This window comes from Burkholderia sp. Bp8984, assembly GCF_003853755.1.
Taxonomy (GTDB): Bacteria; Pseudomonadota; Gammaproteobacteria; order Burkholderiales; family Burkholderiaceae; genus Burkholderia.
The window spans coordinates 1-113,390 of the sequence record NZ_QTQN01000014.1; the positions used below are offsets into that span (position 1 = coordinate 1).

The window sequence follows — 113,390 nt, forward strand, 5'->3', positions numbered from 1 at the left end:
TTCACGTTCGCGATGTCGACGCCCGTGTTGTCCGACTTCACGCGGACCTTCACGTTGTAATCGACCACTCTTTTCACTGGCACCAGGATTTTCATGCACACGCTCCAAAGTTACGAATACGACCAGAGGCCATTCTATAGCGAGGCCTCATGACTGCGCGGCCAAGCGGACCAATCCATCGCGGCTATCGAGGATAGCGCGCCTCTCCGGCGCGCCGGCAATAGCGAACGGTCGTTCTATTTTAAAAGAGAAAAAACCCGGACGCAAAGCCCGGGTTTTCGATCATCGACTCTAATCGTCACCGGGCGCGCCCCGCATCACGTGTTACCAGGCGGCGATCACCGCGCCGCCGAACTTCTGTTCGATGAACTGCTTCACTTCCGCGGAATGATAAGCCGCGACCAGCTTCGCGACCCACGGCTTACCCCGGTCGGCCTCGCGAATCGCGAGAATGTTCGCGTACGGGCCGGTCGGGCCCTCGATCGCGATCGCATCCTGTTTCGGCTTCAACCCCGCTTCCATCGCGTAGTTGGTATTGATCGCGGCCGCGTCGACGTCGCCGAGCGAGCGCGGAATCTGCGCCGCATCGAGCTCGACGATCTTCAGCTTGCGCGGGTTGTCGACGATGTCGAGCGGCGTCGCCTTCAGCCCGGCGTCCGCGCGCAGCTTCAGCAGCCCCTGTTTCTGCAGCAACAGCAGCGCACGGCCGCCGTTGGTCGGATCGTTCGGCACCGCGATGCGCGCGCCCGGCTTCAACTCGGCCAGCGACTTCACCCGCTTCGAATAGATGCCCATCGGGAACGTGACGGTCTCCGCGACCTTGATCAGCTTGTAGCCGCGATCCTTCACCTGCGCCTGCAGATACGGATCGTGCTGGTAGCTGTTCGCGTCGAGATCGCCCGACGCGAGCGCCGCGTTCGGTTGCACGTAATCCGAGAATTCGACGACGCGGATGTCGAGGCCGCCCTTGGCCGCGACCTTCTTCACCACCTCCATGATCTGCGCGTGCGGGCCGCCCGTCACGCCCACCTTGATGGTTTCGGTCTGCGCGTGCGCGCTCGCGAACAGTGCGGCCGCGCCGAATGCGGCCGCGAACTTCAGCATGAAGCGTCGTTGCATCCTATCCCCCAACGAATGAATGTCGTTTTACTTGTGGCTCAGCCGGCGCACGAGCCAGTCGCCGAACGACTGCACGATCTGCACGAACACGATCAGGATCGCGACGACCGTCCACATCACTTCCGGCAGATAGCGCTGGTAGCCGTAGCGGATCCCGAGATCGCCGAGCCCGCCGCCGCCGATCGCACCGGCCATCGCCGAATAGCCGACGAGCGACACGAACGTGATCGTCAGGCCCGCGACGATGCCCGGCAGCGATTCGGGCAGCAGCACCTTGAACACGATCTGCGAGGTCGTCGCACCCATCGACTGGGCGGCCTCGATCAGCCCGCGGTCGACTTCGCGCAGCGCGGTCTCGACCAGCCGCGCGACGAACGGTGCGGCCGCGAGCGTCAGCGGCACGACCGCTGCGGCCGTGCCGATCGACGACCCCGTGACGAGCCGCGTGAACGGTATGACCGCGACCAGCAGGATGATGAACGGCGTCGAGCGCACCGCGTTCACGATGCCGCCGAGCACGCGATTCACGCCGAGGTTCTGCAGCACGCCCTGGCGGTCGGTCAGGTAGAGCAGCACGCCGAGCGGCAGCCCGACGAGCGCGCCGACCGCCCCCGAGATGCCGACCATGATCAGCGTCTCCCAGAACGACTGCACGAACATATCGAACATCTCACTCAACATACGAAAGCTCCTCTACCACCACACCTTGCTCGCGCAGGAACGCGAGCGCCTGCCCGACCTTGCCCGGTTCGCCGCCCGCGAGCACCGCGAGCGACCCGAACGCCTGCCCCTGGATCTCGTCGATCTGGCCATGCAGGATGTTGAAATCGAGTTCGTACCGGCGGATCGTCTCCGACAGGATCGGCTGATCGACACCCGAGCCGGTGAACGCGAGCCGCAGCAGATGCCCGCTGCCCGTCTTCAGCCGCTCGGCCACGCGCGCCTTCAGCGCCGGCGGCAGTTCCTGCGCGATCACGTCGCCTATCAGCGCGCGCGTCACTTCGTGATGCGGCTGCAGGAACACGTCGATCACGCGGCCCTCTTCGACCACGCGGCCCGCGTCGAGCACCGCCACGCGATCGCACACCTGCTTGATGACTTCCATCTGGTGCGTGATCAGCACGATCGTCAGGCCGAGCTCGCGGTTGATGCGCTTCAGCAGGTCGAGGATCGCGCGCGTGGTCTCGGGGTCGAGCGCCGACGTCGCTTCGTCCGACAGCAGCACCTTCGGCTTGCTCGCGAGCGCGCGGGCGATGCCGACGCGCTGCTTCTGGCCGCCGCTGATCTGCGCCGGATAGCGATCCTTCTGCGCGGACAGCCCGACGAGGTCGAGCAGCGGCAGCACCGCCGCCTCGATCTCGGCACGGCTCGCGCCGGCCAGCTCGAGCGGCAGCGCGACGTTGTCGAACACCGTGCGCGACGACAGCAGATTGAAGTGCTGGAAGATCATGCCGATTTCGCGGCGCGCTTCGCGCAGCGCGCCGGACGACAGCAGCGTGAGATCGCGTCCCCCGACGACGACATTGCCTTCGGTCGGCCGCGTGAGCAGGTTGATGGTGCGCACGAGCGTGCTCTTGCCGGCGCCGCTTCGGCCGATGATGCCGAACACCTCTCCCTGCGGGATCGTCAGATTGACGTTGTGCAATGCGTCGACCCAGCCGGTCGGCCCGGGAAAACGCTGCGACAGATTGCGTAATTCGATCATGTAAACAAAACGGCGGCCGGCTGGCGAGGCCCGCCAGTCGGCCGCCGAAGCATCTGGAATAGCCGGCGATTTTACCGCAAACGCCTCATTCCACTTAATAATCGATTTCGATCTTTTCATAACCAGACGAAATTAGAGGGGCGCTGCTGGGCCGCCGCGCGGCTACCGCGACTATGATCCGGAACACCGATGCCAACGAGACAGGGGACCCGCCAGATGACCGCCACCACCACGCAGGCCGCCGCACCCGCCGCCACCTCGGCATCGGGCCCGGTATCGCCGCCCGCCCCGCGGATGGGCCGGCTGCGTACCGCGGACGGGCTCGAACTGGCGTCGTATCGCTGGCCGGCCGGCGACGGCACGGTGCCGCCGCTTGCGACGATCGCGCTCGTCCACGGCCTCGCCGAGCATGCGGGCCGTTACGCGGCGCTCGCGGCCAGATTGAACGCGGCGGGCATCGACGTGCTGGCGATCGATCTGCGCGGGCACGGCCAGTCGCCCGGCAAACGCGCATGGGTCGAGTGTTTCGACGATTACCTGAACGATGCGGATGCGCTGGTTGCCGAAGCCGCCCGCGGCGCCACGCCGCTCTTCCTGATGGGGCACAGCATGGGCGGCGCCGTCGCGGCGCTGTATGCGATCGAACGCGTGCCGGCTCGCGGCCACGCGCTGGCAGGCCTCGTGCTGTCGAGCCCGGCGCTCGCGCCGGGACGCGACGTGCCGCGCTGGATGCTCGCGATGAGCCGCTTCATCAGCCGCGTGTGGCCGAGCTTCCCTGCAATCAGGATCGATGCGGCGCTGCTGTCGCGCGATCCGGCCGTCGTCGCCGCCAATCGCGCCGATCCGCTCGTGCACCACGGCGCGGTGCCGGCGCGCACCGGCGCCGAAATCCTCGATGCGATGGCGCGCATCGAGCACGGTCGCGGTGCGCTGCGCGTGCCGGTGCTCGTCTATCACGGCACCGAGGACAAGCTGACCGAACCCGATGGAAGCCGCGCGTTCGGCGCCCGCGTCGGCTCGCCCGATCGCACGCTGACGCTATACGAAGGCGGGTTCCACGAAACGATGAACGATCTCGAGCGCGACCGCGTGATCGATGCGCTGATCGCGTGGATTCACGCGCACGTGCCGGCGCGCTGAGCGCGCGCCGATCCGCTGCCGGTCAGATGCCGGCCAGCACGCGCAGGTGCGCGACCACGCTGCGCCCGAGTGCCGACAGGTTGTAGCCGCCCTCGAGACAGCTCACGATGCGACCCTGCGCATGCCGGCGCGCGACGTCGACGACCTGGGCGGTCAGCCATTCGAAATCGGATTCGACGAGACCGAGGTTGCCGATGTCGTCCTCGCGATGCGCGTCGAAACCGGCCGACACGAACAGCATTTGCGGCTTGAACGCGTCGAGACGCGGCAGCCAGAACATGTCGACCGCTTCGCGGATCGCCATCCCGTTGCTGCGCGCAGGCATCGGCAGGTTGACCATGTTCGGCGCCTGGTGATCGGCGCCCGAGAACGGGTACAGCGGATGCTGGAAGAAGCTGCACATCAGCACGCGCTCGTCGTTCGCGAACGCGGCTTCGGTGCCGTTGCCGTGGTGCACGTCGAAATCGATGATCGCGACCCGCTCGAGGCCGTGCACGTCGAGCGCGTGCCGCGCGGCGATCGCGACGTTGTTGAAGAAGCAGAAGCCCATCGCGCGCGCGGGTTCCGCGTGATGGCCGGGCGGCCGAACGCTGCAGAACGCATTCGCGTAGCGGCCTTCGATCACCGCGTCGGTCGCCGCGATCGCGGCGCCGGCCGCACGCAGCGCGGCGCGCCACGTGTCGCGGTTCATCAGCGTGTCGGGATCGATCTCGACGTAGCCGTCGACGGGCATCATGCTGCGGATGTAGTCGATATGGGCCTGCGTATGCACGCGGCCCAGCGCCACCTCGCTCGCGAACGGCGCGGTTTCGTGCACGATCAGGTCGTCGATGCGGCTCGCGATCAGCTGATCCTGGATCGCCGACAGTCGGGCCGGGCATTCCGGATGCCATTCCCCCATCTCGTGCAGCATGCAGTCGGGGTGCGTATAGAAGGCGGTTGCCATAAGCTGTCATCCGCGACGCGGGTTGCGCCGCTGGTCTCCATCAATGATGTCCATCGTCTGCCGCGAATTCGCCGCTAACTTACCACAACGGTGCGCTGCTACGCCCCGGCACGCAAGGTGCGTCGGGTATACTGCGCCGAACCCCATCGCCCTGTCCGCCCGCTTCGACATGAATTCCAGCAAGCCTGCCGCCCTTCTCTCCGCACTGTTCCGCGTTCGCGTTCCGCTCGTTGCCGCTGCCGTCGCCGCTACCCTGGCCGCCGCACCCGCCGCCGCGCAAACACAGCCTGCGAAGTCTCCCGGCACGCTCGTCGCGCAGGCGCAACCGCAGCAGCCGACGCCGCCGGGCCAGACCTTCGAAGAGGAGATCGTTCCGCAGCGTTACGCGAGCAACGCGAAGGTCGATGCGTTCATCGACGAGATGGTGAGCCGCAACGGCTTCGATTCCGCGAGCCTGCACGCGCTGTTCTCGCGCGTCAGCTACTCGGCCACGGCCGTGAAACTCGTGAAGCCGGCGCCGACGCCTTCGGTGAAGAACTGGAGCGTCTATCGTTCGCGCTTCATCGAACCGATCCGCATCAACGCGGGCGTGAAATTCTGGAAGGCGAACCGGGCAACGCTGCAGCGCGCGTCCGAGGAATTCGGCGTGCCGCCCGAGGTGATCGTCGGCATCATCGGCGTCGAAACGATCTACGGCCGCTACATGGGCAACTTCCGCGTGCTCGATGCGCTGACGACGCTCACGTTCGACTACCCGGACACGCCGAATCGCGACAGCCGCCAGGCCACGTTCCGCAAGAACCTCGAGGACTTCCTCGTCTGGACCCGCGACAACCAGCTCGACCCGACCACCGTGCTCGGCTCGTACACGGGTGCGATCGGCATCCCGCAGTTCCTGCCGAGCAGCATCCGCGAGTATGCGGTCGACTACGACGGCGGCGGCCACGTCGATCTGCGCAGCAGTCCTGCCGATGCGATCGGCAGCGTCGCAAACTACCTGAAGCAGCACGGCTGGGAAACCGATCGCCCGGTGGTCTGGCGGATCACGCCCGACACGGGCAGCCTCGGCATCGCCCAGGCCGCCGCGGACGGCCAGCCCGAACCGCACTGGGCACTGTCGCAGCTGCTGCGCGCCGGCATGACGCTCAACGAGCCGACGGTCAATATCACCACCGAAGCCGGCACGCCGGTGACCGTGGTCGATCTGCCGTCGCCGGGGCGCGCAACCGAGTACATGCTCGGCCTCAAGAACTTCTACGTGCTGACGCGCTACAACCGCAGCTTCTTCTACGCGCTCACCGTGTACCAGCTCGGCGAAGCCGTGAAGGCGCAGATGGAAGCGAGCGGTGCGCTGCCGCTGCCCGCGGCGGACACGGAAGCACCGGCGCAGTAAGCTCGGCCCGCGCAAAGAAAAAGCGCCGCTCGTGCGGCGCTTTTTTATCGCGTGATCCTGCCGATGCCGTTCCGGCTCAGGCAGGAAACACGCCGGTCGACAGGTAGCGGTCGCCGCGATCGCAGACGATGAACACGATCGTCGCGTTCTCGACCTGGCGCGCGATGCGCATCGCGACTTCGCATGCGCCACCCGACGAGATGCCGGCAAAGATGCCTTCGACGGCCGCGAGCCGGCGCGCCATCGTTTCGGACGCGGCCTGGCTCACGCTCTCGACGCGATCGACGCGACTGCGATCGAAGATCGTCGGCATATAGGCCTCCGGCCACTTGCGAATGCCCGGGATGCGCGACCCTTCTTCCGGCTGCGCGCCAACGATCTCGATCGCCGGATTCTGTTCCTTCAGAAAACGCGACGTGCCCATGATCGTGCCCGTCGTGCCCATCGCCGACACGAAGTGCGTGACGCGCCCCTCGGTGTCGCGCCAGATCTCCGGGCCCGTTCCTTCGTAGTGCGCGAGCGGGTTGTCGGGGTTCCCGAACTGATCGAGGATCACGCCCTTGCCTTCGCGCTGCATCTGCTCCGCGAGGTCGCGCGCCAGTTCCATCCCGCCCTTTACCGGCGTCAGGATGATTTCGGCACCGTAAGCGGCCATGCTCTGGCGACGCTCGACCGACAGGTCCTCCGGCATGATCAGCACCATCTTGTAACCGCGGATCGCCGCGGCCATCGCGAGCGCGATGCCCGTATTGCCGCTCGTCGCCTCGATCAGCGTATCGCCCGGCTTGATGCGGCCGCGCGCCTCGGCCTTGTTGATCATCGACAGCGCAGGGCGATCCTTCACGGAACCGGCCGGATTGTTGCCTTCCAGCTTGGCGAGCAACACGTTGTTGCGTGCGCGAATCTCGTCGTCCGGCAGGCGGACCAGTTGCACGAGCGGCGTGTTGCCGATCGTGTCTTCGATAGTTTTGTAAGCCATGGAGATACCGTGAGTGCGAGGCTGATCAATCGATTGATTGTAAACCAGCGCCGGGGCTCGCGCCGGCAACCCCCATTGCGACGGTGGAATAGGCGTGCCCGCGATTCACGATCGTGCGCGTGCAGCATGCACGCAAAAAACCCGCGGCATGCCGCGGGAAGCCGTCGCAACGACGGCGACTGAAGGAGCCCTTCGCCTCGCGAGCGTTACTTCTGCGCAGTGCGGGCGGGCGCCGCGGCAGGTTTCACTGCCGTGGGCTTGCCCGCGGCGGGTGCCTGCGCACCCGAGCCTGCTGCGCCGATCGTCAACCCCTCCTGCTGAAGGCGCTCGACCGTATGGCCGCCCATGCCTTTCACGCGCGATGCAAGATCGTCTGCATTCCTGAACGGGCCGCGTGCGCCGCGCTCGTCGAGAATCGCCTTTGCCCGCGCGGGACCGATGCCCTTGATACCGACGAGTGCATCCTCGTTCGCGGTGTTGACGTCGACGGCCGCCCAGGCCGACGCGATCGCGCCGAACATCGCTGCGGCGGCAAACCATTTCCTGATCATGTGCTGGATCTCCAATGAAAAACGGTCGGCGGCTGCCGACCGTGAGACCCAGTCTAGCGATGCGACGCGCGGACTTAAACCTGGCCGGACAGCCAACGCACGTAACGGTCGACACCTTCCTGCACCGTCAGGAACGGCGCATCGTAGCCGGCAGCACGCAGCTTCGTCTGGTCGGCCTGCGTGAAGCACTGGTACTTGCCGCGCAGCGCATCCGGGAACGGCACGTATTCGATCAGCCCCTGCTCGACCTGCTGCGCGAGCGTCAGCGGCGGCAGGCCGTCGAGCGCGCGCAGCGTGTTCACGACCGTCGACGCGATGTCGTTGAACGGTTGTGCGCGGCCGGTGCCGAGGTTGAAGATGCCCGACTTCTCCGGATGATCGAAGAAGAACAGGTTCACCTTCGCGACATCCTCGATCGACACGAAGTCGCGCGTCTGCTCGCCCGGCGCATAACCGTTGTACTCGCCGAACAGCTTGACCTTGCCTTCCGCGCGGAACTGGTTGAAGTTGTGGAACGCGACCGACGCCATGCGGCCCTTGTGCGTCTCGCGCGGGCCGTACACGTTGAAGTAGCGGAACCCGGCGATCTGGCTCTTCGCGCTCGGCAGCACGCGCCGGATCACCTGGTCGAACAGGAACTTCGAATAGCCGTAGACGTTCAGCGGCGCCTCGACCTCGCGCTCCTCGACGAAGCGCGTCGAGCCGCCGTAGGTCGCCGCCGACGACGCGTACAGGAACTGCGCGCCCTGCGCGAGGCACGCATCGAGCACCGCGCGGCTGTAGCGGAAGTTGTTGTCCATCATGTAGCGGCCGTCGGTTTCCATCGTGTCCGAACAGGCGCCTTCGTGGAACACCGCGCGTACCTTGCCGAAATCGCCGCGTGCGAAGCGTTCGACGAATTCCGTCTTGTCGAGATAGTCGTCGATCTCGCAATCGACGAGATTGCGGAACTTTTCCGCGCGCGTCAGATTGTCGACCGCGATGATGCGCGACTCGCCACGCTCGTTGAGCGCCTTGACGATGTTCGCGCCGATAAAACCGGCTGCGCCGGTGACGATGATGGTCATGGTCGTCCTGCCTGAAAAATGGGAGCCGTCCGGCCGGCGCGTGCGCCGCCCGATGCGCTCAGTGAAACAGTTCGTCGTAGCCGACGGTCGCCGTGCCGAGCTTGCCGACCACGATACCCGCGGCACGGTTCGCCAGCACGACGGCGTCGACGAGCGGCACGCCTGCGCCGAGCATCGTCGCGACGGTCGCGATCACGGTATCGCCCGCCCCCGACACGTCGTACACCTCGCGCGCGAGCGCCGGCGCGTGCAGTTCGCCCGCGGCGGAAAAGAGCGTCATCCCCTCTTCCGAACGCGTGAGCAGCAACGCATCGAGATCGAGTTCCGCGCGCAGCTTCGCGACGCGCGCGCGAAGGTCGTCTTCCGAATGCCACTGACCGACGACTTCGCGCAACTCCGCGCGGTTCGGCGTGATCAGCGAGGCGCCGCGATAGCGCGCCCAGTCGCCGCCCTTCGGATCGACGAGCACCGGCTTGCCGGCCGCGCGCGCCCTCTCGATCATCGTCGTCACGTGCGTCAGCCCGCCTTTCGCGTAATCCGACATCAGCACGATGTCGTGCTGCGGCAGCAGCGCGTCGAACCGCGCGAGCCCGGCGAGCAGCACCTCGTGCGTCGGCATCGCCTCGAAATCGACGCGCAGCAGCTGCTGCTGGCGCGCAAGCACGCGCAGCTTGATGGTCGTCGGCAGCGCCGCGTCGCGCTCGAGATGGGGCGTGACGCCACTGCTGCCGAGCAGCTCGACGATCCGCTCACCAGGTTCGTCGCAGCCGACCACGCACAGCAGCCCGGCCTGGGCGCCGAGCGTCACGGCGTTGCGCGCGACGTTGGCCGCGCCGCCGAGCCGCTCTTCCTGGCGCTGCACGTGCACGACGGGCACCGGCGCTTCCGGCGAAATACGGTCGACGTTGCCGAACCAGTAGCGGTCGAGCATCACGTCGCCGACCACGAGCACACGCGAACGCGCGAGCTGCGCGCGCGGGACCGGCACCACTTCGCGAAGGGTCGTCATCGTGCGCTCATCCACGGGAGGGGGACTGCGGATCGACGTGCGGACGCCCGATCGCATGGTAGTCGAAGCCGAGTTCGGCCATCGCGTCCGGTTCGTACAGGTTGCGCCCGTCGAAGATCACCGGCGCCTTCAGTTCGGCCTTCAGGCGCGTGAAATCCGGGCTCCGGAATTCCTTCCACTCGGTGACGATCACGAGCGCATCCGCGGCGCTCACGGCCGCGTCCTGGGTATCGACGAAATGCAGACGCGCAAGTGCGTCGGAAGCCTCGCCGAGATCGAGCGCGAACACGCGGCGCGCCTCGTCGATCGCGACGGGATCGTACGCGCGCACGATCGCGCCACGCCCGAGCAGCGCGGCGATCAGCCGACGGCTCGGCGCCTCGCGCATGTCGTCCGTATTCGGCTTGAACGCGAGGCCCCAGACCGCGAATTCGCGACCGGTCAGGTCCGCGCCGAAGCGCTGCTCGATCTTGCCGATCAGCACGTCCTTCTGTGCGGAGTTGGCCGCTTCGACGGCCTCCAGGATGCGCAGCGGCTGGCCGTTCTCGCCGGCGGTGCGGATCAGCGCCTGCACGTCCTTCGGGAAGCACGAGCCGCCGTAGCCGACGCCCGCGTACAGGAAGTGATAGCCGATGCGCGGATCGGAACCGATCCCGCGGCGCACGGCTTCGATGTCGGCACCGACCTTGTCGGCGAGATTCGACATCTCGTTCATGAACGAGATGCGGGTCGCGAGCATCGCATTCGCCGCATATTTCGCGAATTCCGCCGAACGCACGTCCATGTAGATCGTGCGCTCGTGATTGCGGTTGAACGGCGCGTACAGCTTCTTCATCCTCTCGCGCGCCACCGTGCCCGTCTCGTCGTCGTCGACGCCGATGACGATCCGGTCCGGGCGCATGAAGTCCTCGACTGCCGCGCCTTCCTTCAGGAATTCCGGATTCGATACGACCGAGAAACGGTGCGCGACGCTGCCCGCGAGCCCGCGGGCGCCGAGCGCCTCGTCGACCACCGCGCGCACGCGCTGCGCGGTGCCGACCGGCACCGTCGACTTGTCGACGATCACCTTGAAACCGGTCATGTAACGACCGATGTTGCGCGCGGCCTCGAGCACGTATTGCAGGTCGGCCGAACCGTCCTCGTCGGGCGGCGTGCCGACGGCGATGAACTGGATCTCGCCGTGCGCGACGCTCGCCTCGATGTCCGTCGAGAAGCGCAGACGCCCTGCCGCGCGATTGCGCGCGATGATGTCCAGCAGGCCCGGTTCGTGAATCGGCATCCCGCCGTTGTTCAGGATCTCGATCTTGCGCGGATCGACATCCAGACAGAAGACGTCGTGGCCGATCTCGGCGAGGCAGGAGCCTGTGACAAGACCGACATAGCCGGTGCCGATGATGGTGATTTTCATAGATGTTCCGGTACGTCCCGGTAATTGACTAACTTGCCCGCCGGGCCGGACCCGGCGGGAACCGCAGTGCGTCGGCGCCGCGCCCCGGGATCAACCCGGCATCGCAGGTTCGACGCGGCGCGGCGCATAGGTTTCCCAGCCGCTGCATCCGGGGCACTGCCAGTAGAAGAGCCGTGCCCGGAAACCGCAATTCTGGCACGTATAGCGTGGCAGATTTTTGGTGCGCTGCTTGATCAGCGCGCGCATCATTTCAAGTTCCTTACGGCGCGGCTCGTCGGCGGCCGCGATCTGCGCATCGAGCAGGTGCAGCATGCCCGACAGGTTCGGCGACTTCTCCATCTGCGTGCGCGCGAGCGTATGCGCCGCGTCCTGGCCGCGCAACCCGGCGATGTGCTGATACGCAGTATCGAGCAGGTCGTTCGACGGATAGCGATCGACGTAGCCCATCAGCAGCTCGGCGCCCTCGACCGGCTTGTCGAGCGCGACATAGGCCTTCATCAGCTTGTCGGCGACGAGCGGCAGATAAGCGGGATTTTGCGCCTCGACGCGCTTCCAGTGCTCGATCGCGGCCGCGTGATCGCCCGCCGCCTGCGCGGCATCACCGGACAGGATCGTCGCGCGGACGTTCTGCGGGTTTGCGGCAAGCGCGAGCTTCAACTGCTCGGCCGCGGCAGTGGCGTTCTTGCGTTGCAGCGCGTCCTGCGCGAGTTCGCAGTGGAACTGCGCGATTTCGGTGCCGAGCGGCTTGTCGCTCATCGATTCGATGCGCTTCGCGGTGTCGATCGACTTGTTCCAGTCCTTCTCGATCTCGTAGATCGTCAGCAGCGCCCGCTGCGCGCCCAGCGCGTAGTCGCCGTCGGCGAGCCGGTGGAAGGCCTCCTCGGCACGATCGAGCAGGCCGGCCTTCAGGAAATCCTGGCCGAGTTCGTACAGCGCATGGTCGCGCTCGTTGACCGGCAGGTCCGTGCGGCTCAGCAGATTCTGGTGCACGCGGATCGCACGGTCCGTTTCGCCGCGACGGCGGAACAGGTTGCCGAGCGCGAAGTGCAGCTCGACCGTCTCGGGGTCGAGTTTCGCGACCTCGATGAACGCGTCGATCGCCTTGTCCGGTTGTTCGTTCAACAGAAAGTTCAGGCCGCGGAAATACGATCGCGGCAGGTTGGCGCTCTCCGACAGGAGGTTCTTCAGGTCATAGCGTGACGCCGCCCAGCCGAGCGCGAACGCCACCGGAATCGCGAGCAACCACCAGAAATCCAGATCCATGCGAAATATCGAAGCAGAGACGAAAACCGCGCGGGAGTCGCGCGGCGTCCGTGTTAAATGACGGGCGGCATCGGCGGCTGGTCGACGATGGCCGGGGTTTCGCGCGCCGCACGCAGATCGCGCTTCAGGCGCCCGTTCTCGAGGCGCAGGCGGAACATCGCCGGCAGTGCCGACAGCAGGCCGGCCAGCAGCCCGACGACGAAGAACGCGAGGCCGATCAGGATCAGCGGCGCTTGCCATGCGTAGCCGGCAACGAAATTCAGCGTCGCGGTTTGCGTATTGGCCAGTGCGAGCACCAGCAGCAGCACGAACACCAATACCCGGATCAGCCAGACGATAAACTTCATGTAGCCCTCTCTTTGTTGAGGTTTGCCGCGGCGCGCGACTCCCCTTCGCGGCGCCGAATCGACCCGTATTGTAAAGGAAGCGTTTCCGCGTCACCGCACATCCTGCGGATGCGCATTGCCGCACGGCGGCCGGAAATGAAAAAAGCGCCCGCAAGGGGCGCTTTTTTCTTCAGCCTTCGCCGGACGGATTCCGGGCAAGCCGAACGACGTTCAACGTTCGTCGTCCGGATCATCAGCTTTCAGCGGCTCGCCGGCGCGGCCGTCGACGCGTTCACGCAATTCCTTGCCGGGCTTGAAGTGAGGCACGAACTTCTCGGGCACCTGCACTTTCTCCCCCGACTTCGGATTGCGTCCGACGCGCGCCGGGCGACGGTTGAGGCCGAAGCTGCCGAAACCCCGAATTTCGATGCGATGCCCTTTCGCCAGGGCGTCGGACATCGCATCGAGCATCGTTTTCACCGCGAAATCCGCATCCTTGAGGACAAGTTGCGGAAATCGCAGTGCCAGCTGCGCGACCAACTCGGATTTGGTCATACTTCAGCAGACCTCGTGAGGCTTACTGGTTCTGGCCGTCGAGCTTCGCCTTCAGCAGCGCGCCGAGGTTGGTCGTACCGGTCGCAGCAGCGCTGGTGTCCGACTGCAGGCCGCGGATCGCTTCCTGTTGTTCAGCCGAATCCTTCGCCTTGATCGACAGGTTGATGCCACGCGACTTGCGATCGATGTTGATCACCATCGCGTTGACCTTGTCGCCTTCCTTCAGCACGTTGCGTGCGTCTTCGACGCGATCCTGCGAGATTTCCGATGCACGCAGGTAGCCTTCGATGTCGCCCGTCAGCGTGATGACAGCGCCCTTCGCATCGACCGACTTCACCACGCCGTCGACGATCGAACCCTTGTCGTTCATTGCAACGTAGTTGCTGAACGGGTCGCCTTCGAGCTGCTTGATGCCGAGCGAAATACGCTCCTTCTCGACGTCGATACCGAGCACGATCGCTTCGACTTCGTCGCCCTTCTTGTACTTGCGAACGGCTTCTTCGCCGGCTTCGCTCCACGACAGGTCCGACAGGTGGACCAGGCCGTCGATGCCGCCCGGCAGACCGATGAACACGCCGAAGTCGGTGATCGACTTGATTGCGCCCGTGATCTTGTCGCCCTTCTTGAAGTTGCGGCTGAAGTCATCCCACGGATTCGGCTTGCACTGCTTCATGCCGAGGCTGATACGACGACGGTCTTCGTCGATCTCGAGGACCATGACTTCGACTTCGTCGCCCAGCTGGACAACCTTCGACGGCGCAACGTTCTTGTTGGTCCAGTCCATTTCCGACACGTGGACGAGGCCTTCGATGCCCGATTCCACTTCGACGAATGCGCCGTAGTCGGTGATGTTCGTGACCTTGCCGAACAGGCGCGTGCCCGACGGGTAACGGCGCGAGATGCCTTCCCACGGATCGTCGCCCAGTTGCTTGATGCCCAGCGAGACGCGGTTCTTCTCTTGGTCGAACTTGAGGATCTTCGCGGTGACTTCCTGGCCAACCGACAGGACTTCGCTCGGGTGACGCACGCGACGCCATGCGATGTCGGTGATGTGCAGCAGGCCGTCGATGCCGCCGAGGTCGACGAACGCGCCGTAGTCGGTGATGTTCTTGACCACGCCGTTGACGATCGCGCCTTCCTTCAGCGTCTCGAGCAGCTTCGCGCGCTCTTCGCCTTGCGTTGCTTCGATCACTGCACGACGCGACAGCACGACGTTGTTACGCTTACGATCGAGCTTGATCACGCGGAACTCGAGCGTCTTGCCTTCGTACGGGGTCGTGTCCTTGACCGGACGCGTGTCGACCAGCGAACCCGGCAGGAACGCGCGGATGCCGTTGACCATCACGGTCATGCCGCCCTTCACCTTGCCGGTGATCGTGCCGGTGACGAGTTCGTTGTTGTCGAGGGCCTTTTCCAGCGACAGCCACGATGCCAGGCGCTTCGCCTTGTCGCGCGACAGGATCGTGTCGCCGTAGCCGTTTTCGAGTGCGTCGATCGCGACGGACACGAAATCGCCCGACTGCACCTCAACCTCGCCCTGATCGTTCAGGAATTCCTCGATCGGAATGTAAGCCTCGGACTTCAGGCCTGCATTGACGACCACGAAGTTGTGGTCGACGCGCACGACTTCGGCGGAAATCACTTCGCCGGCGCGCATGTCTTGACGGGTCAGCGACTCTTCGAACAGAGCCGCAAAGGATTCGGTATTCGGGGTGGAGGTTTGCAGGTCGGACATAAAAATCTGATTGTGCATGGCTCGCTGTGCCACGCCGGCCGGAATGGCAGGCTGAAAGGGCCAGATCGAGGTCCATACGGGGTTAAGGGTTCGAAACACGCTCCGCGCTGCCCGCGCGAAGCACCTACTGCCGCCCGCCTTCTCAGGCGGGCTGGCCGAGCGCCCGGTACCACTGCAGCACCTGGTCGACCGCTTCATCGACCGAAAGCGCCGACGTATCGAGCAGCTTGGCATCTGCCGCGGGCTTCAGCGGCGCGGCGGCGCGATTGCTGTCGCGCGCATCACGTTCACGAAGATCCCGGAGCAAGTCATCTATATTAGCAGAAAAACCTTTTTGCATCAATTGCTTATGCCGTCTGGCCGCGCGCGCCTCGGCGCTGGCCGTCAGAAACACCTTCAGCACGGCGTCCGGGAAGATCACGGTGCCCATGTCGCGCCCGTCGGCGACAAGGCCCGGCGTCTTGCGGAATGCGCGCTGGCGCGCGACCAGCGCGGTACGCACCGGCCCATGCACGGCAATCGCCGACGCGCGGTTGCCGACCGCTTCGGCGCGGATGTCGTTCGACACGTCGACGCCGTCGAGCTGCGCGCAGCCCTCGCGGAACGTGATGTGAAGATCGTCGATCAGCTTCACGAGCGCGTCGATGTCCTCCGCCGCGATGCCGTAGCGTACGCTCGCGAGCGCGGCGAGACGATACAGCGCGCCGCTGTCGAGCAGGTGGAAGCCGAGATGCGCGGCGACGAGCGCGGCGACGGTCCCCTTGCCGGAAGCGGTCGGACCGTCGATCGTGATGACGGGGGTCGGGTGAAAGGGTCGGGTCGATTTCATCGGTACGGTGGGTCAGGCCTTGGCGAGCGCGGCGAAGCGGTCGAAATAGTCGGGGAACGTCTTGCCGACGCACTTCGGATCGTTGATTCGCACGGGCACGCCGCCCAGACTGACGAGCGAGAAGCACATCGCCATCCGGTGATCGTCGTACGTGTCGATCGCGGCGTTTGGCGTGAGTTGTTGCGGCGGCGTGACGACCAGATAGTCGGGGCCTTCCTCGACGATTGCGCCGACCTTGCGCAACTCGGTCGCCATCGCGGCGATGCGGTCGGTTTCCTTCACGCGCCAGCTCGCGATGTTGCGCAGCGTGCTCGTGCCGCTCGCGAACAGCGCCGCGACCGCGATGGTCATCGCCGCGTCGGGAATCAGGTTGAAGTCCATGTCGATCGGCTCGAGCTTGCCATGGTCGTGGCCGATGCCGCGCACCTCGATCCAGTCGTCGCCCATCGATACGTTCGCGCCCATCTGCATCAGCGCATTCGCAAAGCCGACGTCGCCCTGGATGCTCGCGCGCCCCACGCCCTCGACGCGCAGCGGGCCGCCGCCGAGCGCGCCGGCCGCGAGGAAGTACGAGGCCGACGACGCATCGCCCTCGACCATGATGCGCCCCGGCGAACGGTAGCGGACGCCGGCCGGCACGACGAAGCGCTGCCAGCCGTCGCGCTCGATGGTCACGCCGAAGCGCTCCATCAGCCGGATCGTGATGTCGATGTACGGCTTCGAGATCAGTTCGCCGTCGACTTCGACGACGGTCCTGCCGTCCTTCGCCTTCACGAGCGGCAGCGTCATCAGCAGCGCGGTGAGGAACTGGCTCGACACGTCGCCGCGCACGCGGATCGGCGCGTCGACCGCGATCGCCGCAGGCTTGATCCGCAGCGGCGGAAAACCGTCGTTCTGCTCGTAGTCGATCTGCGCGCCGATCTGCCGCAGGCCGTCGACGAGATCGCCGATCGGCCGCTCGTGCATGCGCGGCACGCCATGCACGCGATAGTCGCCGCCATTGACCGCGAGCGCCGCCGTCAACGGTCGCACCGCGGTGCCCGCGTTGCCGAGGAACAGGTCGGCGGTCTTCGCGGTGAACGCGCCGCGCGTGCCGGTGACGACACAGGTGTCGCCCTCGCGCGCGAGTTTCACGCCGAGCTTGCCGAGCGCATCGAGCATCACGCGCGTGTCGTCGGAATCCAGCAGGTTGGTGATCGTCGTATCGCCTTCGGCAAGCGCCGCAAGCAGCAGCACACGGTTCGAGATGCTCTTCGAGCCGGGCAGGCGCACGGTGCCCGACGCACTGGAATACGGGCCGAGATCGAGATAGTCCATGGGAATCGTCCTGTTTCCTGTTATTTCTTGACCGGTTCGGCAGCGGGCTGAGCGCCGCGTTCCTGCCATGCCTTGCGGGCCGCGCGCGAGCGCGTGAACACGGCTTCGAGCGCCGCGCCGTCGCCGGCGTCGATCGCCGCACGCAGCCGGGCGAGCACGCGCGTGTAGCCGTCGAGCTCGTCGAGCAGCGCCGCGCGATTCGCGACACACACGTCGCGCCACATTTCCGGGCTCGACGCCGCGATCCGCGTGAAGTCGCGGAAGCCGCCCGCCGCATACGAGAATTTCAGTTCGGCATCCGTCTCGCCGAGGATCTGCTCGACGAGCGCGAACGACAGCACGTGCGGCAGATGGCTGATCGACGCGAACACGCGATCGTGCTGCGCCGTGCTCATCGTGCGCACGTCGGCGCCGGTCGCCCGCCACATCGCGTCGATCCGCGCGACCGCGTCGGGTGCGTTCTCCGGCAGCGGGCACAGCACGACGTTGCGGCCGACGTACAGATCCGGCAGCGCGGCCTCGACACCGCTCGACTCGCGCCCGGCGATCGGGTGGCCCGGCACGAATTGCGCGATCCGCGCACCGAGCACCTCGCGCGCCGCCGCGACGACATCGGACTTGGTGCTGCCCGCGTCGGTGACGAGCGTCGCGGCCTCGAGCCACGGGGCGATGCGCGCGAGCAACGGGCCCGTTTGCGCGACGGGCGCGGCCAGCAGCACGAGATCGGCGCCGGCAAGCGCGTCGCGCAGTTGCGCATCGTCGTCGAGCGCCGCCGCGCGATCGATCACGCCGAGCGCGAGCGCGCGCTCGACCGACGCACGGGAACGGCCGACGCCGACGACTTCGCCCGCGCCGCCCGGTGCGCGCTCGCGCAGCGCGCGCGCCAGCGATCCGCCGATCAGGCCGACGCCGAAGATGACCAGTTTGTTGAATGCAAAGCCTGACACGACAAGAGCCAAGTGACGCGCGCGGAACGATGCCCCGCGCGCGGAAGTCCAGATTCCGGGCAACGGGCCCGCACCCGGCACGACCTGCACCGGATACCGCCCGAGCCCGCCTTGGGCAGCGCCGCCCGGCCTGCCCTGCCCGCTTCGCCGCGCCGCCTGCGCGGTGCAGGCGACGGGCCGCTGCGCGTCAGCGCGCGCGCGGATACGAACCGAGTACCTTCAGGAACGCGGCCTTCTGGCCGAGCTCCGCGAGCGCGGCGGCCACGGCTGGCTCGTCCCGGTGCCCTTCGATGTCGATGTAGAAGTAATACTCCCACGTGCCGACGCGCGCCGGGCGCGATTCGAAGCGGGTCATCGACACCCCGTGCCGCGCGAGCGGTTCGAGCAGCTTGAACACCGCGCCCGGCTCGTTCTTCACCGACACGATCAGCGAGGTCTGGTCGTGACCGCTCGGTCCGGCCGGCTGCTTACCGATGATCACGAAGCGCGTGCGGTTGTGCGGATCGTCCTGGATCAGCGAGAACGCGATCTGCAGCCCGTAGTGCGCGGCCGCGCGGTCGCCCGCGATCGCCGCGACGCTCGGGTCGGCCGCCGCGAGACGCGCGGCCTCCGCGTTGCTCGACACTGCTTGCCGCTCGAGCTGCGGTGCGTTCGCGGCGAGCCACTGCTGGCATTGCGCGAGTGCCTGCGCATGCGCGCAGACGCGCTTCACGCCGTCGAGCGTGCCGCTCTGCGTGAGCAGGTTGTGATGGATCGGCAGCGCGAGTTCGCCGCTGATCAGCAACTGCGTCTGCAGCAGCAGGTCGAGCGTGCGCGACACCGCGCCTTCGGTCGAATTCTCGACCGGCGCGATGCCGAATGCGGACGCGCCCGCCTCGACCGAGCGGAACACCTCGTCGATCGACGGACACGGCAGCCCTTCGATCGACTGGCCGAAATACTCGAACATCGCCTGTTCGCTGTACGTGCCGACCGGCCCGAGGAACGCGACGTGGATCGTCTGCTCGAGCGCGCGGCTCGCGGCCATGATCTCGCGCCAGATGGCGCTGATGTGCTCGCTCGCGAGCGGCCCCGCGCTCATGTCCTGCAGGCGCGCGATCACCTGCAGTTCGCGTTCCGGCCGGAACACCGGCGCATTGAAGTGCTTCTTGACCTCGCCCACCTCGAGCGCCACCGCGGCGCGCTGGTTGAGGAGCGCGATCAGCTGCGCGTCGATCGCGTCGATGCGGTCGCGCAGCGGTTTCAGGCGGGAATTCAGTTCGTCGTCCATGCGTAGTTGCCGTGCTGTTTGAACAGCGCCGCGCTCAGGCGCCGCGCCGTTCGAAGTCCTTCATGTACTCGACGAGCGCTTGCACGCCCTCGAGCGGCACCGCGTTGTAGATCGACGCCCGCATGCCGCCGACGGACTTGTGGCCCTTCAGCTGCAGCAACCCGCGCGCCTTTGCGCCGGCAAGGAAGTCTTCATTGCGCGTTTCGTCGGCCAGGAAAAAGGGCACGTTCATCCGCGAACGCGCCGCCGGCTCGACCTTGTTCAGATAGAAGCTGCTCGCATCGATCGTGTCGTAGAGCAGCTTCGCCTTCTCGATATTGCGGGCCTCGATCGCCTCGAGGCCGCCCTGCCGCTTCAGCCACTGGAACACGAGGCCCGCGACGTAGATCGCATAGGTGGGCGGCGTGTTGTACAGCGAGTTGTTCTCGGCGACGGTTTTCCATTCGAATGCGGACGGGCAGATCGACAGCGCGCGATCGAGCAGATCCTCGCGCACGATCACGACCGTCACGCCGGCTATCCCGATGTTCTTCTGCGCGCCGCCGAACAGCACGCCGTACTTCGCGACGTCCATCGGGCGCGACAGGATGTGCGACGAGACATCGGCGACGAGCGGCACGTCGCCGAGGTCGGGAATCTCGAACGTCTCGACGCCGTCGATCGTCTCGTTCGTGCACAGATGCACGTAGGCCGGATCGTCCGACAGCTGCCACTCGGCACGGGCAGGCGCGCGCGTGAAACCGTCGGCCGTCTTGCCGGAGGCGGCCAGATGCGGCGTGCCGTATTTCTTCGCTTCGTTGAACGACTTCTGCGACCACGAGCCCGTCACGACGAAGTCGGCGGTCTTGCGCGAGCCGAGCAGGTTCATCGGCACGGTCGCGTTCGCGCCGATGCCGCCGCCCTGCAGGAACAGGATCCGGTGGCTGGCCGGCACATCGAGCAGTTCGCGCAGGTCGGTCAGCGCCGCCTCGTGGATCGACATGAATTCCTTGCCGCGATGGCTCATCTCCATCACGCTCATGCCGCTGCCGTGCCAGTCGAGCATTTCGTCGGCGGCCTGCCGCAGCACTTCCTCGGGGAGCGCCGCAGGACCGGCGGAGAAATTAAAGACGCGCATCGTGAAAACCTCGGGAGGGACGCGACCGGCTTGCGACCGGCTTGCCGCCGGCAGAAAGAACCGCGCCTGAAAAGAAATGGCCGCTTGCGCTCGCGCGCAAACGGCCATTATCGCACTGTCATCAGGCTCCCGCCAAACCCGGCCGAACGGCCGGGCGGCGTGCCCGGACGGCTTACTTGCCCGGCTTGACTGCCGCGACTTCCTTGTCAGCCTGCGCGCGCGTCGCCTGGATCGCTTGCGGCATGTACTTCTGCATCAGGCCGTTGACCACGTCGCGACCGACCTGATCCTGAACCTGGATGAACTTGCGGCCCGTCGGGCTCTTGTAGAACGTCGTCAGATCCTTGATCTCCGACGTGCTGTAGTACTTCGCATAAGCGTCGTACTGAGCCGACATCGCATCGTTCTGGAACTGCTGCGAGCCGAACACCTTGCCCGCGCCGTCAACCAGCTTCGGCACTGCGTTCTTCTGCAGCGTCGGCACGGCAGCCTGCTTCTGCTTGTCGTTCAGCGACTTGTTTTCCGACAGCGCGTCCGACAGGATCGCCGGCACGAGCTGCTTTGCCTGCATCTCGGCGCTGTTGCCGATAGCCGACACGAGCTTCGGCGCGTCGATCGCGTCGAGCAGATCCTTGATCGCTGCCTTCTTGTCGGCGTCGATCGGCGCAGCTGCCGCGGTCGCAGCCGGTGCGGAATTCGACAGCGCTTGCGCCATCGCGAACGTCGGCACCAGTGCAGCCAGCAGAACCAGTTGCTTGAATTGCTTTTGCATCATCACTCCCTTTTGGAAATATGAATGGTTGCTCGCCGACCGCGGCGCTTTTCGCCCGCGGCGGCTCGAGTCTCATCCGTTCTTCAGGCTTCGCCGTCCGACGCCTCGTCGGCCTCGCCATCGCCCTCTTCGGCTTCCGCGATCTGCTGCAGGCCGGAGAGCTTGGTACCCTCATCGAGACTGATGAGTGTAACACCTTGCGTGGCGCGCCCCATTTCGCGAATCTCGGACACACGCGTCCGGATCAACACGCCGGCGGTCGTGATCAGCATGATCTGATCCTCGGCGTCGACGAGCGTCGCGGCGACGACCTTGCCGTTGCGCTCGGACGTCTGGATCGCGATCATCCCCTTCGTGCCGCGGCCGTGACGCGTGTACTCGGTGATCGGCGTGCGCTTGCCGTAGCCGTTTTCGGTCGCGGTGAGCACGGTCTGCTCCTCGCTGCCGGCAACCAGCAGCGCGATGACCTGCTGCCCGTCCTCGAGCTGCATGCCGCGCACGCCGCGCGCTTCCCGGCCCATCGGGCGCACGTCGTTCTCGTCGAAGCGCACGGCCTTGCCGGCGTCAGAGAACAGCATCACGTCGTGCGCGCCGTCGGTGATCGACGCGCCGATCAGGTAATCGCCCTCGTCGAGGCCGACCGCGATGATGCCCTTCTTCATCGGGCGGCTGAATGCCTCGAGCGGCGTCTTCTTCACGGTGCCGAGCGACGTCGCCATGAACACGAACTTGTCGGCCGAGAACTCCTTGACCGGCAGCACGACGTTGATCTTCTCGCCTTCCTGCAGCGGGAACATGTTGACGATCGGACGGCCGCGCGAGTTGCGCGAGCCCTGCGGCACTTCATAGACCTTGACCCAGTACACGCGGCCGCGGTTCGAGAAGCACAGGATGTAGTCGTGCGTGTTCGCGATGAACAGCGTCTCGATCCAGTCGTCTTCCTTCATCTGCGTCGCCTGCTTGCCGCGACCGCCGCGCTTCTGCGCGCGATACTCGGACAGCGGCTGCGACTTCACGTAGCCCGCGTGCGACATCGTGACGACCATGTCCTGCGGCGTGATCAGGTCTTCGGTGTTCAGCTCGGTCGCGTTCAGCTCGATCTTCGAGCGGCGCGCGTCGCCGAATTCGGCCTTCACCGAGGTCAGCTCTTCGCCGATCATCGTCGTGATCCGCTCCGGGCGCGCGAGGATGTCCAGCAGGTCGGCGATCTGCGCCATCACTTCGCGGTACTCGCCGATGATCTTGTCCTGCTCGAGACCGGTCAGGCGCTGCAGACGCATCTGCAGGATTTCCTGCGCCTGCGTGTCGGACAGACGGTACAGCCCGTCGGTCTGCATCCCGAACGCCGGGTTCAGGCCTTCCGGACGGTACGCGGAGCGGCCGCCCGCGGATGCGTTCTCGGTCTCGGCGCGCGTCAGCATCTCGCGCACGAGCGACGAATCCCACGGCTTCGCCATCAGTTCCTGCTTCGCGATCGGCGGCGTCGGCGCGGCCTTGATGATCGCGATGAACTCGTCGATGTTCGCGAGCGCAACGGCAAGACCTTCGAGCACGTGGCCGCGCTCGCGGGCCTTGCGCAGTTCGTAGATCGTGCGGCGCGTCAGCACTTCGCGTCGATGCGACAGGAAGCACTGCAGGATTTCCTTCAGGTTCATCAGCTTCGGCTGGCCGTCGACCAGCGCGACCATGTTCATGCCGAACGTGTCCTGCAGCTGCGTCGCCTTGTACAGGTTGTTCAGCACCACTTCGGGCACTTCGCCGCGCTTCAGCTCGATCACGACGCGCATGCCGCTCTTGTCGGACTCGTCGCGGATGTCGGAGATGCCCTCGAGCTTCTTCTCGTTGACGAGCTCGGCAATGCGCTCGAGCAGCGAGCGCTTGTTCACCTGGTACGGCAGCTCGTCGACGATGATCGCCATCCGCTGGCCGCGGTCGATCTCCTCGAAGTGCGTGGCCGCGCGCATCACGACGCGGCCGCGCCCGGTGCGGTAGCCGTCGCGCACGCCGGCGACGCCGTAGATGATGCCGGCCGTCGGGAAGTCCGGCGCCGGGATGATCTCGATCAGCTCGTCGATCGTCGCTTCCGGGTTGCCCAGCAGGTGCTGGCACGCGTCGACGACTTCGTTCAGGTTGTGCGGCGGGATGTTGGTCGCCATGCCGACCGCAATGCCCGACGAGCCGTTGATCAGCAGGTTCGGGATGCGCGACGGCAGGACCGACGGCTGCATCTCGTTGCCGTCGTAGTTCGGCTCGAAGTCGACCGTTTCCTTGTCGATGTCGGCGAGCAGCTCGTGACCGATCTTCGCCATGCGAATTTCGGTGTAACGCATCGCCGCGGCGTTGTCGCCGTCGATCGAGCCGAAGTTGCCCTGCCCGTCGATCAGCATGTAGCGCAGCGAGAAGTCCTGCGCCATCCGCACGATCGTGTCGTACACCGCGGTATCGCCGTGAGGGTGATACTTACCGATCACGTCACCGACGATACGCGCCGATTTCTTGTACGCGCGGTTCCAGTCGTTGTTCAGTTCGTGCATCGCGAACAATACGCGCCGGTGCACGGGTTTCAGGCCATCGCGGACATCCGGAAGGGCACGTCCGACGATCACGCTCATCGCGTAATCGAGATACGAACGGCGCATTTCCTCCTCTAGGGAGGTGGGCAGGGTCTCTTTGGCGAATTGATCCATGTATCCGTATCGTTTCGGAGCGAAGACGGCGAACGCCTTTCGCGTGGGCGCTGCATGCGCAACGCAACGCGAGATTCTAACATGCGCCCATCAGCCGCCGATTCGCCACCCCCTCTATATGTAAACAGCAAAAATCGCGACCACGGCAGCGGCACCGCGAACCGGCCGCGATCGCGCCCCTTCAGGCGGCTCGGGGGCCGCGCGGATCCGAGTCGCGCACGCGGGTAAACATTTGCGGCCTTTCGCGCAATTTCGCGGACCCACTCTTGACAATCTCTAAAAGTTACGGCAGGCCGGTGTTGCGCATGCACCACAAAGTTGAAGCGATCTTAGGGTGGGGAGGATTTTTTTTCGTAGGAAGGGAACGATATGGCAAAATGCCAACGCACTGAAAGTTAGACGCTGCTCGAAGTCTACACAGAGCGGTGCCGCGTTTTTTGTGCCGCACCAATGTTATACTTCGAGCAATGTATGACTTGTCACCGTCAACAGGCTCGCAGTAAACCTGCGGTAATCTCAATTTCGAGAGGAGAAATATGAATAAACTTTCAAAGCTCGCGTTCATTGCAGCTACCGCAGTTATGGCTGCATCCGCTTCGGCACAGTCGGTGCCGGCGTCGCGTCAAGCCGTCAACGACAACTGGGTGAACGGCACGGGCGAATGGGTGTGGATGAACGGCACGAACGAGCTCTGCTGGCGTGACGCGTTCTGGACGCCGGCCACCGCCAACGCGAAGTGCGATGGCGCACTGGTCGCCCAGGCACCGGCACCGGCTCCGGTCGCACCGGTCGCTCCGGCAATCACGAGCCAGAAGATCACGTATCAAGCCGACGCACTGTTCGACTTCGACAAGGCAACGCTCAAGCCGCTGGGCAAGCAAAAGCTGGACGAACTGGCTTCGAAGATCCAGGGCATGAACACGGAAGTGGTCGTCGCTACGGGCTACACGGACCGCATCGGTTCGGACAAGTACAACGACCGCCTGTCGCTGCGCCGTGCGCAAGCCGTCAAGTCGTACCTGGTCAGCAAGGGTGTCCCGGCCAACAAGATCTACACGGAAGGCAAGGGCAAGCGCAACCCGGTCACGACGGGCTGCAACCAGAAGAACCGCAAGCAACTGATCGCCTGCCTCGCACCGGACCGCCGCGTGGAAGTCGAAGTGGTCGGTACGCAAGAAGTCCAGAAGACGACCGTTCCGGCACAGTAAGCCGCGGTTTTCGACTGCTTCAAAGCCCCGCTCCGGCGGGGCTTTTTCTTTGACGCCCGCCCAGGCGCTCGCTGGCCTCGTTGTGCGCCCCCTTATATACTCGGGTCTGACGAACCGCAGCACCGCCCTCCTTCCGTAGCCCGTTTGCCGACATGACCAACGCCGATCCGCACGAACTCCAGAAATTCAGCGACCTCGCCCATCGGTGGTGGGATCCGAATGCCGAATTCAAGCCCCTGCACGACCTGAACCCGGTCCGGCTCGGCTGGATCGATTCGCATGCGCACCTCGCCGGCAAGCGCGCGCTCGATATCGGCTGCGGCGGCGGCATCCTGTCCGAATCGATGGCCGGACTCGGCGCGCAGGTGAAAGGCATCGACCTGTCGACCGAAGCACTCGGCGTGGCCGACCTGCACAGCCTCGAAAGCGGCATCACGGTCGATTACGAGGCGATCGCCGCCGAAGCGATTGCCGAACGCGAGCCGGGCACCTACGACGTCGTCACGTGCATGGAAATGCTCGAGCACGTCCCGTCGCCGGCCGGCGTCGTCGCCGCGTGCGCGACGCTCGTGAAGCCGGGCGGCTGGGTGTTCTTCTCCACGCTGAACCGCAACCTGAAGTCCTACCTGTTCGCAGTGATCGGTGCGGAGTACATCGCGCAGATGCTGCCGAAGGGCACCCACGACTACGCGCGCTTCATCCGCCCGTCGGAACTGGCGAGCTTCGTGCGCGGGACCGATCTGCATATCGTGGAGATCAAGGGCATTACCTATCACCCGATCGGCAAGCGCTTCGCGCTGTCGAACGATACCGACATCAACTATCTCGTCGCGTGCCGCCGCGGCGCGTGACCTTCCGACCGGCATGACGACTCCCCTTTCGACCGGGCGGCCCGCACTCGACGAGCCGCGCCTGCTGCACTGCGATGCCGTGCTGTTCGACCTCGACGGCACGCTCGCCGACACGGCGCCCGATCTCGCCGCCGCCGTCAACAAGATGCAGCGCGTGCGCGGCCTGCCCGAAACGTCGCTCGACGTGCTGCGGCCGCTGGCATCGGCCGGCGCGCGCGGCCTGCTCGGCGGCGCATTCGGCATCGGCCCGCAATCGGCCGGCTACGAAGCGATGCGCGACGAGTTCCTGACCAATTACGCGACGGACATCTGCGTGCACACCGTGCTGTTCCCCGGCATCGGCGACGTGCTCGACGAACTCGATGCGCGCGGCGTGCGCTGGGGCATCGTCACGAACAAGGCGATGCGCCTCACCGCGCCGCTCGCCGACCTGCTCGGCCTTGCGCCGCGCGCGGCCTGCATCGTCGGGGGCGACACAACGCCGCACTCGAAACCGCATCCGGCCCCGCTGCTGCACGCGGCCGGACAGATGACGCTCGCGCCCGAGCGCATCGTCTATGTCGGCGACGACCTTCGCGACATCCAGGCCGGCAGCGCGGCAGGGATGGCAACCGTCGCGGCTGCCTATGGCTACTGCGGCGACGGTGCCGCGCCGGCCGACTGGCAGGCACAGCATCTCGTCGGCTCGACGCAGGAACTGCGCGAACTGTTGCGCGATGTTGGGCTATAATGTTTGATCTTATCCGCGGGGGCGACCTGGTTTCGACAGGGGTTGTGAAGCGGCTAGGGCATGTCGAGGACCCGTCACCTCGTTAATCAATGGGAAAATCGTAACTGCAAACGACGATACGTTCGCACTGGCAGCCTAACGGCCGCCGTCCTCTGCCTAGTTCACTGACGGGCTAGTGTCGCAAGACCGGTAGCAATACCGCCAGAGGTCATTTACGTCAGTTAAGCCCTGTCGGCGTCGCGACGCCAGGGTCGAAAACCTAGCGAATCGCCGTAGTGCAGCGTGTTCGTCCGCGTCGCTGCGGTTAAATCAAATGACTGAACTAAACATGTAGAACTAGTCGTGGAGCGCTTCTGGACGCGGGTTCGATTCCCGCCGCCTCCACCAAATTCCGCGCTTGACGCACGAACCCCGCACGACGCGAGTCTGCGGGGTTTTTTGTTGCCGGTGCGCCCACCTCCCGCGCCCTCCGAAAAAGCGCCCGGCCCCGAGCGGGCCAGGCGGAATGCCGCCGGTGAGCAGGCGACAGGAGGTAACGGAGGTTCGGCGCCGTCCGCGCTGCGCTCGAGCGCAGCGGACGACGCCCTGCCCGGCACCGCGACCGGACGCGATGCATCGTCGCACCGGCCCCGTGGCCCCGCCAGGCAATGCGCAGCTTAGCTGCCGCGATACAGCGACTTCATTTCTTCCGCGCTGGCCGGACGCACGCCGATCGCACGCGAGCCCGCTGCCGATGCGCCCTGCACCTGCGCGCCGTAGCCGCTGGCGTCGGCGCCTTGCGCCTGGGCCAACGCGCTGCGCTGCTGTTCTGCAACACGCGCGGTTGCGGCCTGGATCGCTTCCGGATAGTGCGGATCTTCGCCGCGGGCGGTGTTGTAACCGGCCTGCTGGAGCTGAACCAGTTCGGCGCGAACCTGTGCGCGGGTGAGTGCCGAGCCGGACTGCGCAAACGAAACGACCGGAGCAACGAGAGCGGCAGCAACGACAACGGCTTGAACGAGCGACTTCATGATGACCTACCTCCAGATTTGTCTGATTTCGCGGTGAACACCCGTTCATCGCTGACAAACCGAAGTTTATGTAGGCGGATGCTTAAGAATAAGGCAGGTTTCAGGAAGACATCCTTCCTGAATTAAGGGTTAACCCTAGAATCTCGACAGACACCCGATCCGGCATCGCACGATCGCACTGGACTACGACCGGCCATAAAGCACGAGCCCCGCAAGGCAGCATGCCCTGCGGGGCTCGAAAAGAATCGCGCGGCATCGGCGCGGCACGGCCGCACAGACGCGTCGACGACGACCCGGCGCGTCTGCCTTGGTTATTGAGTGTCCAGCGGGCACTTCAGGTTGCAGCCGTTCGGATCCCCCATATCGCCCTTGCGGCGCAATGCCGACTTCTTACCGCTCTGGTATTTCTGCGACGGCGCGGACGCCGCGAACGGCATCTGCGGATGCTCGTTCAAGCGGAACTGTTCGCTCAGGATGCCGCCAGGCACGCCCGGGGAATTCTGCGCAAGCGCAAACGGCGAAACAGCGACGAGAAGCCCTGCGGTCAACGCTGCCGCGGCGAAGGGAACGGAAAGTTTCATGGCGGGATGACGCCTGAACGGCGTGCTTGTTGGAACGTTGATCAAGCGGCAAGCGTAGCGCAAATCCCTCGCTGCTGCAGCGCGGCTCGCATGCATTCCCGTTACCGTGCGTTGCCGTCCGGCGTACCGGCCGCGACCGTACCGGCGAGGCCCTCCGCGACACCGGCCAGCGTCCCGCACGCCGCCGGATCGTAGCCGTCGAGATGCGCGACGCGCTCGACGAAACGTGCATCGCGCAGCAAGGCGAGCACGCCGGCGAGCGGCCGCGAGTCGAGCTGCGCGCGTTCGCACGCGAAGTAGTAGTCCTCGTCGACGACCGGGATGAAATCGAGCCCGAAATGACGGGCGGCCGGCTCGACGCCGAAGCCGAGATCGGCCATCCCGCTCGCGACGAACGCGGCGATCGCCGAGTGCGTGAGCTCGGCCGAAGCATAGCCGTCGATACGCTCGGGATCGATGCCGATCGCCCGCAACGCGAGATCGAGCAGCATGCGCGTGCCCGACCCCGGCTGCCGATTGACGAAGCGGATGTCGTGGCGGGCGAGATCGGCCAGCCCGCCGACCTGCTTCGGGTTGCCGCGCGGCACGAACAGCCCCTGCTGGCGACGCGTCAGATGAATCAGCACGTGACGCGTGTCGTCGAGCCACGGCCGGTAGATCTGCGCGCACCGTTCGCGGAACGCGCCGCGCGGCAGATGGAAGCCGGCCAGCTCGCATTCGCCGCGCGCGAGCGCCTGCACGGCCTCGACGCTCTCGCGATACTTGATGTCGACGGCGGCCTGCGCATCGACGAGCGCGGAAACGAGCGCCGCAACCGCATAGCCGTGCGACGCATGGATGCGCACGGCGCCGTCGCGCTGTGCGAGCCGCCGGTTCAGGTCGCTCGCCACCTCGGCCGCCAGCGCGCGCAGGTTCCCGTCGAGACGGCTGCGCGCGAGCCGCTGCGCGTCGACGACCGCCTGCCCCAGCTCGGACAATGTCGATCCCTTGCCGCGCGCGGTCTCGATCAACTCGCCGCCGACGCACGCCTCCAGCGCCCGCAGCATGCCCCACGCGTGCCGATACGACAGCCCTTTCGCCTGCGCGGCCTGTGCAATGCTGCCCGTATCGGCCACGAGCTCCAGCAACGGGGCGACATCCGACAGGCTCGCCGTGCGGCCCTCCGTGTCGCGTACGGTCAGATACGCGTCGCATTCGATTCGAATCAATTATGTACTCCGATTTCCTATTGCGACTGCGAAATCTTCCGCTTATCGTTGCTCAAAATCAATCAGGACGAAGTCCCGGTGTGCACTATATGAATCAAGGGCACATATGAGACTTTGGAGGAGCACAACGATGTCCCCGAATTCCCCTGCGCCCGACGCGCTGGTCGAGCGTCATGCGCGCGCCGGCCGCTCGCTCGTCGCGATCCTGCATGCGATCCAGGACGAGGCCGGCTACGTACCGGCAGGCTGCGTCGCGCCGCTCGCGAAGGCGCTGAATCTGTCGCGTGCCGAAGTGCACGGCGTGCTCACCTACTATCACCACTTCCGCACCGCGCCGCCCGCGCGCGTGACGATCCAGATGTGCCGCGCCGAGGCGTGCCGCAGCATGGGCTGCGAAGCGCTGGCCGCACACGCGGAAGCGCGCACGGGTTGCCGGTTCGACGCCGCGCACGGCGATGGCGCCGACGCGCACGCGCCGGGCGACGTCGCGCTCGAGTCGGTCTACTGCCTCGGGCTGTGCGCACAATCGCCGTCGATGACGGTCAACGGCGTACTGCACGCAAAGGTCACGCCGGAGAAGTTCGACGCCCTGCTCGCCGACGCGGCCGCCCACACCCCGGAGGCCGCATGACGACCCGCATCTACGTTCCGCGCGATTCGTCCGCGCTGGCGCTCGGCGCCGACGCCCTCGCCGCCGCGATCGTCGCGGAAGCCGAGCGGCGCGGCGTCGCGATCGAACTGATCCGCAACGGTTCGCGCGGGCTGCTGTGGCTCGAGCCGCTCGTCGAGGTCGGCACGGCCGCCGGGCGCGTCGGCTACGCGAACCTGTCGGCGGCCGACGTGCCCGCCCTGTTCGATGCAAACTGGCTCGACGGCGGCACGCACCCGAGCGGCGTCGGCCTCGTCGACGCGCTGCCCTATCTCGCGCGCCAGCAGCGCCTCACGTTCGCGCGCATCGGCCTGACCGATCCGCTGTCGATCGACGACTACCTGAAGCATGACGGCCTCGCCGGCCTGAAGAACGCGCTCGCACTCGACGGCGACGCCGCGTGCGAGCAGCTGATCGAATCGGGGCTGCGCGGCCGCGGCGGCGCGGCCTTCCCGGCCGGCATCAAGTGGCGCACGGTCCGGCAGGCGCGCGCCGCGCAGAAGTACATCGTCTGCAACGCGGACGAAGGCGATTCGGGCACGTTCTCCGATCGCCTGCTCATGGAATGCGATCCGTACTGCCTGATCGAAGGGATGATCATCGCGGGCATCGCGACGGGCGCGACGCTCGGCTACATCTACGTGCGCAGCGAATACCCGCATGCAATCGCGGCACTCGAAACGGCGATCGAGCGGGCTCGCGAAGCCGGCTGGCTCGGCGAACGCGTGCTCGGCTCCGCGCATGCGTTCGACCTGCACGTCGCGAAGGGCGCCGGTTCGTACGTGTGCGGCGAGGAAACGGCGCTGCTCGAATCGCTCGAAGGCAAGCGCGGCGTCGTGCGCGCGAAGCCGCCGCTGCCGGCGCTCGCCGGGCTGTTCGGCCAGCCGACCGTGATCAACAACGTGATCACGCTCGCGACCGCGCCGGTGATCTTCGCGCGCGGCGCCGCGTTCTATCGCGACTACGGGATGGGCCGCTCGCGCGGCACGCTGCCGTTCCAGCTCGCGGGCAACATCCGCCACGGCGGCCTCGTCGAGCTCGCGTTCGGCGTCACGCTGCGCGAGCTGCTGTTCGACTACGGCGGCGGCACGGCCAGCGGCCGGCCCGCGCGCGCCGCCCAGGTCGGCGGCCCGCTCGGCACCTACCTGCCCGAACACCAGTGGGACGTGCCGCTCGACTACGAGGCGTACGCGGCGATCGGCGCGGTGGTCGGCCACGGCGGCATCGTGCTGCACGACGACACGTCGAATCTCGCGGAGCTCGCCGAATACGCGATGAAGTTCTGCGCGATCGAATCGTGTGGCAAGTGCACGCCCTGCCGGATCGGCTCGACGCGCGGCGTCGAGACGATCGCGCGGATTCGCGAAGGCGACACGTCGGAGCGTCAGGTCACGCTGCTGCGCGACCTGTGCGACACGATGCTCGCCGGCTCGCTGTGCGCGATGGGCGGGATGACGCCGTATCCGGTGCTGTCCGCGCTCGACCATTTCCCCGAAGATTTCGGGCTCGCCGCCGGCAAGCAAGCCGCGTCGGGTCCGGTCAAGGCTGCGGCCTGACCCAGAAGGAGCCCTGCATGTCCCTCGACACGAACAACGTCCGCCAAGGCGGCTGCGGCTCGGGCCAATGCGCGTGCAAGAGCGCCGCTGAGGCGCGCGTGCGCGATCCGTTCGACGAAACCGACTACGGCACGCCGCAACGGCATGCCGATACCGACGTCACGCTCGAAATCGACGGCCAGCCGGTCACGGTGCCGGCCGGCACGTCGGTGATGCGCGCCGCGATCGAAGCCGGCGTCAACGTGCCCAAGCTCTGCGCGACCGATTCGCTCGAACCGTTCGGCTCGTGCCGTCTGTGCCTGGTCGAAATCGAAGGCCGGCGCGGCTATCCGGCATCGTGCACGACGCCCGCCGAAGCCGGGATGAAGGTGCGTACGCAGTCGGACCGGCTGCAGTCGCTGCGCCGCAACGTGATGGAGCTGTACATCTCCGACCATCCGCTCGACTGCCTCACCTGCCCCGCCAACGGCGACTGCGAACTGCAGGACATGGCGGGCGTGGTGGGCTTGCGCGAAGTGCGTTACGGCTTCGACGGCGCGAATCACCTGCGCGACCAGAAGGACGAATCGAATCCGTACTTCACGTACGATCCGTCGAAGTGCATCGTCTGCAACCGCTGCGTGCGCGCATGCGAGGAAACGCAGGGCACGTTCGCGCTGACGATCGCCGCGCGCGGTTTCGAATCGCGCGTCGCCGCCAGCGAAGGCGAATCGTTCATGGCATCGGAATGCGTATCGTGCGGCGCGTGCGTCGCCGCGTGCCCGACGGCCACCTTGCAGGAAAAATCCGTCGTCCGGCTCGGCCAGGCCGAGCATTCGGTCGTCACGACCTGCGCGTACTGCGGCGTCGGCTGCTCGTTCAAGGCCGAGATGAAGGGCACGCAGGTCGTGCGCATGACGCCGCACAAGAACGGCCTCGCGAACGAAGGCCACGCGTGCGTGAAGGGCCGCTTCGCATGGGGCTACGCGACGCACAAGGACCGCATCACGAAGCCGATGATCCGCGAGAAGATCACCGACCCGTGGCGCGAAGTCAGCTGGGAAGAGGCGCTCACCTACGCGGCGACGCAGTTCCGCAAGCTGCAGCAGAAGTACGGCCGCGATTCGATCGGCGGCATCACGTCGTCGCGCTGCACGAACGAGGAAACCTACCTCGTGCAGAAGCTCGTGCGCGCCGCGTTCGGCAACAACAACGTCGACACCTGCGCACGCGTGTGCCACTCGCCGACCGGCTATGGCCTGAAGACGACGCTCGGCGAATCGGCCGGCACGCAGACCTTCGCGTCGGTCGGCCAGTCCGACGTGATCGTCGTGATGGGCGCGAACCCGACCGACGGGCACCCGGTGTTCGGCTCGCGCATGAAGCGGCGCATCCGCGAGGGCGCGAAGCTGATCGTGATCGACCCGCGCCGCATCGACGTGGTCGACGGCCCGCACGTGAAGGCCACGCATCACCTGCAGCTGCGCCCGGGCACCAACGTCGCGATCGTCAACGCACTCGCGCACGTGATCGTCACCGAGGGGCTCGTCGCCGACGCATTCGTCGCCGAACGCTGCGACACGCGCGCGTTCGAGCAATGGCGCGACTTCGTATCGCGCGCCGAGAACTCGCCCGAAGCGACCGCCGACGTAACGGGCGTGCCGGCCGCGCTGGTGCGCGAAGCCGCGCGCCTCTATGCGACGGGCGGCAACGCCGCGATCTACTACGGCCTCGGCGTGACCGAACACGCGCAAGGCTCGACGACGGTGATGGGCATCGCGAACCTCGCGATGGCGACCGGCAACATCGGCCGCGAAGGCGTCGGCGTCAATCCGCTGCGCGGCCAGAACAACGTGCAGGGTTCGTGCGACATGGGCTCGTTCCCGCATGAACTGCCCGGCTACCGGCACATCAGCGACGAAGTCGTACGCACGCAGTTCGAACAGGCATGGTCGGCCACGCTGCAGCCGGAACCGGGGCTGCGCATCCCGAACATGTTCGACGCGGCGCTCGACGGCAGCTTCAAGGGCCTCTATTGCCAGGGCGAGGACATCGTCCAGTCGGACCCGAACACGCAGCACGTCGCGGCCGCGCTGTCGTCGATGGAATGCATCGTCGTGCAGGACATCTTCCTGAACGAAACCGCGAAATACGCGCACGTGCTGCTGCCGGGCTCGACGTTCCTCGAGAAGGACGGCACGTTCACGAACGCGGAGCGCCGCATCTCGCGCGTGCGCAAGGTGATGCCGCCGCTCGCGGGCTACGCGGACTGGGAAGTGACGCTGCTGCTGTCGCGGGCGCTCGGCTACGACATGCACTACACGCATCCGTCGGAAATCATGGACGAGATCGCGCGGCTCACGCCGACCTTCTCGGGTGTGTCGTACGAGAAGCTCGATGCGCTCGGCAGCATCCAGTGGCCGTGCAACGAACAGGCGCCGGACGGCACGCCGACGATGCACATCGACGCATTCGTGCGCGGCAAGGGCCGGTTCGTGATCACGCAGTTCATTCCGACGCCGGAAAAGGTCACGCAGCGCTATCCGCTGATCCTGACCACGGGCCGCATCCTGTCGCAATACAACGTCGGCGCGCAGACGCGCCGGACCGAGAACGTGCAGTGGCACGAAGAGGACCGTCTCGAGATCCATCCGCACGACGCGGAGGACCGCGGAATCCGGACCGGCGACTGGGTCGGCATCGAATCGCGGGCGGGCCAGACCGTGTTGCGCGCGCTCGTGTCCGACCGCATGCAGCCGGGTGTCGTGTACACGACGTTCCACTTCCCCGAATCGGGCGCGAACGTGATCACGACGGACAGCTCCGACTGGGCGACGAACTGCCCGGAATACAAGGTGACGGCCGTGCAGGTGATGCCGGTCGCGCAGCCGTCGGAGTGGCAGCGCGCGTATGCGCGCTTCAACTCGGAGCAGCTCGACCTGCTCGAGCGCCGCGCCGCCACGCCGGCCGTCGTGACGACGGGCAAGTGAGGAAGCGATGGACAACGGACACCTGGTCGACATGGCCAACCAGATCGGCGCGTTCTTCGAATCGATGCCCGATCGCGAAGAAGCGCTGAGCGGGATCGCCGAGCATATCCGGCGCTTCTGGGAACCGCGGATGCGTCGTGCATTGCTCGCCGCGCTCGACGATCCGTCGAGCGCGGCCGGACAACGCGCGGCGCCGATCGTGCGCGACGCGATCGCCGCGCACCGCGCATCGCTCGTACCAGCCGCGGCCTCCGCCTGAGCGCCCCGCTACGCAGGCACCGACATGCCCGCGAACCAGCTTTCGCAGTGGCGCAGCAGCGCGTTCGCGTCGGTGGCGGTACGGCCGCGCACCGCGATGTAGCCGTCGGGCCGCAGCAGGTAGAACGACGGCCTCGAGCGGCCGTATACCTGCGCAAGCCCATCCGTGCCGTCGCTTTCGGCATCGGCGACGCGCCATGTTCGCACGGCGCCCGGCATGATCCGCTCCAGCCCCTGCACAAGCGCCTGCGCATCCGCGGGCATCGGCGGCACGTCGCCCGTCTCGCCGGCGTCGGCTCCTGCCGGTTCCTCGAGCAGCAGCAGCGTAAAGCTCGCGGGGTCGTGCAGGTCGTATAGCCGCGCGGTTCCGGGCGCCCGCCCGAGCGGCCCGTCGACCACGTGCACGAGCGCGTCGGGCGCTCGCTCGCCTGCGCGCGGCCCGCCGTCGAGCACGCGTTCGAGCGTGAGCGGGCTTTTCCGGTATTGCACGCCGAGCTCGCTGACGGTGCGGCGTACCGCGTCGCGCACCGGCCCGAACGACGCCAGCAGCGGCACGACATGATCGCGCAGCAGCTTCATCGCGCCGTGGTCGGCTTCGACGATCTGCGTGACGAGGCCGGTCTGCCGCAATACGTCACGCTCGATCGGGTGGCGCTCGGCGTGATACGTGTCGAGCAGGCGCTCCGGCGTGCCCGCGCCGAGCACGCGCGCGAGCTTCCAGCCAAGATTGAACGCTTCCTGGATGCCCGTGTTCATGCCCTGCGCGCCCGCCGGGCTGTGAACGTGCGCGGCGTCGCCCGCGAAGAATACCCGCCCGTGACGCAGTCGCTCGACCATCCGGCTATGCAGGCGGAAATACGTCGACCACGCGAGATCGCTCGGCGCAATCGACGCACCGACGCGCGCGCGCACGATCGCCTCGCATTCGTCGAGCGACGGGGTCGAGGGCGTGAGTCCGTCGGGCGATGCGTCGCTGCCGGGCGGCCGGTCGGCAACGAGCCGGTAGCGGCCGCCGCCCATCGGAAACAGCCCCGCGATGCCGTCGGGCGTCGTGAACAGATGGATCTCCTCGTCCGGCCAGTCGGGTATCGCCGCGAAATCGGCGAGCAGGAAAGTCTGCTCGAACGCATGCCCGGCGAAGCCCAGGCCAAGCAGGTGGCGCACCGTGCTGTGCGCGCCGTCGGCGGCGATCAGGTACGAGGGCGCGAACGCCTGTTCACGACCGTCGGCATCGCGGATCGTCACGTCGAGCGACGGTCCGCCCGCATCGCATGCGGTGAGCGTGACGCCGCGTTCGACGGTCACGCCGAACCCGGCCAGATGCTCGGCGAGCAGCCGCTCGGTGATGCTCTGGTCGAGAAACAGCAGATACGGATAACGCGTTTGCAGCGGATCGAAATCGAGCCGCGCGATCACGCGGCCGTCCGCATGCAGCGCGGCCGCATGGGCGCGATGACCCAGCGCGAGAAACGGTTCGACCGCGCGATGCTGCTCCAGCAGTTCGAGCGTGCGTGCCTGGATACCGATCGCGCGAGAATACGGCGCGGGCACGGCCAGCCGGTCGATGATGCGCACCGGCACGCGGGCGCGCGCGAGACTCATCGCTGCGGCAAGGCCGGTGGGGCCTGCGCCGACGATCAGCACCGGCGGGATATCGAGCAGTGTGTCAGCCATGAGAACCTCGATGACACGCGATTGTGCAAGTCTACGCCGCTCCGCGTGACGGGGCCATATGCCGACCGGCCGATCTGGGGTGCCCGCGCGCAGTGTGGGAAAATACACGCTTTCCGTCAGTTTTCGCGTCATGGAATCCGCATTCGACCGAGCGTATGCCGCGCACCGCGCGGGCCGCCTCGCCGAGGCCGAGCACGGCTATCGCGCCGCACTCGCCACTCATCCCGCCGACGCCGACGCGCTGCATCTGTTCGGCGTGCTGCGGCATCAGCAGGGCCAGCATGCCGAGGCGGCCGATCTCGTCGGGCGTGCGGTCGAGTTGCGCCCGAACGACGCCGCGCTGCAGCTCAATCTCGGCAACGCGCTGAAGGCACTCGGCCGGCTCGACGAAGCGATCGACCGCTTTCGCAACGCGCTGACGCTCGCGCCCGAATTTCCGCTCGCGCACTACAACCTCGGCAACGCCTATGCGGCACTGCAGCGCCACGAAGATGCCGTCGACGCATTTGCCCGTGCACTTCGGCTCACACCGGACGACGCATCGATCCACAACAACCTCGGCAACGCGCTGAATGCGCTCGGCCGTCACGACGATGCGCTCGCCGCATTCCATCGCGCGCTCGAGCTGCGGCCCGGGCATGCCGGCGCGCACAACAATCTCGCGATGGCGCTGAACGCGATGGGCCGGGCCGACGACGCGATCGCCCATTTCCAGGCTGCGATCGCCGCGCAGCCGCGCTTTGTCGCCGCGCATTTCAATCTCGGCAACACGCTCGAGGCGCTCGGCCGTCATGGCGAAGCCGCCGCCGCATTCGAAGCCGCGCTCGCGCTGCACCCGCCGTTTCCGCTCGCCCTCTTCGGGCTCGCGAACGCGCTGTGCGCGCAGGCACGCCAGCGCGAAGCGCTGCCCTACTACGAACGCGCGGTCGGTCTCGATCCGTCGTTCAGTCTCGCGTGGTTGAACCTCGGCAACGCGCATCACGCACTCGGCGCGCACGAGATGGCGCTGCGCGCGTTCGACCAGGCGCTGCGCGTCGCCCCCGACCTGAAACTCGCGCAGCTGCACCGCGCCGTAACGCTGCTGACGCTGGGCGACTTCGCCCGCGGCCTGTCCGCGTACGAAACGCGCCACGACACGCCGGGCGCGACGCCGCTCGGCACGCTGCCGCGCTGGCAAGGCGAGCCGATTGCCGCGCGCACGCTGCTGATCCGCGCGGAACAGGGCTTCGGCGACACGCTGCAGTTCGTCCGCTTCGTGCCGCTCGCCCGCGCGCGTTGCGCGCGCGTCGTGCTCGAAGTGCAGCCGGAACTCGTCGCGCTGCTCGCACCGGCCGCGGCACGCTGGCGCGTGACGCTCGTCGCGCAGGGCGCCGCGAAGCCGCCGGCGGCGGACGTCGCATGCACGCTGATGAGCCTGCCGTTCCTGCTCGGCCTGCAGCCGGCCGACATCGTCGCGGGCACACGCTACCTCGACGTGCCGGACAGCACGCAGCGGCGCTTTCGCGGCTCGCTGGGCGGCCAGTCGAAGCGCAAGTTCGGCCTTGCGTGGACGGGACGCCGGCAGGCACAGGAAAACCGCTCGATGCCGTTCGACGCGCTCGCGCCGCTGCTCGCGCTGCCGGACATCGACTGGATCGTGCTGCAGCCGGCGCTCGACGACGACGAACGGGCACGCGTCGACGCGCATCCCCGCATGCATCGCCTCGACGGGCGGCTGAACGACTTCGCCGACACGGCAGCGCTGATCGAACGGCTCGACGGCGTCGTCACGATCGATACGGCGGTCGCGCACCTCGCGGGCGCGCTCGGCAAGCCGCTGTGGATCATGCTGCCGTTCGCATCCGACTGGCGCTGGTTCACCGGCGACGACCGTCCGTGGTATCCGCGAGCGAGGCTCGCCCGCCAGTCCGCACCGGGACAATGGCTCGACGTGGCGGCGGCGGTCGCCGCCGCGCTGCGCGACGCCTGAATACCCGAGCGCAGACAAAAAAAGGGAGCGCGGCGCGCTCCCTTTTTTCAGTCGATGTGATGCGATACAGGCGGCGTCAGGCCGACTTGTACTGGTTGCGCGCTTCGCGTGTGCGATACAACACGAGCGTCGCGATCAATCCGCAAAATGCGGCGACGCTCAGCCACAGCCCCGGTGCCGCCTTGTTGCCGGTCTGGTGGATCAGCAACGTCGAGATCGCCGGCGTGAACCCGCCGATCGTCGTCGCGAGGCTGTACGCGAGCGAGAAGCCGGCCGTGCGCACATCGGCCGGCATCACTTCGGTCAGCGCGACGACCATCGCGCCGTTGTACGAGCCGTACAGGAACGACAGCCACAGCTCGACCGCGAGCAGCCGCAGGAACGACGGATCCGCCACGAGCCACAGCACGGCCGGATAGGCCGACAGCAGCGTGAGCACCGTGAACGCGATCAGCACCGGGCGGCGGCCGATGCGATCCGACAACGCACCGGACAGCGGCAGCCAGACGAGATTGGACAGGCCGACGCAGACGGTCACGACGAGTGCGTCGAGCGACGACAGGTGCAGCACTTCCTTGCCGAACGTCGGCGTGTATGCGGTGATCATGTAGAACGACACCGTCGTCATGATCACCATCCCCATGCCGGCGATCACGACGCCCCAGTTTTCCAGCATCGAACGCATGATCTCGCCCATCGTCGGACGGTGACGCTTCGCGAGGAATTCGTCGGTTTCCTTCAGCGAACGGCGGATCAGGAACAGGAACGGAACGATCAGGCAGCCGATCAGGAACGGAATGCGCCAGCCCCACGCGGTCATGTCCTCGGCCGGTAACGCGCGGTTCAGCAGCACGCCGACGAACGCGGCGAACACGACCGCCACCTGCTGGCTGCCCGATTGCCACGACGTATAGAACCCCTTGTGCCCCTTCGTCGCGATCTCCGACAGGTAGACGGACACGCCGCCGAGCTCGACGCCCGCGGAAAAGCCCTGCAGCAGCCGGCCGAGCAGCACGAGCACCGGCGCGAGCACGCCGATCGTCGCGTAACCCGGTATCGAGGCCACCGTGAGCGTGCCGAGCGCCATCAGCCCGAGGGTCAGGATCAGCCCCTTGCGGCGGCCGTGATGGTCGATGTACGCGCCGAGCACGATCGCGCCGACCGGGCGCATCAGAAAGCCCGCGCCGAACACCGACAGCGACAGCATCAGCGACGCGAACGCGTTGCCGCTCGGAAAATACGTTTTCGCGATGGCCGACGCGTAATACCCGTAGACCATGAAGTCGTACATTTCCAGGAAGTTGCCGCTGACGACCCGGAACACGGTACGGAATTTCGATTCCTGCGCGACGGCGTGTGTGGCAGTGGACATGGAGTTCTCTCGGCTCGGAAGGCGCGACCTGCGCGCCGTGGGGATCCGACGATGCGCATGCCGGCATGGTTGGCGAATGATGCCACGCGAAGCCGACAATTGCCTTGTACCGGGCCGGCGTTGCGGACGCCGCGTCCGGCTCGTACGAATCGCCGCGAAAGGCGCATCAAAATCGGATTGATCCGATCGACCGATCGCGATCGCCTGACCACAATGTCACGATTTGCGACGCACTCCGCGCCGCGGCCGGCCACGCGGCCCGCGTCGCACCGCACACCGCCCTCATGATTCCATCGCCCCTCGTTTCCGTCGAAGGCTCAATCGCCCGCCCTCGCGTCGCGCCGCTCGACGGCGTGCCGCCGTTCGGCCGCGAATGGCGGTTCGGCGCCGCGTCCGGCAGCCGCTCCGGCATCCGCTGCGTGGCAACGTTGATGACTTCGTGCATCGACGTCGACGCGCCGCATCGTGCCTGCCGCTGGCAACCGCTGGCCGCCGTACAGCCGTCGTCAGCGGGCGTACCGGCCGTTGCGGCCGGCGCCACCGGTCGGCATCGGCACATCGCACGTGCCGTTGATCGAGCACATGACCGGCGGGCACGGCATGCCGCCTGCTGGAGCATCGGCGCACTCGCGATCATCGGCGGGCTGATCGTCGCCCACGAACCGTTTCCGGATGTCGCGCGTTCGCCGGTCATGCAAATCGCCGGCGCCGTGCCGGAGCACGCGACGGAATTCACGGGTCGAGTGCGGAGCGCCGGGGCCGAGCCCGCCACGGCCATCACGCCGGCACGGCACCACCCGGCGCGGGCCGTTGCCAATACACCTATCACATCGTCGCAGCCCGCACGCGACGCTGCGCTCGCGCCGTCGCCGCGACTCGCCGACGCCGACGGCGCGCCAGACGTACGACGCGCCGCCAGCGCGGCGGCACCGTCGCCGAATCGACCGAACGGCACGCATGCGACAGCCGCGCAAGTCCACCCGCCTTCCGCGCCGCGACTCGCCGGCCGCCCGTCGATCACGCACGTCGCATCGCGCATGCCAACGCCCGGTCGCGCCGGTTCACTGCCGGTCCCGGACACCCGGCACGACCAGCACGCTTCGCTCGACGATCCACTCACGCTGATCGCGATGGCGAACGCGCTGCGCGCCGATCGCCCGGCATGGGCGGCCGACGCGCCCGCCGCAGACTTCGACTGGACGACGCACCTGTCCCACCGCCGCCTGACCGACACACCGACCACACTCACCCGCTGACGCGCGGGCAATAAAAAACCCGGCGAAGCACGCTGCGCCGGGTTTTCGTTCGTCGACCGGTCCGTCGGGCCGGCCGCTCGTCACTTGCGCGCGGGCAACCCCGTTTCGGCCTGCCGCTCGAGTTGCCGTACCTGCTCCTGCAGTTCGCGCAACTGCAGCTGCGCCGCCCGCTTCTCGACCTGCAGCGCCTGCGCCTGTTCGTGCGCCGACTTCTGCCGCTGCGCGACCTCGGCCTGCTGGCTGCGCGCGACGCTCAGATCGGCCTGCAGTTGCTGCGCACGATTCGCCTGCAGCGCGATCACGCGTTCGAGGAACGTCTTCTGCGCCTGCAGTTCGGTGCGGCGGATTTCGACGTCCGCGAGTTGCGTCGTCTGCTGGACGAAGTTCACGTAGACCATTTCCGCGCGGCTCTTCTCCTGCGACTTGACCACGCGCCACAGATGCTTGTCCTGGAACAGCGCGACGTAATACGTCATCTCGCGCGGATCGAACATCAGGCTCGCGCCGTAGCTGCCGTTGTACGTGGTGCGCATCTCGACGATTCGCCCGTCGTGCAGCATCTGCGTGAGCTCGGCGACGTTGCCTTGCGCGGTCGCATCCGTCGCGGAGGCGGCGGACGCGTCGGAAGGGGAAGCCGCCTGCGCGGCATCGCCGCGCAGGCTCGTCACCGCGGGGCGCGAGCCCGCGACCGGCGCGGTCGCGTCGACGGACCACGCTGCGCCCGCGTGCACGCAGGCGGCCAGCGCAACGATCCACGTTGCGCATCGTGCAGGGGAAAAATCTCGGAAGGCCAACGTCAGACTCCGGCGAACGAATCGGGAGTCGCGATTATCGTTCAAAACGAAACGGCCACATCTCGAATTTAACGGGATGCGGCCGGCCTTCCTGCCCGGCACTGCAAACGCCGGCTACAGGCGCGTTTCGCGTGCCGCGCGCAGGAATGCATCGAGCAGCGGCGTGCAGTCGAGCAGTTCGGCGCCGCCCGCACGATGAAACTCCGGGTGCCATTGCACGCCGACGACGAACGGCGCGCGCCGGTAGCGAATGCCTTCGATGATCCCGTCGCCGGCCGACACGGCCTCGATGTTCAGATCGCGGCCGAGATCGCGGATCGCCTGATGGTGGATCGAGTTCACGATCGCTTCGCTGCGCCCGGGAAACATGCTCGCCAGCGTCGACGAGTCCGGGAAGCGGATCGCGTGACGATGCTGGTCGTAATGCTCGCTCACGTGCGCGTTCGCGGTCGGTACGTCGGTCGCGATGTCCTGGTAAAGCGACCCGCCGAACGCGACGTTGATCAGCTGGCAACCGCGGCACACGCCGAGCACCGGCTTGCCGGACTCGACGAACTCGTGAAACAGCTCGAGCTCGTACATGTCGCGCACGCGATCGCCCGGCCATTCGGGGCGCGCGTCCGACGCCGCGTAGGTTTGCGGCGACACGTCGGCGCCGCCTTGCAGCAGCAGGCCGTCGAGATGCTTCGCGTAGTCGCGCAGGCGGATGTTGCTCGGGTGCAGCATGCCCTGGTGACCGACGGTCGGGATCATGAACACGAGCACGTCGCGCGACATCACCCAGTGCGCGATCGATTCCTCGAGATACTGCAGCGTCTTGCCGCGCAGCCCCTTCGCGCCGGGCTCCGGATGGAAGATCCGCGCCGACACGCCGATGCGCAGCGTGCGCTGCGTGATCCGCTGGCCGGCGCGATCGAATAGCCGGCGTGCGCGCGCCGCGACGATCCGGCCGAATACCGACCACGGCGTGTCGCTTTGCTTCAGGTAAGCCGGCGGCACGTTCTGCGCATTCGCGGGCGGCGGGCGCGGCGTGTCGAAATCGGGCTGCGCGCCGAAACCGGGTGGCGCCGCACCGGGTTTCGGCGGCGCTGCACTGCCTTCGGCGGCGGCACCCGCCGTGCCTGCGGCGCCCGGCTCGGCCGCCGCCGTGACCGGCGCTGCGCCATTCGCCGCGACGACCTGCGCAGCGGCAGCCTGCGTGGCAGGCGCCTCCGGCGTGGGCGCCGGACCGGAACGAGGGGAATCGGTGGAAGCGGAAGAAGTGCCGGGCAGACCGGCCGGGGGAGGCGTGTTTTCGCTCATGACGATGGTCTGGTACGTCGCTCGCGCGTATTGGATTGACGAGGATTCATTATGCTTCAGTGCACGATCGCGCGGTGAACCTGCAACATCCTGTCGAAATTGTTGCAAGTCGTCGCATCCCCCGCCGGACGTGCCACCGGCCTCCATTCGATGGTATCGAAGGTCGTCCGGGCGAACTGGACATCAGTGATATATCACAATAATATTCACGGATCGTCCACGTTGCCCGATCGCCCGCGCCATGACCGCGCCCTGTCCGGCCACCGCGCCCCCGCCCGCATGAACGCCCTGACCGACGCCCTCCACGACCGGCCCGCCGCATCGGCGGTCAGCCTCGCCGACCGCGCGTACGCGCTGATCCAGCGCGACATCATCACGATGCGCCTCAAGCCGGGCGCCGCGCTCAACGAAGCCGACCTCGTGGCCCGCACCGGCATCGGCCGCACGCCCGTCCATCAGGCCGTCCACCGGCTGGTGCTCGAAGGGCTGCTGTCCGTGATGCCGCGCAAGGGGCTGATGGTGCAACCGCTGTCGCTCGACGACATCGCCGCGGTGATCGACGTGCGCCGCATCAACGAAGCGCATTGCGTCGAACTCGCCGCCCGCCACGCAACGCCCGACGATCTCGCGCGCATGGCCGCGCTGCTCGACGACGGCCAGGCCTGCGTCGACTCGCACGACGTCGAGGGCATGATGGAGCTCGACCGCGCGTTTCATCAGACGATCGCCGCGGCGGCACGCAACACGGTGCTCGCGGAAATCCTGCGCGCGCTGCACGAACGCTCGCTGCGCTTCTGGTTTGTCACGCTGTCCGAGCCGCATCACCTGTCCGACGTCCAGCACGAACACCGCGAACTGTTCGAGCGGCTGTCCGCGCGCGACGCCGCCGGCGCACGCACGGCCGTCGAACGCCACATCGATTCGTTTCGCGCCACCCTTGTCCAACACCTTCGCCCCTGAGCCGCCCATGACCACCTTCACGCCCTTCCCTCCGCTCGCCCAGCTCGCCGCCGACCTCGCCGCCGGCCGGACCACGAGCCGCGCGCTCGTCGACGTCGCGCTCGACCGGATCGCCGATCCGGCCGGCCAGGGTGCGGCCGTCTTCACCGAAGTCGACGCCGACAACGCGCGCGCGGCCGCCGACGCGCACGACCGCCTGCGTGCCGCGGGCACCGTGCTGTCGCCGCTCGCGGGCATCCCCGTATCGGTGAAGGATCTGTTCGACGTCGCGGGCCAGGTGACGCGCGCCGGTTCGCGCGTGCTCGACGGGGCGCCGCCCGCCAGGGCCGACGCGGTCGCCGTCGCGCGGCTCAAGCGCGCGGGCGCGGTGCTGGTCGGCCGCACCAACATGAGCGAGTTCGCGTTCTCGGGGCTCGGGCTGAATCCGCACTTCGGCAATCCGCGCTCGCCGTACCACCGCGACGTGCCGGGCGATGCACGGATTTCCGGCGGCTCGTCGTCGGGCGCGGCCGCGTCCGTCGCCGACGGGATGGCCGCCGTCGCGCTCGGCACCGACACCGGCGGCTCGATCCGCATCCCGGCCGCCCTGTGCGGGCTGACCGGCTTCAAGCCGACCGCGAGCCGGATCCCGACGCAAGGCGGCGTGCCGCTGTCGACCACGCTCGACTCGTTCGGCCCGATCGGCCTGACGGTTGCCTGCTGCGCACTCGTCGACCGGATGCTCGCGGGCCTCGAACCGCACGTGCCGGCCGCGCGGCCGCTCGAAGGCGTGCGGCTCGGCGTGCTGACCAATTATGTGACCGACGGCGTCGACGCCGACGTCGCCGCCGCGCTCGACGCATCGCTGAAGCACCTCGAAGCCGCGGGCGCGATCGTCACTGAAGTGCGCTTTTCCGCGCTCGACCGGCTGCCGGACATCAACCGCTTCGGCTTCTCGCCGATCGAGGCGTACGCGTGGCATCGCCCGCTGCTCGCGCAGCACCGCGACCAATACGACCCGCGCGTGCTGTCGCGCATCCTGAAGGGCGAGCCGGCGAGCGCGGCCGACTATCTCGACCTGCTCGCTGCCCGCCACGCGATGCTGGAAGAAGCGGCACACACCGTCTGGTCGCGCTTCGACGCGCTCGTCGCGCCGACGGTGCCGATCGTGCCGCCGCGCATCGCCGAACTCGAAGCGGACGACGCCGCGTTCACGCGCACCAATGCGCTGATCCTGCGCAATCCGAGCGCCTTCAACTTCCTCGACGCATGCGCGCTGTCGCTGCCGTGCCATCCGCGCGACGCGGCGCCGGTCGGCCTGATGCTCGCGGCCGCGCCGCATCGCGACGACGCGCTGCTCGCGATCGGCCAGGCGGCCGAGGCCGTGCTGAACACGATCCGGTGACCGCCCGCGCGGCATGACGGCGGGCTATGGACCGGACGAAGCGGAGGCGGCGGCGGCCGGGTGCCGCACGCGCGCTGTCAGTTTCGTGCCAGATCGTTCGCGCTAAAATCGCGCGATTGTTTATCGGACCGACCAACGACAGGAATCCCGCCGACATGAACGACTCCACGCTCGCACTCCGCCGTGAACGCCGCCTGCTGATGCTGCTCGGCTGGGTATGCATCGCCCTGCTGGCGGGCGCACTGTATCTGCAGTACGTGAAGAACGAAGATCCGTGCCCGCTGTGCATCATCCAGCGCTACTTCTTCGCGGCGATCGGGATCTTCGCGTTCCTGGCCGCGGGGATGCGCAACTGGCGCGGCATCTGGGTGCTCGAGCTGCTGATCGCGATCGCCGCGGCCGGCGGCGTCGGCACCGCCGCGCGGCACCTGTCGATCCAGATGAATCCGGGCTTCAGCTGCGGCTTCGACACGCTGCAGCCGATCGTCGACAGCCTGCCGCCCGCCCAGTGGTTCCCCGGCATGTTCAAGGTTGCCGGCCTGTGCGAGACGGTCTACCCGCCGATCTTCGGGATCCTGCTGCCCGGCTGGGCGCTGATCGGCTTCGCCGTGATCCTGATTGCCGTCGCCTCGAGCCTCTGGCGCCATCGCCGCAAGCTGGCGGGCTGACCGGCCGCGCCGCGCGATCCGGCCGACCGGTCGAGGCCGCGTGGCCGCTTCGTCCGGCTAGGCCCACGACACCGGCGCGACCCCGATGCGGCCGCACCCTGCCGGCCGCGCGTAAACACCTATCCCCGCCGCCGTCCCGATTCCCGGGCGAACGCGCGTCGCGCGACATCCGCGCGCACGCCCCGCCACGCATGCGTTTCGGCCCGACGCCCGCGCGTCGGCGCCCCGATCCCGCGCGGCGGGCCTATGATCGACATGATCGCCGTCTGATAGCCCGGATCACCGCCCGGCAATGTTCCCGCCGCCTTGCGGTGCTATCTTCACGACTGGATGGCGATCTACGTGCGCGAGGCCAGGCGGTCTCACCTCCTGCGTAACGCGCGCCCGATCCGCAATGTCGACTGGATTCATCATGACAACGCAAACCATCCGCATCCGTCACCCTCATGGCGTCCGCACGTTGCGCGGCGTCGTTCGCGCGCGCCTTCGGCGCACGGCCACCGCACTGAACCCGTCGTGCGGCCGGCCCGCCTCGCTCCCGTCCGTCCTCGTTGCCGCCGCGCCCGCCAGCCCGCGCCGCGCGTCGTGCCGAATCGTCCGGAACGGAGCGTGCTGATGGAAGCCTGGCTCGGCGATCTGCAGCAACTGCTCGCACACGGCGAAGCGGCCGTGCTCGTGACGGTCGCGCATACCGACGGCTCCGCGCCGCGCGAGGCCGGCACCAAGATGCTCGTCACGCGCGACACGGCCCGCCATACGATCGGCGGCGGTCATCTGGAATGGAAGGCGATCGAGATCGCACGGCACCTGCTGAAGGACGGCGCGCACGTGCCCCACGCGCGCCGGCTCGAACGGCTCGCGCTCGGCCCGAGCCTCGGCCAGTGCTGCGGCGGCGCGGTCGTGCTCGCGTTCGAGCGGCTCGACGTCGGCGACCTCGGCTGGATCATGTCGCTCGCGAAGCGCGTCGCGGCGGGCGCCGCGACCGTGCGTAGCGTATCATTCGGCCCCTCGCCGGGCGCGCCGCTGCTGAGCGAGCCCGAATCGCCGGCCGCGCGTGCCGATTGCCTGCTGTGGGAAACCGGCGGTGTAGCGTTGATGACCGAAACGATCGCGCCGTATGCGTTCCCCGTCGTACTGTTCGGCGCCGGGCACATCGGCACCGCGCTCGTGAAGGTGCTGGCAACGCTGCCGTGCCACGTGCGCTGGATCGACGGCCCCGATGCGGTGTTCCCGCCGGCCGAGGCGCTCGCCGGGATCGGCAATCTCGCGATCGACGCGCTTGCCAGCCCGGCCGATGCCGTCGACACGGCGCCGCCGCACGCGTACTTCGTCGTGATGACGCACGACCACGCACTCGATTTCATGCTTGCCGAGCGCATCCTGCGGCGCGGCGACTATGCATACTTCGGGATGACCGGCTCGCATACCAAGCGCGCGCAGTTCGATCATCGGCTGGCGGCGATCGGCATCGACCCGGCCCAGGTCGCGCGGATGCGCTGCCCGATCGGCGTCGAAGGCATCATCGACAAGGCACCCGAAGTGATCGCGATCTCGGTGGCCGCGCAGTTGCTGCAGGCCGTCGAGGCGAACGCACCCGTGCAGGCTTCCCCCACCTTCTGACCGACCAAGAACAACGCCATGACCCCGACATTCAAGGACAAGATCGCCCGCGCTCCGAAAGCGGAGCTGCACATCCATATCGAAGGCTCGCTCGAGCCCGAACTGATTTTCGCGCTCGCGCAGCGCAACGGCGTGAAGCTCGCGTACGAATCGATCGACGCGCTGCGTGCCGCATACGCGTTCACCGACCTGCAGTCGTTCCTCGACATCTATTACGCCGGCGCGAGCGTGCTGCTGACCGAGCAGGATTTCTACGACATGACGGCCGCATATTGCGAACGCGCGCTCGCCGACAACGTCGTCCACACCGAGCTGTTCTTCGACCCGCAGACGCACACCGAACGCGGCGTGCCGATCGAGACGGTGGTGGCCGGCATCGACCGCGCGCTCGCCGATGCCGAGCAGCGCGGGCTGTCGAGCAAGCTGATCCTGTGTTTCCTGCGCCACCTGCCGGAAGAAGATGCACTCGCGACGTTCGACGCCGCGCTGCCGCTGTTCGAACGCTATCGCCATCGGCTGATCGGCGTCGGGCTCGACTCGTCCGAACTCGGCCATCCGCCGACGAAGTTCGCGCGCGTGTTCGAGAAGGCGCGCGCGCTCGGGCTGAAGCTCGTCGCGCATGCGGGCGAGGAAGGCCCGCCCGCGTATATCTACGAAGCGCTCGACGTGCTGAAGGTCGACCGGATCGACCACGGCGTGCGCAGCATCGAGGATGCGGCGCTCGTCGAACGCCTCGCGCGCACGCGCACGGCGCTGACCGTGTGCCCGCTGTCGAACCTGAAGCTGTGCGTGTTCGACGACATGGCGAAGCACACGCTGAAGGCGCTGCTCGATCGCGGCGTCGCGGTGACGATCAACTCCGACGATCCGGCCTATTTCGGCGGCTACGTCAACGACAACTACTTCGCGACGGTCGACGGGCTGCAGCTGACGGACGCCGAAGTGCACGCGGTGATTCGCAACGGCTTCGAGGCGTCATTCGTCGACGCCGCGCAGCGCGATGCGCTGATTGCGCGTCTCGATTCGTACTGGCAGGCCGCGTGACGGCCGGCATCGAGGTTCGCTAGACAGATGAAACACCGCAACGACATCCGCTTCGCGACGACCGGCCCGGCGTTGTGCCGCACCGGCCGCCTGCGTGCGCCGGGCACGCAGGCCGGCATCGCGTCCGTCGTACGCGTGGCGACGGCGGTGTGCGTCGTCGCGCGCCGAAGCCTGTCGCTGCGCGTCGTGCAACGACTGTTGCGGCTCGCGATGCCGCTCGCCGGCGAGCCGGTCGCCGTGATCGCGATCGCCATCGCGATGGCGGCGCTGTCCGCCGGTACGTCGGCCATCGCGGCGACGGCCGCCGCGCTTGCGTGCGCGCTCGCAGCGCGCGGCGCCGCCTGCGCGGCTCGCCGCATCGCGCACGCCCGGGCCGCCCCCGCCGCGTCGTCGCCCGCGCGGCACCGACCGTTTTCTTCTGTTCGCCTTACCTTGATGCAGGACCCTTCGTCATGACGCAAACCGCTTTCCGTTCCCAGCTGCTGACCTTCAACGGCGACCCGGCGCAATCGAGCCAGGCCGCGAACCACGAGACCGACGGCCTCCTGATCGTCGATGACGGCAAGGTCGTCGCGGCCGGCCCGCATGCACGGCTGGCCGCGACGCTCGCACGCGACGCGGTCGTCCACGACCTGCGCGACAAGCTGATCGTGCCCGGCTTCATCGATACGCACATCCACTATCCGCAGACGGACATGATCGCGTCGCCGGCCCCCGGCCTGCTGCCGTGGCTCGACAAGTACACGTTCCCGACCGAGCGCCAGTTCGGCGATCCGGAACATGCGCGCGAAGTCGCCGACTTCTTCGTCGACGAATTGCTCGCGTGCGGCACGACGAGCGCGCTCGTCTACTGCACCGTGCACAAGCAGTCGGCCGACGCGCTGTTCGCGGCGAGCGATGCGCGCGACCTGCGGATGATCGCGGGCAAGGTGCTGATGGATCGCAACTGCCCCGAGTTCCTGCGCGACACCGCGCAATCGGGCTATGACGACAGCGCCGAGCTGATCGGCCGCTGGCACGGCAAGGGCCGTCAGATGTACGCGCTCACGCCGCGCTTCGCACCGACCTCCACCGAGGCGCAGCTCGAGGCGTGCAGCGAACTCGCGCGCCGCCATCCGGACGTGTTCGTGCAGAGCCACGTCGCGGAAAACGTCGATGAAGTGAAATGGGCGGCCGAGCTGTTCCCGGGCCACCGCAGCTATCTCGACATCTACGATCGTTACGGGCTGCTGCGCCCGCGCGCGGTGTACGGCCACTGCATCCATCTCGACGACGAGGACCGTCGCCGGATGGCCGAGACGCGCACCGTCGTCGCGCACTGCCCGACGTCGAACTTCTTCCTCGGCAGCGGGCTGTTCGACTTCGACAAGGCCGGCGAATACGACGTGCCCGTCACGCTCGCCACCGACGTCGGCGGCGGCACGTCGTTCTCGATGCTGCAGACGATGAACGAGGCGCACAAGGTTGCGCGGTTGTCGGGCCACCACCTGAGCGCGACGCGGATGTTCTGGCTCGCGACGGCCGGCGCCGCGCAGGCGCTCGATCTCGCCGACACGGTCGGCACGCTCGCGCCGCGCACCGAAGCCGACTTCGTCGTGCTCGACCCGCAGGCCACGCCGCTGCTCGCACGCCGCACGAAGCGCGCGGAGTCGCTCGAGGAACTGCTGTTCGCATTCGCGCTGCTCGGCGACGACCGCGCCGTGTACCGCACGTACGCGGCCGGCCGGCTCGTGCACGAGCGCGGTGCCGCACGCCGCGCCGCCGCGTAACCGGCGCACCTGAGCCCCACCCTGCGCCGGCATGCGCTGCGGCGCATGCCGGCGCCGTCGAATTCACCGCGTGCGGCACGCGCCGTGCTAGAATTCGCCGCTCATTGGGGAGTAGCCGCTCCGCTCGATGTCCCGCGCCCCGGCGCGCATCGTGACGGAGGCGTCCGTCAACAGACTTGGCCGTTCGGCCATGGCGGGCGCAGCCACCAAGGCCTGGCGAGACCGATGGTTCACTGCGCGCCGCATCAGGGCCCGGCGCGCGGCGGATCGTCGCTCGCACGCACAACATCGGCCCGTGGAACTCCATACGTGTCCCAAGCCTTCCTGATCTCCACCGGCGCCGTCGCCCTCGCTGAAATCGGCGACAAGACCCAACTGCTGTCCCTCGTGCTGGCCGCGCGCTATCGCAAGCCCGTGCCGATCATTCTCGGCGTGCTGGTTGCGACGGTCGTAAACCACGGCTTCGCCGGTGCGCTCGGCGAATGGCTCGGCATTCTCGTCACGCCGTCGATCATGCGCTGGGCGCTCGCGTTCTCGTTCATCGCGATGGGCTTGTGGATCCTCGTGCCGGACAAGCTCGATGCGGACGAAGCCAATGCGAACCGCTCGCGGCTCGGCGTGTTCGGCGCGACGCTCGTCGCGTTCTTCCTCGCGGAAATGGGCGACAAGACGCAGATCGCGACCGTCGCGCTCGCCGCGCGCTTCCAGGATTACATCGGCGTGGTGGCCGGCACGACCTTCGGGATGATGCTGGCGAACGTGCCCGCGATCCTGCTGGGCGACCGTTTCGCGCACCGCCTGCCGACGAAGCTGGTGCACGGCATCGCGGCCGTGCTGTTCGTCGTGCTGGGCGCGCTGGCGCTGCTGGGCGTCGGCGTCTGACGCACGCAGGCAAGTGGCGCGGCCGGGCGGCCGCGCCGGTGTCGATACCGCGTTACTTCGCAACCGCCGCACCCGATGCCGGCGCCGCCGGCACCGCGCGCTCGTTGGCGGCCGGCGCGGCCGGCCCGCCGCGCTTGTCGACCGGCAGCCGCACCGTGCGGATCGCCCCGTTCGACAACGGGAAATCGGCGAGCGCGCTGCGCGCGAGAAACGGCATCGCATACAGCAGCGCGCCGTTGTCGCCCGTGGTGCGCGCGGTCACGTTATAGACCTCCTTGCCGGTCGCGCGCTCGGTGATCCGGATGCCGAGCGTGTAGTCGAACACCTGGTAGGTCTGCGCGACGTAGCCGGCCGGCATCGGCCCCCAGGGCCCCCAAGGGCCCCACGGCCCGCCCCGCCAGTACGGCCCCGGCCCCATGAACCACGGGTCGTAGTAGACCGGCTGCGGCACCGTCACCAGATCGCTGCCGACCCCGTAGGCCAGCCCGACCAAATAGCGTGCCTGCGCGGCCGGCACCTGGCGGAACGCATACGCGGACAGTTCGTTCGCGACGATCGGCTCGTAGGTCGACTGCTCGATGCTGTGCTTCTGCGCGTCGGTGCGCGTGAAGGCGTAAGTGCGCGTCGCGTCGCTGCCGCTCCAGTCGGAGAAGGCCGTGACCTGGGTCGTCACGTAGCTGGTGCAGCCCGTCAGCAGCGCCACGCACAGGGCCGCCGCCCAGCCCGCACCGCGTTGAATCCATTCGTGTTTCATGTCGATCCTCGTCGATCCGTCACCCGTTCGTCGCACCGCGCGAACCGCACGGGATGCCGATAATACGCGGACTGCCGGAACCGGTAAAAAGTTCGCACGGCACGCGGCCGCAAGCCTTTGTACAATGGCCCGGTTCAGCCGGCCCGCGCTGCGGGCCCGATCCCCACTCCACCGATCTCGACGACCATGTCCGACAACGCCTCCTCCACCGTGATCCGCCGCGCCGACTACACGCCGCCGGCCTTCCTCATCGATTCCGTCGCACTCGAATTCGATCTCGCGCCGGCCCGCACGATCGTCAGGAACACGATGCGCGTGCGCCGCAATCCGGACGCGGCGCCCACCCCGCATCTGGAGCTGATGGGCGAAGCGCTCGAATTCCTCGGCGCACGGCTCGACGGCGCGCCGTATGGTCCGGTGCGCGCGCACGACCACGGACTGACCGTCGAAAACGTGCCCGATGCGTTCGAGCTTACGCTCGACAGCGCGTGCGCGCCCGATCAGAACACGACGCTGTCCGGCCTTTACGTATCGAGCGGCAACTTCTTCACGCAGTGCGAGGCCGAAGGCTTTCGCCGCATCACCTACTTCCTCGACCGCCCCGACGTGATGGCGTCGTACACCGTCACGCTGCGCGCCGACAAGACCGCGTACCCGGTGCTGCTGTCGAACGGCAATCTCGTCGACTCGGGCGAACTGGCCGACGGCCGCCACTTCGCGAAATGGGAGGACCCGTTCCGCAAGCCGAGCTACCTGTTCGCGCTGGTCGCGGGCAAGCTCGTCGCGATCGAGGAGAAGATCACGTCCGGCTCCGGCAAGGAAAAGCTGCTGCAGGTGTGGGTCGAACCGGCCGATCTCGACAAGACCCGTCACGCGATGGATTCGCTGATCCATTCGATCCGCTGGGATGAAAAGCGCTTCGGCCTCGAGCTCGATCTCGACCGCTTCATGATCGTCGCGGTCGGCGACTTCAACATGGGCGCGATGGAAAACAAGGGGCTCAACATCTTCAACACGAAGTACGTGCTGGCGAACCCCGAGACCGCGACGGACACCGACTTCGCGAACATCGAGTCGGTGGTCGGCCACGAGTACTTCCACAACTGGACCGGCAACCGCGTGACCTGCCGCGACTGGTTCCAGCTGAGCCTGAAGGAAGGGCTGACCGTGTTCCGCGACCAGGAGTTCTCGGCCGACATGGCCGCGGGCGACGACGTCGAGTCGGCGGCCCGCGCGGTCAAGCGCATCGAGGACGTGCGCGTGCTGCGCCAGCTGCAGTTCGCCGAGGATGCGGGCCCGATGGCGCATCCGGTGCGTCCGGAAAGCTACGTCGAGATCAACAACTTCTACACGATGACCGTCTACGAGAAAGGCTCGGAAGTCGTGCGGATGTACCAGACGCTGTTCGGCCGCGACGGCTTCCGCAAGGGGATGGACCTGTACTTCCAGCGCCACGACGGTCAAGCGGTGACGTGCGACGACTTCCGTCACGCGATGGCCGACGCGAACGGGCGCGACCTCGCGCAATTCGAACGCTGGTACAGCCAGGCCGGCACGCCGCGCGTGTCGGTGCGCACCGCGTACGACGCGGCTGCGCGCCGCTACACGGTCACGCTCGCGCAGGGCTACGGCGACGCGTCGCCGGCCGCGCGCGAGACGCAGCAGGGGCCTCTGCTGATTCCGTTCGCGATCGGCCTGATCGGCCGCGACGGCCGCGACCTGCCGTTGCGCCTCGACGGCGAAGCCGCCGCATCGGGCACGACGCGCGTGCTCGACTTCACCGACACCGAGCAGACCTTCACGTTCGTCGACGTGCCGCAGGAACCGCTGCCGTCGCTGCTGCGCAATTTCTCCGCGCCGGTGATCGTCGAATACGACTACGGCGACGACGACCTCGCGTTCCTGCTCGCGCACGACAGCGACCCGTTCAACCGCTGGGAAGCCGGCCAGCGCCTCGCGACACGCGCGCTGCTGACGCTCGCCGCGCGCGCCGCCGCGAACGAACCGCTCACGCTCGGCGCGAATTTCGTCGCCGCGTTCCGCCGCGTGCTGACCGATGAAAACCTGTCGCCCGCGTTCCGCGAGCTCGCACTGACGCTGCCGTCGGAAACCTATCTGGCCGACCAGATGGCGGAAGCCGATCCGGCCGCCGTGCATCGCGCCCGCCAATTCGTGCGCCGCCAGCTCGCGACCGCGCTGCGCGCCGAGTGGCTCGCCGCGTACGAGCAGCACCAGACGCCGGGCGCGTACGAGCCGACGCCTGAAGCCTCCGGCCGCCGCGCGCTGAAGAACCTCGCGCTCGCGTATCTCGCCGAACTCGAGGATCCGGCCGACGCCGTGCGCATCGCGACCGCGCAGTACGACGCGGCGAACAACATGACCGATCGCGCCGCCGCGCTCGGCGCACTGCTGTCCGCCGCGGCGGCCGGTGCGAACGACGCGGCCGCGCGCGCGCTCGACGACTTCTACCGCCGCTTCGAAAAGGAAGCGCTCGTGATCGACAAGTGGTTCGCGATGCAGGCCGCGCAGCGCGGCACGCCGGCCCAGCCGACGCTCGCGAAGGTCCGCACGCTGATGGCCCACCCCGCGTTCAACCTGAAGAACCCGAACCGCGCGCGCGCGCTGATCTTCAGCTTCTGCGCGGCGAACCCGGCGCAATTCCACGCGGCGGACGGCTCGGGCTACGCGTTCTGGGCCGAACAGGTGCTCGCGCTCGACGCGATCAACCCGCAGGTCGCCGCGCGCCTCGCCCGCTCGCTCGAACTGTGGCGCCGCTTTACGCCGGCGCTGCGCGACCGGATGCGCGAAGCGCTCGAGCAGGTCGCGGCCGGTGCCAAATCGCGCGACGTGCGCGAGATCGTCGAGAAGGCGCTCGCGTAACGTCACGCACGCGACTCGCCGCGCGCGCCAGCGCGACGAAGCCGGTGCCGCCCCGTTGCGGCGCCGGCTTTTTTGTCGTCTGAAGGTTGGCGGAACGGGAGCCGGACCATGCGTTCGGCCCCCCGGTTTTACCGCCGCTGCCGGGCCGATCCGCCGCGCCGGGTACGCCGGAACCCGGCCGGACCGGCCGACCGACCATGTAACCGGACGAAAAAAGGCGGCGGCTCGGGAGGCTCGCCGGGTAAAATTGCGGCAATTCAAGGATTCTTTGGCCTCTCGGAGTCTGTCATGTCCATTGCCCGCCGCACCACGCTGTCCAAGTTCCTGATCGAGCAGCAGCGTGAGACCAACAACCTCCCCGCCGACCTCCGCCTGCTGATCGAAGTCGTCGCCCGCGCGTGCAAGGCGATCAGCTACAACGTGTCGAAGGGCGCGCTCGGCGAGGCGCTCGGCACCGCCGGCAGCGAGAACGTCCAGGGCGAAGTGCAGAAGAAGCTCGACATCCTGTCGAACGAGATCCTGCTCGACGCGAACGAATGGGGCGGCAACCTCGCCGCGATGGCATCGGAGGAAATGGAAACGTTCTTCCCGATCCCCGCGAACTACCCGCGCGGCGAATACCTGCTCGTGTTCGATCCGCTCGACGGCTCGTCGAACATCGACGTGAACGTGTCGATCGGCACGATCTTCTCGGTACTGCGCTGCCCGGACGGCAAACAGGCCACCGAGGAATCGTTCCTGCAGCCGGGCACGGAGCAGGTCGCGGCCGGCTACGCGGTGTACGGCCCGCAAACCGTGTTCGTACTGACGACCGGCAACGGCGTGAACTGCTTCACGCTCGACCGCGAAGTCGGCTCGTGGGTGCTCACGCAAAGCAACATGCAGATCCCGGCCGATACGCGCGAATACGCGATCAACGCATCGAACGCACGCCACTGGTACGAACCGGTCCAGCGCTACGTCAACGAACTGAACGCCGGCAAGGAAGGCCCGCGTGGCGACAACTTCAACATGCGCTGGATCGCGTCGATGGTGGCCGACGTGCACCGGATCCTGAACCGCGGCGGCATCTTCATGTACCCGGCCGACAAGCGCACGCCCGATCGTCCGGGCAAGCTGCGCCTGATGTACGAAGCGAACCCGATGTCGTTCATCGTCGAACAGGCGGGCGGCGCCGCGACGACGGGCACGCAGCGCATCATGGAAGTGCAGCCGACCGGCCTGCACCAGCGCGTGCCGGTATTCCTCGGTTCGAAGAACGAAGTCGAGCGCGTGACCGGCTATCACAACGAAGGCAAATAAATTTGCACTGCAGCACTAGACGGAGGTGCGAGACGTCAGTACAATCGCGCCTTCGCGATGTGGCCCTGACAGGCTGCATCGCAGTGAAGTGAAAGCGGGAAGTCCGCCGGATCGAGGGTTTCGCGAAGCAGCAGCAGCAAGCTGAAAAAAATTTCGCAAAACCTATTGCCAAGATCTCGGATTTGACCATATAATTTCATTTCTCTGCTGCCGGTGTAGCTCAGTTGGTAGAGCAGCGCATTCGTAATGCGAAGGTCGTAGGTTCGACTCCTATCTCCGGCACCAAGATATAAAGGCCTGACAAGCATCGCTTGTCAGGCCTTTTCTCTTTTCCGGCCGCAATTCCAGCCACGATCTCCGATGCGCGAAGTCGTGCGCCACCCTCACCGTCATTTCCGCTTGCGGGCATCCCCCGACTCCCGCACCGCACGCCGCCGATTACAATCGCCGGACCACCCGCCCCTCCCCAGCATCATGCGCACCTGGCGTCTCGAGCGACCGAACCTCAGCGGACAACTAGACGTGTCCCGTGCAACCGGTCTCGTCGCCGCGATCGGCGGCAGCGAGCCGAACGCGTTCGCCGCGGAAATCCTGAAGCTGTTCGACGATGCGCTGGCCGTCACGCAGTGCACGATCTTCGCGTACGAGTTCGGCAACCGGCCGCGCACCGTCTCGGTCGCCGACCATCGCGGCGGCCGCTACCTGCGCGACGTTGCCGACACCTATGCGCGCCATTTCTATGCGCTCGACGGCAACCAGCGAATCGTCTCGGCCGCCGGTCGCCGCACGCAGCGCCGCGACGTGCTGCTGCATCAGCAGGCCGGCGACGAGATCGGCCACGACGCGTATCGCACGGCCTGCTACCGCGGCCCCGACGTCTCCGATCGCCTCGCGTTGCTGATGCAGCCGAACGACTCGACCTGGCTGTCGATCAATCTGTATCGCGCGCACCGCAGCGGCACGTTCCAGCCGCGCGAGATCACGGCCATCGAAACGCTCGCACCGCTGATCGCGCAGGCCGCGCAGCATCACTATGCGCTCGCGGGCTCGGCGCAGATCGGCATCCCGCTACAGATGCTCGCGCGGCTGCGCGGCGCATGCCCGACACTGTCCAAGCGCGAGCTCGACGTGCTGCGCGGCGTGCTCGAAGGCCAGACCGCACAGGAGATCGGCGAGACGATCGGCGTGAAGGCTTCGAGTGTCGTCACCTATCAGAAGCGCGCGTACCGGCGCCTCGGCATCTCGAGCCAGCGCCAGCTGTTCGCGCTGTGCCTGCAACCCTGAACTTCGATTGCCGATCCTGAACGCGTCGGGGTAAATCCCGGCCCGCCGCCAGCCGTTCGCCGTACCCGGAATGGGGACAGCGGTGTCCGGCGCGGCTTCCATACTGCATCCAACCTGCCGCACGCATCGCGTCGCCGAGCGTGCGCGTTCGATCAGCGCAACCTGGAAGCCAACGATGGGCATCGAATTCAAACCCTACCCGTTCGTCGCCGTGCGTCATCCCCCGCACCTGCCGACCTGCAGCGCCGGTGTCGATACGCAGCGGCACCGCGTCGCGATCGTCGGCGGCGGCCCGGTGGGCCTCGCTGTCGCACTCGGCCTCGCCAATCACGGCATCCGCAGCGTGCTGCTCGAAGCCGATGATTCGGTCTGTCACGGCAGCCGCGCGATCTGCATCTCGCGACGCAGCCTCGAGATCATCGAGCGGCTCGGCGCGCTCGACAGCTTCATGCGCGTCGGACTGCCGTGGAGCGGCGGACGCAGCTTCCATCGTCACGACGAAGTGCTTCATTTCACGATGCCGCAGGACGAGAACCAGAAGCTGCCGCCGATGGTGAACCTCGCGCAGTATCACATCGAGCAGTTCCTGCTCGATGCCGCGCTGCGCCGCCCCGAGCTCATCGAGATCCGCTGGCAGACGAAAGTCGCGGGCGTCACGCAGCACCCGGACGGCGCGCGCCTCGACGTCGATACGCCGCTCGGCCGCTATGCACTCGATGCCGACTGGGTCGTCGCGAGCGACGGCGGGCGCAGCACGATACGCGATGCGCTCGGGCTGTCGCTGCAGGGCACAAGCTATGAAGGCCGCTACGTGATCGTCGATATCGCGCTCGACAGCGACCGGCCGACCGAGCGGCTCGCGTACTTCGACCCGGCGTCGAACCCCGGCTCGACGGTACTCGTCCACAAGCAGCCGGACAACGTATGGCGGATCGACTATCAGCTGCGCGACGATGAGGATCCCGAAGCGGCCGTGAAACCCGAGAACGTGATCCCGCGCGTGCAGAGCCTGCTCGACATGATGGGCGAGCGCGGCGACTGGTCGCCGATCTGGATCACGATCTACAAGGCGAACGCACTGACGCTCGAACGCTATCGGCACGGCCGCGTGCTGTTCTGCGGCGACGCCGCGCACCTCGTGCCGATCTTCGGCGTGCGTGGCGCGAACTCGGGCATCGACGACGCCGACAACGTCGCGTGGAAACTCGCTTACGCGATTCGCGGCCTCGCGTCGGACGCGCTGCTCGACAGCTATTCGGACGAGCGCGTGTTCGCGACGCACGAGAACCTGCGCTACGGCACCAAGAGCACCGAGTTCATGGCGCCGCCGTCGTTCGCGTTCGACCTGATGCGCAAGGCCGTGCTGACGCTCGCGGTCCGGCATCCGGCGTTGCGTTCGCTGATCAATCCGCGCCAGACGTCGGCCATCGCCTACACGGCGTCACCGCTCAATGCGGACGAGCGCGATGCGTTTTCGGCCGGGCCGTCGCCCGGCATGGTACTCGCGGAATGTCCGCTGATGCTGCACGCGTCGGGCGACATCGGCACCGACGAAGGCATGCGACGCGGTCACCTGACGGATCTCGTCGGTCCGCGTTTCACCGCGTTCCGCTTCATGCGTGACGGTGCGCCCGATCCGTCGTTCGCCGATCTCGAACGACACCTGCACGACGCCGGCATACCGTTCGCGCTGGTCACGCTTGCACGGCACGCGGCACCGCAACAGCCAGGATGCGGCGGCTACGATGCCGACGGCCGGCTGTTCGACCTGTACGGCGCGCGCGACGGCACCGTCTATCTCGTACGTCCGGACGGACACGTGCTCGGCCGCTGGCACGATGCACGCGCCGCCGACGTGACCGCCGCACTCGAACGCGCGCTGCACCCGCGCACGTCGGCCAACATTCAGGAGCACGCATGATCACCGATACCGAACGCGACATCCTCTACACCGACCTGTGCCGCACGATGACCGGCATCGGCGAAACCGATGCGGCGCTCTTTCTCGCCCGCTTCGCGTTGCTGGCGATAGAGGCGATCGGCGATACGGCAACCGTCACCCGCCTGATTGCCGACGCCGGCGACGGCCTGCCCGGCACGGGCACACCGGCGCCGACGCACGGACGATGACGCAGGACGCATGACGCACAATCGTGCGGCCCCTCCTTACAGATTCATTTCGAATGACAGACGAATCCTCTGGAAAAACCCGTTAAGGGTGCATAACATTACTTAACGATTCCGACCCGTCTATCGCGTTACATTGCGTGGGCGGCGCGGCGGGTCGCATGCCGCTTCATGCAGCTTGCGGTGAAACAGCCGACGTCCGGTCATTTCGACTCAACACAAGGAGAGGATCACCATGACTCATGGCTTGATTATGTGGCTCATCATCGGCGCGATCGCCGGCTGGCTGGCGGGCGTGCTCGTCAAGGGCGGCGGGTTCGGCCTGATCGTCGACATCATCGTCGGTATCGTCGGCGCGGTGATCGGCGGCTGGCTGGCCGGGCTGCTCGGCATCACCCTCGGCAGCGGCTTCATCGGCTCGGTGATCGTCGCGGTCATCGGCGCCGTGATCCTGCTGTTCGTGATCCGGCTGTTCAGGCGCGCGGCCTGACGATCTTCTCGCGCGCCTTCGGGCGCGCTTTCGTTTGTCGCATCGAAGCGGCGCGCGGGGCATCCCCGCCGCCGTCCGTTTCAGCGGCGCTTGCCGCGCTGCAACCAGCCGTCGAGCACGTCGGTCGTCAGCAAGCCGCTGCGCGCATCGCGTGCGCCGTCGCGGCCAACCCACACGGTACGCGGCATTTCTCCCCGCCATCCCGCATCGAGCGCCGCCCGCAGACGCTCGGGCATCGGCTCGGCGTTCGCATACTGCGCGACCTGCGGCGGCAGGTTCATTTGCGCGAGCGCCTGTGCGATTGCCGCACCGTTGTCGTCGTACGCGTCCATCGAGACCATCGCGAGCTGCACGTCCGGATGGCGGCGCTGCCACGCGACCAGATGCGCGGCGTTCTCGCGGCAGTAGCCACAATCGAGCGACCAGATCTCGACTGCGAGCGGCCGTTCGTGCGCCGTCGCGTACACCTTCGCGACCTCGGCCGCGCGCAGCGGCTGCAGTCCGCCAGCCCATCCCGGCAGGCTTGCGAACACGGCGCCGATCAACACGATCAGCCGTTTCATTGCGCCCCCTCCACGGCAATCAGCCGGTAGCCGTCGTTACGCGTACGCCACGACAGGTAGATGCGGCCCGCATCGTCGAGCAGTTGCGGGTTGTCGCTCGCGCCCGACGTCGACGCGATCACGCGCGGCGCCGACCAGTGCTCGCCGCGATCGTCCGAGCGGCGCAGCTTGATCTGCATCGTGTCGCCGTCGAACGCCTTCCATGCGAGCCAGACGACCTCGCCGCGCACGACGAGTGCCGCATGCGATGCCTGCTCGGCCGGCACCGCCGGATTCGCGCCGAACGCCCACGGCGTGCCGCTCGGCCGGCCATCGGCGCCGATGCGCGAATAGAACACGTCGGCGCGGCCGTCGACGACGCCGAACCACGCAAGATGGCGCGTGCCGTCCGGCGTGATCGCGAGCGCCGGCCCGTGCTCGGGGCAAGCCTCGACATGCCAGTTCGAGAACGTCGCACGCACCGGCACGACGGACTCCGATGCCGAAACGGGCAACACCGCGAGCGCATGGTCGCGGATCTGCCCCGGGAACACGTTGCGCCACACGGCTTCGATGTGCCCGGCCGGATCGATCGCCATCGCGATGCGGCAGCATTCGCACGTGTGATCCGTCACCTTGCGCTCGGGCTCGAACGACGCACCGCCGTCGCGCGACACCGCGTAGTAGACGGCCGCCCCTTCGTACGCCTGCCCCGCCGCCTTCGCCGCGACGAGATCGCGCTTGTCGATCCACGCGATCGCGATGTTGCCGGCCGGATCGACCGCCATCATGTCGAAGCGGTGCGTGATCGCCTGCCGGTCGCGATGCACGGTGACCGGCACGCTCCAGGTCGCGCCGCCGTCGAGCGAACGCACGAAGCGCACCATGCCGGTGTACGGCGCATCCAGCGGCATCGACCACGATACGTACACCGCGCGACCGTCCGGGCTCGTCGCGATCTTCGGGCGATTCTCCGCGCTCGTGTAGATCGGGTCGGGCATCGCGTTGACGGTCACGGGCGCGGACAGCGTGCGGCCCGCATCGTCCGAGTGCGCGACGACGACGTGCGCGCCTTCGACCCATGCGACCCACAGCCGGTGCCGCGCGTCGAACGCGGCGCCGGTCGCGAGCGGCTGCTTCTGTTGCGCCGGTGCGGCCTGCATGCTCATGTGCGCCGCATGCGGATCGGCGGCTTTCGGCGCGTCGTGCGCGCCGGCAGGCGACAGCGCCGCGAGCCACAGCGCGCAGCCTGCCGCAAGCGATTTCACAGCGACCATTTCAGTTCTCCAAAGAAAGTGCGGCCCGGATACGGATGGAACACGTAGTAGCGGCGGTCCGTCAGGTTGTCGATGCCGACCGACGCAGTCCAGTGACGATCGAACCGGTAACGCGCCTTCAGGTCGACGACCGTGAAGATGCTCGTGCCGCCGTACACGTCCGGATTCACGTCGCTGTTGTCGAGCGTGTTGAACTGGCGGCCCGAGTAGCGGACGCCGACGCTCGCGAGCCAGTGCTCGTCGAAGCGGTACGACGCGAGCAGGTTCGCGCGCATGCGCGGGATGCGCGGAAAGCGCGAGCCGACGTACGCGGGATTCGCGGTGTCGGCCAGGGTCTGCGCGTTGCTCGCCGACACGTTCGCGTCGATGTCGAGCCCGCGCAGCCCGACGTTCTGGCCGCTGAACGCGAGCTCGACGCCGCGCACGCGCACGCGATCGACGTTCGAGATGTTGGTGACGGTCGACGCGCCCGACACCGTCGTCTGGCTGTAGATCGAATCGCGCAGGTCGCTCTGGAACACGCTCGCGCGCACGACGCCGACGCCCACGTCGCGCTCGGCCGTGAAGTCCCAGTCGATCGCCTTTTCCGGCCGCAGGTTCGGGTTGTTGTTGACGATCGCGTTGTTCGAGATCGTGCCCTGGAACAGCTCGCCGACCGTCGGGAAGCGGGTGCCGGTCGCGAACGACAGCCGGAAACGCCAGACGTCCGTCGCGTCCCATTGCAGCGCGACTTTCGGCGACAGCGCATTCGCGCCGCGGTCCGCGTAGCCGAGCGTGCCGTTCGCGTTGCCGAGCGCGCCGCCGTACGCATCCCAGCGCTCGTAGCGCAGGCCGAGGGTCGCGAGCCAGCCGGGCGCGAAACGCCACGCGTCCTGCGCGAACAGCGCCTGCGTGCGCGTGTCGCCCCGGTAGACGCTCGCGAGCGACGTGGTCGGCCCGGCCAGCCAGTCGGCCGTGTTGTACGTGACGTTGCGCAGGAAGTAGTTGTCGTAGTGATAGCCGAACGTGAGCGTGTGCCCCTTCACTTCCGGCGCCTCGGCCTTCAGGTCGAGCGTGCGCCAGCCCGTGCCGTCGCCCTGGAACAGCGTGCCCGCCCCGCCCTGCACGGTCGATGCCGCGCGCAGCACGTCGCGCGACACGTCGTAGGCGGAAACCACGCCCGACAGCCGCCAGCCCGAATCGAGCCGGCCGTTCAGCCCGAGCGCGTACAGCCAGTTCTCCTGGTCGCCGCGCTGCGGCGCGAACGCGCTCGGCGCGACGGTCACGTTCCGGCCGCCGAGCGACACGTTGCCGCCGTACACGGGATTGCCGGCCGCGTCGCGCAGGAAGGTTTCGCCGTGCTGCCGGAAATGGTTCTCCCAGTGCCCGAGCGTCAGCGTCGCGTCGACGCGGTCCGTGAACGCATAGCCCATCCGGACCGTCTCGTTGAGCTGCTCGGTCCGCTCGATGTTCTGCGCACCGACGATCGTGCGCGGCTTGCCGTTGGGGCCGATGTCGGTGGCCGCGCCCGTCACGGGCACCGCGGCCCCCAGCTGCGGGTTGTAGGCGGCGTTGGGGCTCGCATATTGCATCGGCTGGCCGTCGTTCTCCAGCCGGTCGAGCGACAGCGAGAACCAGAACTTGCCGACGCGGTTCGCGATCCGAGCGGCCTGGTGATTGCCGCCGAAGCTGTCCGCGAACCCGTAGCCGTCGTGATAGCGCTGCGTGAAGAACTGCGTCGACAGGGACGCCTCGAGCTTGTCGGGACGCCGCGTCGTCAGCAGCACGGTCGAGCCGATCGCATTGCCGGGATACAGCGCGGAAAAGGGGCCATACAGCACGTCGACGCGCGCGATATCGTCGGGCGCGATCAGTGACCAGCGCGGCGGATACGCATAGCTCGAGCCGAGCAGGTTCGACAGCAGCAGGCCGTCGGCGTACACGAGCCCGCGCGCACTCTGCAGTTCGTTGAAGTCGCGGCCGGCGAACACGCTGTTGCGGTCGCCGATGTAGCGCCTGCGAACCATCAGGTTGGGCGCGTACTTCAGCGCGTCCTCGGTGGTGACGTTGGTATGCGCGTCGATCTGCTCGCGCGTGATCGACTCGACGACGGCCGGCGTATCCGGATCGACGGGTTGCCGGCTTGCGGTGACGCTGACGGCGGTCAGCGTGTCGCCCGCAGAGGCGAGCGCGGCGACCGGTGCGGCACGGCCGGCCGGGTCGCCGGCGCCGGCGGGCACCGGCGCGGCGGATGCGCCATCGATCGAGGCCGCCTGCGCGGCCGGCCAGGCAAAAGCGGCCGCGCAGGCAAGCGCGAGCCGGCCGCGCGAGGGCCGCGCGGCGAAGGTGAACGACATGGATGAATTCCTGAAAACGTGACCGGACGCCGCCGCACGCAAGCCAACGCGCCGCGCACAGACGGCACGGCGCGCGGACCGGGCCGCGGGCGGCACGCGCGCCACCGGGGCGCGCGAACGATATCAATCAGATCGGGACGTTTTCAGGCGGACCGCGCGGCTGCGCGAGACGGATGCCCGTGCGGGGAACATCGGGAACGGCCGGGGCGGCCGCCCGGTACGCGAACGCGCGTACGAAACCCGGCAACGCGGGCAGGCTCGTGCCGAGCGCGACGTTCGCCGCGAAGCCGGGACAGTACACGCAGTGCGGCACGCCGGCATGATCGAACGACGCCGCGCCGCGGTCGTCGCCGGACTCCGCGAGGACGACCTCGCGAGCGCCTGCCGCACTGCACAACTCGAGCGTGAGCCCGCCGGAACCGCTCGATGCGAGACGCGCGTAGCCGACGACGGGCGACAGTACGTTCAGTACCAGCGCCAGCCATACGAGGCCGATCCATCGCGTCGTTCGTTTCATCGCGGTCCAGGAAAAAGTGCGCGCAAGTATAGCAAGCGGCCCAATTGTTGCCGATTGTGCAGGGTGTGATAGTCGGCATTGCTCGGCGCGCAGCAGCGCATGTGCCGTTAATACAACAGAGACAAAATCTAACGATTCGCCACTGGCATAAATCCAAGCGCGAGGTTGATAATCATTGAACCCGCTGGAGAAACGAACATGGACGAAAGACCAACCCGCATGCCCCCGCCCGAGCAAGTGATGAGCCCGGATCCGGAACCCGTCGGCGTGGAATTCCTCGCCGAATTGCCCGAGCACGTCCGGGCATTCTTCGACGAGCAGCACAAGCTGTACTCGCCGAAGTGAACCTACGTTCCGTCCTGTAACCGCCACGTGTCGATCGATATCGTGCGGTTCATCGCTGCGTTTTCGGCGCAGATCGCTTCGCACCCCGGCTGCAACGGCCTGACGGTGCCGTATCAGCGCGTCCGCTGATTCTTCTGTCGCGTCGTTCCGCCGCGCGACTGTCTTCGTCTATCCTTCTGGTTTTCCACCTCCGGCCTGTCCGGCTCTCCCCTCTCCCGATGTTTCCGATGAAACAAGCCATTCGTGCCAGCGTCGCTGTCGCCGCGCTCGGCGTCGCCCTTTTTTCGTCACCGCATATCGCGCGCGCGGACGGCGACGACACGGCGCTCACCAATCTCGTCGCGCTCGCATCGCAGCGGCTCGCGCTTGCCGAACCCGTCGCGCGATGGAAATGGGCGAACCATCAGGCGATCGAGGATCGGCCGCGCGAAGCGGCACTGCTCGCATCGGTGGAGAAGCGCGCCGCACAGTCCGGCGTGGATCCGGCGTTCGCGCGCACGTTTTTCGAGGATCAGATCGCAGCCAGCAAGGACGTGCAGAACGCGCTCTTTGCAAAGTGGCGCGCGACGCAGCCGCCGGAAGGCACGCCGCCCGACCTCGCGACCAGCACGCGGCCGGCGCTCGACCAGCTCACGCAAAAGATGCTGACGGGCCTCGCGCAAGTCGCACCGCTGCGCGACGCACCCGACTGCCAGGCGCGGCTCGCACGCAGCATCGCGAACTGGAAGACGCTCACCCGCTACGACTCCACCCAGACGCAGGCGCTCGGCACCGCGCTGTCGCACGTTTGCGCCGCAGGCGGCGCCAGCGCGATCGGCTGACAGCGGCGTCGCGCGCCGCGGCCCGCGCCGCTCAGTCGGCAGGCGTCAGTGCCGCGAGCGGAATGAGTTGCAGGCCGCGTGCGAGATGGGTCTGCAGAAGACGATGGGTATGGGGTTCGAACGCGCCGTCCGCGCCGTCGGCCACGAGCCGCACGGCCGCGTCGAGCGATTCGGCCGTACCGAGGTAGCGCCAGCCGTCGATCACGTGAAACAGGCGGCGCTCGCCGCTCGCTTCGAAAGCGACCGCACCGTCGAACGGCCAGGGCGCATTGCCCGCACGGGCGTGATCGGCTGCGGGACGCCGGTTGTATGACGGACGCAGGCGGGCGATCCACTGCGCTTCGGCGAGCATCGCGCCCAGTTCGTTGCCGGTCTCCCGCCACTCGACCCGCCGTACCTGCTGCGCAATCCGCATTTCCTTCGACGAGCGCCGCTCGCCGGTCAGCAGCGCGCGCAAGCGCTGCCGCACGCGCACGCTGCGGCCGACATACAGCGCTTCGTCGTCCTCCCCGAACAGCGCGTACGCGCCGCAGCCGGCCGGCGCGGTATCGAGCCACGCTTCGGTCATGCCGCCCGCGAGACGGAAGTGGCGCGTCGTACGCGCAATCTGGTCGCGCAGACGCTCGAGCGGCACGATCTCGTGCAATTGCCGCCAGAACTGCCAAAGCAGATCGGCATCCGCGAGTGCCCGGTGGCGGGCGGATGGAACGAGGCCATGCCGCTCGATCAGCGCATCGAGTCCGTGCCGCGCCTCGCGCGGAAACAGCGCGCGCGACAGGCGCACCGTGCACAGCACGTCCGGATTGAACGCGATGCCGGCGCGCTCGAATTCGGCGCGCAGGAAGCCACGGTCGAAGCTCGCGTTGTGCGCGACGAACAGCTTGCCGTCGAGCCGCTCGAACAGCGCGGGCGCGAGCGACGCAAACGAAGGCGCGTCGCGCACCATCTCGTCGGAAATGCCCGTCAGCTGCTGGATGAACGGCGGAATCGACTGTCCCGGATTGACCAGCGTCGTCCATGTCGATACGCCGAGCGGACCGAGTTCGACCACGCCGATTTCAGTGATGCGGTGCTCGGCGGACGAGCCGCCGGTGGTTTCGAGGTCGACGAAGACGAGCGGCTGGTCGCAGGCGAGATCGGACGGACGGGAATCGGACATGAAAAGACGGGGGAAACGATGCTTTCGTGAGTATGCACCGGCAGGCGTGTTCGCGACCAGTCCGAACCCGAATCGATTCGCCGGCCGCCGATTTTCGTGCCCCGGAAAGCAAAAAGCCCCCGCGATGCGGGGGCCGGACGTGATCGGCGAAGCGTGGCGCGTCAGACCGCCTGGATATTCGCTGCCTGCTTGCCTTTCGGCCCGACTTTCACGTCAAAGGAAACGCGCTGGTTTTCCTTCAGCGTTTTGAAGCCGTCCATCCGGATTTCGGAAAAGTGCGCAAACAAATCTTCGCCGCCATTGTCGGACGTAATAAAGCCGAAACCTTTAGCATCGTTAAACCATTTTACGATACCGGTATCCATACCTTCGTTCCCCACTCGTTTAGATCAAAAAAGCTACTGTTATAGCCGCTTCCCGAAATCCCGCAACGGCGCGCCGACACTCCCCCCCAGCGCTCCGCCCGGGGACGGAGTGCTGACTTTATAAATTGGACAATCCGGGTGCGTCAAGGGAATTTTTAGGGCTTTCTTTATCAAAAAAACGCTAATGCCACTGGAATCGGTACACGATCGCCTTTTATTAATTGATTCGCATCAAGAACCTGTCAATATTACCGGGATCGGATCGCCAATAATCGAAATCGTGAAAAACATACCGGGGACGAATCGCTTCGGTAAATCCTCGGGTTTTTTCCGGGTTGCGGAAAACGGGGGACGTTGCGATGCTGGTGCAAAGGAAATGGAAGGAGAAGGCCATGTGGCTGGACGGATTCAAGCGCTTCGCGAGCCGGCTTGCACGCGTACGCCGCAAGTCCCGCGCGCTGGCCGAGACCCGTGAAGCGCCGTGCGACACCGAGTTCGACCCGACCTGGCACGGCGATCATTGGCAGAACCTGCTGGCGTCACCGCTGGACGCCCGTCACTACGTAATGGAAGACTGGACGTACACACCGCCGCAGGCCGAAGCCGACGACACGCAGCCGACCGGCAAGCGCAAGCGCAAGCGGCGCTCGTACGCGCAGTAGGGATCGGAACGACAGGGCAAAAAAAAAGCGCGACTGGGAAGTCGCGCCGACAAAGGTTTGGAGATCTTTTCCGTCAACGAAAAAGTCTGCTTCGGAAAGCAGAGATCGCAGTATAGCGAGAGAACATCCTTTCATTATCCATGCCCCGCACAAACCTCTATTGCCGATGTGTCAATAATCGCGCTAGGCGTGCTCTCGCCCGTCATTGACCGCCTGTCGCGATCGCGCAACGCCCGCGACACCCGATACGCAGTCCTGATTGCTTTTTTCGCGTGCTGCATTGCCGCAAACTCTTGATGGCTGGGCCTCTCGGCGCATATGCTGATTCTTGCCGGATTCAAAATACAGTATTGCGGGAAGCAATTTTCTTCTACGCCCGGACCGATCCGTACACTGCAAATGAATATCCGACGAGGGTGCCGCGCCCAATGCGCACGGCGTCGCCAACCAGCGACGCCGCCGATGCCCGCAGCAGGTTCGATCGACATCATCCTGTTTGGAGACAGATCATGAAAAAGACCCTGATCGTCGCGGCATTGGCGGGCGCGTACGCCACCGGCGCCCATGCGCAAAGCGCCGTCACGCTGTACGGCCTGATCGACGCCGGCATCACCTACACGAACAACCAGGGTGGTCACAGCGCGTGGCAGGAGACGAGCGGCTCGATCAACGGCAGCCGCTGGGGCCTGCGCGGTACCGAGGATCTCGGCGGCGGCCTGAAGGCGATCTTCACGCTGGAAAACGGCTTCGGCATCAATAACGGTTCACTCAAGCAGAACGGCCGCGAATTCGGCCGCCAGGCGTTCGTCGGGCTCGCGCACGAGAGCTACGGCTCGCTCACGCTCGGCCGCCAGTACGACAGCATCGTCGATTTCCTCGGCCCGCTGTCGCTGACCGGCACCCAGTACGGCGGCACGCAGTTCGCGCACCCGTTCGACAACGACAACCTGAACAACTCGTTCCGGATCAACAACGCGGTCAAGTACCAGAGCGCGAACTACGGCGGCCTGAAATTCGGCGCGCTGTACGGCTTCTCGAATTCCAGCAATTTCTCGAACAACCGCGCGTACAGCGTCGGCGCGTCGTACAGCTACATGGGCTTCAACGTCGCGGCCGCGTACATGCAGCTGAACAACAACGTCAACGCGCTGGCGCTCGCGGCCAGCGACCCGGGCGCGGTAGCCGGCGACTGGACGTTCGGGGCCAGCCGTCAGCGCACCTGGGGCGCGGGCCTCAACTACGCATTCGGGCCCGCGACGGCCGGCTTCGTGTTCACGCAGACACGCCTGACCGATTCGGCCAGGATCAGCGCCGGGCAGTCCGGCGTGTCGGGCGGCATCCCGCTCATCGGCGGCACGCGCTTCAACAATTACGAAGTGAACGGCCGCTACGCGCTGACGCCGGCGTTCTCGCTCGCCGGCTCGTACACGTACACCGACAGCCGCCTCGACGGCCAGACGCCGAGCTGGCACCAGTTCAACCTGCAGGCCGACTATGCGCTGTCGAAGCGCACCGACCTGTACCTGCAGGGCGAATACCAGCGGGTCAATGCGGACGGCCTGGCGATCGGCGCGAACATCAACGGGCTCGGCACCGCGTCGTCCACCAACAAGCAGATCGCCGTCACGGCCGGCATGCGCCATCGCTTCTGAGCGATGCGCGTGAGCCCGGCCGTTCGGCCAGGACCGTCATGACGAAGCGCCCCACCCGGGGCGCTCGTTCGTTTCAGCGCTGCACCGCACGCATGCGCCGCGCCATGCTCACGCGCTGCCCGACGCCGGATAGCGAACGTCGAGCACGTCGATCGGCTGGGGACCGGCCGGCGTCATCAGCGTGACGGTATCGCCGATCTTCGCCTTGATGAGCGCCCGCGCGACCGGCGAGATCCAGCTGACGCAACCGCGATCGAGATCGACCTCGTCGATCCCGACGATGGTAACGGTATGATCCTCGCCGTCCGGCGTCGCGTAATCGACGGTCGCGCCGAAAAACACCTGGTCGACGTTCTCCTGGCGGCTCGCGTCGACGACTTCGGCGAGATCGAGCCGCTTCGTCAGGAAGCGGATCCGGCGGTCGATCTCGCGCAACCGCCGCTTGCCGTAGATGTAGTCGCCGTTCTCCGACCGGTCGCCGTTCGACGCGGCCCACGACACCAGCCGCACGACCTCGGGACGCTCGACGTCGATCAGGTTCAGGAGCTCGTCCCTGAGCCGCTTGTGGCCGGCCGGGGTGATGTAATTCTTCGTGCCCGCCGGAATCGCGGGCTGACCCGGGTCGAGATCGTCGTCGTCGCCGTCCGACTCTTTGACAAACGCCTTGTTCATGATGCAGATTCAACGCATGGATGACTGATGCTTCAAGGGTACACGAAGGCGGCCTTCCCAAGATCGGGTGACATTTTTTGCGAATAAGGCTTCCCTTTTTATACAACCCTGCTATACTTCCGCTTCTGCGTGCGGCTGTAGCTCAGTTGGATAGAGTACTTGGCTACGAACCAAGGGGTCGTGGGTTCGAATCCTGCCAGCCGCGCCACCTTTTTGGGAACCTTCCCACCGTAGAAGGTTCCGACAGTTGAAGTAGTACCGTTTTGCGTGCGGCTGTAGCTCAGTTGGATAGAGTACTTGGCTACGAACCAAGGGGTCGTGGGTTCGAATCCTGCCAGCCGCGCCACCTTTTTGGGAACCTTCCCACCGTAGAAGGTTCCGACAGTTGAAGTAGTACCGCTTTGCGTGCGGCTGTAGCTCAGTTGGATAGAGTACTTGGCTACGAACCAAGGGGTCGTGGGTTCGAATCCTGCCAGCCGCGCCACCTCAGAAGGGCCTTCCTCCGGGAAGGCCCTTTTTTCTTTTCCGCTTACCCTCTTCGCCTCTCCTCCTCTTCCCGGCAACACCGATCGCGCCCGAATCGTGCGGGAGCTGCCGCCACACAACGCCAAGCCCACATCACAAACGAAAACGGCGGCCCGTGGCCGCCGTCTCATTCCGCTGCATCGCAACGCGCAGCATCAGTAATCCTGCCGCTCGCGCTCGATGCGCATGCCGCCGTCATGACGCGCGTGCACGCTGTCGTCGGTCGAGCGCTCGCGCATGATCCGCATCACGTCCGGATTGGTCCGCACGCGCCGCATCACGTTCGCGAGATGCACGCGGTCGCTCACCTGGATCACGAAGCGCAGCACCGTCGATTCGTGCGTCAGATCCTCGTCCATCGCGATGTGAACGATGTTCGCGTCCGCCGACGTGATATCCGCCGCGACGCGCGCGAAGATGCCCTTCGTGTTCTTCACGAGCGCCTTCACCGCGACGTCGAACAGACGACCGGGCTGCGGCGCCCATTCGACGTCGATCCAGCGGCCCGGGTCGCGGCGATGGATGCGCTGCGCGACGCGGCAATCCGTCGTATGAATCGCCATCCCGAGACCGATGCCGATATAGCCCATGATTGCGTCGCCCGGAATCGGCCGGCAGCACGCCGACAGCTGCACGGACATCCCTTCGGTACCGGTGATCACGACCGGCGGCGCATTATGCGCGGGGTGCCGCTCGGACTTCGGCAGATCGTCGTCCGCATCGCGGCCGCTCATCAGCACCTCGATGCGCTTGGCCATCACCGCGGCGACGCGGCGGCCGAGGCCGATGTCCGCGAAGATTTCCTGGCGGCTCTTGTTGCCCGTCCACTGGACGAGCTTCTCCCACACTTCCGGCCCCACATCGGCCAGCGCGAGCCCGTAACCCTTCAGGCTCTGGTCGACGAGCCGCTCGCCGAGCTGCACCGACTCGTTCAGGCGCATCGTCTTCAGGTAGTGACGAATCGCCGAACGCGCCTTGCCGGTGCGCACGAAGCCGAGCCATGCGGGGTTCGGCTTCGAATACGGCGCGGTGATCACCTCGACGATGTCGCCGCTCTTCAGCTCGGTACGCAGCGGCAGCAACTCGTTGTTGATCTTCACGGCCACGCACTGGTTGCCGAGATCGCTGTGGATCGAATACGCGAAATCGAGCGCCGTCGCGCCGCGCGGCAGCGCCATGATCTTCGACTTCGGCGTGAACACGTAGACCGCATCCGGGAACAGGTCGATCTTCACGTGTTCGAGGAACTCGCTCGAATCGCCGGCTTCGCTCTGGATGTCGAGCAGCGACTTCAGCCACTGGTGCGCGCGCTTCTGCACGTCGTTCAGGTCCGCGCCGCCGTTCTTGTACAGCCAGTGCGCGGCCACGCCGGCCTCGGCGATCTCGTGCATCTTGCGCGTGCGCACCTGGAACTCGATCGGCGCGCCGAACGGGCCGACGAGCGTCGTGTGCAGCGACTGATAGCCGTTGATCTTCGGGATCGCGATGTAGTCCTTGAACTTGCCGGGCACGGGCTTGTACAGCGCGTGCAGCGCGCCGATGCACGTGTAGCAGTCGAGCGGGCTGTCGACGACGACGCGAAAACCGTACACGTCGAGCACCTGCGAGAACGACAGCTGCTTGTCGCGCATCTTGCGATAGATGCTGTAGATCGTCTTTTCGCGGCCGGTGATCTCGGCGTCGAGCTTCGCGTCGCCCATCGCGCGCTGGGCGGCCTCGAGGATCTTGCTGATCACTTCGCGGCGGTTGCCGCGCGCGGCCTTCACGGCCTTCTCGAGCGTCGCGTAGCGATGCGGGTTGAAGTTCGCGAAGCTCATGTCCTGCAGCTCGCGATACGTGTTGTTCAACCCGAGGCGGTGCGCGATCGGCGCATAGATGTCGAGCGTTTCGCGGGCGACGCGGCGGCGCTTTTCCATCGGCACCGCGCCGAGCGTGCGCATGTTGTGCAGACGGTCGGCGAGCTTGACGAGGATGACGCGCACGTCGCGCGCCATCGCGAGCAGCATCTTGCGGAAGTTTTCCGCCTGCGCTTCCTCGCGGCTGCGGAACTCCATCTTGTCGAGCTTCGACAGGCCGTCGACCAGTTCGGCAACCTTCGGGCCGAACCGTTCGGCCAGCTCGCTCTTGGTCACGCCCTGGTCTTCCATCACGTCGTGCAGCAGCGCCGCCATGACGGCTTGCGCGTCGAGCTTCCAGCCGGCGCAGATTTCCGCGACGGCGACGGGATGGGTGATGTAGGGTTCGCCGCTCTGGCGATATTGACCGAGGTGGGCTTCGTCGCTGAAGTGGAACGCCGCCTTGACCTCTTTGATTTCTTCCGGAGGGAGATACTCGGCAAGCACGCCCGTCAGTTTCGCGATCGAAACGACGCCGTGCTTGCGCGGCTGCTCCGGCGTGGCGGTCGGCCCGAACAGGTGCCGAAAGGACTGTTCGAGGACCGCGTCGATGTACTGGCGCGCAGGCGACTGGGCCGTGGCTTCGGTGGTCGAATCCGCGGAGGCGGACGATGGGGTGGTGCTCATATTCGCCTCCAGGTCGAGTCGTTGCGCGCGTGGACTACATGGCTGGAACGGGCCGGATGCGCGTTACACCGGCACCTTCTTCAGCATCTCGACGCCGACCTGGCCGGAGGCGATCTCGCGCAGCGCGACGACGGTCGGCTTGTCGCGGCTCTCGATCTTCGGCGTATGGCCTTGCGCGAGCTGCCGCGCGCGGTAGGTGGCGGCGAGCGCCAGTTCGAAGCGGTTGGGGATTTGCTTCAGGCAGTCTTCGACGGTAATGCGAGCCATGTTGGAAATTCCTTCTGAATATAGTCGTTATTCTACCTTATGTCCCTCTACCCTCGCGTCATTCCGCGTGAGGCAGATGGATGCCGAGCTCGATGAACAGTTCCGCGTGTCGCGCGTACTGCGAAGCAAAGCGCAGGCGCGTGGCCGCGACGATGCATTCGAGTTCGGCGAGCGCACGATCGAAATTCTCGTTGATCACGACGTATTCCGCTTCCGACGCGTGCGCGATCTCGCTGCCGGCAGCCAGCAGGCGCCGCGTGATCACGTTCGGTTCGTCCTGGCCGCGCTTCTTCAGACGTTCCTCGAGCGCGTCGAGCGACGGCGGCAGGATGAAGATGCCGACCGCGTTGCGGAACTGCTTCTTCACCTGCAGTGCGCCCTGCCAGTCGATCTCGAGCAGCACGTCGTGGCCGTTCATCATCTGCTCTTCGATCCAGACGCGCGACGTGCCGTAATAGTTGCCGTGCACTTCCGCGCTCTCGAGGAATTCGTGCGCGGCGTGGCGCGCGCGGAAATCCTCGACGGTCGTGAAGTGGTAGTGCTGGCCGTCCTGCTCGCCCGGGCGCGGCTTGCGCGTCGTGTACGAGATCGACAGGCAGATGTCGCTGTCCTTCGACAGCAACGCGTTCACGAGCGTCGACTTGCCGGCACCCGACGGCGCGACGACCATGAACAGGTTGCCGGGATAGACGCCGCCGTGCAGCGCATGCGACGCGTGGCCGTCGCGGTTGAGGTCGGTCATGTTGCTTTACTCCAGGTTTTGCACTTGCTCACGCATCTGCTCGATCAACAGCTTGAGCGCCATCGATGCGTCGGCGAGTTCCTTCGCCGCCGCCTTCGAGCCGAGCGTGTTTGCTTCGCGATTCAGTTCCTGCATCATGAAGTCGAGACGCTTGCCGACGCGGCCGCCCTTCTCGATCACGTGACGCGTTTCGTTCAGGTGCGCGGTGAGTCGCGACAGCTCTTCCGCGATGTCGATCCGGATGCCGTACATCGTCACTTCCTGACGAATGCGTTCCGCGGCTTCCTCGCGCGTGACGATCGGCGCGCTGCCTTCGGGCGCCGCGATGCCGAGCGCTTCCTGCAGCCGCTCGACGATCTTCTGCTGATGCTTCGCGATCAGCTCAGGCACGAGCGGCGTGATGCGCGCGACGATCGCTTCCATTTCGGTGACGTTCGACAGCAGCATCGTCGCCAGCTGCGCGCCTTCGCGCGAACGCACGACGACGAGCTCGCCGATCGCTTCCTTGCCGCACGCGAGCACCGCGTCGCGGATCGCGTCCGCCGACACGCCGCTCTCGGCGAGCACGCCCGGCCAGCGCAGGATCTCGCCCGCGCGCAGGCGGCCGACGCCCGGGAACGAATCGAGCACCGAACGCTCGAGCTCGGCGAGCTGGCCGAGCGCCGTCTGGTTCAGCGCGCCCGCACCGATGCTCTGCTCGCCGCGCTGCAGGTTGATGCGCACGTCGACCTTGCCGCGCGACAGCTTGTTCATCAGCATTTCGCGCAGCGCGGGTTCGCACGCGCGCACGTCGTCCGGCATGCGGAAATTCAGGTCGAGGAAGCGCGAGTTCACGGTGCGCAGTTCGACCGACACGCTGGTGCCGCCGTTGCCGGTGGCCGTCGCGAGTTCGCGCGTCGCGCTCGCATAGCCCGTCATGCTGTAGATCATGGTTCGTCTCGCCGTCTGGGTGCCCTTCACGGGCGGGAATATGTCGAGGCGCCCGGCGCATTGCAAGGCGCGGGGCGGGAAGCGCGCATTATCCCATTTTTGCGCCCCACCCCGCCGGGCACGCCTGCCGTTCGGCGCTAAAATCGGGGTTTCCTCTTCCGTCCACGATTCCCCCATGACGTCTTCCCTGTCCCGCCCGAGCGGCCGCCGCGCCGACGAACTGCGCAAGGTCGCCCTCACGCGCCACTACACGAAACACGCCGAAGGCTCGGTACTCGTCGAATTCGGCGATACCAAGGTGATCTGCACCGCGAGCGTCGCCGAGCGTGTGCCCGAATTCCTGCGCGATCGCGGCCAGGGCTGGCTGACGGCCGAATACGGGATGCTGCCGCGCGCGACGCACACGCGCAGCGACCGTGAAGCGGCGCGCGGCAAGCAGACGGGCCGCACGCAGGAAATTCAGCGCCTGATCGGCCGTGCGCTGCGCGCGGTGTTCGATCTGGAGGCGCTCGGCCCGCGCACGATCCACATCGACTGCGACGTGATCCAGGCCGACGGCGGCACGCGCACGGCCAGCATCACCGGCGCCTTCGTCGCCGCGCACGACGCCGTGTCGAAGCTGATCGCGGCCGGCAAGCTCGCGCGCTCGCCGATCACCGACCACGTCGCCGCGATCTCGGTCGGCGTGTACGAAGGCGCGCCCGTGCTCGATCTCGACTACGCCGAAGATTCGCAGTGCGATACCGACATGAACGTCGTGATGACGGGCGCCGGCGGCTTCGTCGAAGTCCAGGGCACCGCCGAAGGCGTGCCGTTCTCGCGCGCCGAGATGAACGCGCTGCTCGACCTCGCGCAAAACGGGATCGGCCAGCTCGTGCAGCTGCAGAAGGACGTGCTGGGCGCCGGCCATGTCTGATGATCGCACCCTCGCGCCGCTGTCGCGCATCGTGCTCGCGTCGAACAACGCCGGCAAGCTGCGCGAATTCACCGCGCTGTTCTCGACGGTCGGCATCGAGATCGTGCCGCAGGGCGACCTGGCCGTGCCCGAGGCGGAAGAACCGTTCGGCACGTTCATCGAGAATGCGCTGACGAAAGCGCGGCACGCGTCGCGGCTCACCGGCCTGCCGGCGATCGCCGACGATTCGGGGCTGTGCGTGCGCGCGCTGCGCGGCGCACCGGGCGTCTATTCGGCGCGCTATGCGCAGCGCGCGGGCGGCGCCAAGGGCGACGCGGCCAACAATGCGTACCTCGTCGAGCAGCTGCGCGGCGTCGCAGACCGACGCGCATACTATTGCTGCGTGCTCGCGCTGGTGCGCCACGCGGACGATCCCGAACCGCTGTTCGCCGAAGGCCGCTGGGTGGGCGAGATCGTCGACACGCCGCGCGGCGAGCACGGATTCGGCTACGACCCGTATTTCCACCTGCCGTCGCTCGGCGCGACGGCGGCCGAACTCGAGCCGGCCGTGAAGAACACGCACAGCCATCGCGCGCTCGCGCTGAAGGCGCTGCTCGCGCGGCTCGCGGAGGAACCGGCATGATCGTCCTCGTCACGCATTCGCAACCGGAGGCCGCATGAGCCAGGCGGCGGAAACCGGCGCGCGCGTCGTCGCGACCTTCACGTCGCCCGGGCAGGTACGGCTCACGTCGCTGCCGCCGCTCGCGCTGTACGTGCATTTTCCGTGGTGCGTGCGCAAGTGCCCGTACTGCGATTTCAACTCGCACGAGTGGAAAGGCGAGCGGTTTCCGGAAACCGAGTACCTCGATGCGCTGCGCGCCGATCTCGAACAGGCGCTGCCGCTCGTCTGGGGCCGGCAGGTGCATACGGTGTTCATCGGCGGCGGCACGCCGAGCCTGCTGTCCGCGGCCGGCCTCGACCGGCTGCTGTCCGACGTGCGCGCGCTGCTGCCGCTCGATGCCGACGCCGAGATCACGCTCGAGGCGAACCCGGGCACGTTCGAGGCCGCGAAGTTCGCGCAATTCCGCGCGAGCGGCGTGAACCGCCTGTCGGTCGGCATCCAGAGTTTCAACGAAGGCCATCTGAAAGCGCTCGGCCGTATTCACGACACCGCGCAGGCGCGCGCGGCCGTCGAGATCGCCGCGAAGACGTTCGACAACTTCAACCTCGACCTGATGTTCGCGCTGCCGAACCAGACGCTCGACGAATGCCGGGCCGACATCGAGACCGCGCTGTCGTACGCGCCACCGCATCTGTCGCTGTATCACCTGACGCTCGAGCCGAACACGCTGTTCGCGAAGTTTCCGCCCGCGGTGCCCGACGACGACGCGTCGGCCGACATGCAGGAATGGATCCACGCGCGCACGGCCGAGGCCGGCTACGACCGCTACGAAGTGTCGGCGTACGCGAAGCCGAATCATCAGTGCAAGCACAACCTGAACTACTGGCGCTTCGGCGACTATCTCGGGATCGGCGCGGGCGCGCACACGAAGCTGTCGTTCCCGAACCGGATCCTGCGGCAGGCGCGCTACAAGCATCCGGCCACCTTCATCGAACAGGCGACGGCCGGCACGCCGGTGCAGGAAGAGCGTGAAGTCGGGGCGCGCGACCTGCCGTTCGAGTTCATGCTGAACACGCTGCGGCTCGTCGAGGGCTTCCCGGTGCACGGCTTCGTCGAACGCACGGGTTTGCCGATCAGCACGATCGAGCCGGCACTGAAGGAAGCGGAACGGCGCGGGCTGATCACGCGCGATTTCGCGCAGATCGCGCCGACGCCGCTCGGCCAGCGTTTCCTCAACGACCTGCAGGAATTGTTCCTGCGTGACGATTGAAGCGGAACGAGGCGGCATTTCGGTTACAATGCCGCCTCGTGTGGAAGCGTGGCCGAGCGGTTTAAGGCACCGGTCTTGAAAACCGGCGACGGGAAACTGTCCGTGAGTTCGAATCTCACCGCTTCCGCCAGGAAGTTCGCCCAACCCCGTCCATTCATCGAATGACGGGGTTTTTGTTTGTCCGCGGCGCGCCGCGCACGCTGCCCCCTCTGCCTGCCGACGCATCTCGCCCGATGCCGTTACAATCCGGCGCTCCGATTCGCGAAACGGGAAATCCACGTCATGAAGCCCTTCATCGCCTCGTCGCTCGTCGCCCTGCTGGCCGCCGTCGGCACGCACGCAGCGGCCGCCGATTCCGCCTCCGGCACCGACGCGCAAACACCGTCGTGCGCGATCGCGTACGTGAAGGGCGTCGGCGGCTCGCCGCGCGGCCTGCGCGAATATCTCGCGAGCCCGACGCCGTACAACTACCTGAAGGAAAACGAGCTCCAGTGCAAGGTGTCGGATGACGGGCGCGCGTCGAACTGCACCGGCGTGACCTACATCCGCAACGAGCAGGTCAGCGTGTACGACGATTCCGACCCGGCGACGCTGACGGTCGTCGCGCCGGTGGAACTCGAGCACGGCCAGAAGTATCCGGTGATCCTCGTGGTGCAGCGCAAGGACGCGCGCTGCACGCGGTAACACGCACCGCCTGCGGCACGCTCGACGTTGCCGCTGGCGACGCGCGCAGCCCTCACGGGCCGGGCCGCCATCGCCTAGAATTCGATCAGCACGGCGACACGACCGCCGCCGCAATTCGATGCCGCCCGCACCATCCGTGCGTGCGGCACACGGAGACCGCCATGACCGAACTGTCGACAGCGCCCGATCACGTCGATTACGAAGGCTTCGAGATCCATGTGGTGCCGGGCCTCGTCCCCGGCAGCGATGCGCGCTACACCTACACAGGCTATGTCTGCCATCCGGGCGTGAACCCCGCGCTGCCGGATCATGCCGTGCCGTTCCATGCGGACGGCGAAGAAAGCTTCGCGAGCGTCGAGGAAGCGGTGCATGAAGCCGTGCACATCGGCAAGACCATCATCGACGGCACGCATCCGGACCTGTCCGTTCTATCGCTCGTGACACACGGCTACTGAGCCGGTCGAGTACGCCGCTGCCGTTGCGTCAGGGACGCGCCGCGCGTGCGCAATCGTCGTGCCCGCATGGTCACGTGTCATGTCACATCGCGTCGCGATGCGCGCCGGAAGCCCCGCCGAATCGCCATCATCCGCGAATCGGCACATCGCGCTTCGCGTGCTATGCGTTTGTCCCGATAACGCGCCGCGCGCAGACGCCTATCATTTTTTTATCGTCACCCTCCGGCACTCCCCCATGCCTTCTCTTCCCTGCCCGGGCGTCGACCGGCTGCGCATTGCCGCGCTGGTCTCCGCCGTCATGCTTGCCGCCTGCACGATCACGCCGCCCCCGTCGCTGCGCTCGATCCTGACGATTCCGTCGGTCATCCGCAGCGCGAATCGCGACCAGTACCGCGTGGAAGTCGCGCAGTGCGTCGCCGAGCACAATCCGTCCGCCGTGTCGCACGGGGTGCCGCAGGCGATGCTGCGCTCGCTCGTCGTCGTCGCGTTCACCGTCGATCGCAGTGGCCAGCTCGTCAACGCATCCGTCTATCGCAGCAACGGCGACAGTGAAGCGGAAGCGCTCGCGCTCGCGTCGCTGCGCCGCTCGGCGCCACTGCCGCCACCGCCGTCGAAACTGCTGGACGGCAATGGCCGGCTCGAGATGATGGAAGGCTGGCTGTTCAACGACGACGGCCACTTCCAGTTGCAAAGCACCGCATCCGCGCAGGCGCAATCGATCGACTGAGCCCGCGCCCGCCCGCGTTTGCCGCCATGTCGCGGCGCTGGCTATAATTTTCCGCAATCGCGCGGCCACCCTCCCGCGCGCGTTCGCGCGCCGCACCCGGCATGCGAGCCGACCACGCCGGCACCGGGCGGCGGCGACCTATCCGTCTCCATCGTCGACCGGCGGGTGACGTCCGCGCCACGCCGCGCGTCCACGCCGCCGCCTCATCCGCTCGGCCGCTCCCGGCAGGCGTCCGCTTGCCCGAGCGCTCACCCGGCCGACCGCCCAACGACAAAACGGAGACATCCATGTCCGCATCTCCCCCGGCCGTTGCACACGCAACCGGTTCGGCCGGCGCCGTCAGCCACCGGCGCATCGTGTTCGCGAGCTTCATCGGCACCGCGATCGAGTTCTACGACTTCTACGTGTACGCGACCGCCGCGGCACTCGTCATCGGCCCCGTGTTCTTTCCGCACGGCTCCGCGACCGCCCAGGCGCTGTCCGCATTCGTCACGTTCGGCATCGCGTTCATCGCGCGGCCGATCGGCTCGTTCCTGTTCGGCCACTTCGGCGACCGCATCGGCCGCAAATCGACGCTCGTCGCGTCGCTGCTCGTGATGGGCGTGTCCACCACCGCGATCGGCTTCGTGCCCGGCTACGACACGATCGGTGCGCTCGCACCGGTGCTGCTGTGCGTGCTGCGCTTCGGCCAGGGGATCGGCCTCGGCGGCGAATGGGGCGGTGCGGCGCTGCTCGCGACCGAGCACGCGCCGCAAGGCAAGCGCGGCTGGTTCGGGATGTTCCCGCAGCTGGGCCCGTCGGTGGGCTTCCTGATGTCGAACGGGTTGTTCTTCGCGCTCGCGCTGTCGCTGTCCGACGAACAATTCCGCAGCTGGGGCTGGCGCATCCCGTTCCTCGTCAGCGCGGTGCTCGTCGCGCTCGGCCTGTACGTGCGGCTGAAAATCACCGAGACGCCGGCGTTCCAGGCCGCACTCGACCGCAACGAGCGCGTGCGCGTGCCGGTCGCGACGCTCGTCTCGCAACACTGGAAGCCGACGCTGCTCGGCGCGCTCGCGATGGTGGTCTGCTACACGCTGTTCTATATCTCGACGGTGTTCTCGCTGTCGTACGGCGTGTCGACGCTGCATATTCCGCGCCAGAGCTTTCTCGGCCTGCTGTGCTTCGCGGTCGTGTTCATGGGGCTTGCGACGCCGCTGTCGGCGTGGGCCTCGGACCGCTTCGGCCGCAGGCCGGTGCTGGTCGTCGGCGCGATCGCCGCGCTGTCGTCCGGCTTCGCGATGGAGCCGCTGCTCGGCAGCGGCTCGATGCCGCTCGTCGCGCTGTTCCTGACCATCGAGCTGTTCCTGATGGGCGTGACGTTCGCGCCGATGGGCGCGCTGCTGCCCGAATTGTTCCCGACCAACGTCCGCTATACGGGCGCGGGCGTCGCGTACAACCTCGGCGGGATCCTCGGCGCGTCGATCGCGCCATACATCGCGCAACTGCTCGCCGCGCGCGGCGGCCTGTCGTGGGTCGGCGGCTACGTGTCGGTTGCGGCGGCAATCAGCCTGGTCGGCGTGCTGCTGATGCGCGAAACCCGCGACGCATCGCTCGTCTGAGCCCTCGAGGCGCCCCGGGTTGTGCGGCGGGGTCGCCGCCTATGCTCGATCCGGGGGCGCCGTCACGCACCCCGGGCTCCCTCCGCTGAAGGAGCCGCCTCAATGAACCTCCGCCTCGACAACGCTGGCCTCGTCCTGATCCTGGCGCTCGCACCGGGTGGCGCCCTGCTGCTCGCGGCGCGCTTCCGGCCGAAAACCTGGCGCGGCGTCCTGTTCGAGGCGCTTCTCGCCAACCTGGCCGCCGTCGCCGCGGTGATGACGGTCGAAGCGCTGCTCGCCTGAACGCGCGGCCCGCTTCCCCCGGGCCGGTTCATGCCGATAGCGGGCTCGCGCTGGCCCTAGGCCGTCAGCCGGTCACGCAGCGCGCCATAGGCCGGCCCGACCGCATCGATCGCATCGAGTGCCTGCGCAACCGACGGCGGCGCGCCCGGTTCGCCGATCGACAGCGCGTTCGGCGCGCCGCCGATGCCGCAATGGTGACGCGACGTCGCGACGAAAATCATCACGGTCGGCCGCTGCAGCGCGTGCGCCATATGCACGAACCCGGTATCGACTCCCACCACGAGCGCGGCCCGGCCGATGGCCGCACCCAGTTCGCGCACCGACATCGCCGGCAGCACGATCGCGCCCGACGCACGCGCGGCAATGTCCTGCGCAGCGTCGTGTTCGGCTGCCGATCCCCACGGCACGAGCACGCGCACGCCGCGCGCCATCATCTGCGTAGCCAGCGCGGCCCAGTGGTCGGCGGGCCATTGCTTGTCCGGATTGGACGTGGCGTGAAACAGCAGCATGAACGGCGCGCCGTCGGTCACGGCGGGCGGCAGGCTCGCATCCTGCGGCGGGACGATCCCGTAAGCGGCGCTGCCCTCGGGGACATAGCCCAGCGCCTCGCCGGCGCTCACGCGCATCCCGTGCCACGCGTCGCAGTCCGGCCGCGGGCCGAAGCGATGCGAGTAGGCGAAGCGGGCACCCGCCTCGCCGAGATCCTGCGTCTGATAGCCGACGCGGCGCGCGGCACGCGCGAGTGCCGAGATGATCGCGCTCTTGTAGACGCCGTGCAGGTCGATGACCGCATCGTAGCGGTGCGCGCGCAGCGCGCCGATCGACGCCGAGATCGCCTTCAGGTCGCCGCCGTTCCGGAGCTTCTTGAACCGCCGCAACGGCGCGCAAAGCACCTTGCTCACACCCGGATGCCAGCGCACGACCTCGGCGCACGATTCGTCGACGGCCCAGTCGACCGTTACGCCCGGAAAGGCACGGTGGAGGTCCGCGACGACAGGCAGCGTCTGGACGACGTCGCCGAGCGACGTCACTTTCACGATGAGGATGCGTTTCACTTTTCTTATGATGAATGGGGTGGGCCGGCCATTTGGTGATGCTAACGACGGTTGCCGCGTTGATACATTACGCCGACATTACATTTGCAACAAAGTGCGACGCTTTTGTGAGGATTTGTCGAGCCCCGGCTGCATCAGGTTCTTTTTATAATGCGCTCTTTGCCCTCCCGGCTCCCGCCGATGCAACGCCCCGCCCTTCCTGCCCTGCTTTCCGGGTTGTTTCCCGCCCTCACCCGCCGCTCGCTGCGGATCTGGCGCCAGTACGGCGTATTCTGGCTCGGCGCGATCGCCGTGGGCCTCGCGGCCGTGCTGTACGCGCGGCTGATCGACTGGGGCTACGACACGTTCCGCACGATGCGCGACCACGCCGCGTGGCTGCCGCTGCTGCTGACGCCGTCGATCGCCGCCGCGTCGGCATGGCTCACGCGCCGCTTCTTCCGCGGCGCCGAGGGCAGCGGGATCCCGCAGGTCATTGCGACGCTGCATGCGAGCCCGGGCGCGTTCGGCGCGCGGCTGCTGACCCTGCGCATCCTGTTCGGCAAGGTCCTGATCTCGTTCATGGGCATCCTCGGCGGCTTCACGATCGGACGCGAAGGCCCGACCGTGCAGGTCGGCGCGTCGCTGATGTTCAACCTGCGGCGCTTCTACCCGCGCTCGAACGCGCAGATCGAACGACAGCTCGTACTCGCCGGCGCGGCGGCCGGCCTGTCGGCCGCGTTCAATACGCCGCTCGCCGGGATCGTGTTCGCGATCGAGGAGCTGACCCGCAGCTTCTCCGCCCGCGCAAGCGGCGTGCTGATCACCGCGATCATCCTCGCCGGTGTCGTCGCGCTGGGCCTGAACGGCAACTACACGTACTTCGGCACGATCGACGCCGGCCAGCATTTCCCGAAGATGCTCGCCGTCGCCGTGCTCGTCACCGCGCTCGTGACCGGCGTCGCGGGCGGCCTCTTCAGCTGGCTGCTGCTCAATACCGGGCGCTGGCTGCCCGCGCGCCTGCTCGGCCTGTATCGCGAGCGCCCGATCGCGTTCGCGGCGCTGTGCGGTTTCGTGATCGCCGTCGTCGGCCTCGTGTCGGGCGGGACGACGTTCGGCAGCGGCTATGCCGAGGCGCGCGGCCTGCTCGACGGCCATGAACGGCTGTCGGTGCTCTATCCGTTCCTGAAGATGGTGTCGATGGTCGCGTCGTACCTGCCGGGCATTCCGGGCGGGATCTTCGCGCCGTCGCTGTCGATCGGCGCCGGGTTCGGCAACCTGCTGCACCTCGTGTTCGGCGACATGAGCCTGCCGATGCTGATCGCGCTCGCGATGGTCGGCTACCTCGCGGCGGTCACGCAGTCGCCGATCACGTCGTTCGTGATCGTGATGGAGATGATCAACGGTCACGCGCTCGTGATTTCGCTGATGGCGACCGCACTGGTGTCGAGCCGGATGGCGCGCTTCTTCGCGCCGCCGCTCTACGAAACACTCGCGCAGCGCTATCTCGCGCCGCCCGCGGCCGCCGCCGAACCCGCCGCGGCGCCGGCGGTTGCGGCCGGCGTCGTCGAGCCGCAGGACGCGGCCGCCGCGCCCGCCGATCCGCTCGACACGCTGCGCGAACGGGACAGTGGCGAGCCGCAGGCCCCGGCGGCCGGCAACGCCGCCACGCACACGCCCGCGACGTCGCACGACGACGGACCGTCCGCTTCCGGCACGACCGCTTCCGGCACGACTCCTTCCGGCACGAGCGGCCCGGCGCAGACGGGCCCGCATGCCCCTCAGTAGATCACCACCGGCGCGGGCCGATAGTAGACGGGCCGCGCCGGCACGACGATACAGCCGGCGAGCGTGATCGCGACGAGCGCAATGGCAAGGGCGGTTCTTTTCATCGCGCGCCTCCGTCAGGCCCAATGGCCGCGCGTCCAGAACCAGTTCGGGCCGCGCTGATCCCAGTGGCCCGGCACCCAGTGCATGCCGATACGCTCGGTTTCCCAGCGGCCGCCGATCCAGACGTAGCGGCCATGATCCCAGTGCCAGTGACCGCGCTCCCACACATAGCCGACGCGTGCGTCGGGCACGACCTCGTAGCGCACCGGCGGCGGCGCGTTCGGCGCGACGACGACGATTTCCTCGGCGGGCGCGGCCCCCGGTTCGGCGACGAGAATCCGGCCCGACTGCACCATCACGGGCGTACCGACGAGGATTTCGTCTGCGCGTGCGGCGAGCGGCGCGGCGACGGCTGACAGGCCCGCGGCGAACAGTACGAGCGAAACGATACGGCGTTGAACGGTAGAGACAGCCATCACAACCTCCTGATTGACAAATGACGCGAGCGTATTCGTTCAATGCGGGAGATCGACCAACGGCCGACAGACGCCGTGTTACGGCGCGACCGAAAGTGCAACAGGGCGTAAGACGCGCACGGCGGCAGGCGCCACCGTGCGGGGGGACAGACAGCGGTCAGGCTTGCGGAATCTCGATCTTCACTTCGAGGACTTCGAGATCGTCCTGGCGCTCGAGGCTCACGCGGATGTCATCGTTCGAAATATGGACGTACTTCGAGATGACCGCGACCAGCTCCTTCTGCAGCGCCGGCAGGTAATCAGCCGGCGGCCGGCCGCCGACCCGCTCGTGCGCGATGATGAGCTGCAGGCGCTCCTTCGCGACCGATGCGGACTTCTTCTTCTCGCCGAGGAGAAACGAAAGGATGGACATGGGCGGCCTCCGTTACTTGCTGCCGAAGAGGCGCTGCAGCAGGCCCGGCTTCTGATAATCGGTGAAGCGCAGCGGCTTGTCCTCGCCGAGGAAGCGCGCGACGACGTCCTTGTACGCTTCCGCAACGTCGGTGCCGTCGATGTGCACGGCCGGCAGGCCCTGGTTCGAGGCGTGCAGCACGGCTTCCGATTCCGGCACCACGCCGATCAGCTTGATGCGCAGGATCTCGCTGATGTCCTCGAGCGACAGCATTTCGCCTTCGCTCACGCGCTTCGGACTGTAGCGCGTGATCAGCAGGTGTTCCTTGATCGGATCCTTGCCTTCGGCCGCGCGCTTCGTCTTCGACGACAGGATGCCGAGAATGCGGTCCGAGTCGCGCACCGACGACACTTCCGGGTTCGTGACGATCAGCGCTTCGTCCGCGAAGTACATCGCGTGCAGCGCGCCCGCCTCGATACCGGCCGGCGAGTCGCAGACGATGTATTCGAAGTCCATCGCGACCAGGTCGTTCAGCACCTTCTCGACACCGTCACGCGTGAGCGCATCCTTGTCGCGCGTCTGCGATGCCGGCAGGATGAACAGGTTCTCGCACTTCTTGTCCTTGATCAGCGCCTGGTTCAGGTTCGCTTCGCCCTGGATCACGTTGACGAGGTCATACACCACGCGACGCTCGCAGCCCATGATGAGATCGAGGTTGCGCAGGCCGACGTCGAAGTCGATCACGGCCGTCTTGTGGCCGCGCAGCGCGAGGCCGGACGCGAAGCTCGCGCTGGTCGTCGTCTTGCCCACGCCGCCCTTGCCCGAAGTCACCACGATGATTTTTGCCATTTACCCAATACCCTGTGTTCGTCAATGAGAGCCGATCGACCCGGAGCGTGCCGCGTGAATCACGTCAGGCGCAGCGGTTCGATCATCAGTTTTTCCTCTTCGAGCCGGATCTGCACCGATTTGCCCAGTATGTCCGCGGGCAACGGGTTCTCGGTCGTTCGATAGATACCCGCGATCGAAATCAGTTCCGGCTCCAGACACGTGCAGAAAATGCGCGCGTCGTGATTGCCGTGCACGCCCGCGAGTGCGCGGCCGCGCAACGGCGCGTAGATGTGGATGTTGCCTTCCGCGATGATCTCGGCACCGTGACTGACCGGCGCCAGCACCACGAGGTCTCCTTTCGCGTAAATCTGCTGCCCCGAACGCAGCGGCCGGTCGATCACCAGCGTCTGGCCGCCCGCCGCAACCGGCGTCGGCGCAGGTTCCGGCGCCGGTTCGGCTGCCGCGGCAGCGGCCGGCGCCGCGACGGGCGCCGCCTCCGCTTCGTCGGCCGGCTTCGCGGCCGACACGCGGCGATCGCGCGCCTCGAGCAACGGCAGGCCGGCTTCCCCCGCCCAGCCCTGCGTCGCCAGCGCGACGACGCCCACCGGGCGCATCCGCACGTCGTTCAGCATCTGGCGGATGTCGGCGAGCGCGACGCGTTCGCCGTCCGCGAGGCGGCGGACGTCGATCGCGACGACATCATCGGCGAAAAACTCGGGAGTCGCTTCGAAGCGCTTGACCAGTTCGGTACGCAACGCATCGAGATCGGTCGTCTTCACGGTGAACAGCAACGTATCGACCGATCCGCTGCGCAGCTCGAAGAATGGCGATTTTTTAAGCGACATGGACACTCTGCAAAAAATTTTTGCGTATTTTACAGGCGTCCACGCGTGCGGCCATTATTTTTGGGGAACCGGGGGGCGACGGTCGCGGCGAGCGCGCAACCGGCAGGCGGGCAGTCGGGCGGGCGGCCGGGCCTTCATCACGCCGTGCGGCCCGCGCATTCATGCGTCAGGGTGTGTTGAAGTGCGACACGAACAACGACTTCATCGCGCCGGGCATCCGCGCGATCGGCGCATGCTCGCCCGTGTTGCCGAAGCCCGCCCGTTCGTAGAAACGGATCGCGTTGCGGTTCGCATCGGCGATCCATGCGTAGACGTCCCGCGCCCCGCGTTCGGCCAGCCACGCGGTAGCCGTTTCCAGCAACAGCACGCCGCCGCGCAGGTGGCGGACCGCGTGCGCGACCCACAGCTCGCTGACGAACGCGCGCCGCTCGGGCGTCGTGTCGAAATACGCGCCGATCATGCCGGCCGGATGGCCTTCGGTGTACAGCAGGAAAGTCGTCGACTCGTCGGACGCGGCACGCAGCGCGGCGATGGCCGCCGCCGCGTCGGAATCGACGTTCAGCAATTCGGCCTCCGGCGCTTCACCGGGCGCGTAGGGCTCACGCAGCGATGCGGCGCGGAGTTCGCGATACACGCCGCCCTGATCGGCAGCGATACGACGAACGGTCAAGGTCGAACTCATGCAGGCACAGCCCCCTTCGGACAGCAAGTTACTAGCTTCAACCGAAAGCGGGGCATGAGTCAAATCGTAATTTTCAAATGACAGCGCGGATCGAAAGGCAGCACGCGTCGCGCACGCGCGGGTGTGCGGGTGCAGCATCGACGCGTCGACGGGCCGCGACGCATGGCAGTCCGAACGGCGAAGTCGGACGCGTCGCCCCGCTCGCCTTGTCATGCATGGCATTCATGTGGTCAGGGTCCGACGTTACCCCGCAGCGGCGCCGTAATGATCCGTAATATATGTATCCCAAAAAGCCGCGCCGCCACGCGATGTCGCGTCGCATTTATTGCATTGCAACATCCGTTGCGGACCCAGCCGCCGGATACTCGCGCGTGTGGCCTCACGTATTCATCCGACGAGAATGCCGGCCGCACGAGCGGATCGGACCCGCTCCGGCCTGTTTCAATCACCGTGGCGCAGGCCCCTCCCGGCCCGCGTCCTGCACGGGCCGCCGTTTGAAGTCGCCCGCCTAGCGGCGGGGTTTGGAAAGCGCGCGCGACGGTCGTATAACTGGCACAACCGGACCACCGATCCGGTGCCGCGCGCCGTGCCGCGGACCCACGACGATTCGAACGACGACAAGCGCGTCACTCGGCCGCCGCACCCGCACACGCGGGAGCCGGCCCCGAAAAGGAGGGAGACAATGGCAATGACCGACGCATCGGCCTCGGGCTGGTCGGATGGCAAACGTTATCTGTGGCTGCTCGGCGCGGTGACGATCACGCTGCCGATCCTCTCGGCCCAGCTCGCGCTGTCGACGGGCCTCCACGTGTTCTGGTGGTTCGGCCCGCTGTTCGCGTTCGGCGTGATCCCGGTCCTGGACACGCTGATCGGCGACGATCGCGACAATCCGCCCGAAGCCGTCGTCCCGCATCTCGAACGCGAGCGCTACTACCGCTACATCGTCTATCTCGCGACGCTGGTCGAATACATCGCGTTCTTCATGTGCGTGCGGATCGTCGGCACGCATGCGCTCGCGTGGTACGACTACGTCGGCTTCGCGCTGTCGCTCGGCGCCGCAACGAGCATCTCGATCAACACCGCGCACGAACTCGGGCACAAGACCAGCCGCTTCGAGCGCTGGCTCGCGAAAGTCACGCTCGCGCCGGTGGCGTACGGGCACTTCTTCGTCGAGCACAACCGCGGCCATCACGTGCGCGTCGCGACGGCCGAGGATCCGGCGAGCGCTCGCTACGGCGAATCGTTCTGGGCCTTCCTGCCGCGCACTGTGACGGGCAGCATCCGCTCGGCGTGGCGCCTCGAGAAGGCACGCCTCGAGCGGCTCGGGCAATCGCCGTGGACCTGGCGCAACGAGGTGCTGCACGCGTGGGCGATGACCGTCGTCGTGTGGGGCATCGCGCTCGCGATGGCCGGCAAGATCGTGATCCCGTTCCTCGTGATCCAGGCCGTGTACGGCGCGTCGCTGCTCGAAGTCGTCAACTACGTCGAGCACTACGGGCTCGGCCGCCGCAAGCTGCCGAGCGGCCGCTACGAGCGCTGCACGCCGCAGCATTCGTGGAACAGCAATCACGTCGTCACCAACCTGTTCCTGTACCAGTTGCAGCGGCACGCCGACCATCACGCGAACCCGACGCGCTCGTACCAGGCGCTGCGACACTTCGACGACTCGCCGCAACTGCCGGCCGGCTACGCGACGATGATCCTGTTCGCCTATGTGCCGCCGCTCTGGTATCGCGTAATGAATCCGCGTGTCGTCGCGCACTATGGCGGCAACATGGCGCAATCGAACATCAAGCCATCGATCCGCGCTCGCGTGCTCGCGCAGTATTCGGCCGCGGGGTGACGCAGGACGGCGCGGTCGCGGTCGCGGTCGCGGTCGCGGTCGCGGTCGCGGTCGCGGTCGCGGTCGGCAATATCGTCACGCGGCCTGCGGCAGCCTGAACACGGCGACCGCGTGCCGCAGCGCGCTCGCCTGCTCGGCCAGCGCCGCATTGCGCTGCGTCGCTTCATCCATCTGCGTGACCGCGACGTTCACCTGCTGGATGCCGCCGCTTTGCTCCTGCGAAGCGGACGATATCTCGCCGACGATCGACGTGACCCGCTGCACCGCGCCGACGATCTCGTGGATCGATTCGCCCGCGCGCGCGATCAGCACGGCGCCCTCGTCGACCCGCCGCGTCGATTGCTCGATCAGCGTTTTGATCTCCTTGGCGGCGGCCGCGCTGCGCTGCGCGAGCGTGCGCACCTCCGACGCGACGACCGCGAAGCCGCGCCCCTGCTCGCCCGCGCGCGCCGCCTCGACGGCCGCGTTCAGCGCGAGGATGTTGGTCTGGAATGCGATGCCGTCGATGACCGCGATGATCTCGCCGACCTTCGCCGCGCTGGCGGCAATCCCGCTCATCGTGCCGACCGCGTCCGTCATCACGCCACCGCCCGCGGACGCGATGTCCGATGCGTCGCGTGCGAGCTGCGCCGCATGCTGCGCGTGCTCGGCCGACTGGCGCACGATGCCCGTCAGTTCGGTCATGCTGGCCGCGGTTTCCTCGAGCGAGGCAGCCTGCGCCTCGGTGCGCGACGACAGGTCGTGATTGCCCGCCGCGATCTGCGCACTCGCGGTCGCGACGGCTTCGGCATGCGTACGCACCTCGAGCACGACACCAGACAGGCTCGCCTGCATCGTCTTCAATGCGCGCAGCAGATCGGCGATCTCGTCGCGGCCGGCCGCGTCGACGTCGCGCGTCAGGTCGCCGCCGGCCACCGCCTGTGCACAGGCCACGGCGCGATCGAGCGGCCGCAGGATCGCGCGGCTGAACAGGAACGCACCGATCATCGCGATGCCGAGCACGATCAGCATGAGCACGACGCTCGCCGCGGTCGCGTGGCGCGCATCGCGGCTCGCTTGCGACGATACGGCAGCACTCTCGTCGGCGATCGCCTTCGCCGCGCGCTCGAGCAGCGCGGCGGGCGCCCGGTCGACGCCCGCCACGGCCGCGTCCCCGGCCGTCGGCTCGAAGCCCGCGGCCTTGAACGCGTCGAACCCGCGCCGGTAGCCGTCGCCCATCGCCGCATGCGCGCGCATGAACTGCTCGACGAGCGTCCGGCTCTCGCCGGGCGGCAGCTCGCCGACGAGCTGCGCGGCGAGCGTGTCTACCGTGCGCTCGCGCGTCTGGAATGCCTGCCAGTACTTGTCGAGCTTGTCGGGCTGCTTGCCGCGCAGCAGCGTGTCCTTCCATTCCTGCACCTGCAGCTTGAACTGCACGAGCGTGGCCGATACGAGCCGCTCGTCGGCAACGTGCGTCTGCACGTCGTTCGCGAACGTGTCGATCGAGCGATTGAGAATGCGGATGCCGTATAGCGCGCCGCAGAACATCAGCAGCAGCGCAATGGCGAATGCGAGGGGAATCTTGTAGCTCAGCTTCATGGGACCTTGGATCGTCGGAGAACGGCGACCGCGCAAAAAGCGCGAGCCGCCGACCGCTCTGTTAACGGCGCGCGAGATCAAGGCTGAAGCGGGCAAGCGGCGGCGGGAACCGTGCGGGTCGAGCACGAAGCCCGTGGCGATCCGTGGGCGGCGGGAACCGAGGCAACAACGCCCAAGCGGGTGGGGTGCCGGCCGATCGGTACGCGCGCGCGTACCGCACATCGCATCCACGCTCGCCACCGGGCGACCAAAACGAAAAACCCCGTGATCCTTCCGGATCACGGGGCTTCGTATTTTGGCGGAGAGGGTGGGATTCGAACCCACGGTACGGGGAAACCGTACGCCTGATTTCGAGTCAGGTACATTCGACCACTCTGCCACCTCTCCTTCCTTGCTGCTTCATTTCCCGGTTGGTCGTGTCCGGGAAAGAAAAGATTATAGAACGATCTCTTCGAAACTCACAAGCGTTTTTTGCAAAATTTTTTGCGAGCCCGTCGAACACCGATCGCGCAGCGATCTCACGACGCCTGCGCAGGCGCTTCGATTCGCTCCATGCCGCCCATGTACGGACGCAGCGCCTCGGGCACCGTGACCGAACCGTCGGCATTCTGGTAGTTCTCCAGCACCGCGACGAGCGTGCGGCCGACCGCGAGGCCGGAGCCGTTCAGCGTATGCACGAGTTCCGGCTTGCCCTGCGCGTTGCGGAAACGCGCCTGCATCCGGCGCGCCTGGAACGCCTCGGTGTTCGAGCAGCTCGAGATCTCGCGATAGGTGTTCTGCGCGGGCAGCCACACTTCGAGGTCGAACGTCTTCGCGGCCGAGAAGCCCATGTCGCCCGTGCACAGCGTGATCACGCGGTACGGCAGGCCGAGCTTCTGCAGGATCGCCTCCGCGTGGCCGACCATCTCGTCGAGTGCCGCATACGACGCGTCCGGCGCGACGACCTGCACCATCTCGACCTTGTCGAACTGGTGCTGGCGGATCATCCCGCGCGTGTCGCGGCCGTACGAACCGGCTTCGGAGCGGAAGCACGGCGAATGCGCGGTCAGCTTGATCGGCAGCGCGGAGCCTTCGACGATCGACTCGCGCACGGTGTTCGTCAGCGAAATCTCGGACGTGGAGATCAGGTACTGCGTGATCGTGTTTTCGGCGCCGCCCTTCTCGACGCGGAACATGTCGTCCGCGAACTTCGGCAGCTGGCCCGTGCCGTACAGGATCTCGGGATTCACGATGTACGGCGTGTACGTCTCGCTGTAGCCGTGCTGCAGCGTGTGCGTGTCGATCATGAACTGCGCGAGCGCGCGGTGCAGGCGTGCGATCGAGCCGCGCAGCATCGTGAAGCGTGCGCCGGCGAGCTTCGCGCCGGTTTCGAAATCGAGGCCGAGCGGCGTGCCGACGTCGACGTGATCCTTCACCTCGAAGTCGAACTGGCGCGGCGTGCCCCAGCGGCGCACTTCGACGTTGTCGGCTTCGTCCTTGCCGACCGGCACGCTTTCGTGCGCGATGTTCGGCATGCCCAGCATCAGGTCGGACAGGCGCGTCTGGATCTCGCCGAGCTTGGCCTCCGACGCCTTCATTTCGTCGCCGATCCCGCCGACTTCGGCCATGACGGCCGACGTGTCCTCGCCCTTCCCCTTCATCGCGCCGATCTGCTTCGACAGGCTGTTGCGGCGCGCCTGAAGCTCTTCGGTACGGGTCTGGATCGCACGGCGTTCCACTTCGAGGGCGGAGAACGCGGCGACGTCGAGGGTGTAGCCGCGATCGGCGAGGCGCTTCGCGACGCCGTCGAGGTCTTTGCGCAGCAACTGGATGTCGAGCATGGGAGGACTTGGAAAATCGTTGTGTAAGACGGGAATTCTAACGCACCGCGGGGCCGCCACGGCATTGGCCGGATGGACAGTGCCGCAAACGCGCGACGGGCGTGGCAGTATCGCATTGCCGGCCTGCGCGCCCGCAGCCGGCGAAGCGCATTGCGCGACGCCGCGGCGCAGCGCGCGACAGCCGCCCCGGCCGGGCGCAACGCGGCGGGCAACGCACCCGTCTTCGCATCACCATCACCCGAGGGAACCCGATGGCCATCGAACTGGACAAGGATGTTCGCGACCGCGCGATCGCGTCGCTGCAACGGTATTTCACAGAAAACATGGACGAGCCGATCGGCAACATCCAGGCCGGTGCGCTGCTGCATTTCTTCGTCGAGGAAATCGCGCCGGCAATCTACAACCTCGCGATCGCCGATGCGCAGGAGCGCCTGCACGCACGGGTCGCCGAGCTCGACATCGACTGCCACGAGGAGCCGTTCGAGTACTGGAAGAAGCAGCCGGGCCGCCGGCGCTGACACGCCCCAGGCAGCGCCGGCCGTCGCGCCGCGCTCGGCCGGTCAGTCCTTCTTGCCGGCCTCGCGGTCGAGCTCGCGCAGCCACGCGAGCTTGTCGGCGATCTTCGATTCGAGCCCGCGCGGCACCGGCTTGTACCAGCGCGGTTCGCGCATCCCTTCCGGAAGATACGACTCGCCGGCCGCATAGGCATTCGGCTCGTCATGCGCGTAGCGATACGCGTGACCGTAGCCGAGTTCCTTCATCAGCTTGGTCGGCGCATTGCGCAGATGCACGGGCACCTCGCGCGACTTGTCCTGCTTCACGAACGCCATCGCCTGGTTGAACGCGTTGTAGCCCGCATTGCTCTTCGCCGCGCACGCGAGATAGATCACCGCCTGCCCGAGCGCCAGCTCGCCTTCGGGCGAGCCGAGCCGCTCGTAGGTCTCGGCCGCGTCGTTCGCCACCTGCAGCGCGCGCGGATCGGCGAGGCCGATGTCTTCCCACGCCATCCGCACGATGCGCCGCGCGAGATATTTCGGATCCGCGCCGCCGTCGATCATCCGGCAGAACCAGTACAGCGCACCGTCCGGGCTCGAACCGCGCACCGACTTGTGCAGCGCCGAGATCTGGTCGTAGAAGTTGTCGCCGCCCTTGTCGAAGCGCCGCGCGTTCAGCGTCATCGCGCTGCTGACGAACTCGGCATCGATGGTCGTGACCTTGGCCGAGGCTGCGGCCGTCTGCGCCTGCTCGAGCAGGTTCAGGAAGCGCCGCGCGTCGCCGTCCGCATAACCGATGAGCGTATCGATCGCCTTGTCGTCGAACGCGAGCCCGTCGAGCGCGATTTCGTGCGCGCGCTTGAGCAGCTGACGCATCTCGTCATCGTTCAGCGACTGCAGCACGTACACCTGCGCCCGCGACAGCAGCGCCGAGTTGACTTCGAAGCTCGGGTTCTCGGTCGTCGCGCCGATGAAGGTCACGAGCCCCGACTCGACGAACGGCAGCAGCGCATCCTGCTGACCCTTGTTGAAGCGGTGGATTTCGTCGACGAACAGGATCGTGTGGCGGCCGGTGCGATTCAGCGTGTCCTTCGCCTGCTCCATCGACTCGCGGATGTCCTTCACGCCGCCGAGCACCGCGGACAGCGCGATGAACTCGCAGTCGAACGCGAGCGCGGTGAGGCGCGCGAGCGTCGTCTTGCCGACGCCGGGCGGCCCCCACAGGATCATCGAATGCGGCTTGCCGGATTCGAACGCGAGCCGCAGCGGCTTGCCTTCGCCCAGCAGATGCGTCTGGCCGATCACCTCGGCGAGCGTCTTCGGCCGCAGCGCCTCGGCGAGCGGCCGGCGCGGCTCGACTTGAAACAGGTCGGACATGAACCCTCGCTCCAGATCAAACGATGGCGGCCGAACGGCCGCCGGACCCGACATTATGACAGCCGCGCGACTGCACCGCCGCGCCTGGTGCTTGCGCCCGATCCCGACGCCCGATGCCCGCGCCCGATGCCCGCGCCCCAAAAAACAACACGGGCCTGCCGTCGCCGGCAGGCCCGTGTCGGGAAAACGGCGTGGTGCCGGTCAGCCGTTGATCACGTCCGCGCCCTTCGGCACGACGAACTTGAACGTATCGCTCTTCAGCGGCGGGTTCGTCTGGATGTTCGTGAACGTGAGCAGCGTGACGTTGCCGAATACGTCGTGCAATTCCATCGCGGCGAGCGTGCCGTTGCGGAAGCCGATGCCGATCCGCTGGAATTGCGTGTCCTGCGCCTTCGGCAGCATCTCGAGCCACTCGATGCCGCCCTTCTCGCCTGCATCGCGCAGCGTGTAGTTCTTGTCGAGATCGTTGCTGCCGAACAGGATCGCGGCCGGGCTCGCGCCCAGCGCGCCGTTCAGCTTGCGTTCGGTGACCTGGTTCAGGTCGCGGTCGTACACGTAGAGCTTGTCGCCGTCGGCCTGCAGCACCTGCTGGTACGGCTTCTGGTACGTCCAGATGAACTTGCCCGGACGCGAGAACACGAACGTGCCGCTCGAATTGTCGTTCGGCTTCGGCGCGGCCTGCACGGCGCTCGCGCCCTTGGCCGGCGCCTTGACGATCTGCTGCGTGAAATCGCCTTTCGCCGAACGCACCTGCGACACGAAGGCCTTCAGCTGCTCGGTGCCGCCCGCGAACGCGTGCGTCGCCGCGAGCATCAGCGATGCGCCGGCGAGCGCCGCGCCGAGCCAGCGCCGCGTCGAACGAAGGGACACTGCGAACGAATGTTGCTGCATATTGCGGTTTTCTCCCTGGGTGGCCGGCGCTGCGGGCGCCGCGGACTCATTCCGCGTCGCGCGCCGGCACAAGAATTTCGCGGTTGCCGCTCGACGACATCGCCGACACGAGCCCCGACTGCTCCATCTGTTCGAGCAGCCGCGCCGCGCGGTTGTAGCCGATCCGCAGATGGCGCTGCACGAGCGAAATCGACGCGCGGCGGTTCTTGATGACGATCTCGACCGCCTGGTCGTACAGCGGATCAGACTCCTCGCCGCCTTCGCCGGTTCCCGCGCCGGCCGAGCCCTCGTCGCCGTCGGCCGTGCCGCCTTCGAGCAGCCCTTCGACGTAGTTCGGCTCGCCCTGCTCCTTGAGCTTCTCGACGACGCGATGCACTTCGTCGTCGGCGACGAATGCGCCGTGCACGCGCACCGGCAGCCCGGTGCCCGGCGGCAGGTACAGCATGTCGCCCATCCCGAGCAGCGATTCGGCACCCATCTGGTCGAGAATCGTGCGCGAGTCGATCTTCGACGATACCTGGAACGCGATCCGCGTCGGCACGTTCGCCTTGATCAGGCCGGTAATCACGTCGACGGACGGACGCTGCGTCGCGAGGATCAGGTGGATGCCGGCCGCGCGCGCCTTCTGCGCGATCCGCGCGATCAGTTCCTCGACCTTCTTGCCGACGACCATCATCAGGTCGGCCAGCTCGTCGATCACGACGACGATGTTCGGCAGGCGGCCGAGCGGTTCAGGGTCGTCCGGCGTCAGGCTGAACGGATTCGGAATCTTTTCCTCGCGCTTCGCCGCTTCGTCGATCTTGTTGTTGTAGCCCGCCAGGTTGCGCACGCCGAGCTTGCTCATCAGCTTGTAGCGGCGCTCCATCTCCGCGACCGTCCAGTTCAGCGCGTGGCCGGCCTGGCGCATGTCGGTGACGACCGGGCACAGCAGGTGCGGAATGCCTTCGTAGACGCTCATTTCGAGCATCTTCGGATCGATCAGGATCAGGCGCACCTGCTCGGCGGTGGCCTTGTACAGCAGCGACAGGATCATCGCGTTGATCCCGACCGACTTGCCCGAACCGGTCGTGCCGGCGACCAGCAGGTGCGGCATCTTCGCGAGGTCCGCGCAGACCGGCTTGCCGCCGATGTCCTTGCCGAGGCTCAGCGTCAGCGCCGACGACGCGGCCGCATAGACTTCCGAGCCGATGATCTCGGACAGGTGGACCGTCTGGCGGCGCTGGTTCGGCAGCTCGAGCGCCATGTAGTTCTTGCCGGGGATCGTCTCGACCACGCGGATCGACACGAGCGACAGCGAACGCGCGAGATCCTTCGCGAGGTTGACGATCTGGCTGCCCTTCACGCCGGTGGCCGGCTCGATCTCGTAGCGCGTGACGACCGGGCCCGGATACGCAGCGACGACGCTCGCCTCGACACCGAAGTCCTTCAGCTTCTTCTCGATCAGGCGCGACGTGAATTCGAGCGTATCGGCGGAAATCGCTTCCTGCGTCTTCGGCGCGGGATCGAGCAGCGACACCGGCGGCAGCGTCGAATCGCCCGGCAGGTCGGTGAAGAGCGGCACCTGGCGCTCGCGCTCGACGCGCTCGGACTTCGCCGGCGTGACGACCGGCGGCACGATCGTCACGGGTTCGTGATCCTCGATGCGCACACGCTCCTCTTCGACCTTGCCTTCGCGGCGCACGGCCGCGGCCTCGCCGAGCTTGCGGTCGCGCTCGGCCTCGCGGCGCAGCTTAGCGACGTTGACGGCGGACAGGATCGCCCCGCCCACGCGCTCGGCGACCGACAGCCACGAGAAGCGGAAATACAGCGACAGGCCGATCGCGAGCAGGATCAGCAGCAGCAGCGTGCCGCCGGTGAAGCCGAACGCGTGCGACATCGCACCCGCCACGGCCTCGCCGATCACGCCGCCCGGTGCGCGCGGCAGCTGCACCTTCAGCGACCACATGCGCAGCGCCTCGATGCCGTCGCACGCGAGCACGACGAGCACGAACGCCAGGATCTCGGTGAGCCAGCCGATCGGCCGCTCGGGTTCGTCGGCGACCGCCTCGTGACGCGTGATGCGCCGGTAGTTGACCGCGATGCGCCGCGCGAGCGGCACGATCAGCCAGTAGGCCGACAGGCCGAACAGCAGCAGGATGATGTCGGCCGTCCACGCGCCGACGCGGCCGGCCCAGTTCGAGATGTGGTCGACCTGCGCGGCGTGCGTCCAGCTCGGATCGCGCCGGCTGTAGCTCAACAGGGCCATCACCAGAAAAGCGCAGAGCGCGACCTGGAGAATCCAGCGGATCTCCGTGAGGAGCTTCGACATCCGGTGCGGCAACGCCTGTGCCTGGGCGGAATAAGGAGCTTTTGCCATGAATCCGTATAAAGAGGACGGGCCGCGCGCCCGCCTGTCGTTCGATCGCGCTTATTGTAAACGCTGCACCGGGGCGCCAAGTGTAAATGACGGTTACATAAGAGGGTCGGGGCGGCCGAAGCCGATACCCGCGCATGCGATCCGGCCGCCGGTCGGCCCGTGACGCCCGGCCGCGGCAATGCGCCGCCACGGGCCGCAGCCGCCCGCCCCCAACCCGACCCGCCCAACCTGCCCCGCCACTGCTGGCGATCCGCCGACGAACGCTATCGCCACGATTGAAACTCTCGTTCGGCAGCGCAGCAACGGGGCCTTTATAATGCGCGTCTGATACCCATCTACGACGGCATCCCGGTCAACCCAGACCGTCCGGCGAGCCTTACCCCGCCCGCCGCGGCCGCCCTTTACGGATTCGCACATGTCCACGCCCAAACACGCCAAAGTCCTGATTCTCGGTTCCGGCCCCGCCGGCTACACGGCTGCCGTCTACGCGGCTCGCGCCAACCTGTCCCCGGTGCTGATCACCGGCATCGCGCAGGGCGGCCAGCTGATGACCACGACCGACGTCGAAAACTGGCCGGCGGACGCGAAGGGTGTGCAAGGCCCGGAACTGATGGCGCGCTTCCTCGAGCACGCCGAGCGTTTCAACACCGAAATCGTCTTCGACCACATCCACACCGCGAAACTGCACGAAAAGCCGATCCGGCTGATCGGCGATTCGGGTGAATACACGTGCGACTCGCTGATCATCGCGACCGGCGCATCCGCACAGTATCTCGGCCTGCCGTCAGAAGAATTGTTCATGGGCAAGGGCGTGTCGGCCTGCGCGACCTGCGACGGCTTCTTCTACCGCAACCAGGAAGTCGCGGTGATCGGCGGCGGCAACACGGCGGTCGAGGAAGCGCTCTACCTGACGGGCATCGCGAAGAAGGTCACGGTGATCCACCGCCGCGACAAGTTCCGCGCCGAGCCGATCCTGATCGACCGCCTGCTGGAGAAGGAAAAGGAAGGCGTCGTCGACATCAAGTGGGATCACGTGCTCGACGAAGTGACGGGCGAGGATTCGGGCGTCACGGGCCTGCGCATCAAGAACGTGAAGACCGGCGAGAAGCAGGACCTCACCGTGCAGGGCGTGTTCGTCGCGATCGGCCACAAGCCGAATACCGACCTGTTCCAGGGCCAGCTCGAGATGAAGGACGGCTACATCCTGACGAAGAGCGGCCTGCAGGGCAACGCGACGTCGACGAGCGTGCCGGGCGTGTTCGCCGCCGGCGACGTACAGGACAACGTGTACCGCCAGGCGATCACGAGCGCCGGCACGGGCTGCATGGCCGCGCTCGACGCGCAGCGCTACCTCGAAAGCCTGCACGACAAGAAGTAAGCGTCGAGCCTTCGCGCGCCGGGCGCTACAATGGCGTCCGCTGCCGCGAAGCGGGCTTGACCGGAAAGCCGCTGCCGTCGCGCAGCGGCTTTTTTTGTGCCCGCGCGCCCGAACGCGCCTGCCCGGTTACCGAATCATGGCGAAGAACCAGCCCCATCCGAGCGATCCCGCGAAGCGGAAGATCGCCGCCCGTCCCGCAAACCCGGCGCCCGCGGCGCCGCCGCCCGCGCCCGACGCCGCCGCATTGCGCGGCCAGGGCCTGGCCGGCCTCGGCGCGTTGCGCAAGTCGCTGCAAGGCGAAGCCGATCGCCGCGACCGCGAGCGCATCGAAACCGCGAAGGCCGAACGCAAGGCCGAAGCCGACGCGAACCTGTTCCGCAACGAAATCGGCGCGATCCAGCCGCTGAACGCGCCGCCGCGCGCGAAATCCGGCCGTACGCCGCCCGACCCGGTGCCGAAGCAGACGCAGCGCGACGAGGAAGCCGTGCTGAACGCGACGCTGTCCGACGAATTCGATCCCGAGACGCTGCTCGACAGCGACGAATCGCTGTACTACCACCGCCCCGGCATCAGTCGCGACGTCGTGCGCAAGCTGAGGAGCGGCGCGTGGATCGTTCAGGCGCAGATCGACCTGCACGGGATGCGGCGCGACGAGGCGCGCGATGCGCTCGCCGAATTCATCCGCGAAGCCGGCAAGAAGGGGCTACGCTGCCTGCGCGTGATCCATGGCAAGGGGCTCGGCTCGATCGGCAAGGAACCCGTGCTGAAAGGCAAGGTGCGCGCGTGGCTCGTGCAGAAGGAAGAAGTGATCGCGTTCTGCGAGGCGCGCAGCCACGACGGCGGCGCGGGCGCGGTGCTCGTGCTGCTGCAGCCGCTCGCGGCGCCCGCCGATCGGGGGCCGCGTGCCGCATCCTAGGCTGACGCTCGCGATCGCGGTACTGGAGGCGATCGCGACGCTGGCGTTCGCGATCTCGGGCTTCATCGAGGCGCGCAAGAACCGTCTCGACTCGGTCGGCACGTTCGTCGTCGCGCTCGCCACCGCATTCGGCGGCGGCACGCTGCGCGACATCCTGCTCGAACGCCGGCCGTTCTACTGGGTCGTGCACGACGACTACGTGATCGCGATCTTCGTGCTCGCGCTGTTCGCGCCGTTCGTGTTGCGGATGCTGTCGCGGCTGTCGGCCGAGCGGCTGCTGCTGGTGGCCGACGCGATCGGGCTCGGCATCTTCAGCATCTCGGGGACCGCGATCGCGCTCGATGCCGAGATGCCGCGCTTCATCGCGGTGATGATGGGCGTGATCACCGGCGTGGTCGGCGGGATCATCCGCGACGTGCTGTGCAACGACATCCCGCTGATCCTGCGCGATTCGCGGCCGTACGCGACCTGCGCGTTCGTCGGCTGCTGGTTCTACCTGCTGCTCGCGTGGTTGCAGTTCGACTCGGTGTACAGCGTGCTGCTCGCGACCGGCTTCATCCTCGTCGCGCGGCTCGCGACCTTCAAGTTCGACGTGCGGTTGCCGCACTGATCGCCGCCGCAACACCGGACGCACCGCCAGAAACAAAAGGGGCCACTCCTTCGAGACGGCCCCTTCTTCATTCAGCGCAACCGCGGCCTCACGCGATCCGCTCTTCCGACGCCGGATCGAACAGCACCGCCTTCGACACGTCGAACAGCAGCGACTGCGTCTGCCCCGGCTGCGGGTTCGCGGCCGGGTGCACGCGGCTCACGATCCGCTTGCCGTTGACCTGCGCGAACACGTGCGTGTCCGGCCCGGTCGGCTCGGTCACGTCGACGCGCACGTCGATCGGCTGCAGCTTCGACGCCTCGCCGTGGTGCGCATTGCGCGCGTCGGTGATGCGCTCCGGACGCAGGCCGAGGATCACCTCGCGGCCCACGTGGCCGTTCATCCGCTTCGCGTCGAACGGCAGGTTCAGCGCGCTGCGCGCGAGGCCCGTGTCGATCTCGAGCGCGATCCCGCTGCCCTGCTCGACCAGCTTGCCATTGATGAAGTTCATCGGCGGCGCGCCGATGAAGCCCGCGACGAACAGGTTCGACGGCGAATCGTAGATTTCCTGCGGCGCGCCGAACTGCTGGACCACGCCGTCCTTCATCACCGCGATCCGGTCGCCGAGCGTCATCGCCTCGATCTGGTCGTGCGTCACGTAGACGATCGTCGTGCCGAGGCGCTGGTGCAGCAGCTTGATTTCCGCGCGCATCTCGATGCGCAGCTTCGCGTCGAGGTTCGACAGCGGCTCGTCGAACAGGAACAGCGACGGATCGCGCGCCAGTGCGCGGCCCATCGCGACGCGCTGGCGCTGGCCGCCCGACAGCTGGCCCGGCTTGCGGTCGAGCAGATGCTGGATCTGCAGCATCGCCGACACGCGCTCGACGATCTGCTGCTGCTCGCTCTTCGGCACCTTGCGGATGTTCAGGCCGAACGAGATGTTCTCGCGCACCGTCATCGACGGGTACAGCGCGTACGACTGGAACACCATCGCGATGTCGCGATCCTTCGGCGACAGGTCGTTGACGACCTTGCCGTCGATGCAGATCTCGCCGCTCGTCACGGTCTCGAGACCGGCGATCATGTTGAGCAGCGTCGACTTCCCGCAGCCCGAGCCGCCGACCAGGATCAAGAACTGTCCGTCCTCGATCTCGATGTCGACACCCTTCAGGACCGGCACCCCGTTCGGGTAGGTCTTGTACACGTCACGGATGGAAAGGCTTGCCATGCTGTGAATCCTCTGTCTCGTCTCGCGCGGCGCCACGGCACCGCGTCGGGTTCGTTTCGATGCGCCGCGCGTCGTGCGCGGCCGGTTCGTCGTATCGGATGAAGCCGCGCTTACCCCTTCACCGCGCCCGCCGTCAGCCCGCGCACGAAGTAGCGGCCGGCGACCACGTAGACGAGCAGCGTCGGCAGCGCGGCGATGATCGCGCCGGCCATGTCGACGTTGTATTCCTTCACGCCCGTCGACGTGTTGACGAGGTTGTTCAGCGCAACCGTGATCGGCATCGAGTCGACGCCGGAGAACACGATCCCGAACAGGAAGTCGTTCCAGATCTGCGTGAATTGCCAGATCAGGCACACCATGAAGATCGGCAGCGACACCGGCAGCAGGATCTTCGTGAAGATCGTGAAGAAACCCGCGCCGTCGATGCGCGCGGCCTTCACGAGCTCGGCCGGCACGCTCACGTAGAAGTTGCGGAAGAACATCGTCGTGAACGCGATGCCGTACACGACGTGCACGAACACCAGGCCCGGAATCGTGTTGGCGAGGCCGAGCATCCCCTGCAGGCGCGCCATCGGCAGCAGGATCACCTGGAACGGGATGAAGCAGCCGACCAGCATCATCGTGAACAGCGCATCCGCGCCGCGAAAGCGCCAGTGCGTGAGCACGTAGCCGTTGAACGCGCCGATCAGCGACGAGATCAGCACGGCCGGAATCACCATCTGAAGCGAGTTCAGGAAGAACGGCTTCATGCCGTCGCAGCGCACGCCGGTACACGCGCCGCTCCACGCCTTCACCCACGGATCGAAGGTCCAGTGCGTCGGCGGCGTCAACAGGTTGCCGGTGCGCAGCTGGTCGAGGTCCTTGAAGGACGTCGACAGCATCACGTAGATCGGGAACAGGAAATACAGCGCGAACAGGATCAGCGCCGCATAGATCACTGCCCGGCTGATCGTCACTTTAGGCTGCATTGCGGGTGCTCCTCGATTCCATATACATCAGCGGCACCAGCACCGCGACCACGGTCGCGAGCATCATCACCGACGACGCCGCGCCGAGCCCGAGCTGGCCGCGGTTGAACGAAAACGTGTACATGAACATGGCCGGCAGCGACGACGACGTGCCGGGGCCGCCCGCCGTCAGCGCGACGACCAGGTCGAAGGTCTTGATCGTGATGTGGCAGAGGATCAGCAGCACCGAGAAGAACACCGGGCGCATGCTCGGGATCACGATCTTGCGGTAGATGGTCGGCAGCGTCGCGCCGTCGACCTGCGCGGCCTTGAAGATCTCCGCATCGACGCCGCGCAGCCCGGCGAGGAACAGCGCCATCACGAAGCCGGTCGACTGCCACACGGCGGCGATCACGATACAGAAGATCGCCTTGTCCGGATCGTCAAGCCAGCCGAACGAGAAGCTCGTCCAGCCCCAGTCGTGCATCACCTTCTCCAGGCCGAGGCCCGGGTTCAGGATCCACTGCCATGCGGTGCCCGTGACGATGAACGACAGCGCCATCGGATACAGGAAGATCGCGCGCAGCGCGCCTTCGTTGCGGATCCGCTGGTCGAGCAGGATCGCGAGGAACAGCCCGAGCGCGACGCAGATCGCGATGAACGGAATCCCGAACCAGCCGAGGTTCGCGGCGGAGGTCCACCACACGTCGTTCTGGAACAGATCCGAATAACGGCCGAAGCCGTCGAATTCGTAGTTCGGCAACAGCCGCGAATTGGTCAGCGACAGATAGCCGGTAATCAGGATGAAGCCGTAGATGAACACCACGGCGATCGCGAGGCTCGGCGCGAGCACGAGCTTCGGAATCCAGCGATCGGCGAAGGCCGACATCGGCGACGTGCGCCGTGCGGCGGCAGCGCCGGATCCGTTTCCGCTAAGAGGGGCAGCCACTTGATTCGACTCCTGGAACGAGGGTGACGCAGGCCGGGCCGGCGCCGGGTACGACACGGGCCCGCGAGCGAGCCCGTTTGCTGCACATGCAGGAACGCCCGGCCGATCCTGCGTTTCCGGCCGGGCGCCTGTCGCGCTTTACTTCACCTTCGCGGCCTTCGCGAGCGCGGCGACCGCGCTCTTCGAATCCTGCTGCGAGTTCATGAACTTCGTCACGACGTCGGTGATCGCGCCGGCCGTTGCATCGCCCTGCGCCATCCCGTGCGCGAGCGACGGCACGAAGCCGCCCGACTTGATCGCGGTCTGCTCGTCGGCATACGACTTCTTAGCGCAGTCGTCGAACTTGTCCATCTTCACGCCGAGGCGCACCGGCACCGAGCCCTTCAGCAGGCTGAACTGCTCCTGGAAGTCCGGCGTCATGATCGTCTTCGCGAGTGCGACCTGGCCCGGCGTCGCGTCCTTCTGCCCCTTCTGCTGGAAGAACACGAACGAGTCGACGTTGAACGTGTACGAATTCGCCGTACCCGGCACCGCCGCGCAGATGTAGTCCTTGCCCGCCTTCTTGCCGGCGTTCTCGAACTCGCCCTTCGCCCAGTCGCCCATGAACTGCATGCCGGCCTTGCCGTTGATCACCATCGCGGTCGCGAGGTTCCAGTCGCGGCCGTTGCGGCCCGTGTCGAAGTAGCCCTGGATCTTGCGCACCGTGTCGAACACCGACAGCATCTGCGGCGACGTCAGCGTGGCCTGGTCGAGATCGACGAGCGCCTTCTTGTAGAACGCCGGACCCTGCGACAGCACGACGTCTTCCCACAGCGTCAGGTCCTGCCACGGCTGGCCGCCCATCGCGACCGGCTGGATGCCGGCAGCCTTCAGCTTGTCGGCCACCGCGAAGAATTCGGGCCAGGTGGTCGGCACCTTCGCGCCGACCTTGTCGAGCGCGGCCTTGTTGATATAGAGCCAGTTCACGCGGTGCACCGAGAACGGCGCGGCGACGGTGTGGCCCTTGTACTTGATGATCTTGTCGATTTCCGGCGGCAGGTTCTGCTTCCAGTCGCCGGCGGCGGAATCGATGTTGACGAGCACGCCCTGGTCGGCCCAGTCCTGGATCAGCGGGCCCTTGATCTGCGCGGCCGACGGTGCGTCGCCGCTGATCACCTTGGTCTTCAGCGCGGTCATCGCCGCGGCGCCGGCGCCGCCCGCGACCGCGAAGTCCTTCCACACGTAGCCCTGCTTCTGCACGTCGTCCTTCAGCACGCCGACGGCCTTCGACTCGCCGCCCGAGGTCCACCAGTGCAGCACGGTTACGTTCTCGGCCGCCTGCGCCGCCACGGCGCCAGCCATCAGACCCGCGGCGCAGAGCGCGCCCATGATCGAGCGAACTTTCATTACTTATCTCCTCCAGACTGAATCAACTCGTGAGGTTCCCTGACGGGGAACCGGCTTCTTGATAAACGACGGGGAAATCGAGCCGCGGGACGCATTGCAGCGTACGGGGCCGATGACCGGCCGGGCTCTTACAGAAAGCGTGAATCGAGATTCAACGGCGTGTCTCCTCTTTGTGTTTCTGGCCCGCCGCGATGCCGCGGCGCGAGCCCGGGGGCGACGATGCGCGGACGATGCGCACCGTCAATGTCCGATAACATTCGGCACAAGGCGCTCCCGAAGGCGAAGCTCGCGCAGTTCATCGACCGCGCTTCTTTTTTTCTTCGCCCAGGTGCTACCCCTTGCGGCGGATTGTAGTTAAACTACAATTCAGTGTCAAAAATATTTTTATCGCACTACGGATCGCTTCCCAGCACCCCCAATCGGCGGAGACACATGCATACCGATTCCAGCTTTACCTTCGTACTTTTCGGCGGCACCGGCGACCTGTCGATGCGCAAGATCCTGCCCGCGCTGTTCGAAGCGCACCGCGGCAACATGCTTGCGGAAAGCGGCCGGATCGTTGCCGTCGCGCGGCACGAATCGGATCGGGCCGGCTATCTCGAGTGGGTCGACACGCATGTGAAGCCGCATGCGGCGAAGGCGGCCGGCAAGGCATTCGACGAAAGCGTGTGGAAATCCTTCCTCGAGCGCATCGAATACGTGAAGCTCGACCTCGGCCGTGCGGAGGACTACGTCGTGCTGCGCGACGCGGTCGCGCAGCTGTCCGGCATCCGCGTGTTCTATCTCGCCACAGGGCCGTCGCTGTTCGTGCCGATCTGCAAGGCGCTCGCGTCGGTCGGCCTGAACGAGGGCGCGCGCATCGTGCTCGAGAAGCCGCTCGGCTACGACCTGAAATCGTCGAACGCGATCAACGACGCGGTCGGCGAGATCTTCGCGGAAGACCAGATCTACCGGATCGACCACTATCTCGGGAAGGAGCCGGTACAGAACCTGCTCGCGCTGCGCTTCGGCAATGCGCTGTTCGAGCCGCTGTGGCGCCGCGAATGGGTCGAGAGCATCCAGATCACGATCGCCGAGGAGCTCGGCGTCGAGGCGCGCGGCGATTTCTACGACAATACGGGCGCACTGCGCGACATGGTGCAGAACCACCTGCTGCAGCTGCTGTCGATCGTCGCGATGGAGCCGCCGCACTCGATGGATTCCGACGCGGTGCGCGACGAGAAGCTGCGCGTGCTGCGTGCGCTGAAGCCCATCGATCCGCGCGACATCGGCAAGGTCGCGGTGCGCGGCCAGTATCATGCGGGCGTGATCAAGGGCGCGCAGGTGCCGGCCTATGCCACCGAGCCCGGCGTGAAACCCGACAGCCCGACCGAAACCTTCGTCGCGCTGAAGGTCGAGATCGAGAACTGGCGCTGGGCCGGCGTGCCGTTCTTCCTGCGCACCGGCAAGCGTCTGGCAGACCGCGTCGCGGAGATCGTCGTGAACTTCCGGCCGGTGCCGCACTCGGCGCTGGGCCCGACCGCGCTGCGCCCCGGTTCGAACCGCCTCGTGATCCGGCTGCAGCCGAACGAGACGATTCGCCTGTACTGCCTCGCGAAGCAGCCCGGCGAAGGGATGAACCTCGCGAGCGTGCACCTCGACCTCGCGTTCGACCAGTTCTTCAAGGAAGGGCAGATGGAGGCGTACCAGCGCCTGCTGCTCGACGTGATCAACGGCCGCCTCGCCCTCTTCGTGCGTCGTGACGAGCAGGAAGCCGCGTGGCGCTGGGTCGAGCCGATCCTGAACGAATGGGCACGCTCGCTGAAACCGCCGAAGCCGTACGCGGCAGGCACGTGGGGGCCGGCCGCGGCGAGCGCGATGCTCGCGCAGCACGGCACCTGCTGGCTCGAAGAAGAAAACTGATGCAACCCGTTGCCGTGCGCGCCAGCGCGCGGCAACGTGCCCCACGATTCGCACGAATTGAACAGACAAAGCAGTCCGGAGGAGATGTGATCGAGATCCACGCTTTCGACACCCAGGAAGCGCAAAGCGAAGCGCTCGCGCGCGCCGTCGGCGATGCGCTGCGCGCCGCGCTCGGCGGCCCCGCGCGCCCGACGCTCGCGGTGTCCGGCGGCACGAGCCCGCGCCCGTTCCTGCACACGCTGTCGCACGCAGCGCTCGACTGGGCCGGCGTCGACGTCACGCTGGTCGACGACCGCTGGGTGCCGGAGAACGATGCGGCCAGCAACGCGCAGCTCGTGCGCGACACGCTGCTGCAGCACGCGGCGGCCCCTGCCCGCTTCCTGCCGCTCGTCGACACGCGCGCATCGCTCGATGCGCACGTCGCAGCGCTCAATGCCAACGCCGACTACCGCGTGCCGAACGTCGCGGTGCTCGGCATGGGCGAGGACGGCCACACGGCGTCGATCTTCGCGGACGCGCCCGAATGGGACCATGCGATCACGACGCCCGAGCGCTTCGTCGCCGTGCATCCCGGCGCCGCGCCGCATGCACGCGTGAGCTTTTCGCTCGATGCGCTGAAGCGCGTCGACCGGCTGTTCCTGTTGATCGCGGGCCCCGCCAAGCGCGACGTCCTCGACGCCGCGGCCGCGACGCTGCAGAAGAACGCGATTTCCCAACTGGCCAACGACAAGGGGACCCAGCTCGATGTCTACTGGTGCGCAAAGTAAGGCTGTCGTCGCGGGCCAGCATGCCGACGGCCCGCGCCTGCTCGCGGACGTCGGCGGCACCAACGCGCGATTCGCGCTGGAAACCGGCCCCGGCGAGATCACGCAGATCCGCGTCTATCCCGGCGCCGACTACCCGACGCTCACCGACGCGATCCGCAAGTATCTGAAGGACGTGAAGATCAGCCGCGTGAACCACGCGGCGATCGCGATCGCGAACCCGGTCGACGGCGACCAGGTGACGATGACCAATCACGACTGGAGCTTCTCGATCGAGGCGACGCGCCGCGCGCTCGGCTTCGACACGCTGCTCGTCGTCAACGACTTCACCGCGCTCGCGATGGCGCTGCCGGGCCTGACCGATGCGCAGCGCGTGCAGATCGGCGGCGGCGCGCGCCGCCAGAACAGCGTGATCGGGCTGCTCGGGCCCGGCACCGGGCTCGGCGTGTCCGGCCTGATTCCGGCGGACGACCGCTGGATCGCGCTCGGCAGCGAAGGTGGTCACGCGTCGTTCGCGCCGCAGGACGAGCGCGAGGATCTCGTGCTGCAGTACGCGCGCAAGAAGTTTCCGCACGTGTCGTTCGAGCGCGTGTGCGCGGGGCCCGGCATCGAGATCATCTATCGTGCGCTCGCCGCGCGCGACAAGAAACGCGTCGCCGCGACCGTCGACACGGCCGAGATCGTCGAGCGTGCGCATGCGGGCGACGCACTCGCGCTCGAGACGGTCGAATGCTTCTGCGGGATCCTCGGCGCGTTCGCGGGCAGCGTCGCGCTGACGCTCGGCGCGCTCGGCGGCGTGTACATCGGCGGTGGCGTCGCGCTGAAGCTCGGCGAACTGTTCACGCGCTCGTCGTTCCGCGCACGCTTCGAGGCGAAGGGCCGCTTCACGCACTATCTCCAGAACATCCCGACCTACCTGATCACCGCCGAATATCCGGCGTTCCTCGGGGTATCGGCGATCCTCGCGGAGCAGCTGTCGAACCGTTCGGGCGGCGCGTCGTCGGCCGTGTTCGAGCGGATCCGCCAGATGCGCGACGCGCTGACGCCGGCCGAGCGCCGCGTCGCCGATCTCGCGCTGAACCATCCGCGCTCGATCATCAACGACCCGATCGTCGACATCGCGCGCAAGGCGGACGTGAGCCAGCCGACGGTGATCCGCTTCTGCCGCTCGCTCGGCTGCCAGGGGCTGTCGGACTTCAAGCTGAAGCTCGCGACCGGCCTCACCGGCACGATTCCGATGAGCCACAGCCAGGTCCATCTCGGCGACACGGCCACCGACTTCGGCGCGAAGGTGCTCGACAACACGGTGTCCGCGATCCTGCAGCTGCGCGAACACCTGAACTTCGAGCACGTCGAGAACGCGATCGAGATCCTGAACGGCGCGCGCCGCATCGAGTTCTATGGGCTCGGCAACTCGAACATCGTCGCGCAGGACGCGCACTACAAGTTCTTCCGCTTCGGAATCCCGACGATTGCGTACGGCGACCTGTACATGCAGGCCGCATCGGCCGCGCTGCTCGGCAAGGGCGACGTGATCGTCGCGGTGTCGAAGTCGGGACGCGCGCCGGAGCTGCTGCGTGTGCTGGAGGTCGCGATGCAGGCCGGCGCGAAGGTGATCGCGATCACGTCGAGCAACACGCCGCTCGCGAAGCGCGCGACCGTCGCGCTCGAGACCGATCACATCGAGATGCGCGAATCGCAGCTGTCGATGATCTCGCGGATCCTGCATCTGCTGATGATCGACATCCTCGCGGTCGGCGTCGCGATCCGCCGCGCATCGACCAACGGCGAGCTGCCGGAGGCCGTCGCGCAGGCGCGCGCACGGGCGAGCGACGACGAAACGGCCGACGTGCTCGACTGGCTGAGCCACGGCGCGTCACCGGCGGCGAAGGACGTCGCGCGGGATTGACGCTTCGGCGAAACGCCGTCGATACACGACACCCCGAATGCTGGATTCAAGCCCGGCGTTCGGGGTGTTTCACATGTGCGGCACCGCCCCGCACCACAGCGGCCCGGCAGGCATCGACGATGCCGTCTGCCGAGGGCTGCGCGTGACTCATACGTTCGTACACGCCCCTATTTTCGAACAAGTCCAATTGTCAGCAGTTGCCCAGGCTCGGTAACTTCCTTCGCTCCGCGTGATGCGGCCATCCCGGTTCGACGCGAGAAATGACGCGTTTCTCGCAGAACCCCGATTGGCATCGACAGCATCACGTTCATCCAGTTTGCGGAGAGGGATATGCCTAGACCACGCTTTTCAGCCGCATGGGCAGCAGCAATGCGCATTTATGCGCCGATAAATTCCACGGAGAAAGTTGCGCGAACGATTGGGGGCAACGTGGCCACCAATATCCAGCGATCGGGCAAAGCAGAAGTGATCAAATCCCCCGCCTTCGCTGGGAGGCAGCACCCGAGACGATAGGCAGGGGATCGTTCTCTTCGAGGTTTCAGCCTCGTCGATAGCCTGAGAGAGGAATACTATAATGAACAATACCTATGCCTTTGGTACACATCGAGATCTCACGCCGATGGAGCTGTTTTTCCTTGTCTTTGTCGATGAGACATGCAAGGAGCTTGGTGTTGACGATGTAGCAGCGGTGGTTGCCATTGTGGCCGGTCAAAATTGGATGCCAACACGAGCAAAGCCTTTGGTACCACGCCGGGTACTTCTGTTGCGTCGATATTGAGTCGCAAGTATCTGGACTACGATTTGAAGAAGAAGATCCTCCCAACGCTGACCAACGCCAGCGTTAAGCGCTTGAGGTTCATTCTGGTGAGAAACATCGGGGTTTTCGTTGGGCGCGCGGTTCCTGTCGTTGGCTGGGTCATTGCTGCCAACGATGTCACGATGATCAGCATTCGTTCCGTGTCGCGCTATAACGCGCTTGTTAAGCCTGAGGACAAGGTGTTCTGATGAGCCAATTTACATGGAACGAGTTTGAGGATTTTGTGAGAAGGGAGGCCGGTGTTAGTCCCCAAAAAATTCTCACAAAAGGTCATGCCGTCGAGGGTGATTTGGATATCACTGGCGACGATGCGATCGAGTTTATGGAGAGCTTCTTCGATAAGTTTCCGGTGCAAGTTGGAGATTTTGAGTTCAATCGCTACTTCTCAGGAGAGGGCTTCAGCTTGATTGAAGTGGCGCGGATGGCTTTCTCCAGAAAACGCCGAGAAAAATATGACAAAGTGCCACTGACTCTAGGCATGCTCTATCAGGCTATTTTGGATGGAGAGTGGAACAATCAGCGCTTGGAAAGTCTGCCGCGCTGATCGTACCTCGCCAAATAGACCGGTTTATTTTTTAGGCGATGTGTTGGATCTGTGCACGCGTCTGGAGCCTGCCATGAGACAAAATCCGCTGTTCCAGCGTGTGATATTTTTGGCACTGACGTTGGCGGCACAATCGGGCCATGCAACAGATACGACATCGTCGCCACAAGCCAGCGCCCGAACCTACGCCCAGAATTACAAGGACATGGTGCTCGCCGAGTGTGTCGCGACCGCGTATCGGAATGAACCGTCCGCTGCGATGGACGCGGGATGCAGCGCGAGTGCGCTGATGGACTGGACGTACTTCGATCTTGAACGGAATCCCGACGCGGGCAAATCGCTAGTCAATCGTTTTCTTGCACGCGACTATCGCAATCCGATCGTCGAGTCCGAAATCAAAGGCGTCGGGTTCGATTTTTTGAAATGCCTGGACCTGTACCACAGCAAGGAACTCGACGCTCAGGTCAAACGGTTCGTCATCAACCCGAAGCGCAGCTATCGACTCGATAATCGCTCGTCAGACCGCTCCAGGTGAGGCCGATCCTCCCGCACCGCTCAAGCCCCCGCTTTCACCGGCCGGCCATGCCAGCGCAGCACGAGGTAACGCCCGACGAAACACAGCACGCCGCAGACGCCGATCGTCACACCCATCGCGAACGGCGTGCCGTCCGCCAGTGCGCCGATCGCGATGCTCGCGAGCGCGCCGAGCGCGAGCTGCATCGCGCCGAACACGGCCGCCGACGCACCCGCGTTGTGCGGATAGCGGTGCATCAGGTCGGTCGTGCAGTTCGCGGACAGGATCCCGACCACGCCGACGACGAAGAACAGGCACACGACGATCGACCACAGCCCGCCCAGTCCCGTCAGCGCGACGAATGCGACCGCGAGCGACGCGACGCAGCTCACGAGCGACGCGGTCGCGATGAGGCGCAGCGAGCCGACGCGGCCGACGAGCCGCGTGTTCGCGAAGTTGCCGATCATGATCCCGACGACGTTCAGGCCGAACAGCAGCCCGTAATGCTGCGGCGACACGTGGAAATACTCGATGTACACGAACGGCGTC

The 113,390-nt window shown here is 66.9% G+C and carries 103 protein-coding genes, 6 tRNA genes, 1 other RNA gene, 2 pseudogenes and 1 riboswitch (1 of these 113 running past the window's edge); of the genes and pseudogenes, 55 read left to right on the forward strand and 57 right to left on the reverse strand.

The window, feature by feature from the left end:
• The 4 genes and pseudogenes from DID98_RS16020 to DID98_RS16035 all read right to left on the reverse strand — a co-directional run.
• A pseudogene (locus tag DID98_RS16020) lies at window positions 1-95 on the reverse strand (electron transfer flavoprotein subunit beta/FixA family protein); the annotation flags it as partial.
• Between the two features lie 229 nt (window positions 96-324).
• Complete coding sequence (locus DID98_RS16025) at window positions 325-1,119, reverse strand: MetQ/NlpA family ABC transporter substrate-binding protein (protein WP_124487834.1); 795 nt, start codon at window positions 1,117-1,119, stop codon at window positions 325-327.
• A gap of 27 nt (window positions 1,120-1,146) precedes the next feature.
• Window positions 1,147-1,800 carry a methionine ABC transporter permease gene (locus DID98_RS16030; RefSeq protein WP_044844825.1) on the reverse strand — a complete coding sequence of 218 codons (654 nt, stop codon included), beginning with the start codon at window positions 1,798-1,800 and terminating at the stop codon, window positions 1,147-1,149.
• Window positions 1,790-2,824: a methionine ABC transporter ATP-binding protein gene (locus DID98_RS16035; RefSeq protein WP_044844826.1), complete on the reverse strand. Its 1,035-nt coding sequence runs from the start codon at window positions 2,822-2,824 to the stop codon at window positions 1,790-1,792. Before DID98_RS16035 ends, DID98_RS16030 begins: the two co-directional genes overlap by 11 nt.
• A gap of 216 nt (window positions 2,825-3,040) precedes the next feature.
• Between DID98_RS16035 and DID98_RS16040 the strand changes: the two genes are divergently transcribed.
• Entirely contained in the window at window positions 3,041-3,964 is a 924-nt protein-coding gene (locus DID98_RS16040; RefSeq protein WP_124571001.1) for an alpha/beta hydrolase, read from the forward strand.
• Between the two features lie 22 nt (window positions 3,965-3,986).
• Here DID98_RS16040 and DID98_RS16045 read toward each other — a convergent pair whose 3' ends face one another.
• Entirely contained in the window at window positions 3,987-4,910 is a 924-nt protein-coding gene (locus DID98_RS16045) for a histone deacetylase family protein (RefSeq protein WP_044844828.1), read from the reverse strand.
• A 43-nt stretch (window positions 4,911-4,953) separates the two neighbouring features.
• Between DID98_RS16045 and mltB the strand changes: the two genes are divergently transcribed.
• Window positions 4,954-6,303 (forward strand): lytic murein transglycosylase B, encoded by a 1,350-nt coding sequence (gene mltB / locus DID98_RS16050; protein WP_082088495.1) that lies wholly within the window; start codon window positions 4,954-4,956, stop codon window positions 6,301-6,303.
• A 76-nt stretch (window positions 6,304-6,379) separates the two neighbouring features.
• Here the strand turns inward: mltB and cysM are convergent, their stop codons facing one another.
• From cysM to gyrA, 16 genes are all read right to left on the reverse strand, one after another.
• Window positions 6,380-7,282, reverse strand: coding sequence for a cysteine synthase CysM (cysM, locus tag DID98_RS16055; RefSeq protein WP_124487831.1), 903 nt, complete (start codon window positions 7,280-7,282; stop codon window positions 6,380-6,382).
• Window positions 7,283-7,488: 206 nt separating this feature from the next.
• Window positions 7,489-7,833, reverse strand: coding sequence for a helix-hairpin-helix domain-containing protein (locus DID98_RS16060; protein WP_124487830.1), 345 nt, complete (start codon window positions 7,831-7,833; stop codon window positions 7,489-7,491).
• A gap of 74 nt (window positions 7,834-7,907) precedes the next feature.
• A complete protein-coding gene (gene rfaD, locus DID98_RS16065; RefSeq protein WP_044844832.1) occupies window positions 7,908-8,900 on the reverse strand; it encodes an ADP-glyceromanno-heptose 6-epimerase in 993 nt (330 codons plus the stop codon).
• 58 nt (window positions 8,901-8,958) lie between these two features.
• Entirely contained in the window at window positions 8,959-9,909 is a 951-nt protein-coding gene (rfaE1, locus tag DID98_RS16070; RefSeq protein ID WP_124571002.1) for a D-glycero-beta-D-manno-heptose-7-phosphate kinase, read from the reverse strand.
• Between the two features lie 7 nt (window positions 9,910-9,916).
• Window positions 9,917-11,317, reverse strand: a complete 1,401-nt coding sequence (locus DID98_RS16075) for a UDP-glucose/GDP-mannose dehydrogenase family protein (protein ID WP_124487828.1) — start codon at window positions 11,315-11,317, stop codon at window positions 9,917-9,919.
• Window positions 11,318-11,407: 90 nt separating this feature from the next.
• Complete coding sequence (gene lapB / locus DID98_RS16080) at window positions 11,408-12,580, reverse strand: lipopolysaccharide assembly protein LapB (protein WP_124571003.1); 1,173 nt, start codon at window positions 12,578-12,580, stop codon at window positions 11,408-11,410.
• A 53-nt stretch (window positions 12,581-12,633) separates the two neighbouring features.
• Window positions 12,634-12,927, reverse strand: coding sequence for a lipopolysaccharide assembly protein LapA domain-containing protein (locus DID98_RS16085; RefSeq protein ID WP_044844835.1), 294 nt, complete (start codon window positions 12,925-12,927; stop codon window positions 12,634-12,636).
• Between the two features lie 210 nt (window positions 12,928-13,137).
• A complete protein-coding gene (locus DID98_RS16090; protein ID WP_034187427.1) occupies window positions 13,138-13,461 on the reverse strand; it encodes an integration host factor subunit beta in 324 nt (107 codons plus the stop codon).
• A 22-nt stretch (window positions 13,462-13,483) separates the two neighbouring features.
• Window positions 13,484-15,196 carry a 30S ribosomal protein S1 gene (gene rpsA, locus DID98_RS16095; RefSeq protein WP_044844859.1) on the reverse strand — a complete coding sequence of 571 codons (1,713 nt, stop codon included), beginning with the start codon at window positions 15,194-15,196 and terminating at the stop codon, window positions 13,484-13,486.
• A gap of 142 nt (window positions 15,197-15,338) precedes the next feature.
• Entirely contained in the window at window positions 15,339-16,025 is a 687-nt protein-coding gene (gene cmk, locus DID98_RS16100) for a (d)CMP kinase (RefSeq protein ID WP_044844836.1), read from the reverse strand.
• Between the two features lie 12 nt (window positions 16,026-16,037).
• Window positions 16,038-17,342: a 3-phosphoshikimate 1-carboxyvinyltransferase gene (aroA, locus tag DID98_RS16105; protein ID WP_124571004.1), complete on the reverse strand. Its 1,305-nt coding sequence runs from the start codon at window positions 17,340-17,342 to the stop codon at window positions 16,038-16,040.
• A gap of 20 nt (window positions 17,343-17,362) precedes the next feature.
• Window positions 17,363-18,289 (reverse strand): prephenate dehydrogenase/arogenate dehydrogenase family protein, encoded by a 927-nt coding sequence (locus DID98_RS16110; protein WP_124487824.1) that lies wholly within the window; start codon window positions 18,287-18,289, stop codon window positions 17,363-17,365.
• Between the two features lie 187 nt (window positions 18,290-18,476).
• The gene (gene pheA, locus DID98_RS16115) at window positions 18,477-19,559 is read right to left on the reverse strand and encodes a prephenate dehydratase (protein ID WP_044844839.1); all 1,083 of its coding nucleotides are present in this window, start codon (window positions 19,557-19,559) and stop codon (window positions 18,477-18,479) included.
• Window positions 19,560-19,593: 34 nt separating this feature from the next.
• Window positions 19,594-20,676 carry a 3-phosphoserine/phosphohydroxythreonine transaminase gene (gene serC / locus DID98_RS16120; RefSeq protein WP_124487823.1) on the reverse strand — a complete coding sequence of 361 codons (1,083 nt, stop codon included), beginning with the start codon at window positions 20,674-20,676 and terminating at the stop codon, window positions 19,594-19,596.
• Between the two features lie 172 nt (window positions 20,677-20,848).
• Window positions 20,849-21,448, reverse strand: a complete 600-nt coding sequence (locus DID98_RS16125; protein ID WP_044844860.1) for a DUF2059 domain-containing protein — start codon at window positions 21,446-21,448, stop codon at window positions 20,849-20,851.
• A gap of 83 nt (window positions 21,449-21,531) precedes the next feature.
• A complete protein-coding gene (gene gyrA, locus DID98_RS16130) occupies window positions 21,532-24,135 on the reverse strand; it encodes a DNA gyrase subunit A (protein ID WP_124571005.1) in 2,604 nt (867 codons plus the stop codon).
• 536 nt (window positions 24,136-24,671) lie between these two features.
• Between gyrA and ompA the strand changes: the two genes are divergently transcribed.
• The 4 genes from ompA (at window position 24,672) to ssrA (ending at window position 27,311) form a co-directional block, all read left to right on the forward strand.
• Window positions 24,672-25,343 carry an outer membrane protein OmpA gene (gene ompA, locus DID98_RS16135; RefSeq protein WP_044844842.1) on the forward strand — a complete coding sequence of 224 codons (672 nt, stop codon included), beginning with the start codon at window positions 24,672-24,674 and terminating at the stop codon, window positions 25,341-25,343.
• A gap of 152 nt (window positions 25,344-25,495) precedes the next feature.
• Window positions 25,496-26,194 carry a bifunctional 2-polyprenyl-6-hydroxyphenol methylase/3-demethylubiquinol 3-O-methyltransferase UbiG gene (gene ubiG, locus DID98_RS16140; RefSeq protein WP_044844843.1) on the forward strand — a complete coding sequence of 233 codons (699 nt, stop codon included), beginning with the start codon at window positions 25,496-25,498 and terminating at the stop codon, window positions 26,192-26,194.
• Between the two features lie 13 nt (window positions 26,195-26,207).
• Window positions 26,208-26,924, forward strand: a complete 717-nt coding sequence (gene gph, locus DID98_RS16145; protein WP_124571006.1) for a phosphoglycolate phosphatase — start codon at window positions 26,208-26,210, stop codon at window positions 26,922-26,924.
• A 17-nt stretch (window positions 26,925-26,941) separates the two neighbouring features.
• Window positions 26,942-27,311: a transfer-messenger RNA gene (gene ssrA, locus DID98_RS16150) on the forward strand.
• Between the two features lie 269 nt (window positions 27,312-27,580).
• On the opposite strand, the gene DID98_RS16155 is transcribed toward ssrA, so the two are convergent.
• The 3 genes from DID98_RS16155 to DID98_RS16165 form a co-directional block, all read right to left on the reverse strand.
• Window positions 27,581-27,934: a DUF4148 domain-containing protein gene (locus tag DID98_RS16155; protein WP_059599002.1), complete on the reverse strand. Its 354-nt coding sequence runs from the start codon at window positions 27,932-27,934 to the stop codon at window positions 27,581-27,583.
• A gap of 311 nt (window positions 27,935-28,245) precedes the next feature.
• Window positions 28,246-28,515, reverse strand: coding sequence for a hypothetical protein (locus DID98_RS16160; RefSeq protein ID WP_044844846.1), 270 nt, complete (start codon window positions 28,513-28,515; stop codon window positions 28,246-28,248).
• A gap of 101 nt (window positions 28,516-28,616) precedes the next feature.
• Entirely contained in the window at window positions 28,617-29,723 is a 1,107-nt protein-coding gene (locus tag DID98_RS16165) for a substrate-binding domain-containing protein (protein ID WP_124571007.1), read from the reverse strand.
• 130 nt (window positions 29,724-29,853) lie between these two features.
• On the opposite strand from DID98_RS16165, the gene DID98_RS16170 reads away from it, so the two are divergent.
• The 4 genes from DID98_RS16170 to DID98_RS16185 are packed head-to-tail and all read left to right on the forward strand — an operon-like array spanning window position 29,854 to window position 35,156.
• Window positions 29,854-30,354 (forward strand): NAD(P)H-dependent oxidoreductase subunit E, encoded by a 501-nt coding sequence (locus DID98_RS16170; RefSeq protein ID WP_044844848.1) that lies wholly within the window; start codon window positions 29,854-29,856, stop codon window positions 30,352-30,354.
• Window positions 30,351-31,928, forward strand: a complete 1,578-nt coding sequence (locus DID98_RS16175) for an NADH-quinone oxidoreductase subunit NuoF (RefSeq protein ID WP_044844849.1) — start codon at window positions 30,351-30,353, stop codon at window positions 31,926-31,928. Before DID98_RS16170 ends, DID98_RS16175 begins: the two co-directional genes overlap by 4 nt.
• A 17-nt stretch (window positions 31,929-31,945) precedes the next feature.
• The gene (fdhF, locus tag DID98_RS16180) at window positions 31,946-34,897 is read left to right on the forward strand and encodes a formate dehydrogenase subunit alpha (RefSeq protein ID WP_124571008.1); all 2,952 of its coding nucleotides are present in this window, start codon (window positions 31,946-31,948) and stop codon (window positions 34,895-34,897) included.
• Window positions 34,898-34,904: 7 nt separating this feature from the next.
• The gene (locus tag DID98_RS16185; RefSeq protein ID WP_124522090.1) at window positions 34,905-35,156 is read left to right on the forward strand and encodes a formate dehydrogenase subunit delta; all 252 of its coding nucleotides are present in this window, start codon (window positions 34,905-34,907) and stop codon (window positions 35,154-35,156) included.
• A gap of 8 nt (window positions 35,157-35,164) precedes the next feature.
• Here the strand turns inward: DID98_RS16185 and DID98_RS16190 are convergent, their stop codons facing one another.
• A complete protein-coding gene (locus tag DID98_RS16190; protein ID WP_044844852.1) occupies window positions 35,165-36,829 on the reverse strand; it encodes an FAD-dependent monooxygenase in 1,665 nt (554 codons plus the stop codon).
• Between the two features lie 130 nt (window positions 36,830-36,959).
• Here DID98_RS16190 and DID98_RS16195 point away from each other — a divergent pair, with 130 nt between their 5' ends.
• Window positions 36,960-38,798: a tetratricopeptide repeat protein gene (locus DID98_RS16195; protein ID WP_409362339.1), complete on the forward strand. Its 1,839-nt coding sequence runs from the start codon at window positions 36,960-36,962 to the stop codon at window positions 38,796-38,798.
• A gap of 76 nt (window positions 38,799-38,874) precedes the next feature.
• Here DID98_RS16195 and DID98_RS16200 read toward each other — a convergent pair whose 3' ends face one another.
• Window positions 38,875-40,170 (reverse strand): MFS transporter, encoded by a 1,296-nt coding sequence (locus DID98_RS16200; protein ID WP_124487816.1) that lies wholly within the window; start codon window positions 40,168-40,170, stop codon window positions 38,875-38,877.
• A gap of 104 nt (window positions 40,171-40,274) precedes the next feature.
• Between DID98_RS16200 and DID98_RS16205 the strand changes: the two genes are divergently transcribed.
• Window positions 40,275-41,426, forward strand: a complete 1,152-nt coding sequence (locus tag DID98_RS16205) for a hypothetical protein (protein ID WP_311767933.1) — start codon at window positions 40,275-40,277, stop codon at window positions 41,424-41,426.
• A gap of 80 nt (window positions 41,427-41,506) precedes the next feature.
• On the opposite strand, the gene DID98_RS16210 is transcribed toward DID98_RS16205, so the two are convergent.
• Complete coding sequence (locus DID98_RS16210; protein ID WP_124571010.1) at window positions 41,507-42,220, reverse strand: DUF2968 domain-containing protein; 714 nt, start codon at window positions 42,218-42,220, stop codon at window positions 41,507-41,509.
• Window positions 42,221-42,334: 114 nt separating this feature from the next.
• The gene (locus tag DID98_RS16215) at window positions 42,335-43,522 is read right to left on the reverse strand and encodes a gamma-glutamyl-gamma-aminobutyrate hydrolase family protein (protein WP_124487814.1); all 1,188 of its coding nucleotides are present in this window, start codon (window positions 43,520-43,522) and stop codon (window positions 42,335-42,337) included.
• A 279-nt stretch (window positions 43,523-43,801) separates the two neighbouring features.
• Here DID98_RS16215 and DID98_RS16220 point away from each other — a divergent pair, with 279 nt between their 5' ends.
• The 8 genes from DID98_RS16220 (at window position 43,802) to DID98_RS16260 (ending at window position 51,849) form a co-directional block, all read left to right on the forward strand.
• Entirely contained in the window at window positions 43,802-44,482 is a 681-nt protein-coding gene (locus DID98_RS16220; protein WP_044849232.1) for a GntR family transcriptional regulator, read from the forward strand.
• A gap of 7 nt (window positions 44,483-44,489) precedes the next feature.
• Window positions 44,490-45,866: an amidase gene (locus DID98_RS16225; protein WP_124571011.1), complete on the forward strand. Its 1,377-nt coding sequence runs from the start codon at window positions 44,490-44,492 to the stop codon at window positions 45,864-45,866.
• 155 nt (window positions 45,867-46,021) lie between these two features.
• Window positions 46,022-46,534, forward strand: a complete 513-nt coding sequence (locus DID98_RS16230; RefSeq protein WP_124487811.1) for a disulfide bond formation protein B — start codon at window positions 46,022-46,024, stop codon at window positions 46,532-46,534.
• 615 nt (window positions 46,535-47,149) lie between these two features.
• Complete coding sequence (gene xdhC, locus DID98_RS16235; RefSeq protein WP_124487810.1) at window positions 47,150-48,154, forward strand: xanthine dehydrogenase accessory protein XdhC; 1,005 nt, start codon at window positions 47,150-47,152, stop codon at window positions 48,152-48,154.
• Between the two features lie 18 nt (window positions 48,155-48,172).
• On the forward strand, window positions 48,173-49,198 hold the full coding sequence (locus DID98_RS16240; RefSeq protein WP_044849230.1) for an adenosine deaminase: 1,026 nt from the start codon (window positions 48,173-48,175) through the stop codon (window positions 49,196-49,198).
• Between the two features lie 27 nt (window positions 49,199-49,225).
• Window positions 49,226-49,654, forward strand: a complete 429-nt coding sequence (locus tag DID98_RS16245; RefSeq protein WP_124571012.1) for a hypothetical protein — start codon at window positions 49,226-49,228, stop codon at window positions 49,652-49,654.
• Complete coding sequence (gene guaD, locus DID98_RS16250; protein ID WP_044848552.1) at window positions 49,651-50,967, forward strand: guanine deaminase; 1,317 nt, start codon at window positions 49,651-49,653, stop codon at window positions 50,965-50,967. The genes DID98_RS16245 and guaD overlap by 4 nt, the downstream gene beginning before the upstream one ends.
• A gap of 94 nt (window positions 50,968-51,061) precedes the next feature.
• A riboswitch (yybP-ykoY riboswitch) is annotated at window positions 51,062-51,198 on the forward strand.
• Between the two features lie 78 nt (window positions 51,199-51,276).
• Window positions 51,277-51,849, forward strand: coding sequence for a TMEM165/GDT1 family protein (locus DID98_RS16260; RefSeq protein WP_044848551.1), 573 nt, complete (start codon window positions 51,277-51,279; stop codon window positions 51,847-51,849).
• 52 nt (window positions 51,850-51,901) lie between these two features.
• Here DID98_RS16260 and DID98_RS16265 read toward each other — a convergent pair whose 3' ends face one another.
• Window positions 51,902-52,603, reverse strand: a complete 702-nt coding sequence (locus DID98_RS16265) for a DUF4136 domain-containing protein (protein WP_124487808.1) — start codon at window positions 52,601-52,603, stop codon at window positions 51,902-51,904.
• 186 nt (window positions 52,604-52,789) lie between these two features.
• Between DID98_RS16265 and pepN the strand changes: the two genes are divergently transcribed.
• The 7 genes from pepN to DID98_RS16300 all read left to right on the forward strand — a co-directional run bounded on the left by pepN (window position 52,790) and on the right by DID98_RS16300 (window position 60,686).
• Complete coding sequence (pepN, locus tag DID98_RS16270) at window positions 52,790-55,483, forward strand: aminopeptidase N (RefSeq protein ID WP_124571013.1); 2,694 nt, start codon at window positions 52,790-52,792, stop codon at window positions 55,481-55,483.
• A 288-nt stretch (window positions 55,484-55,771) separates the two neighbouring features.
• A complete protein-coding gene (locus tag DID98_RS16275) occupies window positions 55,772-56,785 on the forward strand; it encodes a class 1 fructose-bisphosphatase (protein ID WP_124487806.1) in 1,014 nt (337 codons plus the stop codon).
• A 209-nt stretch (window positions 56,786-56,994) separates the two neighbouring features.
• Window positions 56,995-57,070, forward strand: a tRNA-Thr gene (locus DID98_RS16280).
• Window positions 57,071-57,259: 189 nt separating this feature from the next.
• The gene (locus DID98_RS16285; RefSeq protein ID WP_124487805.1) at window positions 57,260-58,069 is read left to right on the forward strand and encodes a LuxR C-terminal-related transcriptional regulator; all 810 of its coding nucleotides are present in this window, start codon (window positions 57,260-57,262) and stop codon (window positions 58,067-58,069) included.
• Window positions 58,070-58,244: 175 nt separating this feature from the next.
• Complete coding sequence (locus tag DID98_RS16290) at window positions 58,245-59,990, forward strand: FAD-dependent oxidoreductase (RefSeq protein WP_124571014.1); 1,746 nt, start codon at window positions 58,245-58,247, stop codon at window positions 59,988-59,990.
• A complete protein-coding gene (locus tag DID98_RS16295; protein WP_124521680.1) occupies window positions 59,987-60,199 on the forward strand; it encodes a hypothetical protein in 213 nt (70 codons plus the stop codon). Before DID98_RS16290 ends, DID98_RS16295 begins: the two co-directional genes overlap by 4 nt.
• A gap of 232 nt (window positions 60,200-60,431) precedes the next feature.
• Complete coding sequence (locus tag DID98_RS16300; RefSeq protein WP_044848544.1) at window positions 60,432-60,686, forward strand: GlsB/YeaQ/YmgE family stress response membrane protein; 255 nt, start codon at window positions 60,432-60,434, stop codon at window positions 60,684-60,686.
• 80 nt (window positions 60,687-60,766) lie between these two features.
• Here DID98_RS16300 and DID98_RS16305 read toward each other — a convergent pair whose 3' ends face one another.
• The 4 genes from DID98_RS16305 to DID98_RS16320 form a co-directional block, all read right to left on the reverse strand.
• Window positions 60,767-61,249 carry a TlpA family protein disulfide reductase gene (locus DID98_RS16305; RefSeq protein ID WP_124521678.1) on the reverse strand — a complete coding sequence of 161 codons (483 nt, stop codon included), beginning with the start codon at window positions 61,247-61,249 and terminating at the stop codon, window positions 60,767-60,769.
• Complete coding sequence (locus DID98_RS16310; RefSeq protein ID WP_124571015.1) at window positions 61,246-62,505, reverse strand: sialidase family protein; 1,260 nt, start codon at window positions 62,503-62,505, stop codon at window positions 61,246-61,248. Before DID98_RS16310 ends, DID98_RS16305 begins: the two co-directional genes overlap by 4 nt.
• Window positions 62,493-64,841: a TonB-dependent receptor gene (locus tag DID98_RS16315; RefSeq protein WP_124487800.1), complete on the reverse strand. Its 2,349-nt coding sequence runs from the start codon at window positions 64,839-64,841 to the stop codon at window positions 62,493-62,495. Before DID98_RS16315 ends, DID98_RS16310 begins: the two co-directional genes overlap by 13 nt.
• A 127-nt stretch (window positions 64,842-64,968) precedes the next feature.
• Window positions 64,969-65,358, reverse strand: coding sequence for a DUF2946 domain-containing protein (locus DID98_RS16320; protein WP_124571016.1), 390 nt, complete (start codon window positions 65,356-65,358; stop codon window positions 64,969-64,971).
• 198 nt (window positions 65,359-65,556) lie between these two features.
• Here DID98_RS16320 and DID98_RS35840 point away from each other — a divergent pair, with 198 nt between their 5' ends.
• Both DID98_RS35840 and DID98_RS16325 read left to right on the forward strand, forming a co-directional pair.
• Entirely contained in the window at window positions 65,557-65,703 is a 147-nt protein-coding gene (locus tag DID98_RS35840) for a hypothetical protein (RefSeq protein ID WP_009690993.1), read from the forward strand.
• 227 nt (window positions 65,704-65,930) lie between these two features.
• Window positions 65,931-66,524 (forward strand): chorismate mutase, encoded by a 594-nt coding sequence (locus DID98_RS16325; RefSeq protein ID WP_124521672.1) that lies wholly within the window; start codon window positions 65,931-65,933, stop codon window positions 66,522-66,524.
• A 31-nt stretch (window positions 66,525-66,555) separates the two neighbouring features.
• Here the strand turns inward: DID98_RS16325 and DID98_RS16330 are convergent, their stop codons facing one another.
• Together DID98_RS16330 and DID98_RS16335 are read right to left on the reverse strand one after the other, a co-directional pair.
• Window positions 66,556-67,683 (reverse strand): exonuclease domain-containing protein, encoded by a 1,128-nt coding sequence (locus DID98_RS16330; protein WP_124571017.1) that lies wholly within the window; start codon window positions 67,681-67,683, stop codon window positions 66,556-66,558.
• 161 nt (window positions 67,684-67,844) lie between these two features.
• Window positions 67,845-68,048 carry a cold-shock protein gene (locus tag DID98_RS16335; protein WP_006476615.1) on the reverse strand — a complete coding sequence of 68 codons (204 nt, stop codon included), beginning with the start codon at window positions 68,046-68,048 and terminating at the stop codon, window positions 67,845-67,847.
• Between the two features lie 392 nt (window positions 68,049-68,440).
• Between DID98_RS16335 and DID98_RS16340 the strand changes: the two genes are divergently transcribed.
• Both DID98_RS16340 and DID98_RS16345 read left to right on the forward strand, forming a co-directional pair.
• Window positions 68,441-68,710 (forward strand): hypothetical protein, encoded by a 270-nt coding sequence (locus DID98_RS16340; RefSeq protein ID WP_044848537.1) that lies wholly within the window; start codon window positions 68,441-68,443, stop codon window positions 68,708-68,710.
• 509 nt (window positions 68,711-69,219) lie between these two features.
• Window positions 69,220-70,362, forward strand: a complete 1,143-nt coding sequence (locus DID98_RS16345; protein ID WP_124571018.1) for a porin — start codon at window positions 69,220-69,222, stop codon at window positions 70,360-70,362.
• Between the two features lie 108 nt (window positions 70,363-70,470).
• On the opposite strand, the gene greB is transcribed toward DID98_RS16345, so the two are convergent.
• Window positions 70,471-71,034, reverse strand: coding sequence for a transcription elongation factor GreB (gene greB, locus DID98_RS16350; RefSeq protein ID WP_124496799.1), 564 nt, complete (start codon window positions 71,032-71,034; stop codon window positions 70,471-70,473).
• Between the two features lie 131 nt (window positions 71,035-71,165).
• Here greB and DID98_RS16355 point away from each other — a divergent pair.
• From DID98_RS16355 to DID98_RS16365, 3 genes are all read left to right on the forward strand, one after another.
• Window positions 71,166-71,242 (forward strand) — tRNA-Arg (locus DID98_RS16355).
• Window positions 71,243-71,303: 61 nt separating this feature from the next.
• Window positions 71,304-71,380: transfer RNA gene (locus DID98_RS16360), tRNA-Arg, on the forward strand.
• 61 nt (window positions 71,381-71,441) lie between these two features.
• Window positions 71,442-71,518, forward strand: a tRNA-Arg gene (locus tag DID98_RS16365).
• 196 nt (window positions 71,519-71,714) lie between these two features.
• On the opposite strand, the gene DID98_RS16370 is transcribed toward DID98_RS16365, so the two are convergent.
• The 4 genes from DID98_RS16370 to DID98_RS16385 all read right to left on the reverse strand — a co-directional run bounded on the left by DID98_RS16370 (window position 71,715) and on the right by DID98_RS16385 (window position 76,020).
• Entirely contained in the window at window positions 71,715-74,081 is a 2,367-nt protein-coding gene (locus tag DID98_RS16370; protein ID WP_124522116.1) for a bifunctional (p)ppGpp synthetase/guanosine-3',5'-bis(diphosphate) 3'-pyrophosphohydrolase, read from the reverse strand.
• 63 nt (window positions 74,082-74,144) lie between these two features.
• Window positions 74,145-74,348, reverse strand: coding sequence for a DNA-directed RNA polymerase subunit omega (rpoZ, locus tag DID98_RS16375; RefSeq protein WP_044848533.1), 204 nt, complete (start codon window positions 74,346-74,348; stop codon window positions 74,145-74,147).
• Between the two features lie 58 nt (window positions 74,349-74,406).
• Entirely contained in the window at window positions 74,407-75,090 is a 684-nt protein-coding gene (gmk, locus tag DID98_RS16380) for a guanylate kinase (RefSeq protein WP_124487795.1), read from the reverse strand.
• A gap of 6 nt (window positions 75,091-75,096) precedes the next feature.
• Window positions 75,097-76,020, reverse strand: coding sequence for a YicC/YloC family endoribonuclease (locus DID98_RS16385; RefSeq protein ID WP_124487794.1), 924 nt, complete (start codon window positions 76,018-76,020; stop codon window positions 75,097-75,099).
• A 175-nt stretch (window positions 76,021-76,195) separates the two neighbouring features.
• On the opposite strand from DID98_RS16385, the gene rph reads away from it, so the two are divergent.
• The 9 genes from rph (at window position 76,196) to DID98_RS16435 (ending at window position 82,553) form a co-directional block, all read left to right on the forward strand.
• Window positions 76,196-76,936 carry a ribonuclease PH gene (gene rph / locus DID98_RS16390; RefSeq protein ID WP_124487793.1) on the forward strand — a complete coding sequence of 247 codons (741 nt, stop codon included), beginning with the start codon at window positions 76,196-76,198 and terminating at the stop codon, window positions 76,934-76,936.
• Window positions 76,929-77,558, forward strand: a complete 630-nt coding sequence (rdgB, locus tag DID98_RS16395) for an RdgB/HAM1 family non-canonical purine NTP pyrophosphatase (protein WP_124487792.1) — start codon at window positions 76,929-76,931, stop codon at window positions 77,556-77,558. The genes rph and rdgB overlap by 8 nt, the downstream gene beginning before the upstream one ends.
• A gap of 34 nt (window positions 77,559-77,592) precedes the next feature.
• Entirely contained in the window at window positions 77,593-78,807 is a 1,215-nt protein-coding gene (hemW, locus tag DID98_RS16400) for a radical SAM family heme chaperone HemW (protein ID WP_124487791.1), read from the forward strand.
• A 42-nt stretch (window positions 78,808-78,849) separates the two neighbouring features.
• Window positions 78,850-78,937 (forward strand) — tRNA-Ser (locus DID98_RS16405).
• Window positions 78,938-79,089: 152 nt separating this feature from the next.
• Complete coding sequence (locus tag DID98_RS16410) at window positions 79,090-79,491, forward strand: hypothetical protein (RefSeq protein WP_124571019.1); 402 nt, start codon at window positions 79,090-79,092, stop codon at window positions 79,489-79,491.
• Between the two features lie 161 nt (window positions 79,492-79,652).
• On the forward strand, window positions 79,653-79,946 hold the full coding sequence (locus DID98_RS16415) for a hypothetical protein (protein WP_044848553.1): 294 nt from the start codon (window positions 79,653-79,655) through the stop codon (window positions 79,944-79,946).
• Window positions 79,947-80,181: 235 nt separating this feature from the next.
• A complete protein-coding gene (locus DID98_RS16420; RefSeq protein WP_124571020.1) occupies window positions 80,182-80,673 on the forward strand; it encodes an energy transducer TonB in 492 nt (163 codons plus the stop codon).
• Between the two features lie 287 nt (window positions 80,674-80,960).
• Window positions 80,961-82,271, forward strand: coding sequence for an MFS transporter (locus DID98_RS16430; protein ID WP_124571021.1), 1,311 nt, complete (start codon window positions 80,961-80,963; stop codon window positions 82,269-82,271).
• 102 nt (window positions 82,272-82,373) lie between these two features.
• A complete protein-coding gene (locus DID98_RS16435) occupies window positions 82,374-82,553 on the forward strand; it encodes a hypothetical protein (protein WP_124571022.1) in 180 nt (59 codons plus the stop codon).
• Between the two features lie 56 nt (window positions 82,554-82,609).
• Here the strand turns inward: DID98_RS16435 and waaC are convergent, their stop codons facing one another.
• The gene (gene waaC / locus DID98_RS16440) at window positions 82,610-83,608 is read right to left on the reverse strand and encodes a lipopolysaccharide heptosyltransferase I (RefSeq protein ID WP_044849276.1); all 999 of its coding nucleotides are present in this window, start codon (window positions 83,606-83,608) and stop codon (window positions 82,610-82,612) included.
• A gap of 180 nt (window positions 83,609-83,788) precedes the next feature.
• Between waaC and DID98_RS16445 the strand changes: the two genes are divergently transcribed.
• A complete protein-coding gene (locus tag DID98_RS16445; protein WP_260428080.1) occupies window positions 83,789-85,372 on the forward strand; it encodes a chloride channel protein in 1,584 nt (527 codons plus the stop codon).
• Between the two features lie 116 nt (window positions 85,373-85,488).
• Here the strand turns inward: DID98_RS16445 and DID98_RS16450 are convergent, their stop codons facing one another.
• The 5 genes from DID98_RS16450 to DID98_RS16470 form a co-directional block, all read right to left on the reverse strand.
• Window positions 85,489-85,890: a YXWGXW repeat-containing protein gene (locus DID98_RS16450; protein WP_124571023.1), complete on the reverse strand. Its 402-nt coding sequence runs from the start codon at window positions 85,888-85,890 to the stop codon at window positions 85,489-85,491.
• A gap of 157 nt (window positions 85,891-86,047) precedes the next feature.
• The gene (gene minE / locus DID98_RS16455) at window positions 86,048-86,302 is read right to left on the reverse strand and encodes a cell division topological specificity factor MinE (RefSeq protein ID WP_006486661.1); all 255 of its coding nucleotides are present in this window, start codon (window positions 86,300-86,302) and stop codon (window positions 86,048-86,050) included.
• Between the two features lie 12 nt (window positions 86,303-86,314).
• Window positions 86,315-87,130, reverse strand: coding sequence for a septum site-determining protein MinD (gene minD, locus DID98_RS16460; protein WP_044849298.1), 816 nt, complete (start codon window positions 87,128-87,130; stop codon window positions 86,315-86,317).
• Window positions 87,131-87,189: 59 nt separating this feature from the next.
• Window positions 87,190-87,957 carry a septum site-determining protein MinC gene (minC, locus tag DID98_RS16465; protein WP_124571024.1) on the reverse strand — a complete coding sequence of 256 codons (768 nt, stop codon included), beginning with the start codon at window positions 87,955-87,957 and terminating at the stop codon, window positions 87,190-87,192.
• Window positions 87,958-88,123: 166 nt separating this feature from the next.
• On the reverse strand, window positions 88,124-88,777 hold the full coding sequence (locus DID98_RS16470) for a GNAT family N-acetyltransferase (RefSeq protein ID WP_260426262.1): 654 nt from the start codon (window positions 88,775-88,777) through the stop codon (window positions 88,124-88,126).
• Window positions 88,778-89,321: 544 nt separating this feature from the next.
• Between DID98_RS16470 and DID98_RS16475 the strand changes: the two genes are divergently transcribed.
• The gene (locus DID98_RS16475) at window positions 89,322-90,482 is read left to right on the forward strand and encodes an alkane 1-monooxygenase (RefSeq protein ID WP_124571025.1); all 1,161 of its coding nucleotides are present in this window, start codon (window positions 89,322-89,324) and stop codon (window positions 90,480-90,482) included.
• Window positions 90,483-90,557: 75 nt separating this feature from the next.
• On the opposite strand, the gene DID98_RS16480 is transcribed toward DID98_RS16475, so the two are convergent.
• The 3 genes from DID98_RS16480 to serS form a co-directional block, all read right to left on the reverse strand.
• On the reverse strand, window positions 90,558-92,060 hold the full coding sequence (locus DID98_RS16480) for a methyl-accepting chemotaxis protein (protein WP_124571026.1): 1,503 nt from the start codon (window positions 92,058-92,060) through the stop codon (window positions 90,558-90,560).
• 296 nt (window positions 92,061-92,356) lie between these two features.
• Window positions 92,357-92,447, reverse strand: a tRNA-Ser gene (locus DID98_RS16485).
• 131 nt (window positions 92,448-92,578) lie between these two features.
• Entirely contained in the window at window positions 92,579-93,880 is a 1,302-nt protein-coding gene (gene serS / locus DID98_RS16490; protein ID WP_124571027.1) for a serine--tRNA ligase, read from the reverse strand.
• Window positions 93,881-94,131: 251 nt separating this feature from the next.
• On the opposite strand from serS, the gene DID98_RS16495 reads away from it, so the two are divergent.
• Complete coding sequence (locus DID98_RS16495; protein WP_124487783.1) at window positions 94,132-94,398, forward strand: DUF2164 domain-containing protein; 267 nt, start codon at window positions 94,132-94,134, stop codon at window positions 94,396-94,398.
• A 42-nt stretch (window positions 94,399-94,440) separates the two neighbouring features.
• Here the strand turns inward: DID98_RS16495 and DID98_RS16500 are convergent, their stop codons facing one another.
• From DID98_RS16500 to DID98_RS16510, 3 genes are all read right to left on the reverse strand, one after another.
• Complete coding sequence (locus tag DID98_RS16500; protein ID WP_124571028.1) at window positions 94,441-95,751, reverse strand: replication-associated recombination protein A; 1,311 nt, start codon at window positions 95,749-95,751, stop codon at window positions 94,441-94,443.
• A 201-nt stretch (window positions 95,752-95,952) separates the two neighbouring features.
• Window positions 95,953-96,642, reverse strand: a complete 690-nt coding sequence (lolA, locus tag DID98_RS16505) for an outer membrane lipoprotein chaperone LolA (RefSeq protein WP_044846204.1) — start codon at window positions 96,640-96,642, stop codon at window positions 95,953-95,955.
• Between the two features lie 46 nt (window positions 96,643-96,688).
• Window positions 96,689-98,998: a DNA translocase FtsK gene (locus DID98_RS16510; RefSeq protein WP_124571029.1), complete on the reverse strand. Its 2,310-nt coding sequence runs from the start codon at window positions 98,996-98,998 to the stop codon at window positions 96,689-96,691.
• A 415-nt stretch (window positions 98,999-99,413) separates the two neighbouring features.
• Here DID98_RS16510 and trxB point away from each other — a divergent pair, with 415 nt between their 5' ends.
• The 3 genes from trxB (at window position 99,414) to DID98_RS16525 (ending at window position 101,902) form a co-directional block, all read left to right on the forward strand.
• On the forward strand, window positions 99,414-100,376 hold the full coding sequence (gene trxB / locus DID98_RS16515; protein ID WP_044846206.1) for a thioredoxin-disulfide reductase: 963 nt from the start codon (window positions 99,414-99,416) through the stop codon (window positions 100,374-100,376).
• A 136-nt stretch (window positions 100,377-100,512) separates the two neighbouring features.
• On the forward strand, window positions 100,513-101,292 hold the full coding sequence (locus DID98_RS16520; RefSeq protein WP_124487780.1) for a Smr/MutS family protein: 780 nt from the start codon (window positions 100,513-100,515) through the stop codon (window positions 101,290-101,292).
• Window positions 101,279-101,902: a trimeric intracellular cation channel family protein gene (locus tag DID98_RS16525; protein ID WP_044846208.1), complete on the forward strand. Its 624-nt coding sequence runs from the start codon at window positions 101,279-101,281 to the stop codon at window positions 101,900-101,902. Before DID98_RS16520 ends, DID98_RS16525 begins: the two co-directional genes overlap by 14 nt.
• Before the next feature lie 88 nt (window positions 101,903-101,990).
• On the opposite strand, the gene DID98_RS16530 is transcribed toward DID98_RS16525, so the two are convergent.
• The 4 genes from DID98_RS16530 to DID98_RS16545 form a co-directional block, all read right to left on the reverse strand.
• A complete protein-coding gene (locus DID98_RS16530; protein WP_044846209.1) occupies window positions 101,991-103,109 on the reverse strand; it encodes an ABC transporter ATP-binding protein in 1,119 nt (372 codons plus the stop codon).
• A gap of 110 nt (window positions 103,110-103,219) precedes the next feature.
• Window positions 103,220-104,077 carry a carbohydrate ABC transporter permease gene (locus DID98_RS16535; RefSeq protein ID WP_044846210.1) on the reverse strand — a complete coding sequence of 286 codons (858 nt, stop codon included), beginning with the start codon at window positions 104,075-104,077 and terminating at the stop codon, window positions 103,220-103,222.
• Window positions 104,067-105,005 (reverse strand): carbohydrate ABC transporter permease, encoded by a 939-nt coding sequence (locus DID98_RS16540; RefSeq protein ID WP_124487779.1) that lies wholly within the window; start codon window positions 105,003-105,005, stop codon window positions 104,067-104,069. Before DID98_RS16540 ends, DID98_RS16535 begins: the two co-directional genes overlap by 11 nt.
• A 138-nt stretch (window positions 105,006-105,143) precedes the next feature.
• Window positions 105,144-106,391, reverse strand: a complete 1,248-nt coding sequence (locus tag DID98_RS16545; RefSeq protein ID WP_124521642.1) for an ABC transporter substrate-binding protein — start codon at window positions 106,389-106,391, stop codon at window positions 105,144-105,146.
• 432 nt (window positions 106,392-106,823) lie between these two features.
• Between DID98_RS16545 and zwf the strand changes: the two genes are divergently transcribed.
• From zwf to DID98_RS16575, 6 genes and pseudogenes are all read left to right on the forward strand, one after another.
• Window positions 106,824-108,293: a glucose-6-phosphate dehydrogenase gene (gene zwf, locus DID98_RS16550; protein ID WP_124487777.1), complete on the forward strand. Its 1,470-nt coding sequence runs from the start codon at window positions 106,824-106,826 to the stop codon at window positions 108,291-108,293.
• 86 nt (window positions 108,294-108,379) lie between these two features.
• Entirely contained in the window at window positions 108,380-109,060 is a 681-nt protein-coding gene (gene pgl / locus DID98_RS16555) for a 6-phosphogluconolactonase (protein WP_124571030.1), read from the forward strand.
• Window positions 109,038-110,966 (forward strand): bifunctional transcriptional regulator/glucokinase, encoded by a 1,929-nt coding sequence (locus DID98_RS16560; RefSeq protein WP_124571031.1) that lies wholly within the window; start codon window positions 109,038-109,040, stop codon window positions 110,964-110,966. The genes pgl and DID98_RS16560 overlap by 23 nt, the downstream gene beginning before the upstream one ends.
• A gap of 574 nt (window positions 110,967-111,540) precedes the next feature.
• A pseudogene (locus tag DID98_RS36635) lies at window positions 111,541-111,971 on the forward strand (STM2901 family protein).
• Window positions 111,971-112,327, forward strand: coding sequence for a DUF1493 family protein (locus DID98_RS16570; RefSeq protein WP_124487773.1), 357 nt, complete (start codon window positions 111,971-111,973; stop codon window positions 112,325-112,327). The pseudogene DID98_RS36635 and the gene DID98_RS16570 overlap by 1 nt, the downstream one beginning before the upstream one ends.
• 73 nt (window positions 112,328-112,400) lie before the next feature.
• Window positions 112,401-112,862, forward strand: coding sequence for a type VI secretion system amidase immunity protein Tai4 (locus tag DID98_RS16575; RefSeq protein ID WP_124487772.1), 462 nt, complete (start codon window positions 112,401-112,403; stop codon window positions 112,860-112,862).
• A gap of 20 nt (window positions 112,863-112,882) precedes the next feature.
• On the opposite strand, the gene DID98_RS16580 is transcribed toward DID98_RS16575, so the two are convergent.
• Window positions 112,883-113,390, reverse strand: partial view of a Bcr/CflA family multidrug efflux MFS transporter gene (locus DID98_RS16580; RefSeq protein ID WP_124487771.1) — the 3' portion only. 710 nt of this gene lie beyond the right edge of the window; only the last 508 of its 1,218 coding nucleotides appear in the window; the start codon falls outside the window, past its right edge; the stop codon is at window positions 112,883-112,885.

Excerpts from the sequence above, each read along its gene's own strand:
- DID98_RS16415 (WP_044848553.1), top strand. The coding sequence starts at position 79,653 with ATGACCGAACTGTCGACAGCGCCCGATCACGTCGATTACGAAGGCTTC.
- minE (WP_006486661.1), bottom strand. The coding sequence starts at position 86,302 with ATGTCCATCCTTTCGTTTCTCCTCGGCGAGAAGAAGAAGTCCGCATCG.
- rfaE1 (WP_124571002.1), bottom strand. The coding sequence starts at position 9,909 with ATGACGACCCTTCGCGAAGTGGTGCCGGTCCCGCGCGCGCAGCTCGCG.
- DID98_RS16420 (WP_124571020.1), top strand. The coding sequence starts at position 80,182 with ATGCCTTCTCTTCCCTGCCCGGGCGTCGACCGGCTGCGCATTGCCGCG.
- ubiG (WP_044844843.1), top strand. The coding sequence starts at position 25,496 with ATGACCAACGCCGATCCGCACGAACTCCAGAAATTCAGCGACCTCGCC.
- minD (WP_044849298.1), bottom strand. The coding sequence starts at position 87,130 with ATGGCAAAAATCATCGTGGTGACTTCGGGCAAGGGCGGCGTGGGCAAG.
- DID98_RS16560 (WP_124571031.1), top strand. The coding sequence starts at position 109,038 with ATGTCTACTGGTGCGCAAAGTAAGGCTGTCGTCGCGGGCCAGCATGCC.
- lapB (WP_124571003.1), bottom strand. The coding sequence starts at position 12,580 with ATGGATCTGGATTTCTGGTGGTTGCTCGCGATTCCGGTGGCGTTCGCG.
- DID98_RS16075 (WP_124487828.1), bottom strand. The coding sequence starts at position 11,317 with ATGAAAATCACCATCATCGGCACCGGCTATGTCGGTCTTGTCACAGGC.
- pepN (WP_124571013.1), top strand. The coding sequence starts at position 52,790 with ATGTCCGACAACGCCTCCTCCACCGTGATCCGCCGCGCCGACTACACG.
- pheA (WP_044844839.1), bottom strand. The coding sequence starts at position 19,559 with ATGGACGACGAACTGAATTCCCGCCTGAAACCGCTGCGCGACCGCATC.
- DID98_RS16450 (WP_124571023.1), bottom strand. The coding sequence starts at position 85,890 with ATGGCTGTCTCTACCGTTCAACGCCGTATCGTTTCGCTCGTACTGTTC.
- fdhF (WP_124571008.1), top strand. The coding sequence starts at position 31,946 with ATGTCCCTCGACACGAACAACGTCCGCCAAGGCGGCTGCGGCTCGGGC.
- DID98_RS16240 (WP_044849230.1), top strand. The coding sequence starts at position 48,173 with ATGACCCCGACATTCAAGGACAAGATCGCCCGCGCTCCGAAAGCGGAG.
- DID98_RS16320 (WP_124571016.1), bottom strand. The coding sequence starts at position 65,358 with ATGAAACGAACGACGCGATGGATCGGCCTCGTATGGCTGGCGCTGGTA.
- DID98_RS16545 (WP_124521642.1), bottom strand. The coding sequence starts at position 106,391 with ATGAAAGTTCGCTCGATCATGGGCGCGCTCTGCGCCGCGGGTCTGATG.
- DID98_RS16160 (WP_044844846.1), bottom strand. The coding sequence starts at position 28,515 with ATGAAACTTTCCGTTCCCTTCGCCGCGGCAGCGTTGACCGCAGGGCTT.
- DID98_RS16370 (WP_124522116.1), bottom strand. The coding sequence starts at position 74,081 with ATGAGCACCACCCCATCGTCCGCCTCCGCGGATTCGACCACCGAAGCC.
- guaD (WP_044848552.1), top strand. The coding sequence starts at position 49,651 with ATGACGCAAACCGCTTTCCGTTCCCAGCTGCTGACCTTCAACGGCGAC.
- serS (WP_124571027.1), bottom strand. The coding sequence starts at position 93,880 with ATGCTCGACATCCAGTTGCTGCGCAAAGACCTCGACGGCGTCGCGAAG.
- DID98_RS16520 (WP_124487780.1), top strand. The coding sequence starts at position 100,513 with ATGGCGAAGAACCAGCCCCATCCGAGCGATCCCGCGAAGCGGAAGATC.
- DID98_RS16195 (WP_409362339.1), top strand. The coding sequence starts at position 36,960 with ATGGAATCCGCATTCGACCGAGCGTATGCCGCGCACCGCGCGGGCCGC.
- lolA (WP_044846204.1), bottom strand. The coding sequence starts at position 96,642 with ATGCAGCAACATTCGTTCGCAGTGTCCCTTCGTTCGACGCGGCGCTGG.
- rpsA (WP_044844859.1), bottom strand. The coding sequence starts at position 15,196 with ATGTCCGACCTGCAAACCTCCACCCCGAATACCGAATCCTTTGCGGCT.
- DID98_RS16330 (WP_124571017.1), bottom strand. The coding sequence starts at position 67,683 with ATGTCCGATTCCCGTCCGTCCGATCTCGCCTGCGACCAGCCGCTCGTC.
- zwf (WP_124487777.1), top strand. The coding sequence starts at position 106,824 with ATGCATACCGATTCCAGCTTTACCTTCGTACTTTTCGGCGGCACCGGC.
- DID98_RS16495 (WP_124487783.1), top strand. The coding sequence starts at position 94,132 with ATGGCCATCGAACTGGACAAGGATGTTCGCGACCGCGCGATCGCGTCG.
- trxB (WP_044846206.1), top strand. The coding sequence starts at position 99,414 with ATGTCCACGCCCAAACACGCCAAAGTCCTGATTCTCGGTTCCGGCCCC.
- DID98_RS16470 (WP_260426262.1), bottom strand. The coding sequence starts at position 88,777 with ATGCTGCACCCGCACACCCGCGCGTGCGCGACGCGTGCTGCCTTTCGA.
- rpoZ (WP_044848533.1), bottom strand. The coding sequence starts at position 74,348 with ATGGCTCGCATTACCGTCGAAGACTGCCTGAAGCAAATCCCCAACCGC.
- DID98_RS16475 (WP_124571025.1), top strand. The coding sequence starts at position 89,322 with ATGGCAATGACCGACGCATCGGCCTCGGGCTGGTCGGATGGCAAACGT.
- DID98_RS16310 (WP_124571015.1), bottom strand. The coding sequence starts at position 62,505 with ATGGTCGCTGTGAAATCGCTTGCGGCAGGCTGCGCGCTGTGGCTCGCG.
- DID98_RS16295 (WP_124521680.1), top strand. The coding sequence starts at position 59,987 with ATGATCACCGATACCGAACGCGACATCCTCTACACCGACCTGTGCCGC.
- DID98_RS16480 (WP_124571026.1), bottom strand. The coding sequence starts at position 92,060 with ATGAAGCTGAGCTACAAGATTCCCCTCGCATTCGCCATTGCGCTGCTG.
- hemW (WP_124487791.1), top strand. The coding sequence starts at position 77,593 with ATGAGCCAGGCGGCGGAAACCGGCGCGCGCGTCGTCGCGACCTTCACG.
- DID98_RS16215 (WP_124487814.1), bottom strand. The coding sequence starts at position 43,522 with ATGAGCGAAAACACGCCTCCCCCGGCCGGTCTGCCCGGCACTTCTTCC.
- DID98_RS16035 (WP_044844826.1), bottom strand. The coding sequence starts at position 2,824 with ATGATCGAATTACGCAATCTGTCGCAGCGTTTTCCCGGGCCGACCGGC.
- DID98_RS16155 (WP_059599002.1), bottom strand. The coding sequence starts at position 27,934 with ATGAAGTCGCTCGTTCAAGCCGTTGTCGTTGCTGCCGCTCTCGTTGCT.
- DID98_RS16575 (WP_124487772.1), top strand. The coding sequence starts at position 112,401 with ATGAGACAAAATCCGCTGTTCCAGCGTGTGATATTTTTGGCACTGACG.
- rfaD (WP_044844832.1), bottom strand. The coding sequence starts at position 8,900 with ATGACCATCATCGTCACCGGCGCAGCCGGTTTTATCGGCGCGAACATC.
- DID98_RS16300 (WP_044848544.1), top strand. The coding sequence starts at position 60,432 with ATGACTCATGGCTTGATTATGTGGCTCATCATCGGCGCGATCGCCGGC.
- DID98_RS16085 (WP_044844835.1), bottom strand. The coding sequence starts at position 12,927 with ATGAAGTTTATCGTCTGGCTGATCCGGGTATTGGTGTTCGTGCTGCTG.
- gmk (WP_124487795.1), bottom strand. The coding sequence starts at position 75,090 with ATGACCGACCTCAACCGCGACGGCCACGCGTCGCATGCGCTGCACGGC.
- DID98_RS16025 (WP_124487834.1), bottom strand. The coding sequence starts at position 1,119 with ATGCAACGACGCTTCATGCTGAAGTTCGCGGCCGCATTCGGCGCGGCC.
- DID98_RS16125 (WP_044844860.1), bottom strand. The coding sequence starts at position 21,448 with ATGCAAAAGCAATTCAAGCAACTGGTTCTGCTGGCTGCACTGGTGCCG.
- rdgB (WP_124487792.1), top strand. The coding sequence starts at position 76,929 with ATGTCTGATGATCGCACCCTCGCGCCGCTGTCGCGCATCGTGCTCGCG.
- DID98_RS16275 (WP_124487806.1), top strand. The coding sequence starts at position 55,772 with ATGTCCATTGCCCGCCGCACCACGCTGTCCAAGTTCCTGATCGAGCAG.
- DID98_RS16060 (WP_124487830.1), bottom strand. The coding sequence starts at position 7,833 with ATGATCAGGAAATGGTTTGCCGCCGCAGCGATGTTCGGCGCGATCGCG.
- DID98_RS16315 (WP_124487800.1), bottom strand. The coding sequence starts at position 64,841 with ATGTCGTTCACCTTCGCCGCGCGGCCCTCGCGCGGCCGGCTCGCGCTT.
- gph (WP_124571006.1), top strand. The coding sequence starts at position 26,208 with ATGACGACTCCCCTTTCGACCGGGCGGCCCGCACTCGACGAGCCGCGC.
- DID98_RS35840 (WP_009690993.1), top strand. The coding sequence starts at position 65,557 with ATGGACGAAAGACCAACCCGCATGCCCCCGCCCGAGCAAGTGATGAGC.
- DID98_RS16285 (WP_124487805.1), top strand. The coding sequence starts at position 57,260 with ATGCGCACCTGGCGTCTCGAGCGACCGAACCTCAGCGGACAACTAGAC.
- rph (WP_124487793.1), top strand. The coding sequence starts at position 76,196 with ATGACGTCTTCCCTGTCCCGCCCGAGCGGCCGCCGCGCCGACGAACTG.
- greB (WP_124496799.1), bottom strand. The coding sequence starts at position 71,034 with ATGAACAAGGCGTTTGTCAAAGAGTCGGACGGCGACGACGACGATCTC.
- DID98_RS16305 (WP_124521678.1), bottom strand. The coding sequence starts at position 61,249 with ATGAAACGGCTGATCGTGTTGATCGGCGCCGTGTTCGCAAGCCTGCCG.
- DID98_RS16170 (WP_044844848.1), top strand. The coding sequence starts at position 29,854 with ATGTCCCCGAATTCCCCTGCGCCCGACGCGCTGGTCGAGCGTCATGCG.
- DID98_RS16220 (WP_044849232.1), top strand. The coding sequence starts at position 43,802 with ATGAACGCCCTGACCGACGCCCTCCACGACCGGCCCGCCGCATCGGCG.
- ompA (WP_044844842.1), top strand. The coding sequence starts at position 24,672 with ATGAATAAACTTTCAAAGCTCGCGTTCATTGCAGCTACCGCAGTTATG.
- DID98_RS16265 (WP_124487808.1), bottom strand. The coding sequence starts at position 52,603 with ATGAAACACGAATGGATTCAACGCGGTGCGGGCTGGGCGGCGGCCCTG.
- DID98_RS16435 (WP_124571022.1), top strand. The coding sequence starts at position 82,374 with ATGAACCTCCGCCTCGACAACGCTGGCCTCGTCCTGATCCTGGCGCTC.
- aroA (WP_124571004.1), bottom strand. The coding sequence starts at position 17,342 with ATGGACTATCTCGATCTCGGCCCGTATTCCAGTGCGTCGGGCACCGTG.
- DID98_RS16175 (WP_044844849.1), top strand. The coding sequence starts at position 30,351 with ATGACGACCCGCATCTACGTTCCGCGCGATTCGTCCGCGCTGGCGCTC.
- serC (WP_124487823.1), bottom strand. The coding sequence starts at position 20,676 with ATGCGCGTCTTTAATTTCTCCGCCGGTCCTGCGGCGCTCCCCGAGGAA.
- DID98_RS16030 (WP_044844825.1), bottom strand. The coding sequence starts at position 1,800 with ATGTTGAGTGAGATGTTCGATATGTTCGTGCAGTCGTTCTGGGAGACG.
- DID98_RS16500 (WP_124571028.1), bottom strand. The coding sequence starts at position 95,751 with ATGTCCGACCTGTTTCAAGTCGAGCCGCGCCGGCCGCTCGCCGAGGCG.
- DID98_RS16570 (WP_124487773.1), top strand. The coding sequence starts at position 111,971 with ATGAGCCAATTTACATGGAACGAGTTTGAGGATTTTGTGAGAAGGGAG.
- DID98_RS16045 (WP_044844828.1), bottom strand. The coding sequence starts at position 4,910 with ATGGCAACCGCCTTCTATACGCACCCCGACTGCATGCTGCACGAGATG.
- mltB (WP_082088495.1), top strand. The coding sequence starts at position 4,954 with ATGATGTCCATCGTCTGCCGCGAATTCGCCGCTAACTTACCACAACGG.
- DID98_RS16225 (WP_124571011.1), top strand. The coding sequence starts at position 44,490 with ATGACCACCTTCACGCCCTTCCCTCCGCTCGCCCAGCTCGCCGCCGAC.
- DID98_RS16185 (WP_124522090.1), top strand. The coding sequence starts at position 34,905 with ATGGACAACGGACACCTGGTCGACATGGCCAACCAGATCGGCGCGTTC.
- gyrA (WP_124571005.1), bottom strand. The coding sequence starts at position 24,135 with ATGGATCAATTCGCCAAAGAGACCCTGCCCACCTCCCTAGAGGAGGAA.
- DID98_RS16190 (WP_044844852.1), bottom strand. The coding sequence starts at position 36,829 with ATGGCTGACACACTGCTCGATATCCCGCCGGTGCTGATCGTCGGCGCA.
- DID98_RS16230 (WP_124487811.1), top strand. The coding sequence starts at position 46,022 with ATGAACGACTCCACGCTCGCACTCCGCCGTGAACGCCGCCTGCTGATG.
- DID98_RS16445 (WP_260428080.1), top strand. The coding sequence starts at position 83,789 with ATGCAACGCCCCGCCCTTCCTGCCCTGCTTTCCGGGTTGTTTCCCGCC.
- cysM (WP_124487831.1), bottom strand. The coding sequence starts at position 7,282 with ATGGCTTACAAAACTATCGAAGACACGATCGGCAACACGCCGCTCGTG.
- minC (WP_124571024.1), bottom strand. The coding sequence starts at position 87,957 with ATGTCGCTTAAAAAATCGCCATTCTTCGAGCTGCGCAGCGGATCGGTC.
- DID98_RS16335 (WP_006476615.1), bottom strand. The coding sequence starts at position 68,048 with ATGGATACCGGTATCGTAAAATGGTTTAACGATGCTAAAGGTTTCGGC.
- DID98_RS16040 (WP_124571001.1), top strand. The coding sequence starts at position 3,041 with ATGACCGCCACCACCACGCAGGCCGCCGCACCCGCCGCCACCTCGGCA.
- DID98_RS16530 (WP_044846209.1), bottom strand. The coding sequence starts at position 103,109 with ATGGCAAGCCTTTCCATCCGTGACGTGTACAAGACCTACCCGAACGGG.
- DID98_RS16385 (WP_124487794.1), bottom strand. The coding sequence starts at position 76,020 with ATGATCTACAGCATGACGGGCTATGCGAGCGCGACGCGCGAACTCGCG.
- cmk (WP_044844836.1), bottom strand. The coding sequence starts at position 16,025 with ATGAAATCGACCCGACCCTTTCACCCGACCCCCGTCATCACGATCGAC.
- DID98_RS16245 (WP_124571012.1), top strand. The coding sequence starts at position 49,226 with ATGAAACACCGCAACGACATCCGCTTCGCGACGACCGGCCCGGCGTTG.
- DID98_RS16340 (WP_044848537.1), top strand. The coding sequence starts at position 68,441 with ATGTGGCTGGACGGATTCAAGCGCTTCGCGAGCCGGCTTGCACGCGTA.
- xdhC (WP_124487810.1), top strand. The coding sequence starts at position 47,150 with ATGGAAGCCTGGCTCGGCGATCTGCAGCAACTGCTCGCACACGGCGAA.
- DID98_RS16535 (WP_044846210.1), bottom strand. The coding sequence starts at position 104,077 with ATGCAGCCTAAAGTGACGATCAGCCGGGCAGTGATCTATGCGGCGCTG.
- DID98_RS16290 (WP_124571014.1), top strand. The coding sequence starts at position 58,245 with ATGGGCATCGAATTCAAACCCTACCCGTTCGTCGCCGTGCGTCATCCC.
- DID98_RS16510 (WP_124571029.1), bottom strand. The coding sequence starts at position 98,998 with ATGGCAAAAGCTCCTTATTCCGCCCAGGCACAGGCGTTGCCGCACCGG.
- DID98_RS16430 (WP_124571021.1), top strand. The coding sequence starts at position 80,961 with ATGTCCGCATCTCCCCCGGCCGTTGCACACGCAACCGGTTCGGCCGGC.
- DID98_RS16325 (WP_124521672.1), top strand. The coding sequence starts at position 65,931 with ATGAAACAAGCCATTCGTGCCAGCGTCGCTGTCGCCGCGCTCGGCGTC.
- DID98_RS16410 (WP_124571019.1), top strand. The coding sequence starts at position 79,090 with ATGAAGCCCTTCATCGCCTCGTCGCTCGTCGCCCTGCTGGCCGCCGTC.
- DID98_RS16200 (WP_124487816.1), bottom strand. The coding sequence starts at position 40,170 with ATGTCCACTGCCACACACGCCGTCGCGCAGGAATCGAAATTCCGTACC.
- DID98_RS16090 (WP_034187427.1), bottom strand. The coding sequence starts at position 13,461 with ATGACCAAATCCGAGTTGGTCGCGCAGCTGGCACTGCGATTTCCGCAA.
- DID98_RS16345 (WP_124571018.1), top strand. The coding sequence starts at position 69,220 with ATGAAAAAGACCCTGATCGTCGCGGCATTGGCGGGCGCGTACGCCACC.